General features: G+C 72.6%; 108 protein-coding genes, 6 pseudogenes and 1 riboswitch (2 of these 115 running past the window's edge). Of the genes and pseudogenes, 50 read left to right on the top strand and 64 right to left on the bottom strand.

Annotation, left to right across the window (positions count from 1 at the left end; all coding sequences use genetic code 11):
- The 10 genes from FIV43_RS17050 to FIV43_RS17010 all read right to left on the bottom strand — a co-directional run.
- Positions 1-5268, bottom strand: partial view of a DUF5979 domain-containing protein gene (locus tag FIV43_RS17050; protein WP_141015093.1) — the 5' portion only. It extends 3207 nt beyond the left edge of the window; 5268 of the gene's 8475 nt are visible here — the first part of the coding sequence; the start codon lies at positions 5266-5268; the stop codon falls past the left edge of the window.
- 127 nt (positions 5269-5395) lie between these two features.
- The gene (locus tag FIV43_RS17045) at positions 5396-6580 is read right to left on the bottom strand and encodes an acyl-CoA dehydrogenase family protein (protein WP_141015092.1); all 1185 of its coding nucleotides are present in this window, start codon (positions 6578-6580) and stop codon (positions 5396-5398) included.
- Positions 6577-8577 carry an acetyl/propionyl/methylcrotonyl-CoA carboxylase subunit alpha gene (locus tag FIV43_RS17040; protein ID WP_141015091.1) on the bottom strand — a complete coding sequence of 667 codons (2001 nt, stop codon included), beginning with the start codon at positions 8575-8577 and terminating at the stop codon, positions 6577-6579. Before FIV43_RS17040 ends, FIV43_RS17045 begins: the two co-directional genes overlap by 4 nt.
- A 9-nt stretch (positions 8578-8586) precedes the next feature.
- Positions 8587-10134, bottom strand: a complete 1548-nt coding sequence (locus FIV43_RS17035) for an acyl-CoA carboxylase subunit beta (RefSeq protein WP_141016027.1) — start codon at positions 10132-10134, stop codon at positions 8587-8589.
- A 59-nt stretch (positions 10135-10193) separates the two neighbouring features.
- Positions 10194-10679, bottom strand: a complete 486-nt coding sequence (locus tag FIV43_RS17030) for an SRPBCC family protein (RefSeq protein ID WP_141015090.1) — start codon at positions 10677-10679, stop codon at positions 10194-10196.
- 31 nt (positions 10680-10710) lie between these two features.
- Positions 10711-11868, bottom strand: a complete 1158-nt coding sequence (locus FIV43_RS17025) for an acyl-CoA dehydrogenase family protein (protein ID WP_141015089.1) — start codon at positions 11866-11868, stop codon at positions 10711-10713.
- A gap of 124 nt (positions 11869-11992) precedes the next feature.
- The gene (locus tag FIV43_RS22725; RefSeq protein ID WP_231123475.1) at positions 11993-12622 is read right to left on the bottom strand and encodes an AtuA-related protein; all 630 of its coding nucleotides are present in this window, start codon (positions 12620-12622) and stop codon (positions 11993-11995) included.
- Complete coding sequence (locus tag FIV43_RS17020; protein ID WP_231123474.1) at positions 12556-13731, bottom strand: acyclic terpene utilization AtuA family protein; 1176 nt, start codon at positions 13729-13731, stop codon at positions 12556-12558. Before FIV43_RS17020 ends, FIV43_RS22725 begins: the two co-directional genes overlap by 67 nt.
- A complete protein-coding gene (locus FIV43_RS17015) occupies positions 13728-14537 on the bottom strand; it encodes a TIGR03084 family metal-binding protein (RefSeq protein WP_141015088.1) in 810 nt (269 codons plus the stop codon). The genes FIV43_RS17020 and FIV43_RS17015 overlap by 4 nt, the downstream gene beginning before the upstream one ends.
- Complete coding sequence (locus FIV43_RS17010) at positions 14534-15214, bottom strand: TetR/AcrR family transcriptional regulator (RefSeq protein ID WP_141015087.1); 681 nt, start codon at positions 15212-15214, stop codon at positions 14534-14536. Before FIV43_RS17010 ends, FIV43_RS17015 begins: the two co-directional genes overlap by 4 nt.
- Positions 15215-15545: 331 nt before the next feature.
- On the opposite strand from FIV43_RS17010, the gene FIV43_RS17005 reads away from it, so the two are divergent.
- Positions 15546-16820 carry an HNH endonuclease signature motif containing protein gene (locus FIV43_RS17005; RefSeq protein ID WP_141015086.1) on the top strand — a complete coding sequence of 425 codons (1275 nt, stop codon included), beginning with the start codon at positions 15546-15548 and terminating at the stop codon, positions 16818-16820.
- Here FIV43_RS17005 and FIV43_RS17000 read toward each other — a convergent pair.
- The 3 genes from FIV43_RS17000 to FIV43_RS16990 form a co-directional block, all read right to left on the bottom strand.
- Positions 16766-17803 carry an NAD-dependent epimerase/dehydratase family protein gene (locus tag FIV43_RS17000; RefSeq protein WP_231123473.1) on the bottom strand — a complete coding sequence of 346 codons (1038 nt, stop codon included), beginning with the start codon at positions 17801-17803 and terminating at the stop codon, positions 16766-16768. The genes FIV43_RS17005 and FIV43_RS17000 overlap by 55 nt on opposite strands.
- 75 nt (positions 17804-17878) lie before the next feature.
- Entirely contained in the window at positions 17879-18748 is an 870-nt protein-coding gene (locus FIV43_RS16995) for a hypothetical protein (protein ID WP_141015085.1), read from the bottom strand.
- The gene (locus tag FIV43_RS16990; protein ID WP_231123472.1) at positions 18745-19290 is read right to left on the bottom strand and encodes a SigE family RNA polymerase sigma factor; all 546 of its coding nucleotides are present in this window, start codon (positions 19288-19290) and stop codon (positions 18745-18747) included. Before FIV43_RS16990 ends, FIV43_RS16995 begins: the two co-directional genes overlap by 4 nt.
- Before the next feature lie 190 nt (positions 19291-19480).
- Here FIV43_RS16990 and FIV43_RS16985 point away from each other — a divergent pair, with 190 nt between their 5' ends.
- The gene (locus tag FIV43_RS16985) at positions 19481-20278 is read left to right on the top strand and encodes a GH25 family lysozyme (RefSeq protein WP_181407557.1); all 798 of its coding nucleotides are present in this window, start codon (positions 19481-19483) and stop codon (positions 20276-20278) included.
- A 46-nt stretch (positions 20279-20324) separates the two neighbouring features.
- Here FIV43_RS16985 and FIV43_RS16980 read toward each other — a convergent pair whose 3' ends face one another.
- The 3 genes from FIV43_RS16980 to FIV43_RS16970 all read right to left on the bottom strand — a co-directional run bounded on the left by FIV43_RS16980 (position 20325) and on the right by FIV43_RS16970 (position 21808).
- Positions 20325-20537 carry a hypothetical protein gene (locus tag FIV43_RS16980; RefSeq protein WP_141015083.1) on the bottom strand — a complete coding sequence of 71 codons (213 nt, stop codon included), beginning with the start codon at positions 20535-20537 and terminating at the stop codon, positions 20325-20327.
- Positions 20538-20603: 66 nt separating this feature from the next.
- Entirely contained in the window at positions 20604-21236 is a 633-nt protein-coding gene (locus FIV43_RS16975; protein ID WP_141015082.1) for a hypothetical protein, read from the bottom strand.
- Entirely contained in the window at positions 21233-21808 is a 576-nt protein-coding gene (locus FIV43_RS16970; protein WP_141015081.1) for a TetR/AcrR family transcriptional regulator, read from the bottom strand. Before FIV43_RS16970 ends, FIV43_RS16975 begins: the two co-directional genes overlap by 4 nt.
- 120 nt (positions 21809-21928) lie before the next feature.
- Between FIV43_RS16970 and FIV43_RS21175 the strand changes: the two genes are divergently transcribed.
- Positions 21929-22111, top strand: coding sequence for a hypothetical protein (locus FIV43_RS21175; protein WP_181407556.1), 183 nt, complete (start codon positions 21929-21931; stop codon positions 22109-22111).
- A gap of 59 nt (positions 22112-22170) precedes the next feature.
- Positions 22171-22653 carry an acyl-CoA thioesterase gene (locus FIV43_RS21170; RefSeq protein ID WP_181407555.1) on the top strand — a complete coding sequence of 161 codons (483 nt, stop codon included), beginning with the start codon at positions 22171-22173 and terminating at the stop codon, positions 22651-22653.
- A gap of 66 nt (positions 22654-22719) precedes the next feature.
- Here the strand turns inward: FIV43_RS21170 and FIV43_RS16960 are convergent, their stop codons facing one another.
- Complete coding sequence (locus FIV43_RS16960) at positions 22720-23298, bottom strand: TMEM165/GDT1 family protein (RefSeq protein WP_141015079.1); 579 nt, start codon at positions 23296-23298, stop codon at positions 22720-22722.
- A 381-nt stretch (positions 23299-23679) separates the two neighbouring features.
- Here FIV43_RS16960 and FIV43_RS16955 point away from each other — a divergent pair, with 381 nt between their 5' ends.
- From FIV43_RS16955 to FIV43_RS16920, 8 genes are all read left to right on the top strand, one after another.
- On the top strand, positions 23680-24669 hold the full coding sequence (locus FIV43_RS16955; protein WP_141015078.1) for an AurF N-oxygenase family protein: 990 nt from the start codon (positions 23680-23682) through the stop codon (positions 24667-24669).
- A 25-nt stretch (positions 24670-24694) separates the two neighbouring features.
- Positions 24695-26416: an FAD-dependent oxidoreductase gene (locus tag FIV43_RS16950; RefSeq protein ID WP_141015077.1), complete on the top strand. Its 1722-nt coding sequence runs from the start codon at positions 24695-24697 to the stop codon at positions 26414-26416.
- On the top strand, positions 26413-27123 hold the full coding sequence (locus tag FIV43_RS16945) for a TetR/AcrR family transcriptional regulator (RefSeq protein WP_141015076.1): 711 nt from the start codon (positions 26413-26415) through the stop codon (positions 27121-27123). The genes FIV43_RS16950 and FIV43_RS16945 overlap by 4 nt, the downstream gene beginning before the upstream one ends.
- A 184-nt stretch (positions 27124-27307) precedes the next feature.
- A complete protein-coding gene (locus FIV43_RS16940; RefSeq protein ID WP_141015075.1) occupies positions 27308-27940 on the top strand; it encodes a DUF4956 domain-containing protein in 633 nt (210 codons plus the stop codon).
- Positions 27937-28830, top strand: a complete 894-nt coding sequence (locus FIV43_RS16935) for a polyphosphate polymerase domain-containing protein (protein WP_196780867.1) — start codon at positions 27937-27939, stop codon at positions 28828-28830. The genes FIV43_RS16940 and FIV43_RS16935 overlap by 4 nt, the downstream gene beginning before the upstream one ends.
- A 93-nt stretch (positions 28831-28923) precedes the next feature.
- Positions 28924-30015, top strand: a complete 1092-nt coding sequence (locus tag FIV43_RS16930) for a TIGR03857 family LLM class F420-dependent oxidoreductase (RefSeq protein ID WP_141015074.1) — start codon at positions 28924-28926, stop codon at positions 30013-30015.
- The gene (locus FIV43_RS16925; RefSeq protein WP_141015073.1) at positions 30012-31079 is read left to right on the top strand and encodes a phosphotransferase family protein; all 1068 of its coding nucleotides are present in this window, start codon (positions 30012-30014) and stop codon (positions 31077-31079) included. The genes FIV43_RS16930 and FIV43_RS16925 overlap by 4 nt, the downstream gene beginning before the upstream one ends.
- A gap of 10 nt (positions 31080-31089) precedes the next feature.
- The gene (locus tag FIV43_RS16920; protein WP_141015072.1) at positions 31090-31605 is read left to right on the top strand and encodes a DUF1707 domain-containing protein; all 516 of its coding nucleotides are present in this window, start codon (positions 31090-31092) and stop codon (positions 31603-31605) included.
- A gap of 46 nt (positions 31606-31651) precedes the next feature.
- Here FIV43_RS16920 and FIV43_RS16915 read toward each other — a convergent pair whose 3' ends face one another.
- Positions 31652-32341, bottom strand: a complete 690-nt coding sequence (locus FIV43_RS16915) for a GTP pyrophosphokinase (RefSeq protein WP_141015071.1) — start codon at positions 32339-32341, stop codon at positions 31652-31654.
- 235 nt (positions 32342-32576) lie between these two features.
- On the opposite strand from FIV43_RS16915, the gene FIV43_RS16910 reads away from it, so the two are divergent.
- Positions 32577-33728, top strand: a complete 1152-nt coding sequence (locus tag FIV43_RS16910) for an alanine racemase (protein WP_196780866.1) — start codon at positions 32577-32579, stop codon at positions 33726-33728.
- 13 nt (positions 33729-33741) lie between these two features.
- Here FIV43_RS16910 and FIV43_RS16905 read toward each other — a convergent pair whose 3' ends face one another.
- A complete protein-coding gene (locus FIV43_RS16905) occupies positions 33742-34998 on the bottom strand; it encodes a S1C family serine protease (RefSeq protein WP_141015069.1) in 1257 nt (418 codons plus the stop codon).
- A 113-nt stretch (positions 34999-35111) separates the two neighbouring features.
- Here FIV43_RS16905 and FIV43_RS16900 point away from each other — a divergent pair, with 113 nt between their 5' ends.
- Positions 35112-35663 carry an LOG family protein gene (locus FIV43_RS16900; RefSeq protein WP_141015068.1) on the top strand — a complete coding sequence of 184 codons (552 nt, stop codon included), beginning with the start codon at positions 35112-35114 and terminating at the stop codon, positions 35661-35663.
- Between the two features lie 66 nt (positions 35664-35729).
- Positions 35730-36383 carry a leucine efflux protein LeuE gene (gene leuE / locus FIV43_RS16895; RefSeq protein ID WP_141015067.1) on the top strand — a complete coding sequence of 218 codons (654 nt, stop codon included), beginning with the start codon at positions 35730-35732 and terminating at the stop codon, positions 36381-36383.
- Here the strand turns inward: leuE and FIV43_RS16890 are convergent.
- Positions 36358-36831, bottom strand: coding sequence for a VanZ family protein (locus tag FIV43_RS16890; protein WP_181407554.1), 474 nt, complete (start codon positions 36829-36831; stop codon positions 36358-36360). The two genes, leuE and FIV43_RS16890, sit on opposite strands and share 26 nt — an antisense overlap.
- A 39-nt stretch (positions 36832-36870) precedes the next feature.
- A complete protein-coding gene (gene ppc, locus FIV43_RS16885; protein WP_141015065.1) occupies positions 36871-39705 on the bottom strand; it encodes a phosphoenolpyruvate carboxylase in 2835 nt (944 codons plus the stop codon).
- Positions 39706-39965: 260 nt separating this feature from the next.
- Here ppc and FIV43_RS16880 point away from each other — a divergent pair, with 260 nt between their 5' ends.
- From FIV43_RS16880 to FIV43_RS16865, 5 genes and pseudogenes are all read left to right on the top strand, one after another.
- Entirely contained in the window at positions 39966-40241 is a 276-nt protein-coding gene (locus FIV43_RS16880) for a fibronectin type III domain-containing protein (protein WP_141015064.1), read from the top strand.
- Positions 40196-40300, top strand: a pseudogene (locus tag FIV43_RS23935) (hypothetical protein); the annotation flags it as partial. The gene FIV43_RS16880 and the pseudogene FIV43_RS23935, both read left to right, overlap by 46 nt.
- A 138-nt stretch (positions 40301-40438) precedes the next feature.
- On the top strand, positions 40439-41269 hold the full coding sequence (locus FIV43_RS16875; protein WP_181407553.1) for a metallophosphoesterase family protein: 831 nt from the start codon (positions 40439-40441) through the stop codon (positions 41267-41269).
- Between the two features lie 101 nt (positions 41270-41370).
- Entirely contained in the window at positions 41371-42333 is a 963-nt protein-coding gene (locus FIV43_RS16870) for an alpha/beta hydrolase (RefSeq protein ID WP_141015062.1), read from the top strand.
- A 37-nt stretch (positions 42334-42370) separates the two neighbouring features.
- The gene (locus tag FIV43_RS16865) at positions 42371-42865 is read left to right on the top strand and encodes a GNAT family N-acetyltransferase (RefSeq protein ID WP_141015061.1); all 495 of its coding nucleotides are present in this window, start codon (positions 42371-42373) and stop codon (positions 42863-42865) included.
- Between the two features lie 29 nt (positions 42866-42894).
- Here FIV43_RS16865 and FIV43_RS16860 read toward each other — a convergent pair whose 3' ends face one another.
- Both FIV43_RS16860 and FIV43_RS16855 read right to left on the bottom strand, forming a co-directional pair.
- The gene (locus FIV43_RS16860; protein ID WP_141015060.1) at positions 42895-44457 is read right to left on the bottom strand and encodes an alanine/glycine:cation symporter family protein; all 1563 of its coding nucleotides are present in this window, start codon (positions 44455-44457) and stop codon (positions 42895-42897) included.
- 96 nt (positions 44458-44553) lie between these two features.
- The gene (locus FIV43_RS16855) at positions 44554-46092 is read right to left on the bottom strand and encodes a flavin-containing monooxygenase (protein ID WP_331251031.1); all 1539 of its coding nucleotides are present in this window, start codon (positions 46090-46092) and stop codon (positions 44554-44556) included.
- Between the two features lie 144 nt (positions 46093-46236).
- Here FIV43_RS16855 and FIV43_RS16850 point away from each other — a divergent pair, with 144 nt between their 5' ends.
- The 3 genes from FIV43_RS16850 (at position 46237) to FIV43_RS16840 (ending at position 49194) form a co-directional block, all read left to right on the top strand.
- Positions 46237-47463, top strand: a complete 1227-nt coding sequence (locus tag FIV43_RS16850; RefSeq protein ID WP_141015058.1) for a PucR family transcriptional regulator — start codon at positions 46237-46239, stop codon at positions 47461-47463.
- 82 nt (positions 47464-47545) lie between these two features.
- Positions 47546-48523 carry a zinc-binding dehydrogenase gene (locus FIV43_RS16845; protein ID WP_141015057.1) on the top strand — a complete coding sequence of 326 codons (978 nt, stop codon included), beginning with the start codon at positions 47546-47548 and terminating at the stop codon, positions 48521-48523.
- Entirely contained in the window at positions 48520-49194 is a 675-nt protein-coding gene (locus FIV43_RS16840; protein WP_141015056.1) for a hypothetical protein, read from the top strand. The genes FIV43_RS16845 and FIV43_RS16840 overlap by 4 nt, the downstream gene beginning before the upstream one ends.
- A 67-nt stretch (positions 49195-49261) precedes the next feature.
- Here the strand turns inward: FIV43_RS16840 and FIV43_RS21160 are convergent, their stop codons facing one another.
- Complete coding sequence (locus tag FIV43_RS21160; protein WP_181407552.1) at positions 49262-49432, bottom strand: hypothetical protein; 171 nt, start codon at positions 49430-49432, stop codon at positions 49262-49264.
- A gap of 47 nt (positions 49433-49479) precedes the next feature.
- On the bottom strand, positions 49480-49905 hold the full coding sequence (locus FIV43_RS16835) for a TetR/AcrR family transcriptional regulator (RefSeq protein WP_181407551.1): 426 nt from the start codon (positions 49903-49905) through the stop codon (positions 49480-49482).
- An 81-nt stretch (positions 49906-49986) separates the two neighbouring features.
- On the opposite strand from FIV43_RS16835, the gene FIV43_RS16830 reads away from it, so the two are divergent.
- A complete protein-coding gene (locus FIV43_RS16830) occupies positions 49987-51315 on the top strand; it encodes an alkyl sulfatase dimerization domain-containing protein (RefSeq protein WP_141015054.1) in 1329 nt (442 codons plus the stop codon).
- Here the strand turns inward: FIV43_RS16830 and FIV43_RS16825 are convergent, their stop codons facing one another.
- Complete coding sequence (locus tag FIV43_RS16825) at positions 51316-52728, bottom strand: M64 family metallopeptidase (RefSeq protein ID WP_141015053.1); 1413 nt, start codon at positions 52726-52728, stop codon at positions 51316-51318. It abuts the gene before it with no gap.
- Positions 52729-53071: 343 nt separating this feature from the next.
- On the opposite strand from FIV43_RS16825, the gene FIV43_RS16820 reads away from it, so the two are divergent.
- Positions 53072-54346, top strand: coding sequence for a lysozyme family protein (locus FIV43_RS16820; protein ID WP_141015052.1), 1275 nt, complete (start codon positions 53072-53074; stop codon positions 54344-54346).
- A 48-nt stretch (positions 54347-54394) separates the two neighbouring features.
- On the opposite strand, the gene FIV43_RS16815 is transcribed toward FIV43_RS16820, so the two are convergent.
- The 4 genes from FIV43_RS16815 to FIV43_RS16800 all read right to left on the bottom strand — a co-directional run bounded on the left by FIV43_RS16815 (position 54395) and on the right by FIV43_RS16800 (position 58448).
- Complete coding sequence (locus tag FIV43_RS16815) at positions 54395-55207, bottom strand: NAD-dependent epimerase/dehydratase family protein (protein ID WP_141015051.1); 813 nt, start codon at positions 55205-55207, stop codon at positions 54395-54397.
- A gap of 147 nt (positions 55208-55354) precedes the next feature.
- On the bottom strand, positions 55355-56320 hold the full coding sequence (locus FIV43_RS16810; RefSeq protein WP_196780865.1) for a bile acid:sodium symporter family protein: 966 nt from the start codon (positions 56318-56320) through the stop codon (positions 55355-55357).
- Positions 56317-57642: a flavin-containing monooxygenase gene (locus FIV43_RS16805; RefSeq protein ID WP_141015050.1), complete on the bottom strand. Its 1326-nt coding sequence runs from the start codon at positions 57640-57642 to the stop codon at positions 56317-56319. Before FIV43_RS16805 ends, FIV43_RS16810 begins: the two co-directional genes overlap by 4 nt.
- A complete protein-coding gene (locus FIV43_RS16800; protein WP_181407550.1) occupies positions 57642-58448 on the bottom strand; it encodes an SDR family NAD(P)-dependent oxidoreductase in 807 nt (268 codons plus the stop codon). The genes FIV43_RS16805 and FIV43_RS16800 overlap by 1 nt, the downstream gene beginning before the upstream one ends.
- A gap of 136 nt (positions 58449-58584) precedes the next feature.
- Between FIV43_RS16800 and FIV43_RS16795 the strand changes: the two genes are divergently transcribed.
- Entirely contained in the window at positions 58585-59718 is a 1134-nt protein-coding gene (locus FIV43_RS16795; RefSeq protein WP_141015048.1) for an SGNH/GDSL hydrolase family protein, read from the top strand.
- A gap of 67 nt (positions 59719-59785) precedes the next feature.
- Here FIV43_RS16795 and FIV43_RS16790 read toward each other — a convergent pair whose 3' ends face one another.
- From FIV43_RS16790 to FIV43_RS16780, 4 genes and pseudogenes are all read right to left on the bottom strand, one after another.
- On the bottom strand, positions 59786-61444 hold the full coding sequence (locus FIV43_RS16790) for a thiamine pyrophosphate-dependent enzyme (RefSeq protein WP_196780864.1): 1659 nt from the start codon (positions 61442-61444) through the stop codon (positions 59786-59788).
- A 124-nt stretch (positions 61445-61568) separates the two neighbouring features.
- Positions 61569-62473 (bottom strand): annotated as a pseudogene (locus FIV43_RS16785) (glutamate synthase-related protein).
- Entirely contained in the window at positions 62404-63174 is a 771-nt protein-coding gene (locus tag FIV43_RS23295) for a glutamate synthase-related protein (protein ID WP_269204032.1), read from the bottom strand. Before FIV43_RS23295 ends, FIV43_RS16785 begins: the two are co-directional and overlap by 70 nt.
- Positions 63175-63184: 10 nt before the next feature.
- Entirely contained in the window at positions 63185-63886 is a 702-nt protein-coding gene (locus FIV43_RS16780; RefSeq protein WP_141015047.1) for a winged helix-turn-helix transcriptional regulator, read from the bottom strand.
- Between the two features lie 178 nt (positions 63887-64064).
- On the opposite strand from FIV43_RS16780, the gene FIV43_RS16775 reads away from it, so the two are divergent.
- Entirely contained in the window at positions 64065-64877 is an 813-nt protein-coding gene (locus tag FIV43_RS16775) for a class I SAM-dependent methyltransferase (RefSeq protein WP_141015046.1), read from the top strand.
- Between the two features lie 35 nt (positions 64878-64912).
- Here FIV43_RS16775 and FIV43_RS16770 read toward each other — a convergent pair whose 3' ends face one another.
- From FIV43_RS16770 to FIV43_RS16760, 4 genes and pseudogenes are all read right to left on the bottom strand, one after another.
- On the bottom strand, positions 64913-65710 hold the full coding sequence (locus tag FIV43_RS16770; RefSeq protein ID WP_181407549.1) for a helix-hairpin-helix domain-containing protein: 798 nt from the start codon (positions 65708-65710) through the stop codon (positions 64913-64915).
- A 43-nt stretch (positions 65711-65753) separates the two neighbouring features.
- Positions 65754-66095, bottom strand: coding sequence for a VOC family protein (locus tag FIV43_RS23930; RefSeq protein WP_407938909.1), 342 nt, complete (start codon positions 66093-66095; stop codon positions 65754-65756).
- A pseudogene (locus FIV43_RS23580) lies at positions 66062-66133 on the bottom strand (hypothetical protein); the annotation flags it as partial. The pseudogene FIV43_RS23580 and the gene FIV43_RS23930, both read right to left, overlap by 34 nt.
- 41 nt (positions 66134-66174) lie before the next feature.
- Positions 66175-66411 (bottom strand): DUF1059 domain-containing protein, encoded by a 237-nt coding sequence (locus FIV43_RS16760; protein WP_141015045.1) that lies wholly within the window; start codon positions 66409-66411, stop codon positions 66175-66177.
- Between the two features lie 112 nt (positions 66412-66523).
- Between FIV43_RS16760 and FIV43_RS16755 the strand changes: the two genes are divergently transcribed.
- Positions 66524-67393 (top strand): sigma-70 family RNA polymerase sigma factor, encoded by an 870-nt coding sequence (locus FIV43_RS16755; RefSeq protein WP_141015044.1) that lies wholly within the window; start codon positions 66524-66526, stop codon positions 67391-67393.
- Between the two features lie 52 nt (positions 67394-67445).
- On the opposite strand, the gene FIV43_RS21155 is transcribed toward FIV43_RS16755, so the two are convergent.
- Complete coding sequence (locus FIV43_RS21155) at positions 67446-67592, bottom strand: hypothetical protein (protein ID WP_181407548.1); 147 nt, start codon at positions 67590-67592, stop codon at positions 67446-67448.
- A gap of 186 nt (positions 67593-67778) precedes the next feature.
- Here FIV43_RS21155 and FIV43_RS16750 point away from each other — a divergent pair, with 186 nt between their 5' ends.
- The 3 genes from FIV43_RS16750 (at position 67779) to FIV43_RS21685 (ending at position 69565) form a co-directional block, all read left to right on the top strand.
- Entirely contained in the window at positions 67779-68729 is a 951-nt protein-coding gene (locus FIV43_RS16750; RefSeq protein ID WP_181407547.1) for a LysR family transcriptional regulator, read from the top strand.
- 108 nt (positions 68730-68837) lie between these two features.
- Positions 68838-69320 carry a sulfite exporter TauE/SafE family protein gene (locus FIV43_RS16745; protein ID WP_196780862.1) on the top strand — a complete coding sequence of 161 codons (483 nt, stop codon included), beginning with the start codon at positions 68838-68840 and terminating at the stop codon, positions 69318-69320.
- On the top strand, positions 69317-69565 hold the full coding sequence (locus FIV43_RS21685) for a hypothetical protein (RefSeq protein WP_196780861.1): 249 nt from the start codon (positions 69317-69319) through the stop codon (positions 69563-69565). The genes FIV43_RS16745 and FIV43_RS21685 overlap by 4 nt, the downstream gene beginning before the upstream one ends.
- An 83-nt stretch (positions 69566-69648) precedes the next feature.
- Here the strand turns inward: FIV43_RS21685 and FIV43_RS22715 are convergent.
- From FIV43_RS22715 to FIV43_RS16730, 3 genes and pseudogenes are all read right to left on the bottom strand, one after another.
- Positions 69649-70634, bottom strand: a pseudogene (locus tag FIV43_RS22715) (ArsA family ATPase).
- Positions 70625-70888, bottom strand: a complete 264-nt coding sequence (locus tag FIV43_RS16735) for a cory-CC-star protein (protein WP_196780858.1) — start codon at positions 70886-70888, stop codon at positions 70625-70627. The pseudogene FIV43_RS22715 and the gene FIV43_RS16735 overlap by 10 nt, the downstream one beginning before the upstream one ends.
- Positions 70885-72600, bottom strand: coding sequence for a carbon starvation CstA family protein (locus FIV43_RS16730; RefSeq protein WP_141015042.1), 1716 nt, complete (start codon positions 72598-72600; stop codon positions 70885-70887). Before FIV43_RS16730 ends, FIV43_RS16735 begins: the two co-directional genes overlap by 4 nt.
- A gap of 289 nt (positions 72601-72889) precedes the next feature.
- Between FIV43_RS16730 and FIV43_RS16725 the strand changes: the two genes are divergently transcribed.
- Together FIV43_RS16725 and FIV43_RS16720 are read left to right on the top strand one after the other, a co-directional pair.
- On the top strand, positions 72890-73483 hold the full coding sequence (locus FIV43_RS16725; protein WP_141015041.1) for a SigE family RNA polymerase sigma factor: 594 nt from the start codon (positions 72890-72892) through the stop codon (positions 73481-73483).
- On the top strand, positions 73480-74754 hold the full coding sequence (locus tag FIV43_RS16720) for a hypothetical protein (protein WP_141015040.1): 1275 nt from the start codon (positions 73480-73482) through the stop codon (positions 74752-74754). Before FIV43_RS16725 ends, FIV43_RS16720 begins: the two co-directional genes overlap by 4 nt.
- 7 nt (positions 74755-74761) lie before the next feature.
- Here FIV43_RS16720 and FIV43_RS16715 read toward each other — a convergent pair whose 3' ends face one another.
- The 3 genes from FIV43_RS16715 to FIV43_RS16705 form a co-directional block, all read right to left on the bottom strand.
- The gene (locus FIV43_RS16715) at positions 74762-75520 is read right to left on the bottom strand and encodes an ABC transporter ATP-binding protein (protein ID WP_141015039.1); all 759 of its coding nucleotides are present in this window, start codon (positions 75518-75520) and stop codon (positions 74762-74764) included.
- A complete protein-coding gene (locus FIV43_RS16710; protein WP_231123470.1) occupies positions 75517-76512 on the bottom strand; it encodes a FecCD family ABC transporter permease in 996 nt (331 codons plus the stop codon). Before FIV43_RS16710 ends, FIV43_RS16715 begins: the two co-directional genes overlap by 4 nt.
- 131 nt (positions 76513-76643) lie before the next feature.
- Positions 76644-77498 carry an ABC transporter substrate-binding protein gene (locus FIV43_RS16705; protein ID WP_231123469.1) on the bottom strand — a complete coding sequence of 285 codons (855 nt, stop codon included), beginning with the start codon at positions 77496-77498 and terminating at the stop codon, positions 76644-76646.
- A gap of 208 nt (positions 77499-77706) precedes the next feature.
- Positions 77707-77889, bottom strand: a riboswitch (cobalamin riboswitch).
- Positions 77890-78160: 271 nt separating this feature from the next.
- Between FIV43_RS16705 and FIV43_RS16700 the strand changes: the two genes are divergently transcribed.
- Genes FIV43_RS16700 through FIV43_RS16690 form a run of 3 tightly spaced genes read left to right on the top strand, consistent with a single transcriptional unit; the run spans position 78161 to position 81372 of the window.
- On the top strand, positions 78161-79549 hold the full coding sequence (locus tag FIV43_RS16700) for a flavin monoamine oxidase family protein (protein ID WP_141015037.1): 1389 nt from the start codon (positions 78161-78163) through the stop codon (positions 79547-79549).
- Positions 79550-79552: 3 nt separating this feature from the next.
- A complete protein-coding gene (locus FIV43_RS16695; protein WP_141015036.1) occupies positions 79553-80752 on the top strand; it encodes a GAF domain-containing protein in 1200 nt (399 codons plus the stop codon).
- A gap of 14 nt (positions 80753-80766) precedes the next feature.
- Positions 80767-81372: a PucR family transcriptional regulator gene (locus FIV43_RS16690; RefSeq protein WP_141015035.1), complete on the top strand. Its 606-nt coding sequence runs from the start codon at positions 80767-80769 to the stop codon at positions 81370-81372.
- Positions 81373-81407: 35 nt separating this feature from the next.
- Here the strand turns inward: FIV43_RS16690 and FIV43_RS23290 are convergent, their stop codons facing one another.
- Genes FIV43_RS23290 through FIV43_RS16680 form a run of 3 tightly spaced genes read right to left on the bottom strand, consistent with a single transcriptional unit; the run spans position 81408 to position 83553 of the window.
- The gene (locus FIV43_RS23290; RefSeq protein ID WP_269204031.1) at positions 81408-81782 is read right to left on the bottom strand and encodes an MFS transporter; all 375 of its coding nucleotides are present in this window, start codon (positions 81780-81782) and stop codon (positions 81408-81410) included.
- The gene (locus FIV43_RS16685; protein WP_269204030.1) at positions 81689-82777 is read right to left on the bottom strand and encodes an MFS transporter; all 1089 of its coding nucleotides are present in this window, start codon (positions 82775-82777) and stop codon (positions 81689-81691) included. Before FIV43_RS16685 ends, FIV43_RS23290 begins: the two co-directional genes overlap by 94 nt.
- A 17-nt stretch (positions 82778-82794) precedes the next feature.
- Complete coding sequence (locus tag FIV43_RS16680) at positions 82795-83553, bottom strand: 3-hydroxybutyrate dehydrogenase (RefSeq protein ID WP_141015034.1); 759 nt, start codon at positions 83551-83553, stop codon at positions 82795-82797.
- Between the two features lie 368 nt (positions 83554-83921).
- Between FIV43_RS16680 and FIV43_RS16675 the strand changes: the two genes are divergently transcribed.
- Together FIV43_RS16675 and FIV43_RS16670 are read left to right on the top strand one after the other, a co-directional pair.
- Positions 83922-85226: an aspartate aminotransferase family protein gene (locus tag FIV43_RS16675; protein ID WP_141015033.1), complete on the top strand. Its 1305-nt coding sequence runs from the start codon at positions 83922-83924 to the stop codon at positions 85224-85226.
- Between the two features lie 561 nt (positions 85227-85787).
- A complete protein-coding gene (locus FIV43_RS16670) occupies positions 85788-86864 on the top strand; it encodes an HNH endonuclease signature motif containing protein (RefSeq protein WP_141015032.1) in 1077 nt (358 codons plus the stop codon).
- 11 nt (positions 86865-86875) lie between these two features.
- Here FIV43_RS16670 and FIV43_RS16665 read toward each other — a convergent pair whose 3' ends face one another.
- Both FIV43_RS16665 and FIV43_RS16660 read right to left on the bottom strand, forming a co-directional pair.
- Positions 86876-87763 (bottom strand): bile acid:sodium symporter family protein, encoded by an 888-nt coding sequence (locus tag FIV43_RS16665; RefSeq protein WP_141015031.1) that lies wholly within the window; start codon positions 87761-87763, stop codon positions 86876-86878.
- 129 nt (positions 87764-87892) lie between these two features.
- Complete coding sequence (locus FIV43_RS16660) at positions 87893-89134, bottom strand: cation:proton antiporter (protein WP_231123468.1); 1242 nt, start codon at positions 89132-89134, stop codon at positions 87893-87895.
- Between the two features lie 131 nt (positions 89135-89265).
- Between FIV43_RS16660 and FIV43_RS16655 the strand changes: the two genes are divergently transcribed.
- Positions 89266-89610: a UBP-type zinc finger domain-containing protein gene (locus FIV43_RS16655; RefSeq protein WP_141015030.1), complete on the top strand. Its 345-nt coding sequence runs from the start codon at positions 89266-89268 to the stop codon at positions 89608-89610.
- A gap of 31 nt (positions 89611-89641) precedes the next feature.
- On the opposite strand, the gene FIV43_RS16650 is transcribed toward FIV43_RS16655, so the two are convergent.
- Positions 89642-91333: an NAD(P)/FAD-dependent oxidoreductase gene (locus FIV43_RS16650; RefSeq protein ID WP_141015029.1), complete on the bottom strand. Its 1692-nt coding sequence runs from the start codon at positions 91331-91333 to the stop codon at positions 89642-89644.
- A 124-nt stretch (positions 91334-91457) separates the two neighbouring features.
- Here FIV43_RS16650 and FIV43_RS16645 point away from each other — a divergent pair, with 124 nt between their 5' ends.
- Positions 91458-91994 carry a TOPRIM nucleotidyl transferase/hydrolase domain-containing protein gene (locus tag FIV43_RS16645; RefSeq protein WP_141015028.1) on the top strand — a complete coding sequence of 179 codons (537 nt, stop codon included), beginning with the start codon at positions 91458-91460 and terminating at the stop codon, positions 91992-91994.
- Here FIV43_RS16645 and FIV43_RS16640 read toward each other — a convergent pair.
- A complete protein-coding gene (locus tag FIV43_RS16640; protein WP_141015027.1) occupies positions 91962-92609 on the bottom strand; it encodes a TetR/AcrR family transcriptional regulator in 648 nt (215 codons plus the stop codon). The two genes, FIV43_RS16645 and FIV43_RS16640, sit on opposite strands and share 33 nt — an antisense overlap.
- Positions 92610-92685: 76 nt before the next feature.
- Here FIV43_RS16640 and FIV43_RS16635 point away from each other — a divergent pair, with 76 nt between their 5' ends.
- Positions 92686-93402 carry a GAP family protein gene (locus FIV43_RS16635; protein ID WP_141015026.1) on the top strand — a complete coding sequence of 239 codons (717 nt, stop codon included), beginning with the start codon at positions 92686-92688 and terminating at the stop codon, positions 93400-93402.
- Between the two features lie 13 nt (positions 93403-93415).
- On the opposite strand, the gene FIV43_RS16630 is transcribed toward FIV43_RS16635, so the two are convergent.
- Positions 93416-94030 carry a DedA family protein gene (locus tag FIV43_RS16630; RefSeq protein ID WP_141015025.1) on the bottom strand — a complete coding sequence of 205 codons (615 nt, stop codon included), beginning with the start codon at positions 94028-94030 and terminating at the stop codon, positions 93416-93418.
- Positions 94023-94663 (bottom strand): annotated as a pseudogene (locus tag FIV43_RS23575) (phosphatase PAP2 family protein). Before FIV43_RS23575 ends, FIV43_RS16630 begins: the two are co-directional and overlap by 8 nt.
- A gap of 282 nt (positions 94664-94945) precedes the next feature.
- Here FIV43_RS23575 and FIV43_RS16615 point away from each other — a divergent pair.
- Positions 94946-95575, top strand: a complete 630-nt coding sequence (locus FIV43_RS16615; RefSeq protein WP_141015022.1) for a TetR/AcrR family transcriptional regulator — start codon at positions 94946-94948, stop codon at positions 95573-95575.
- On the opposite strand, the gene FIV43_RS16610 is transcribed toward FIV43_RS16615, so the two are convergent.
- From FIV43_RS16610 to FIV43_RS16590, 5 genes are read right to left on the bottom strand one after another with little or no spacing between them, the layout of a single operon-like run.
- The gene (locus tag FIV43_RS16610) at positions 95572-96591 is read right to left on the bottom strand and encodes a cyclase family protein (RefSeq protein ID WP_141015021.1); all 1020 of its coding nucleotides are present in this window, start codon (positions 96589-96591) and stop codon (positions 95572-95574) included. The genes FIV43_RS16615 and FIV43_RS16610 overlap by 4 nt on opposite strands.
- Before the next feature lie 5 nt (positions 96592-96596).
- Positions 96597-97784, bottom strand: a complete 1188-nt coding sequence (locus FIV43_RS16605; RefSeq protein WP_141015020.1) for an alpha/beta hydrolase family protein — start codon at positions 97782-97784, stop codon at positions 96597-96599.
- A 23-nt stretch (positions 97785-97807) separates the two neighbouring features.
- Positions 97808-98785 carry a fumarylacetoacetate hydrolase family protein gene (locus tag FIV43_RS16600; protein ID WP_141015019.1) on the bottom strand — a complete coding sequence of 326 codons (978 nt, stop codon included), beginning with the start codon at positions 98783-98785 and terminating at the stop codon, positions 97808-97810.
- A complete protein-coding gene (locus FIV43_RS16595; protein ID WP_141015018.1) occupies positions 98785-99777 on the bottom strand; it encodes a VOC family protein in 993 nt (330 codons plus the stop codon). Before FIV43_RS16595 ends, FIV43_RS16600 begins: the two co-directional genes overlap by 1 nt.
- 29 nt (positions 99778-99806) lie before the next feature.
- Positions 99807-100937, bottom strand: a complete 1131-nt coding sequence (locus FIV43_RS16590; protein ID WP_141015017.1) for an FAD-dependent monooxygenase — start codon at positions 100935-100937, stop codon at positions 99807-99809.
- Positions 100938-101080: 143 nt separating this feature from the next.
- Here FIV43_RS16590 and FIV43_RS21670 point away from each other — a divergent pair, with 143 nt between their 5' ends.
- From FIV43_RS21670 to FIV43_RS16580, 3 genes are all read left to right on the top strand, one after another.
- Positions 101081-101389 carry a LysR family transcriptional regulator gene (locus tag FIV43_RS21670; RefSeq protein WP_196780856.1) on the top strand — a complete coding sequence of 103 codons (309 nt, stop codon included), beginning with the start codon at positions 101081-101083 and terminating at the stop codon, positions 101387-101389.
- A 208-nt stretch (positions 101390-101597) separates the two neighbouring features.
- Positions 101598-101996: a LysR substrate-binding domain-containing protein gene (locus FIV43_RS21665; RefSeq protein ID WP_196780855.1), complete on the top strand. Its 399-nt coding sequence runs from the start codon at positions 101598-101600 to the stop codon at positions 101994-101996.
- Between the two features lie 121 nt (positions 101997-102117).
- Entirely contained in the window at positions 102118-103359 is a 1242-nt protein-coding gene (locus FIV43_RS16580) for an MFS transporter (protein ID WP_141015016.1), read from the top strand.
- On the opposite strand, the gene FIV43_RS16575 is transcribed toward FIV43_RS16580, so the two are convergent.
- The gene (locus FIV43_RS16575; RefSeq protein WP_196780854.1) at positions 103349-103564 is read right to left on the bottom strand and encodes an amphi-Trp domain-containing protein; all 216 of its coding nucleotides are present in this window, start codon (positions 103562-103564) and stop codon (positions 103349-103351) included. The genes FIV43_RS16580 and FIV43_RS16575 overlap by 11 nt on opposite strands.
- A 95-nt stretch (positions 103565-103659) precedes the next feature.
- On the opposite strand from FIV43_RS16575, the gene FIV43_RS16570 reads away from it, so the two are divergent.
- From FIV43_RS16570 to FIV43_RS16550, 5 genes and pseudogenes are all read left to right on the top strand, one after another.
- Positions 103660-104178, top strand: coding sequence for a DinB family protein (locus tag FIV43_RS16570; protein ID WP_141015015.1), 519 nt, complete (start codon positions 103660-103662; stop codon positions 104176-104178).
- Between the two features lie 136 nt (positions 104179-104314).
- Positions 104315-104622: pseudogene (locus FIV43_RS23275) on the top strand (metal-sensitive transcriptional regulator).
- Positions 104623-104666: 44 nt separating this feature from the next.
- Entirely contained in the window at positions 104667-104873 is a 207-nt protein-coding gene (locus FIV43_RS16560; protein WP_141015014.1) for a heavy-metal-associated domain-containing protein, read from the top strand.
- A gap of 10 nt (positions 104874-104883) precedes the next feature.
- Positions 104884-105873: a hypothetical protein gene (locus FIV43_RS16555; RefSeq protein WP_141015013.1), complete on the top strand. Its 990-nt coding sequence runs from the start codon at positions 104884-104886 to the stop codon at positions 105871-105873.
- Between the two features lie 15 nt (positions 105874-105888).
- Complete coding sequence (locus tag FIV43_RS16550; protein WP_141015012.1) at positions 105889-108216, top strand: heavy metal translocating P-type ATPase; 2328 nt, start codon at positions 105889-105891, stop codon at positions 108214-108216.
- Positions 108217-108300: 84 nt separating this feature from the next.
- Here FIV43_RS16550 and FIV43_RS16545 read toward each other — a convergent pair whose 3' ends face one another.
- The 4 genes from FIV43_RS16545 to FIV43_RS16535 all read right to left on the bottom strand — a co-directional run.
- A complete protein-coding gene (locus tag FIV43_RS16545; protein WP_141015011.1) occupies positions 108301-110010 on the bottom strand; it encodes an AMP-binding protein in 1710 nt (569 codons plus the stop codon).
- Positions 110011-110138: 128 nt separating this feature from the next.
- Positions 110139-110987: a PrsW family intramembrane metalloprotease gene (locus FIV43_RS16540; protein ID WP_231123467.1), complete on the bottom strand. Its 849-nt coding sequence runs from the start codon at positions 110985-110987 to the stop codon at positions 110139-110141.
- Complete coding sequence (locus FIV43_RS22705) at positions 110960-111349, bottom strand: hypothetical protein (RefSeq protein WP_231123466.1); 390 nt, start codon at positions 111347-111349, stop codon at positions 110960-110962. Before FIV43_RS22705 ends, FIV43_RS16540 begins: the two co-directional genes overlap by 28 nt.
- A protein-coding gene (locus tag FIV43_RS16535; RefSeq protein WP_141015009.1) for a hypothetical protein crosses the window boundary here: on the bottom strand, positions 111249-111651 show its 3' portion. 329 nt of this gene lie beyond the right edge of the window; only the last 403 of its 732 coding nucleotides appear in the window; its start codon lies beyond the right edge, outside the window; the stop codon is at positions 111249-111251. The genes FIV43_RS22705 and FIV43_RS16535 overlap by 101 nt, the downstream gene beginning before the upstream one ends.

Here is a 111651-nt window from a genome sequence, read left to right as displayed (position 1 = left end):
GACGGTGTTCCAGGCGACCGGGTAGTCGGTCAGGGCCCGCGACTCCGGCGTGGTGCGGGTCTGGGCCTGCAGCGTGACCGAGTCACCCGGCTGGAAGAGGGAACCGTCGGGGTAGGCGAGCACCGTCTTCAGGCTGTGCACCTGGCTCGGGTCCACGCTGTCGTCGTACGGCAGCCAGGAGCCGTCGGGGCACGGGGTGCCGAGCGGGTCGAGGTCGTCGGTGCACGGGGTGTAGGAGGTCGAGTAGAACGCCGTCAGCTCGACGTCGGGGTTGGCCGGCACCTGCTCGAGCCCACCCGCGAAGGTCGGGGTCCACTCCGAGTCCCTCGGCAGGTTCACGATCACCCCGGTGTCTCCGACGTGCGGGAGCACGTCGATCGAGACCAGCTCGTCGACCGGAAGCGTGCCCACGTTGGTGATCGTGTAGCGCCAGGTCTCGGTGTCGCCGGGATAGGTGACCGGCACGCACGGCGCTCGGTAGAAGCCGTCGGCGTCGGCCGCGGTGTCGCAGAAGTCGGCGGGGAGGTCGGCCCCGTCGGGGATCACGTCCTCGTCGAGGTAGATCTCCGGGATGCCCGGCTCGTTGACCGGCACATCGGCCTTCACCTTCTTCACCGTGCGCAGCGCGGCGACCTCGACCGGGGAGACCACGGTGTCGTCGGAGCACTCGCCGGTCACCTCGTCGTAGGTCGGCGTGCAGGCATCCGGGTCGACCGGCTCGTCGGCGATCACGGCGCCCTCGTTGGTGACGTCGTCCTCCGGCGTGAGGCCGGGCCGCAGCATCAGCTCGATGGTGATCGTGTAGGTCTGTCCGGGTTGCAGGACGGAGCCATCGGGCATCGCGAAGGTGATCGTGTCACCGTCCTCGGTGATGGTGATCTGGTCCTCGTCGGTCGGCAACGAGTCCGCCGGGGGCGGGTCGTCGACGGGGTCGAGCTCGAAGCTGTACGGCGACGTGCCGGGCGTGGCGTCCGGGTCGAAGACCAGCAGGTTGCCGTCGGCATCGGACTCGATCACGTCGGTGAAGACCGGGTTGGTCAACGGCGCATCGCCGGTGTTGGTGTAGCTGATCGTGAACGGGATGACCGTGCCGGGCTCGACCTCGCCCTCCGGCTGCTTCTCCACGTCGACCCCGACCTCGAGGTGCGCGTGGGTGTAGGGCGCGTCGGCGCTGTCGGCGGCGTCGAGTCGCGTGTCCGGCCCGACGAGGACCGACACTCCCTCGACGTCGACGGTGTCGTTGAAGACACCAGCGGCCGTCTCACCGGGGGCGGCGGTCTGGTCCGAACGGGTGGTCGGCACCGGCCCTCCGGTGCGCAGGTCCTCACGACGCTCGACCTGGAAGGGCACCTCGATCTCCGGGTTGGAGGGGTTCTGCCATCCGACCTCGTTGTTGGCCATGAAGTTGAACTCGAGGCCGTGGATGTCCCCGGCCGGCGCGCTGTCGATGAAGTCGCGCGCCTGGTCGATGGTGAGGTCGACACCCGGCTCGAAGGGCGGGCCGCCGCCGGGCACCTCCTGGCAGGTCCAGTCACCGCCGACGCTGTCAGCCGTGACGTTGCCGGCGGTGAAGTCGCCACCGGTGAGGTAGCAGGCCTGGACGAACTGGACCGGCTGCGGCAGCTCCCAGGACGGATCCATCTGGACGAAGTCCATCGCGTTCCAGAAGGTCGCGTCGTCGTCGGTGATGGTGTCGAGGTAGGGACGGGCGGAGCCGGAGTTCTGCGCCGAGAGGGTCACCGTCACCGGGGAGTAGTCGCCCTCGAACTGCTGGGCGGGGGAGATCGTCTTCCCGGCGTCGATGCCGAAGGTCGGCGCGACCAGGTTGATGGTGGCCGGGTCCTCGGCACACGCGTACCGGTCGTCCTCACCGGGCGGGCAGTCGGCGATCGCGTCGACGTCGGCGACGATCCCCTGCGCGACGTTCGCGATCGGGGCGTCGTCGGTGGTGATCGGGTCGCCGCCGGTGCGCGTCTCGGGACGCAGACGCATGTCCAGGGCGAGCACGCCGGAGGCCGCACTGGCGATCCGGCCGTCGAAGAGGACCTGCACGCCCGTGACGCACGCCAGGTCGGCCGGGGCGAGCGCCAGGGCCTCCGCACGGGTGTAGCTGGTCGTGGTGCCACCGCAGGTCAGCTGGACCGTCGTCGTCTCCGTGCCGTTCGGCACGTTGATCGCAGCGATCCGGACCAGGGTGAAGTACTCGAACGGATCCTGCACCGTCGTCGAGCCGGGCGCGGGATCGGTGATCTGCATCTGATCCACCATCGCCGGGGTGGTGTTGGTGGTGGTGATCCTGATCCGGCTGGCCGGGTACTGGGCGGCAGGGGTCCCGTCCGAAGGGATCGCCAGCGGGCCACCCAGCCAGTCCTTGGCGGTCGTCATCGTGATCGGGACGTCGAGGATCACGACGTCGTCGGAGGCGTTGTCGGAGACCGGGTCACCGTCGGCCGGGTATCCGGTGGCGTTCGCGGTGTTGCGGACGATGCCGGTCTGCGGGTCCAGGTTGTAGGTGTCCTCCCCCAGCGCCGGGGAGCCATCGGAGCGCTTGGTGTCGCGGACCTGCCAGACCAGGGTGAGCTCGCGGTCGTTGCCGATCGAGCGGGCCACGCCGGAGCCGACCGGCGGAGCGTCGAGGTCACCCGCGGTCCGGTCGCCACGCGTCGGGCTCTCGGCGAAGATCAGCCTCACCGAGAGGGTCGACTCCTGCTCCGCCGCGGTCAGGTCCATCCCGGGGAAGGTGCCGTCGCAGGCCGCGGGGCACGGGTCGTTGGTGGCGTCGACCCAGTCGCTGCCGTCCCAGAGCTGGACGGCGGTCACCTGGTCGTAGGTGATGTACGGGTCCATCGCCGGCGTGATCGCGTCGACCCGGGTCAGGTTGAACGCGTCGTACATGGTGTCGGCGGTCTCGGCGTCGGTCGACGGCGGGTTGTTGACGTCGGTGATCTCGACGGTCTCGAAGCCGGAGTAGCCGCCGGTCGACCAGAAGAGCGTGGAGGGGATGGTGTCGCCGGAGCGGCTGTTGACCGCCTTGTCGCCGCCCGAGCTGGAGGTGCCGAACTCCTTGTCGAGCAGGTCGCCGACACCCTCGCCGTCGAGCGGGAAGATCTCGATGTCGGGGCAGTCCTCGAGGGGCATCGCGCTGAGGAAGTCCGGCACACCGGGGGTGGGGCTGCCGGCCTCGGACTGCGCGCAGTCGGTGAGCTGGGTGTTCGGCTCGTCCGGGTCGGTGTTGTAGGCCGGGCTCTCGTAGCGACCGTCGTCGGCCGGGCGCAAGGACGCGGTGAAGTTGGGGGCGAGGTCGGTGCCGGGCTGGAAGCCGCCGTCGTCACCGGTGTAGTCGTAGACGAACCGGACGCCTCCGGCGACGTCGGAGATGTCGTCGGGGACGTCGTAGTTGTACGACGCGTCCGGGCCGGGCACCGGTCCGACGAGGGTCTCCCACTCGCCGGTCTCGGTGTTGTAGTACTCGACGGTCAGCTCGGCGTCGGCCGGGATCGGGGTCTGCGTGATCGCGTCGAGGTCGAAGGCGTTCCACCACTCGTCGCCCTCGACCGGGTCGAGCGGGTCCTGGATGACGATCTGGTCGGCGTTGCCGGTCGAGCCGTCCGGGTTCTCCGGCGGGTTGGGACGCTCGGTGGTGCCGCCCTCCATCGTGACCGTGACGATCTCGCCCGGGTTCGCGATGATCTGGGACGGCCGGATCTGCTTGTCGATGTAGGGGTCGATGACCTCGTCGTAGATGTAGAGGTCGTCGTCGGCGACGGCGTCGCCGGTGGCACTGTCGTTCTCGCCCTCGACCGCGACCTCGTTGTTGACGGTGGTCGGCAGGCCCGGCGCGTCCGCGTCGGTCTGCACGTCGAACGGGATCGAGGTCTCGGCGCCCGGAACGATCGCGTCCTCGCCCTCGAACACGACCGAGAACGACGTGACGGACTCGTTGCCGCCGCTCGGCGGACCGGGCGTCGTGTTGTTGTCGAACGGCACCTGCTCGCCGGAGGGCTGGTAGACGACGTAGGCGGAGGTCGCGTTGGCCGGGTAGGTCACGTCGCCGGTGAACCCGGCGAAGGTGTAGTCGTCGGGGAAGGAACCGCTCGACGGCTCGGTGATGGTCATCGAGTCGATGGCGAACGGCGAGGCGTTGCTGCCGCCGATGGTCACCGTCGTCGAGTCGCCCGCGACGACCAGGTCCGGGTCGAAGCTCTTCGACGCGGTGACGTCGATGGTGTTGGCCTGCACGGTGAAGTCGTCGGACGTGGTGGCGGTGGCGTCCTCGCCGTCCAGGGTGACCTCGGACTCGATCTCGTTGGTGATCGTGGTGGTCTCCGGCAGGGCCGCGGCCGCGGCGGTCGTCTCCAGGTCGAGGTCGACCGAGCCGGTCTCACCCGGCGGGATCGCACCGGTGAAGGTGACGCGGGTGCCGAGCACCTCGGTGCCCGCCGGTGGGGTGTAGTCGGCGGGGACCGTGGTCCAGCCGCCGGGTGCGATGTAGACCTCGTAGGTGGTGCCCGTCGCGCCGGCCGGCGGGGTGACGGTGCCGAAGCCGGTGAAGCCGAGATAGGTGAACGGGTTCGGGGTGGCCGTGGGGTCGGTCGGGTCCTGGATGACCAGGGTGTCGACCGTCGCATTGGAGTCGTTGGTGCCGCCGAGCGCGGCGGTGACCGGCGTCCCGGCCGCGGCCAGCGCGTTGTCCGGGGTGAACACCTTGGTGGCGCTGGTGTCCAGGTCGAGCGGGACGGTGATCGTCACGTCGGCGGAGTCGGTGACGTCCACGGCGTTGGTCGCCTCGGCCGTGGCCTCGTTGGTGACGGTGACGCCGTTGAAGTCGTAGGAGACGTCTTCGGGCACGGTGACCGTGATCACCACCTGGGAGGTGGTGTTGTCGAGCATGCCGGAGGCACCGGCGCCGAGGTTCTCGGTCCAGTCCACCCGCACGTTCTGGCCGTCGATCACCGGGTCCGCGGAGTCGTTCGGCCCGGACGGGACCACGCTGTCGACGACGAAGGGCTCGGGGATGACATCGGTGGTGATCGCGCCGCGACAGCCGACATCACTGATCGCGGAGCAGCCGACCTGGATGGTGTAGGAGATCGAGTCGCCCGGCCCGACCTCGGTCGAGGAGACGGACTTGGTGATGTCGAGGACGGAGCTGACGTCGCCGGGATCGGGGTCCGGGAGCACCGGTGCCGCGGCCGCGGGCACGGCGAGGCCGAGCCCCAGCACCCCGACCAGGAGCATCAACATGATCTTGTGGAACGGAAAACGCACCCCGACTACCCTTCTACGGCCCACCCGCGGACCCCGCAAAGTTAGCCCAAATCGGGCTCGCACGTCAGTCCGTCCAGCCCGGCACGGCGCGTCGACATCGCTGCACGGTCGGCGATCCGGCCGGGAGTCAGTAGCTCTTCGGCAACCCCAGCGAGTGCATCGCGACGAAGTTCAGGATCATCTCCCGGCTCACCGGGGCGATCCGGCCGAGACGGGCCGCGACCAGCATGTTGCCCAACCCGTACTCCTGGGTGAGGCCGTTGCCGCCGTGGGTGTGCACCGCCACGTCGGTGGCGTTGCAGGCGACCTCGCCGCCGGCGTACTTCGCCATGTTGGCGTACTCCCCGGCGGCCATGTCGTCGCCGGCGTCGTACAGCGCCGCGGCCTTCTGCCACAGCAGACGGGCCTGCTCGAGCTCGATCTTGACCTTCGCCAGCGGGTGGGCGATGCCCTGGTGCGCGCCGATCGGCTGGTCCTTCCAGACCGAGCGCTGGCCCGCGTAGGCCACCGCCTTGTCCAGCGCGTAGCGGGCCATCCCGCAGGAGAACGCGCCGCCCATGATCCGCTCCGGGTTGAGGCCGGCGAAGAGCTGCCACAGGCCGGCGTCGGGGTTGTCGGCGCCGCCCACCAGCGCCTCGTCGGGGAGCCGTACGTCGTCGAAGAAGAGGGTGAACTGCTTCTCCGGGGCCTGCCACGACATCGGGATCACCTGGCGGGTGAAGCCGTCGGCGTCGGTGGGCATCACGAACAGGGCCGGCTTGAGCTTGCCGGTCCGCTCGTCCGCGGTGCGCGCCACGACCAGCACCGACTGGGCCTCGTCGACGCCCGAGATGAAGGTCTTCTGGCCCTTGAGCACCCAGCCGTCGCCGTCCCGGGTGGCAGTGGTGGTGATCTGGTGCGAGTTGGACCCGGCGTCGGCCTCGGTGATGCCGAACGCCATCAGGTGGGTGCCGTCGGCGATCCCGGGCAGCCACCGCCTCCGCTGCTCGTCGGTGCCGCAACGGGCGATGATCGAGCCGCAGATCGCCGGCGAGACCACCATCATCAGCAGCGGGGCCCCCGCCGCCGCGCACTCCTCGAGCACGGCAGCCAGGTCGGCCATGCCGCCGCCGCCCCCGCCGTACTCCTCGGCGATGTTCACGCCGAGGAAGCCGTGGCGGCCCATCTCGAGCCACATGTCGGTCATCTTGGCGCCCTCGCGGGCCTGCTTCTCGACGTACTCCCGGCCGTACTTCGCGGCCAGCCGGGCGACCGCCTCGCGGAGCGCGGCCCGCTCCTCGGGCTCGCTGAAGGCGGTGACGGTCTCGCTCATGCTTCTTCTCCTTCGGAGTCTGAGGACTGGTCGGCGGGGTCGGCCTCGACCACCACGAGCACGGTGCCCGCCTCGACCTGCTGGCCCACCGTGACCGGCAGTTCGGCGACGGTCCCGGCGTAGGGCGCGGTGATGGTGTGCTGCATCTTCATCGCCTCCATCACCAGCACCGGCTGCCCCTCGGCTACCTCTTCGCCCACGGTGGCGTGCACCGAGATCACGCTGCCCGGCATCGGCGCCAGCAGCGAGCCCGCCGCGACCTGGTCGGAGGGGTCGACGAAGCGCGGTACGACGCGCAGCGTGGCGCCGCCGCGAGCACCGTCGACCAGCACCGCCTCCGCGGTCGCGGCTCCCGCCACGACCCGCGTGGCATAGCGCCGGGTGACGCCGTCGACGTCGAGGACCACCTCGGTCGGCGAGGCCGCGACGACGCGGACGTCGTCGCGCTCGGCGGGGCGGTAGCGGTCGCGGTCGCCGTACCAGGAGACGCCGATCTGCACGCCGCCCTGCTCGAACCGGGTGACCTGCGGTGCCGCGACCACGTTGCGGAAGCCGGCCGGGATCCGGGACTGCACCGTCGCCCCGCGGCGGCGGTGCTCGGCCAGCGCCAGCGCACCGGCCAGCGGGACCAGGTCGTCGCCGGACGCGGCGTCCAGGGTCTCGGGGTGGTCGGCGTAGAACGAGGTGGCCACTCCGGTCGCGTCCAGGAACGCCGGGTGGCGCAGCGAGGCGACGAGCTGGTCGCGGTTGGTGACCGGCCCGTGGATCCGGGCGGTCTCCAGGGTGCGGGCCAGGGCCCGGGCGGCGCCCACCCGGGTCGGCGCCCAGGCGATCACCTTGGCCAGCATCGCGTCGTAGTGGGTGCCGACCTCGTCGCCGGTCTCGAAGCCGGTGTCGAGGCGGATGCCGTAGCCGTCCAGCGCGAACGCGTCGTCGTGCTCCAGGGCCAGCTCCAGCAGGCGACCGGTCTGCGGTGCGTAGTCGGCGGCCGGGTCCTCGGCGTAGAGCCGCACCTCGATGGCGTGCCCCTGCGGCGGGCCCGGGTGCAGCGCGTCGAGCCGGGCGGTCCCCTCCGCCACGGCGATCTGCAGCTCCACCAGGTCGACGCCGTACACCTGCTCGGTGACCGGGTGCTCGACCTGGAGCCGGGTGTTCATCTCCAGGAAGTAGAACCGCTCGGTCCGCGCGTCGTAGAGGAACTCCACCGTGCCGGCGCCGCGGTAGTCGATCGCGGCGGCCGCGGCCCGTGCGGCCTCGTGCAGGGCGGAGGCGACCTCCTCGGTGAGGCCGGGAGCCGGGGCCTCCTCGACCACCTTCTGGTGGCGGCGCTGCAGCGAGCAGTCCCGCTCACCGAGGACGGCGACGCCGCCGGCACCGTCGCCGACGACCTGGACCTCGACGTGCCGCCCGCGCTCGACGTACGGCTCGACGAAGACGGTGCCGTCGCCGAAGGCGCTCGCCGCCTCGGCCGACGCCTTCTCCACCTCACCGGGCAGGTCGGCCAGCGAGCGCACGATCCGCATGCCGCGTCCGCCGCCGCCGGCGCTGGCCTTGACCAGCAGCGGCAGGTCGTCGTCGGTGGCGGTGTCGGCGGTGAGGTTGCCGAGCACCGGGACGCCGGCGGACTCCATCAGCTTCTTGGACTCGATCTTCGAGCCCATCCGCTCGATGGACGCCGGCTCCGGACCGATCCAGACCAGTCCGGCGTCGGCGACCTGCCGGGCGAACCCGGCGTTCTCGGACAGGAAGCCGTAGCCGGGGTGGATCGCGTCGGCGCCGGCCCGCAGCGCGGCCTCGATCACCAGGTCGCCCCGCAGGTAGGTCTCCGCCGGACTGTTCCCGGGGAGTCGTACGGCGGCGTCCGCCTCGGCCACGAACGGCAGCCCGGCGTCGGCGTCGGAGTGCACCGCCACGCATCCGATGCCGAGGCGACGGCAGGTGCGGAAGACGCGGCGGGCGATCTCGCCGCGGTTGGCGACGAGGACTTTGCTGATCATCGCTGGCTCCTAGAGGCGGAAGACGCCGAAGTTCATGGCGCCCTCGGTCGGCTGGGTGTCGATCGCGGAGAGGCAGATGCCGAGCACCGTCCGGGTGTCCCGGGGGTCGATCACGCCGTCGTCGTAGACCATCCCGGAGAGGACGTACGGCAGTGACTGCTCCTCGATCATCTGCTCGACCATCTCCTTGGTCGGGGCGAAGGCGGCGGCGTCGAACGGCTGTCCCTTCGACTCCGCGGACTGGCGGGCGACGATCTCCAGCACCCCGGCCAGCTGGGCCGGCCCCATCACCGAGGACTTCGCGCTGGGCCAGGTGAAGAGGAACCGCGGGTCGTAGGCACGGCCGTTCATGCCGTAGTTGCCGGCGCCGTAGGAGGCCCCCATGATCACCGTCAGGTGCGGCACCGTCGAGTTGGACACCGCGTTGATCATCATCGCGCCGTGCTTGATGATCCCGCCCTGCTCGTACTCCTTGCCGACCATGTAACCGGTGGTGTTGTGCAGGAACAGCAGCGGGGTGTCCTTCTGGTTGGCCAGCTGGATGAACTGCGCCGCCTTCTGCGCCTCCTGGCTCATCAGCACCCCGCGCGCGTTGGCCAGGATGCCGATCGGACGACCGTGCAGCCGGGCCCAGCCGACGCAGAGGGCACTGCCGTAGAGCGGCTTGAACTCGTCGAACGGGACCTCGTTGCCCGGCCCGGAGCCGTCGACGATGCGGAGGATCGCCTCCCGCGGGTCGAACGGCTCCTTGAGGTCGGTCGGGATCAGGTCGAGCAGGTCCTCGGGGTCCAGGTCGGGCTCGGCGTACCCGGTGGGCTCGGGGACGGCCTTGCGCCAGTTCAGCCGGGCGACGGTACGGCGGGCCAGCCGGAGCGCGTCGTGCTCGTCGACGGCGAGGAAGTCGGCCGAGCCGGAGACGCGGGCGTGCATCTCGGCGCCGCCGAGGCTCTCGTCGTCGGTCTCCTCACCGGTGGCCATCTTCACCAGCGGCGGGCCGGCCAGGAAGACCTTGGCCTGCTCGGCGACCATGATCACGTAGTCGCTCATGCCGGGCACGTAGGCGCCGCCGGCGGTGCAGTTGCCGAAGACCACCGAGACGGTCGGCTGCTTGCGGGCGCTGGCCCGGGTGAGGTCGCGGAAGCCGCGGCCGCCGGGGATGAAGATCTCCTTCTGGGTGGGCAGGTCCGCGCCGCCGGACTCGGTGAGGTTGATCGTCACCAGGCCGTTCTTCTCCGCGATCTCCGCGGCCCGGAACGACTTCTTCACCGACCACGGGTTGAGCGCTCCGCCCTTCACCGTCGGGTCGTTGGCCACGATCATGCACTCCACGCCCTCGACCACGCCGATCCCGGTGACCAGGCTCGCGCCGACGGCGAAGTCGCTGCCCCAGCCGGCCAGCGGCATCAGCTCCAGGAACGCCGAGCCCTCGTCGACCAGCAGGTCGATCCGCTCCCGTGCGGTGAGCTTGCCGCGCTCGGTGTGCCGGGCGATGTACTTGCCGCCGGCCCGGACGGCCTTGTCCTGCTCGGCCCGCAGGTCCTCGATCTTGGCGAGCATCGCCGAGCGCCGGGTCTCCTCGGGGGCCGGCTGCTCGGTCTCGGTCGTCTCGGTCGTGCTCACCGGGTCCCCTCCTCGGCCTCGACGACGGCCTTCATCCGGTCCAGGGTGGTGCGCATGCCGCGCTCGTTGGTGCGAGCGCGCAGCGGGCCGAGGAGCGTCCAGTAGAGGCGGATGTACCAGACCGGGCTGAGCTTGAAGTACTCCGTGACCCGGGAGCCGCCGTCGGCCTCCTCGATCCGGTAGCCCCAGGTGTTGATCGGGTTCGCGTCGTTGCCGACGGAGAACTCGAACTCCCGCTCCGGCACCGCGCGGGTGACCGTGCACGGCGTCCAGTAGACGGGGCCGACGCCGTTGCGCTTCACGTGCCCCTTGAACCGTGCGCCAGGCTCCGGACCGGTCGATCCGTGGGTCCAGCGGGCCTCGAAGGTCTCCGGGGAGAACTCCCCGATCCGGGTCACGTCGCTGACCAGGTCCCACACCTGCGCCGGTGTGGCGCGCATCTGCACGCTGACCTCGCCGGTCAGTGGCTTGAGCAGTGCCATCCGTTCCTCCCTCGATCTCGGTTCCGGGGTCTCACGCGTAGCCGAGCAGGCGGGCCGCGAGGTCGGTGAGCACCTCGGTGGCGCCACCCCCGATCGGCAGCAGCCGGGCGTCGCGGTAGTGCCGCTCCACCTCGGTGCCGCGCAGGTAGCCGGCGCCGCCGAAGAGCTGCACCGCCTCGTTGCTGACGTCGACGGCGGTGTCGACGGCGGTCTGCTTGGCCAGGCAGGCCTCGGCGATCACGGTCTCGCCGGCGACGTGGCGCGCGGCGACGTCGAGCGTGTACATCCGGGCCAGCTCGACCTGCCGGTGCATCTCGACCAGCTTGGCCCGGACCACCTGGTTCTTGTTCAGCGGCTTGCCGAAGGTCTCCCGCTCGCGGGCGTAGCCGGCGGCGAGCTCCAGGCAGCGCAGCGCGTGCCCGTAGCCCATCAGCGCGAGGAAGATCCGCTCCACCACGAACTGCTCGGCGATGTAGTAGAAGCCCTGGTCCGCGGCGCCGACCAGGTTCTCGATCGGCACCCGCACGTCGTCGTACGCGAGCTCGGCGGTGTCGGAGCAGTGCCAGCCCATCTTGGGCAGGGCGCGGGAGACCGAGAAGCCGGGCGTGCCCTTCTCCACCACGATCAGCGAGATGCCGGCGTGGCCCTCCTCACCGGTGCGGCAGGCGGTGACCACGTAGTCGCCGCGCACCGCGGAGGTGATGAACGTCTTCGCGCCGTTGATCACCCAGTGGTCGCCGTCGCGCACCGCCCGGGTGGTGATCCCGGCGACGTCGGAGCCGCCGCCGGGCTCGGTGATGCCGAGGCTGCCGATCAGGTCGCCGGCCAGGGTCGGCCGCACGAACCGGTCGATCAGGTACGGCGACCCGTGCGCGACCATGTGCGGCACCGCGATGCCGTGGGTGTAGAGCGAGGCCATCAGCCCGCCCGAGGCCCCGGCCGCCATGAGTCCCTCCTGCAGAGCGCAGGCGTCGAGCAGGTCGCCCCCGTCCCCGCCGACCTCCTCGGGGTAGCCGGCGCTGAGCATCCCCGCCTTCGCGGCGGCCGCGGTGAGGCTGCGGGGCAGCTCACCCGCCTCTTCCCACTCGGCGAGCCCGGGGATGATCTCCCGCTCGGCGAACGCGGTGGCGGCGGCCTTGAGGGCCCGGCGGTCCTCGTTCCAGACCCGGTCCCAGCTCGACGTCGTCATCGTGCGTCCCTCCGGTGGTCGCCGTGGTCGGCGCGCCCCATTCCGATTGGTCGTGATTTCGGCGAATTCCCAGCCATTTCGAATGGGGCTCGGTCCGGTGCGCCGGCCCCGCGGGAGGAGCGACTCACACCAGGTCCTCCTGGATGTGCACCGACCGGCTCCGCACCCACTCGCCGAGTCCCTTCGCCTGCGGGTCGAAGCGGGTGGAGGCGGCCACGCCGTCGCCGAGCAGCCCGTGGATCACCACGTTGACCGCGCCCAGGTTGGGCAACAGGTAGACGTCGATGTCGAGGTCGGCCGCCTCGGGCACGAGCTCGCGCACCTTGCGTCGGCTGAGCAGCTTGGCCAGCCAGGTCACCCGCGCCTCGTACTTCTCCGGGGCGTCGCTGTCCCGGGCCACCCACAGGCCGATGTTGGCGTCGCCACCCTTGTCCCCGGAGCGGGCGTGCACGAAGGTGCCGAGCGGCATCCGGCGGGTGATCGTGTCCGCCGGGGCCGGGTACGGCGAAGGCCGCCGCCCGAGGTCCGGGTCGAGCTCGTCGGGGTCGACGTCCTCCACGTAGGTCCCCGGGTCCGGCACGGTCTCCCGCCGCCCGTCGTCGTGCACCACGGTGTGGGTGACCCGGTCGCGGTCGACGTACTCGGGTCGGTAGACGCCGTAGGGGGAGGGCTTGCCGGGAGGCGAGGTCATCGTGAAGCCGGGGTAGGAGGCCAGCGCCAGCTCGACCAGCGGACCGGTGAACGCCTTGCCCACCGGATCCGCCTCGGGTCCTTGACCGTGCACCGGAGCAGCACCGAGGCGCCCTCCTCGGTCTCGGCGTCCAGGCCGTGCGGGCCGGCCAGGCTCCAGGAGACCTCGGCGGCCCGCAGGTGCGGCTCGAGCTGGCCGCGCACCCAGTCCGCCTTGGCCTCGATGTCCAGCCCGGTGAGCACGAACTCGCACGCGTTGCGGAACCCGCCCAGGGTGTTCACCGCGACCTTCAGCCGACGCGGCGGCGGCGCGCCGGTGACGCCGGCGATCTCGATCCGGTCCCGGCTGATCTCGCGCAGCCGGATCGAGTCCAGGCGGGTGGTGACGTCCGGGTTGAGGTAGCGCGTGGACTGGATCTCGTAGAGCAGCTGGGCGGTGACGGTGTCGAGGGTGACCGCGCCGCCGGTCTCCGCGTGCTTGGTGATGATGCTGGAACCGTCGGCGTTGATCTCGGCGATCGGGAAGCCGAGCGGTCGGCCCATCGGCCGGCCGTCACGGAAGAGCCGGCGGAACCCGGAGAAGTTGCCGCCGGTGGCCTGGGTGCCGCACTCGATGACGTGGCCGGCGACCACCGCACCGGCGAGCTGGTCGTGGTCGGCGGGCGTCCACCCGTGGTGGGCGATCGCCGGTCCGACCACCACCGAGGCGTCGGTGACCCGGCCGGTGACCACCACGTCGGCGCCGCCCGCGAGCGCGGCGGCGATGCCGAACCCGCCGAGGTAGGCGTTCGCGGTGAGGGCGTCGTCGTAGAGGCCGCTGCCGCGCAGGTCGTCGCCCTCGACGTGGGCGACCGCGACGTCGAGACCCAGCCCGGAGGCGAGCTCGCGGACCTTCGCGGCCATCCCTGCCGGGTTCAGCCCGCCGGCGTTGGTGACGATCCGGACGCCCCGCTCCACCGCGGTGCCCAGGCTCTCCTCCAGCTGGCGCAGGAAGGTGCGCGCGTAGCCCAGCTCAGGATCGCGCATCGTGTCCTTGCCCAGGATCAGCATGGTCAGCTCGGCGAGGTAGTCCCCGGTGATCACGTCGAGCTCGCCGCCGTCCAGCTGCTCGCGGAGCGCGGAGAGCCGGTCGCCGTAGAACCCGGAGCAGTTGCCGATCCGGACCGCGCTCATGACGAGGCCCCCGTCGCCTCGCGACCGCCGCCGGCAGGCCCGGCGAACGCCTGCGCGATCCGCAGCCACTGCTCGGCGTCCTCCCCGACCGCGACCAGCGCGGTGTCGTCACGGTGCACCCGTTGGGTGACCAGTGAGCAGAAGTCGTACGCCGACCCGCTCACCCGCTGCGCCGCGTCGTCCGGTCCCCAGGCCCACACCTCGCCCGACGGCGCGACGAGCTCGATCCGGAACGCCTCGGCGGGCGGGGTGAGCCCGTGGTTGCCGAAGGCGAAGTCCCGGGTGCGCACGCCGATGTGGGCGACGTGCCGGATCCGGTCGGTGGGCTCGACGGTGAGGCCGAGGGCGGCGTCGACGTCAAGGGCATGCGCCCAGGTCTCCATGAACCGCGCGGTGGCCATCGAGGTGGGCGACATCGGTGGTCCGAACCAGGGCATCCGCTGCCCCTCCGGCACGGCACGCAGCGCGTCGGCCAGTGCGCCGCGCGCGATGTCCCACCGGACCAGGAGATCGGCCGGCGCCAGCTCGGCGACCTCGAGCGCGCAGGCGTCGACATAGCCCGTGGGATCCTCGATCGCGGCGAGGACGACCCGGTCCCAGGCCTCCTTCCCGTCGGGGGTGTGCGCGCCGGCGGCGAGGACGGCGACCTCGTCGGTCCAGGCGAGATGGGCGATCTGGGTGGCGATCGTCCAGCCTGCGGCCGGAGTGTCGGTGGACCAGGTCGCGGCGTCGCGCTCGGCGACGACGGCGCGCAGCCGGTCGCCCTCGGCGGTGAGATCGGCGAGCACGCCTTCGAGGACGCTCATCGGGACTCCTTGGAGGTGCGGGGGCGGGTCGGTGCTGGTGCTGGTGCTGGTGCTGGTGAGAGTGACGGTGCGGGGGCTGGGAGCAGCGCCGCGTCCAGGGTGTCGCCCCACTGGGCGAGGATCCGGCGACGGCGGCGGGTGTCGTCGCCCAGCGTGTTGGCCAGGCCGAGTCCGCGGACCAGGTCGAGGGTGGCCTGGACCAGCTCGCGGGCGCCCGGGCGCGACTCGTCGACCCCGAGCAGCTCCACGGTGAGCCGGTGCGTCTCCCGGCCGACGCGCTGCTCCAGCGGGGCGACCGCCTCGAGCAGCGCGGGGTCGGTGCGGGCCGCCACCCACAGCTCGAGGGCGGCGGTGAAGACCGGGGAGGCGAAGTGGTCGCCGAGCATCTCCAGCACGGCGACCGTGCGGTGCTCGCCGGCCGGCAGTTCGGCGGCGGCGCGCTCGAGGTCGCTGCCACGGATCTCGGTGAGGTGCTCGACCGCCGCCACGACCAGGGCGTTCTTGGTCGGGAAGTGGTGCAGCTGGGCGCCGCGGCTGACCCCTGCCCGCTCGGACACCAGGGTGGTGCTGGTGCCGCTGAAGCCCTTCTCGACGAGCAGCTCCACGGTGGCCTCGAGCAGCCGCTCCCGCATCGCCCGGGAACGCTCCCCTTGGGGGACACGGGTGCTGACGGCCATGGCGTCATGGTGGCCCTCCATAAACAAACAGTCAAGCCTGTCTGTAAATCTCAGGGCGCAGGCGAGGGTACGGCGTGGCGGGCGAGGCGCGCACCCCTGCGCACCGCCTCGCGAGCCTCACGAGCCACCACAAGTCACGGCCCGGCCCAGTCTCGATTCACAGCCTGACCTGCACGAACAGTGTCTCCACAGGAGTGCGCGGGGCCGCACAAGGGCCTAGAACATACGTTCGAACAGCGATAGAATCGGGGTACCGCGCGGCCACTCGGAGGCCGTGCGAAACCACCTCTCGGAACCACCTCTCGGAACCACCTCTCGGAAGGTTCTCCCGATGTCGCTGACCGGCACCCGCACCCCGCTGGGCGAGGCAGTCGCGGCGTGCCGAGACGCGCTGGGTGAGGTCGCGGAGCGTCAGCCCGGGTTCCTCGCGATGCCCGAACGGGAAGAACTGTTGAGGGGGTTGGTGGCGCTCGAGGCGCAGGTCGTCGAGCTGCGGATGCGGGTCCTGGTCGCGTCGGCTGATGTCGCCTCGACCCATGGGGCGCGGGATGTCGCGGGCTGGGTGGCGTTGCGGACCGGCGCCGATCCCGGCCGGTTGCGGTCGGAGTCGAAGGTCGCCACCTCGATCGACCGGTCTTGGCCGCGGGTGGGGGCAGCGATGGCCCGCGGTGCGCTGTCGTTGGAGCAGGCCCGGGTGATCACCACCGGCCTGGACGCCCTGCCGGCCCGGATCGACGCGGACGCGCGGCGGCGGGCCGAGACCGATCTGGTGGCGTACGGCACCGGCGACAGGCCCGGGATGCCCGAGGGTGGGTTCGGTCCGAAAGAGCTACGCCGCCTCGCGGACCGGATCCTCGACGTGGTCGCTCCCGAGATCGCCGAGGAGGAAGACGCCAAACGCCTCGCCGCATTGGAGGCCGCGGCCACTGCGAAGACCAGCCTGCGGATCCGGTCGCTGGGGGACGGGCTGACCCGGATCACCGCCCTCGTGGCCGACCCGGTCGCTGGCCGGTTGGCGACCTACTTGGATGCGTTCACCTCACCGCGCCACCAAGACCCTGGGTCGGAGCGTCTGCCGCAGCACCACGCCCGCGGCCTCGCGTTCGGGACACTCCTGGAGCACCTCGACCCGACCCAGTTGCCCGACCACGGTGGGGACGCGACCAGCGTGGTCGTCACCATCGACCACACCCAGCTCACCCGCGACCTCGGCACGGCCGGGCTGCTCGACCCCAGCCACGACACCGACGGGGAGCAGCGGATCAGCGCCGCCCATGCCCGACGGCTGGCCTGCACCGCCAAGATCCTTCCCGCCGTCCTCGGCGGCAAGTCCGAGATCCTCGACCTCGGCAGATCCCGCCGGCTGTTCACCACAGCCCAACGCACCGCACTACGACTCCGGGACAAGACCTGCCGCGCCGAAGGCTGCACCATCCCCGCACGGTGGTGCGAAGCCCATCATCTCAACCCCTGGTCGAAAGGCGGCCGCACCGACCTCGCCGACGGCCTACTCCTCTGCTCCTTCCACCACCACCGCGAACACGACCCCACCTACACCACCACCCGACTCCCCAACGGCGACCGCAGATACCACCGACGGAGATAGGCGGCCTCACCCACCGGACGCGGCCCACGCCTCCAGCAGTTCTCGCTCGCGTCCCCGATCGATCCCGGTGACCACGGCGTCCGGATCACGGCGCAGCCAGGCCGCGGTGTCGACGAAGGTGTCGGCGAGCGGGCGCAGCCGCAGGCCGGCGGCCAGTGCCGGGCCGGGTCGCGGTCGCGCATCCCGTCGTACTGGGGCCGGGGCAGCCAGAGCGGGATCGAGCCGGCTCCGGACCACGGCATCACCCCGGCGTCCTCCAGGAACGCTTGGTCGACCCAGACGAACCGGGCCGACGGCGCCCCGGCCGCGAGCAGGTCGGCCATCGCGACCCGCTCGCCGACTGCGTCGAACACGCCCTCGTGGCGCTCCTCGGCGAGCCGCACGATCCAGGCCGCGAGGTCGCGGACGTCGATCACCTGCATCCCGTCGCCGGGGGCGCCGGGGGCCAGCACCTCCCCGGAGCCGACGTCGTCCAGTCGCTGCGCCCAGTAGGAGAAGCGGCCGCTCGGGTCGCCGGGGCCGACGATGAGCCCGGGTCGGACCACCGCGCTGGAGGCCGCACCGGCACGGACCAGCTCCTCGCAGGCGACCTTCATCGGTCCGTAGGCCTCAGGCTCCACGGTCAGGTCCACGTCCGCACCGTTCGGCTCCCGCAGCACCCCGACGCCGGGTCCGCCCGGCGAGGTGTCGTCGGCGTAGACGTTGATCGTCGAGACGAAGACGTAGTGGGCCGCGGGAGCCAGCCCGACCGCATGACGGACGTGACCGGGGAGGCGCGCGACGTCGACCACGGCGTCGTACGGGATCTCCTGGAGGACGTCCGGCGGCGGCGCGGAGCGATCCCACCGGACGAACCGCGCCCCGTCCGGCACGGACCCGGTCCTGCCGCGGTTCGCACAGGTGACCCGATGGCCCCGCGCCAGCGCCGCCAGCGCGACCTCGCGGGAGAGGAACACCGAACCGCCGAGCACCAGGATCTCCATGCCCCCACCCCAGCCGGTCGGGCAGCGACCGGCAAGGGTGATCGGCTCAGGGCAGCGACAGCGCCTCTTGCCACCTCAGGGCTGGTACGACGTCCACGCGTCGTCCTCGACCAGGGTCCGCAGCTGTTTCACCTGCAGCGGCGGCTGGGCGCCCGAGGGCGTCGAGGTGCGGCCCCACTTCTCGTCGGTGCTGTTGGTGACCGCGCCGTAGAGCAGCCCGCCGTCGGGGCCGAGCAGCGTCACCTCGTGGATCGTGATGTCGCCGGGGGTCGCCGTCGACAGCCGCCCGAAACGCCCCCCGTCCTCGTCGCGGAGAACCTCGCAGGCGTCGTAGGCCGTCAGGTTGCCCGGGCACGTTGTCCGCCACCGGTAGGTGGGCTCCCCGCCGGCGTCGGGGCCGGCACTCGCCGTCTCCGGCGGGTAGAGGAGCACCTCGAACGCCCCCGGCCCGGACCGGCCGTCCAGCACGGCGCGCACGAAGCCGGCGCCGTCGACCGGTCCCCCGTCCACGCCCTCCATCTCGGTGTCGGCGCTGCGCACCGCCACGCCGGCGGGCAGCAGGTCCTCGAGCACGGCGAGCAGGTCCGTGGACGGCGCGTCCCACCACCCCGGCGGGGGCGTGTAGGTGTCACCTTCGGTGTCGTCGCTCGGCCCCGCCGGACTCGGCGTCTGGGACGCGGCGGACGGGGAGGGCGTGCCGGGCGCCGGGTCGCTGGCCACCGCGGAGTCGACGTCACCGCCCCCGCCCGCCGCCAGCGGTACGACGAGGGCGGCCCCCACTGCCAGCGTGGCCACGCCGCCGCCGACCGTCAGCGCGCGGCGGCGGCGCCGGGCGACCCGACCGCGGCTGATCACGCCGCGCGGCAGGTCGACGGGAGCCTCCAGGTCGCCGATGGCGTGATCGATCAGGTCGCGCAGGTCGGCGCCGTCGGGGTCGGTGCTCATGAGGGACTTCCGTTCGGGATCGTGGTCGACTCGGCCAGCAGGCTGCGAAGGGTGCGCAACGCCCGCAGGCTCCGGTTCTTCACCGCCGCCTGCGAGAGGTGCAGGTCGGCGGCGGTCTGGGCGACGCTGCGGTCCTCCCAGAAGCGCAGTACGACGACCGCCCGGTCCAGCGGCGCCAGCCGGGCCAGTGCGGTCATCAGTGCCACGCGCTCGGTCGGGTCGCCACCAACGGGCGGGCGGGTCTGCTCGGGCACCTCGGCGATCGGCAGCTCCTTGCTGCTGCGTCGGCGCCGGTCGGAGAGGAAGGTCTTGATCAGCACGCCGTTGACGTAGGCCAGGGGGTCATGAGCGCGTCGGACCCGTCGCCAGGCGACGTAGGACTTCACCAGCGCCGTCTGCACCAGGTCCTCCGCGGCGTGCGGGCACGCGGTGAGCAGGTAGGCGGTCCGGTAGAGCTGGCGCGAGCAGCCCGCCATGAACTCGGCGAACTCCGCGTCGGAGCCCGCGCCGAGGGCGGGCTCGTCCCGTTCCTTGGATCGCACCGCTGTCCTCTCGTCGTGCCGTCGAGAGTAGAGACGCGCCGGGGGCGTCCGGAGGTCTCAACCGATCTCGTCGAGGCGGGGTCGTCGGTGACCGGGCTCGCCGCGTCGGTGGTCGGTGACGGAGCGCGGTCTCGTCCCGGCCCGGATGATCCACGCCCGACGTGGATACCCGGCTCAGTACGGTGGCCAGGTGTCTCGCCCGCGCCTCCGACCCGCCGCCCGGACCGTCGCCGTGGCGGTCGCGCTCGGCGCGGTGTTGCTCGCGGCCGGGTCGCTGACCGGCTGCACCGCGGAGGACGCCGGGTCCACCCCGGCGCGGACCTCCACTCCGTCACCGACCAGCACGCCGTCCCCGACCGACGCCCCGACCACCGCACCCACCACCCGGGCGCCGCGCCACCGGCCGCCCTGGCGCGGCATCGACGCCTCGCACCACCAGGGCCAGATCGACTGGACCGCGGTCGCGGGCGCCCGGCTCCGGTTCGCCTACCTGAAGGCGAGCGAGGGCAGCACCTTCACCGACCCCGAGTTCGCCGCCAACCGCGCCGCGGCGAGCGCGGCCGGCCTCCGCGTCGGCGGCTACCACTACTTCTCCCTCTGTACGCCGGGCGCCGCCCAGGCCGCCCATTTCCTCGCGGTGCTCGCGGATGCTCCCTCGCGACCGCAGCCCCTGCCCCCGGCCATCGACCTGGAGTTGGCGGGCAGCTGCGCGGCACCGCCGGCGGCGGATGCCCTGCTGGGGGAGGTGCGCGCGTTCCTGCGGGCCGTGCAGCGGGGCACCGGCCAGGAGCCCGTCGTCTACCTCTATCCCGATTTCGAGGATGCCTACGGCTTCGCCGACGACCTGGCCGACCACCGCCAGTGGGTGCGCAGCCTGGACGGACCGCCGAGCCGGGAATGGTGGATGTGGCAGCGGTCGGCCACCGCCACGGTCCCGGGGATCGACGGCCCTGCGGATCTCAACGTGATGAGGCGGCCGGCCCGCTGACCGGCCGCCCCGCCGGGTCAGCCGGATCGCGGCCTCGACGGCAGGCTCAGATGTCGATGTCGTCCGGCGGGTCGGCGAAGGCGGTCGCGGCCGTGGTCGCGTCGCCGTCCTGCGCAGGGTCCTGATCGGCGGCGGCCAGCCCACCGGCCGTGGTCATCGCCGCCACGACGGCCGCCGACGCGGCCCACCGCGAGGTGACCAGGGCCGTACGCCGGCGCCGGACGGGCCCTGGGTTGTCGCTCCTCGTGTTCTCGCTCATCATCCCCACGGTGCCCGCCCCGGCTGAAGCGGCGCTGAGGATGAGCCATGAACCGGGCGTGCGGCGTCAGCCCGTCGCCGTACGGTCCTCGGGGCCTGCCGGGAGGAACTGTGCGGCGATGTGGCTCCAGGAGTCGCCGACCAGACGGTCCAGGTCCAGGTGCGTGGCCCGCTGGACGTACGGCTTGTCCAGCTCGGTGCGCAGCGCCCTGACCAGGAACCGGCGCAGCTCGGCCTCCATCCCGGTGATCCTGCCGAGCACGCCGCCGCGCCGGGTCGCGGAGGCGAGGTCGAGCCGGATCTCGTCCTCGTCCGGCACCAGGATCTCGATCCGCAGCCGGGCGGGCGCCTCGGCGTGCACGACGAGGGTGAGCGGCACCACGAGGTCCGCGTTGAACCGCATCCGATCCATCCGCAGGTCGAGGTCGAAGGTGACGTCGATCGGCAGGTCCACGTGGTAGGTCAGGAGCCGACCGGGGACCTCGTGCCCGGTGGTCGGTCGGAAGAGCCCGACCACGCTGACCGTCGCGAACGCCCGTCCGGGACCGGCACCGATCGGCCCGATCTCGATGCGCTCACCGAGCAGCGCGTCGATGGTGGCCAGCAGCCGGTCGGCGGGGAGCAGGAGCCGGACGAAGGCGCGACCGAGCTCCTCATAGCTGATCGTCTCCCGCGAGGGATGCCGCGCCGGCTCCGTCACCCCTCCGCCCCGCACGTCGGTTCAGCGGTCAGGGCCGGCAGCAGGATGCTCACGCACTGCTCGACGAAGGCACGGCGGCGCCGCTTCGGCTGCTGCAGACCACTGGTGACGATCCCGTCGAGGGCGGCGATCAGGGTGACCGCGCGCGGCCGATCGTGGAGCTCGCCGGCGGACTCCAGCGCGGCGACCACGAAGTCGGTCAGCTGGTCGCGCGACGCAGCGAGCCGGGCGCCGACCGCGGGGTCGCGCAGGCCCTCCATGGTCAGCTCCTGCTTGGCGATCCACAGGCGCGGCTCGTTCAGCCAGCGCAGGAAGAGCTGGGTGGTCTCGGTGACCGCCAGCGCCTGGTCGTGGGGGTGACCCTCGAGCCGCTTGGACAGCTCGGTCGCGTCCTGGGCCAGCCGGTCGGCCACGTGGCCGGCGAGCGCGATCTGCAGTGCGCTCCGGGTGCGCAGGTACGCCGAGCAGCTGCCCTCGGGCAGCTCGGCCTCACGGTCGACCGCACGGTGGGTGAGTCCTCGGATCCCGGAGTCCGCCACGACGGTGAGTGCGGCGTCGAGCAGCCGATCCATCCGGGGGAGATCTTCTGATCCGGCATGTGACGCATCTTTCCATCGCGTGCCTTGATCCCGCATCTCTACGGTTGTAGATTTCTACGAACGTAGATTCTACCGATGTAGAAGGAGGCCGCCGTGAGCTTCGAACTGCTCCCCCAGATGACCTACTGGTTCATCGGATTCGTCGTCGTCACCGCCGCCGCACTCGCGGTCGGGCTGACCGCACTGGTCCGCACCCTCGCCGACTACCGCGAGGACCGTCTCGCCCGCAACGAGTCGATCCCGACGTACTACCGCCGCCTCTCCTTCGGCCTCTGACCCATCCCGCCGCCGGGACGCACGGCCCACGCCGCCGCCCGGACTGCGAGGATGCCCGCGTGAGCACGGTTTTCGACTGCCAGATCCAGGCGCGGGTACGCGACGTCAATGCCGGCGGCCACGTCGACAGCGTCGAGGCGATCCGAGTCCTGGACGAGGCACGGATCGCCTTCCTGCACCATGCGCACCTGGACGGAGAGGTCGACGGCGGCGGACTGCTGAAGGACGTGCCGAGCCGGGTCTCGGCACTGGTGGCCTCGCAGCGCCTCGAGTACCGCGCCGAGATGCGGTTCGTGCCGTTCCAGCCGTTCCGGGTCCGGATCTGGCTCACCCACATCGGCCGCAGCTCGCTGACCCTCGACGGCGAGTTGCGGGTCACCGCCGGCGGTCCACCCGCCGTGGTCGCGGAGACGACCGTCGTCCTCTTCGACACCTCCGCCGAACGGACCTGGCCGATCACCGACCAGGCCCGCACGGTCTTCGAGAGCTACCTCGGCGACCCGATCGCCCTGCGGGAACGTCCCACCGCCGACGCCCGCTGACCCCGGCCGGGCCGACCTGTGGCAGCGGCCGACCAGGGACCCGGGCCGAGCAGAGACGCCGGCCGATCAGAAGACGCCGGCCCCACCCAGGATGAGGAGCACGCCGAAGAGCGCGAAGAGCGCGGCGGCGCCGTACTTGATGATCTTCTCGGGGAGCTTGCGGCCGAGCATCGCGCCGACCGCGATCGCCAGGGCGTCGGCAGCGACCATGCCGACGGTGGAGCCGATCCAGGTGCCGAACCAGCCCTCCTGGGTGGCCAGGGTGATGGTGGCGAGCATCGTCTTGTCGCCGAGCTCGGCCAGGAAGAAGGCGATGCCGACCGCGAGGATCGCCATGCCGGTGCTGTTGCGGGCCTTGGCCGCCTCGTCCTCGGTCAGCTCGTCTCCCCGCAGCGTCCAGGCGGCGAAACCGAGGAAGGCGACGCCCGCCACGATCTCGATGACGTGCTGGGAGTCGGCGAAGGCATCGCCGATGGCATAGCCGATGCCGACCGAGGCGAGGTGCACGATCGCGGTGGCGGCGGTGATGCCGATCAGCACGTCGCGGGCGCGGTAGCGGGCGGCGAAGGTCATCGCCATCAGCTGGCTCTTGTCCCCGAGCTCGGCCACGAAGATGACCGCGGTGCTCAGCAGGAACGCGTACATGGTTCTCCTCTCGGCGCCGGGCCGGAGGAACCTGGGGACGTCCCTTCGACCAGGCACGTCCTCATCAGGACGGGGGCACCTGCGTGCACCCGTGGTGTCTGGTCGAAAGTCTCGTCCGCCATCCCGAACCGCGAATGGCCTGCCGCGCCGGACCCTCCCGCGCTCGCACGGGCCGGTCAGTATGTCGACGCGACTGTTGGGGACTACTCCCTCTCGCTGCCCCCACCCTAGAGCACCGCCTCCGATGCTCCCGATTCCGGCACCACCCAGCGAAACTTGCTGCGACTCGCCGTTGCGCCAACCCCTCACATGCGACATGCTGTGACAGACAACTTCGGACGACCGGACGCCGCAGTTCGCCGACGAGAGGTGGCCCCCACCATGACCGCACTCACCGAACCGACCCAGGTCCAGCGCGAGAGCCAGAGCTACGACGACACGCTCCGCACGCTCTCCGAGGCGTCGGTGCACCAGCACTTCGACGCGTTCTTGGACATCGACTGGGACAACCCCGACTACGCGATCGTCCCGCACGACCCGCGCTGGGTGCTGCCGAAGGCCGACGTGCTCGGCCGCACCGCCTGGTACCAGTCACTCCCCCAGGACGAGCAGATCAGGATCGGCCTCTACCGCCAGGCGAACGTCACCAAGGTCGGGCTGCAGTTCGAGCAGATCCTCATCGCCGGGCTGATGAACTACGCCTTCAGCCTGCCCAACGGCAACCCCGAGTTCCGCTACTCCACGCACGAGGCGACCGAGGAGTGCCACCACACCCAGATGTTCCAGGAGTTCGTGAACCGCTCCGGCCAGAACGTCAAGGGCGGCAGTGTGCTCTTCCGGCTGCTCGCGCCGATCCTGCCGATCGCGGCGAAGTTCATCCCGTTCGGCTTCTTCTACGGAGTGCTGGCCGGCGAGGAGCCGATCGACCACGTGCAGAAGTCGATCCTGCGGGCCGGCGACGACATGCACCCGCTGCTGCAGCGGATCATGCAGATCCACGTCGCCGAGGAGGCCCGGCACATCGGCTTCGCCCACCAGTTCCTCGAGCACAACGCCAGCCGGCTCGGCCGGGTCGAGCGGTTCGTGCTCTCCCTGCTGGTGCCGGTGATCATGAAGTGGCTCTGCAACGAGATCCTGGTCCCCTCGACGAGGGCCCGGCGCGACATGGGCATCCCGGACGAGGTGATGAAGCAGGTCTACTGGGACTCTCCGGAGTCGCAGAAGTTCCTCCGCGACCTCTTCGGCGACGTGCGGATGCTGGCCGAGTCCACCGGCCTGATGAACCCCGCCTCGCGACGGGTGTGGCGGGCCATGCGGATCGACGGGCGGCCCTCCCGCTTCCGCAGCGAGCCCAGCTCCGCCGCCGCCTGAGCCGCGCCGCCTCCCGAGGATCCCCATGCCGTACGTCGTCACCCAGTCCTGCTGCGCCGACGCCTCGTGCGTCGTCGCGTGCCCGGTCAACTGCATCCACCCCGCGCCCGGGGAGCCGGGATTCGCCGAGGCCGAGATGGTCTACGTCGACGCCGCCGCCTGCGTCGGCTGCGGCGCCTGCGCCACGGCCTGCCCGGTGGGGGCGATCAAGCCGGACACCGCGCTGCGCCCGGGCGAGGAGGCGTTCGTCGGCCTGAACGCGGAGTACTACCAGGTCTTCCCGCACGCCGACCGGCACCCGGTCGCGGTGGTGCCGCCGCAGCGACGTACCCGGGCAGCGGGGCCGTACCGGGTCGCGGTGGTCGGGGCGGGGCCGGCCGGGCTCTACACCGCGGACGAGCTGCTCAAGCACCCCGAGGTCGAGGGCGTGGACGTCTACGACCGGCTGCGGACGCCGTACGGCCTGGTGCGTCACGGCGTGGCCCCGGACCACACCGCGACCAAGCAGGTGGCCTGGCTCTTCGCCGCGATCGAGGCGCAGCCGCGGTTCCGCTACTTCCTCGGCGTCGACGTCGGCACCGACATCTCCCTGGACGAGCTGCGCGCGCGCTACCACGCGGTGGTGTACGCCGTCGGCGCCTCCGCCGACCGCAGGCTGGACATCCCCGGGGAGGACCTGCCCGGCTCGCTCGCCGCGACCGACGTGGTCGGCTGGTACAACGGCCACCCGGACAAGGTCGGCCTGGACGTGCGGCTCGGTGGCCCGCGGGTGGTCGTGGTCGGCAACGGCAACGTCGCGCTCGACGTCGCTCGGGTGCTCACCGCCGACCCGGACCGGCTCGCCGCCACCGACCTCGCGCCGGGCGCCCTCGAGGCGCTGCGGGCCGGCTCCGTGCGGGAGGTCGTCGTCCTCGGCCGCCGCGGACCCGCCCAGGCCGCGTTCACGGTGCCCGAGCTGATCGGGCTCACCGGGCTGGCGGAGTCGGGCGAGGTCGACGTGGTGGTGGAGGCCGAGCCGAGCGACCTGACCGGCCCCGACACCCGCAGCCGGCTGCTCGCCGCACTCGCCGCTCGGCCGGCCGCCGACGCCGGTGCCGACCGCCGCAGGATCGTGCTGCGGTTCGGGCTCTCCCCCGTCGAGGTGCTCGGGGCGGACCGGGTGGAGGGGGTCCGCGTGGTCCGCAACCGCCTCGAGGAGGTGGGCGGGGGTAACGTTGCCGCCGTGGCGACCGGGGAGTCCGAGGAGATCGAGGCGGGCATGGTGATCCGCTCCATCGGTCACCGCGGCCTGCCCGTGGCCGGCCTCCCCTTCGACGAGACGTCCGGCACCGTCCCGCACCGGGCCGGCCGGGTCGAGCCCGGGGTCTACGTGACCGGGTGGATCAAGCGGGGCCCGACCGGGTTCATCGGCACCAACAAGTCCTGCGCCGCCGAGACGGTGGCGAGCCTGCTCGACGACCTCGACCGCGCCGACGGCTCCACCGCAGCGTCCGGCCCCCAGGGGGACCTGGCCTCGATCGCCTCCTTCGTCCGTGACCGGTGCCCCGACGTGACGGGGCTCGCCGAGTGGCAGCGTCTCGACGCCGCCGAACGCGAGCGCGGCGCCGCGGAGGGCCGGCCGCGCCACAAGATCACCGACCCGCACGAGCAGCGGACGACCTCCGCCCCCTCGCCGGGTCCCCGACCGCGCCGGGTCGTCGACGTCGTACGACGCCGCCGGGCGCTGGAGAACAGCGGAGCACGATGAGCGAACCCCGCCCCGACGGCCGACGCCTGCGCTGGGAGCAGCACAAGCGCGAGCGGCGTCTGCACATCATCGACGCGGCGATCGCGGTGCTCGAGCAGCACCCGCCCGGTGAGGCGGTGCACGTCCAGGAGATCGCCGACCGCGCGGGCATCCACCGCACGGTGCTCTACCGGCACTTCGAGGACCGCACCGATCTCGACGTCGCGGTGCAGCGGGAGATCTGCCGCCGCGCCGGGGGCGACCTGTTCGCGGTGATGCGCCTGGAGGGCACGCCGAGCGAGGTCACCCACCGGATCGTGGACACCTACGTCCGCTGGACGGTCGCCCACCCGTCCCTGATCCGGTTCATCGAGCGCGACTTCGGCGTCGGCCCCACCACGCCGATGGAGGAGGCGATCCAGGAGATCGCCGAGCGGATCGAGATGCTGATCAACTCGTTCGTCGCGGTCCTGGGCATCGAGCTGCCCGAGGCCGACCGCGACGTCTTGGACCCGTTCGTCTTCGGGCTGGTCGGCGGCGGGTTCCAGTCCGCCAAGCGGTGGGCCGCCCGCGGCGGCGAGCGTCCCGCGCTCGAGGACTTCATCGACCTGCTGTCGCGCAACATCTGGCGCCAGATCGTCGGCATCGCCGCCGATCGGGGCATCGACCTGCCGGACGTCCCGGTGGACCAGCTGATGGAGATGCTGACCCCCTCCGACAAGACCTGAGGCGCCGCCCCCGGCGCGCCCCATTCCGATCGGCTCGGAATTCGGCGAAATCACAGCCAATCCGCATGGGGCTCGCCACACCCCACCGCCCACCTCACAGCAACCGCACAGCCTGACCCGAGGTCACGCCGAGCCGCGCAGGGCTCACTGGTGGAAGTCACCTTCCGTCCACCAGGAGTCCACCATGCTGACCTCGCCCCTCGTCCTCGCCGACGTGGTCGCCATCGCCCTTCTCGTCTTCGGCCTGTTCTGGCGCCGGGACGGCCGTCGCGAGCTCGTCGTCGCCTTCCTCACCGTCAACGTCGGGGTCCTGGCGGTCACCGCCGCCCTCTCCGACGGGACCGTCGGGGCGGGCCTCGGGCTCGGCCTGTTCGGCATCCTCTCCATCATCCGGCTGCGGTCGGAGGAGCTGACCCAGCGGGAGGTGGCCTACTACTTCGCCGCCCTGGCGCTCGGCCTGCTCGGCGGACTCACGATCACGAGCACGCTGCTCGGCATCGCCTTGATGACGGCGATCCTGGCGGCGGTGGCGATCGGCGACCACCCGCGGATCGCCGGACGCACGGTGAGTCAGGAGATGGTGCTGGACCAGGCCTGGACCGACCCGGCCGAGGCCACCGCGCGGGTCCGCACGCTGACCGGCATCCCGACCGCCACCGCCACCGTGGTCCGGGTCGACCTGGTCAACGACACCACCCTGGTGGTGGCCCGCTACCGGCCCGAGGACCGGCCGGCCGTCCGGGACGCCCCGGCGGAGGACACCGCACCGGCCCTGGCCGACACCTCCAGCCTCTACCTGGAGCGCAGCGCCCGATGAGCAGCCGCGCCACGGCACTCGCCCCGAGCATGGCCGACCTGACCGCCGGCCTGGTCCGGATCGACCTCGACCTGCTCGTGGACCGGGCCGCGCTGCTCACCCGCGTCGACCGCAAGTACGTCGTCCCGACCGCGTTGCTGGCGCACCTGGTGGCCGGCCTGCCCGAGGATGCCTGCGTGCTGGAGGTGGCGGGGCGTCGTACCTCCGCCTACCACTCGCTCTACCTGGACACCCCGGAACGGGACAGCTATCTGCTCGCTGGGCGGAAGCGGCGGGGCCGCTGGAAGATCCGCACCCGCAGCTATCTGGACACCGGGGCGAGCTTCCTGGAGCTGAAGACCTCCGGGCCACGCGGCAGCACCGTCAAGGAACGGATCGAGCTCCCCGGCCATCGTGCCGGCGACGACGTGGGGCCGCTCGGCCGGACCTGGGTCGCCGGACGCCTGGGCGCACCGGTCGCCGGCCGGCTCGCGCCGGCGCTCGCGACGCGCTACCGCCGCAGCACCCTCTTCCTGCCCGGCTCCGGCGCCCGGGCGACCGTGGACGAGGACCTGCGCTTCGAGGGCGCCACCGGGCCCCGGGCCCCGGGCGGCTCGCTCGGCATGCCCGGTCGGGTGATCGTCGAGACGAAGTCCGGCGCCCGCCCCTCCGAGGTCGACCGGCTGCTGTGGCGCAGCGGCCTGCGCCCGGTCGCGATCAGCAAGTACGGCGTCGGGCTGGCCGCCCTCGACCCCTCCCTGCCGCGGCTGAAGTGGCACCGCACCCTCGCCCGGCACCTCGATCGGGTGCCCGACCGGGTCACCCTCGACCCGGTGCCCGACCGGGTCACCCTCGACCCGGCCAACGGCCCCGTCCTGCCCGGTGGTCGCACCCGCTCCGGACCCGACTGAGCACTTCTCTGGACAGATGTCCAGGAATCCTCCTAGCCTTCCACCCGTGACCGGCGGCCAGACCCGCGACCACGTCGGCACGGGAGGAAGCGCATGCCGGAGGCACCCGAGTTCCCCGAGCTGGCCTGCTACGGGCTGGCCGGGCACAGCTCCCAGCCCGCCGACCTGATCGACGAGGTCCGGCTGGCCGAGCGGCTGGGCCTCGGCTCGGTGTTCCTCTCCGAGAGGTTCAACGTCAAGGACGCCGCGGTGATGGCCGGGCTGGCCGTGGGGGTGAGCGAGCGGATCGGGGTCGCCACCGCCGCCACCAACCCGCACACCCGGCACCCGCTGGTCACCGCCACGATGGTGACCACGCTGCACCGCGCCTCCGGTGGTCGCTACGCCCTCGGCCTGGGCCGCGGTTTCGACCTCCTCTTCGACCTGATGGGCGTCGAGCGGGTCACCGGCGCCCGGCTGCGCGACACCGTCGAGATCCTGCGCACCCTCTGGTCCGGCGGCAGCGTGGTCGGCCACGACGGACCTGCCGGCAGGTTCGACTACCTCAGTCAGGACAGCAGCTTCGACGAGCACATCCCGGTGCTGATGATGGCGATCGGCGGCAGGACGCTCGAGCTCGCCGGCCAGGTCGCCGACGGCGTGGTGCTGCACACGTTCTTTACCGACGACACCCTGCGCCGGGCCGTCGAGGTGATTCGCAACGCCGCCGCGGACGCCGGCCGTGACCCCGCCTCGGTCCGGATCTGGTCGGTTCTCGCCACCGTCACCGACCAGGTCCCCGTCGAACTGCGGCTGCGCAAGCTGGTCGGCCGGCTCGCGACGTACCTGCAGGGGTATGGCCAGGTCCTGGTGCGGGCCAACGGCTGGGACCCGGCCGACCTGGAGCGGTTCCGCAACGACCACCTGGTGCAGGGCTATCCCGGCGCGTTCGACGCGGTCGGCACCGTCGAGGAGCTCACCCACCTGCGCGACGAGGTGCTGCCGGCCGCGTGGCTGTCCGCGTCCGCCACCGGCTCACCGGCCGACTGCGCCGCCCGGATCAGCGACCAGCTCGAGGCCGGCGCCGACAGCGTGGTGCTGCACGGCGCCACCCCCGCTGAGCTGGCCCCGGTGCTGGACGCCTGGCGGGTGGTCCGCCCCGACGGCCTGGACGCGCTCCCGGCCAACCCCGGGTGGATGCGGTGAGCGGGGAGCCGGTCGCCACGACCGGGCTGATCTCGACCGCGGCGGAGATCACCGTGGACTGGGCACGGGCGGTCCTCGGACCGGCGATCGCCGGGGTCGAGGTGGAGCGGGTGGGCACCGGACAGATCGGCACCTGCTACCGGGTCCGCCTGGACGCCGCTCCCGGTGCGGAGCTGCCCGCCAGCGTGCTGGTCAAGCTGCCCGCCGAGGACCCGGCCACCCGCCCGCTGCTCGCTGGCGTCTATCGCAGCGAGGTCCGGTTCTACGCCGAGATCGCGCCGACCGTCGCGGTCCGCGTCCCCGCCACCCACCTGGCGACCTTCGCCGATGACGGCGCCGAGTTCACCCTGGTGATGGGCGACGCGGCACCCGCTGAGCAGGGCGACCAACTGGCCGGCTGCACGCCCGCCCAGGCGCGTGACGCCGTGGTCAACCTGGCGGGCCTGCACGGTCCGCGGTGGTGCGACCCGACCCTGCTGGCGATCGACGGACTGAGCATCAACGGCCCCGATGACGCGGCGCTGATGGCCGAGCTCTTCGGGCCCGCCACCGACATCTTCGTCGACGGGCTGGGCGACCTGCTCGGCGCCGACACCGTCGCCACCCTGCGCGACGTCGCCGCGGTGATCGGGCCGTGGGCGCTGGGCCGTGCCGAGCGGTTCGGCCTGGTCCACGGCGACTACCGGCTCGACAACCTCCTCTTCCCGCCCGGCGGCGCCCCCGGCGTGGTCGCCGTCGACTGGCAGACGCTCTCCCTGGCCCTGCCGGCCCGGGACCTGGCGTTCTTCACCGGCACCGGCCTGGAGTCCGGGCAGCGGCGCGCCGAGGAGCGCGACCTGGTCGCCGCGTACCACGCTGCCCTCACCGGCCACGGAGTCGCCGACTACGACCTGGACCTGTGCTGGGAGGACTACCGGTTCGCGATGCTGCAGGGGCCCCTCGTCGCCGTGTTCGGGTGCGCCTACGGCACCCGCACCGATCGGGGCGACCGGATGTTCGCGGCGATGGTGGAGCGGGCCTGCAGCGCGATCAGGGAGCTGGGGAGCCTGGACCTGGTGATGTGAAGATGGACGGATGAGATCGACGCGTCCGGCGACCGACGCGGACCGTCTCGCCGTGGTCTCGGCGCTGTCGAGGGCCCGGCGCAACGAGGAGCTGCCCGCACCCGAGCAGCTCGAGCGCACCGAGCGCGCGCTGGAGGCCGACCGGCTCGAGACGCTGGAGTACCTCGTCGCCGATCTCTCGGACCGCCCGCGGCTGCCGGCTCCCGGCCTCGGCGCCACGCAGGTCACCACCACCGGGACGCGCCGCGGCTTCCTGATCGGCCTCGGCTGCCTGCTCGTCGGGACGGCGACCGGCGCCACCCTCGCCTCGGTCGACCCGGGCGGTGCGGGCGAGGGTCCCCCGCCCTCGCCTCCCACCGAGGAGCGGACCGACCCCACGCGGCTCCCGGACTGGTCCGACACGGAGATGGACCTCGACTTCGGGAGCCTGAACCCGGAGCAGTGGTTCGAGCCCAGCCCCGATGGCCGCACGCAGGCTCCTCGGCGATCCCCGAGCGGCAGACCGAGCGGCCGATCCAGCGACTGAACGAGCGATCGATCGATCGAGCGACCGATGGACGTGGACCGCGAACTCAGTCGACCGGGCGCACCTCGCTGCGCAGCTCCCCCATCATCGCGTCCAACGACGCCGCGGTGAGGGCGGCCGTGCGCAGCTCGTCGAGCAGGCCGGACGGCACGGTGCCGTCGTACTTGTAGTAGATGGTGTGCTCGACGCTGGCCCAGAAGTCCATCGCGATGGTGCGGATCTGCAGCTCGACCGGGACGTGCTCGGTGCGGTCGGAGAGGTAGACCGGGATCTCGATGATCAGGTGCAGGCTGCGGTAGCCGTTGGGCTTGGGTGTGGCGATGTAGTCCTCGACCTCGAGGACGGTGACGTCCGGCTGGCTGGTCAGCATGTCGCTGATCCAGTAGACGTCGCTCTCGAACGGGCACACCACCCGCACCCCGGCGATGTCGCGGATGTTGGCGGTGATCCCCTCCACGGTCGGCTCGCAACCGACCCGGGCCACCTTCGCCACCACGCTCTCCGGCGACTTCAGCCGGGTGCGCACGTGCTCGATCGGGCTGTGGTCGTGGGTCTCCTCGAACTCCTCGCGGAGGATCGCGATCTTGGTGGTGACCTCGTCGAGCGCGAACTTGTAGCGGAGCCGGAACCGCATCAGGCGGCGCCGTACGTCGCGATCGATCCCGTCGTGCACCACGCTCAACGCCCAGTGTGCGTCGAGGTCCTCGACGGGTTGATCGCTCTCGATGCTGGTCATCAGTCCTCCGGTGGTGGGCCACCTTCAGGATGCCGGATCGGACAAGCTCCCGGGGCCCGAGGGCGGTGGTCGAGGGCCCTCCCCCCACGCCCCCGACCACCGTCGGCTCGGAGTCCGGCCTCCCCCGCAGCGGGCCGGCTCCTCGACGGTAGCGAGGCGATCGGGTTCGCGTGGCCGAATGCGCAGGATCGGGACCAAGGTCCCGGACGGTCCGCCTCCGGATAGCGTGACGAGGGTGTATGAGGACCTGCCCACCCCGCTGCCCGTCGTCGACGCCGACCGCCTGCGGCGCAACGTCGCCGCGATGGCCGACCGGGCGGCGCGGGCCGGGGTCGCGCTGCGACCGCACGTGAAGACGCACAAGATCCCCGAGATCGCCCGGATGCAGGTCGAGGCGGGCGCCTCCGGCCTCACCGTGGCCACGCTCGGCGAGGCCCTCGCCTTCGCCGGGGCCGGCTTCGACGACCTCTTCGTCGCCTACCCGGTCTGGCTCGACGAGGGTCGTACGGCGCTGCTGCGGCGGCTCCTCGACCGCGACGTCTCGCTGATCGTGGGGTGCGACGGCGAGGAGGCCGCGGCCCGGCTCGCGGCGGTGACCCGCGCCGTGCCGGTGATGATCGAGGTGGACAGCGGCCACCACCGCACCGGCGTCGCCCCGGACGCGGCGGGCGACCTGGCGCGGACGGCGACCGCTCACGGGCTCGAGGTGCGCGGCGCGTTCACCTTCCCCGGGCACTCCTACCACCCCGACCAGCGGGCGGCAGCCGCCGCGGCCGAGGCCGCGGCGCTGCGCACCGCGGGCCGCGGGCTGCGGGCCGCCGGGATCGCGGACCCGGTGCTCAGCGGCGGTTCCTCGCCGAGCGTGGCGCACCTCGACGCGGACACGCTCGACGAGATCCGGCCCGGGGTCTACGTGTTCGGCGACGCCCAGCAGTGGGAGCTGGGCGCCTGCGCGGCCGACGAGATCGCCTTCACCGTGCACGCGACGGTGATCAGCCGCCGGCCGGGCACGGTGGTGCTCGACGTGGGCAGCAAGGTGCTGGGGGCCGACCGGGCCGCCTGGGCGACCGGGTTCGGCCGCCTGCTCGACCACCCCGGCGCCCGGGTGGTGCAGCTCTCCGAGCACCATGCAGTCGTCGAGTGGGCCGGCGCCGAGTCGGCCGGCGCGGAGTCGGCCGGCGCGGAGTCGGCCGGCGCCGAGCCGGCCGGCGCGGGGAGCGCCGCGGCGCGCACCGACCCGGAGCGGGGTGTGCCGCCGTTGGGCGCCCGGGTGCGCGTCGTACCGAACCATGTCTGCAACGCGGTCAACCTGGTCGACCGGGTGCAGGTGGCCGGACCGGGCGACGACCGCGTTCTCGGGGGTGGGCGGTCGCCGCCCGGGGTCTGAACTCCTGATCCGGTCAGGCGATCGGGGACTCGCCGAGCGCGACGGTGGCGGTCTGCTCCGCCCCGGAGGTGTCCACCCAGGTGACGGTGGCGCTCTCTCCGGGCTCGTGGTCCGCGACGGCGCCGGACAGCTCGCCGGGCTCGCTCACCGCGACACCGTCGAAGGCGGTGATGGTGTCCCCGGCGGTGATCCCGGCGGCGGCGGCCGGACCGCCCTCGGTCGCCTCGGCGACGCTGACGCCGCCGTTCTCGGCGCCGGTGATCGAGACGCCCAGGTAGGCGTTCGGGCCGATCCGGGTGCTCGAGGTCTCCACGCCCGACTCGATCGTCTCCACCACGGCGAGTGCGTCGTCGATCGGGACCGCATAGCTGCGGGTCTGCCCGCCGGTGGTGGTGGCGGTGGTGACCCCGACGACCTCGCCGTCGGCGTCGACGAGCGGGCCGCCGGAGTCACCGGAGACCGCGTAGACGTCGTTGACGATCAGGCCGGAGAGGTCGTTGGTGCCGGAGGTGAGCTGGTCGGAGGTGGTGATGTCCTCGTCGAGCCCGACCACCGATCCGCTGGCCGCGGAGAGGTAGCCCTGGCCCTCGGAGTTGCCGATCGTGGTGACCGCCTCCCCGACCTGGACCCCGTCGTCGTCCAGCACGACCTCGTCGAGGCCCTGGGCACCGGTCAGCTGCAGCAGCGCGATGTCGGCGGTCTCGTTGCTGCCCAGCACCTCGGCGTCGTAGACGGCGCCGGTGCTGGCGATGGTGACCCGGAGCGCGGTGCTGCCCTCGACCACGTGGTAGTTGGTGACCACGGTCCCGTCCTCGTCGATCACGAAGCCGGTGCCCGCGCCGCTGCCGTTGGTCAGCGTGCTCTCCACCAGCACCACCCCGGTCTCCTGCTCGTCGGTCGCGTCGGTCTGGCCGGCCGAGGCGTCGCCGGCCATCGGCTGCTGGCCGGACCAGTCGTCGGGCAGCTCGGGGACCGAGCCGCCGTCCGACTGACCGCCGGTGCCGCCCCACGGCGCGCCGGGCACGGTGCCCCGGCCGTCGGCGGCGGGCGCGGAGGCCGCGCCGGTGTCGCTCGGCGTCGCGCTGTTCCGGCCCACCATCCAGCCCGCGGCGCCACCGACCCCCAGGGCGACCACGGCACCCAGGGCACCGGCCGCGGCCACCGCACCCCACCGGGTGCTGCGACGGTGCGGCTGCGCGCCGATCTGCGACTCGGGGACCGGAGCGGCGTAGGGGCTGAACGGAGGCGGCGGCGGCGGCTGGTCGGGCATGGAAACAGTTCAACCGACCACGCTGGGGGGATCCCCGGAGATCGCTGTGAAACGGCTGTGAACACCCTCCGAGACGGCCCCGGGCTCGTCCCTGGATGTCCTAGGCTCCCGCCATGCTCGAGCGTCTTGCTGTCTTTCTCGGGTCCAGCAACGACGTCGACACCCGTTACAAGGACGACGCCTATCAGGCCGGACGACTGCTCGCCTCGCGCGGCATCGAACTGGTCTACGGCGGTGGGAGCACCGGCCTGATGGGCTTCCTGTCCCAAGGGGTGCTCGACGGCGGGGGCCGGGTCTACGGAGTGATCCCGCGGTTCATGGTGGAGCGCGAGTGGGCCCGGATGCACGGTCCCCGGATCGAGATGCACGTCGTCGCCAGCATGCACGAGCGCAAGGCCCGGATGGCCGAGCGGGCGCAGGCCTTCCTGACCCTGCCCGGCGGCCTCGGCACCCTCGAGGAGCTCTTCGAGGTCTGGACCTGGCGCACCCTGGGTCTGCACAACAAGCCCCTCGGCGTGCTCGACACCGACGGCTTCTGGGACCCGCTGATCCAGACCCTGGACCGGATCACCGACGCCGGCTTCATGGGGGCCGGGACGCTGGCGGACCTTGTCGTCGAGCGCGACCTGGGCACGATGCTGGATCGGCTCGACGAGCGTCTGTGACCCGCCGGCGGCGGCGCCGTCGGAAAGGATGCGGGGAAAGCGCTCCTCACCTGCCACAATCCTGCGGTGCTGGGTGTCATCGATCTGCCGACGTACCTCGTCGGGCTGGTGCTGATCATCCTGTTGCCGGGGCCCAACTCGCTCTACGTGCTGAGCGTCGCGGCCCGGCGCGGGATCCGGAGCGGGTACGCCGCCGCCGCCGGCGTGTGGACCGGCGACACCGTGCTCATGGTGCTCTCCGCGGCCGGCGTCGCCTCGGTGCTGCAGGCCAACGACCTGCTCTTCGGGATCGTGAAGTGGGTCGGCGCCTGCTACCTGGCCTGGCTGGCCTTCGGGCTGATCCGCGGGGCCTGGGCGATGTGGCGCACCCGCCGCGAGGAGGCGCTGCTCGCGGCCGGCGTCCCGGTGCCCGAACGGCAGGAGCGTCCCTACCGGCGGGCGCTCGTGGTGAGCCTGCTCAACCCGAAGGCGATCCTCTTCTTCGTCGCCTTCTTCGTGCAGTTCGTCGACCCCGCCTACGGCAACCCGGTGGTGCCGTTCCTGGTGCTCGGCGTGCTCGCCCAGGTCGCCAGCGCGATCTACCTCAGCGCCCTGATCGTCGGCGGCACCCGGCTCTCCGCGGCCTTCCGCAAGCGGCGCGGGGTCGCCGCCGGCGCCACCTCGGCGGTCGGCGCGGTGTTCCTGGCGTTCGCGGTCAAGCTGTCGATGTCGGGCGCCTGACCTTCGGTCCGGCAGCCCGCCTGGCCCGGCGCCGGCGCAGCTCCGAGGGCAGCGTGAGCAGGGCGGCGAGGGCGACGCCGATCAGCCCACCCACAGAGTTGGCGAACAGGTCCCGCTCGTCCGGGTAGCGGCCCGGGATCCGCGTCTGGACGGCCTCGATGAACGAGGTCAGGCCCAGGCAGCCGAGCACCACGACCCACCACCAGCGCAGCCCGAGGAGCAGCAGCACGAACGCCCCGATCGGGACGAAGAGCGCGATGTTGGCGAGGAACTCGAGCCGGTCGTAGTCGAGCGACTCGGCGTAGCCGCGGCGGTGCAACGCGTCCAGCGCCCGCTCGATCAGCGCGACGTCCTCGGCGTCGATCGGCTGCGGGGTCAGCGTCAGCCAGCCCACGAACACCAGGTAGCACCCGGTGATCAGGCCGAGGAACGGATGACGGTGCAGCACGCCGCCGAGTCTGCCCGACACCTGGGCAGGAGCCCCGGATCAGCCGGTGTTGCGCAGCCCGGCCGCGATCCCGTTGATGGTCAGCAGCATCGCCCGCTGCACGTCGGGGTCCCCCTCACTGCCCTCGGCGGCCGCCCGGGTGCGGGCGAGCAGGGCGACCTGCAGGGCGTGCAGCGGCGCCAGGTAGTGGTCCCGCAGTTCCAAGGTACGACGCAGCAGCGGCGCGCTCTCCAGCAGCGAGCCCTGCTCGGTGACCGCCAGCACCTCGCGCACGGTGCGGTCGTGCTCGGCGCGGATCACCTCGAAGACGCCCCGGTGCTCGGTGGGCACCAGGTCGGCGACGTACTGAGCCGCGATGTCGAGGTCGGTCTTGGTGAGCGTCATCTGCACGTTGGAGAGGAACGTGCGGAAGAACGGCCAGGAGCCGTACATCTCGCGCAGGGTCCCCTCCGCGCCCGCCTCGCGGGCGGCGGCCAGCCCCGAGCCCACCCCGAACCAGCCGGGCAGGATGATCCGGGTCTGCGTCCAGCCGAAGACCCACGGGATCGCCCGCAGGTCCTCGATGCCGCCGTCCCCGCCGGGCCGCTTGGCCGGCCGGGAGCCGATGTTGAGGTTGCCGAGCTCGTCGACGGGGGTGGCGTGCAGGAAGAACGGCACCAGGGACGGCGAGCCGATCAGCTCCTCGTAGGCGCGCTGACCGGCACCGGCGACGGTGTCCATCGTCGCGTTCCACTCCTGCAGCACCTCGGGCGGCAGCAGCGAGGTGCGGTGCAGCGCGGTGCCCTCGATCACCGCGGCCAGCGCCGCCTCCAGGTTGGTGCGGGCCAGGCCGGGCAGCGCGTACTTGTCGGAGATCACCTCGCCCTGCTCGGTGATCTTGATCGGGCCGTCCAGGCTGCCGTTGGGCTGGGACATGATCGCCTCGGCGGTGGGACCGCCACCGCGGCCGACGGAGCCGCCGCGGCCGTGGAAGAGGCGCAGCCGGACCCCGTGCCGGGCGGCGATGTCGCGCAGGCCCCGCTGGGCGCGGTGGATCTGCCACTGCGAGGCGGCGATGCCGGCGCCCTTGGAGGAGTCGGAGTAGCCGAGCATGATCTCCTGCACGTCGCCGCGCGCGGCCACGATCCGTCGATAGCTCGGCTCGCTGAGCAGGGCGTCGAGCAGCGGCCCGGCGGCCTCCAGCTCGGCGACGGTCTCGAAGAGCGGGGCGAACCCGATCCGGGCGGTCGCGGCGCCGTCGGCACCGAGCTCGATCAGCCCGGCCTCGCGGGCCAGCACCACCACGGCGTAGAGGTCGTCCACGTCGTGGGTCATCGAGACGATGTAGGTCTCCACCGTCTCCGGGCCGTAGGTGTCCAGCGCCCGGCGCAGCGTGTCCATCAGTGCCAGCGACGCGGTGGCCGCCTCGCCGAGCTGGTCGCGGACGGCGCCGACCAGCGGACGGGGGCTGGCCATCTCCCGCTGCAGGGTGGCGATCCGCTCGGGGCGGTCGAGCTCGCCGTAGCGCAGGTCGCCGAGGCGCGCGTAGAGCTCGGCGAGCGCAGCGTGGTGCTTGCCGGAGTGCTCCCGCACGTCCATCGTCGCCAGGCCGGCGCCGAAGGCGGCGGCGGTGCGCAGGGCACGCAGGATCGCCCCGTTGCCGGTGAGCTCGTCGCCGGCGGCCAGCATCGCCTCGCGGACCAGGGCGAGGTCGGCGATCAGCTCGCCGAAGTCCGCGTAGTCGCGCAGCGGCTCGTGCGCGGTGCCCTGCCGCAGCCGCTCGGCGGTCCGCTGCAGGCGGACCTTCACGAAGGTCAGCTTGCACCGGTAGGGCTCCTCGGCGTTGAGCCGGCGGATCGTCTCCCAGGTGATCGGCAGCGCTGCGGCATCACGCTCGACGCTGGCGCGCAGCTCCTCGGTCACCTCCACGATCCGGGTGGAGGCGGTCATCTCGACCAGCAGGTCGTCCACCATCCGGCCCAGCTCGGCGATCCCGGAGGCGAACTGCAGGCCGAGGATCTCCTCGGTGACCGCCGGGGTCACGTTGGGGTTGCCGTCCCGGTCGCCGCCGGCCCAGGTGCCGAACCGCAGCGGGCGCGCGGTCACCGGCAGCCGCAGGTCGAGCCGGGCCAGCTCGGTGTCCAGCTCGGCGAGCAGGTCGGGGACGACCTCACTGGCCAGCGACCGCAGGAAGTAGATCGCGGTGCGCGCCTCGTCCGCGGGCTCGGGCCGTACGACGCGCAGCTCGTCGGTCTGCCAGAGCAGGTCGACCAGCTCGGTCAGCCGGCGCTCCTGCCGTGCCGCGTCGGCCGCGCTCGCGCGCGGGTCCTCGGCGGCGTCGGCGGCCTCGACCAGGCGGCGCAGCAGGCGCAGCACGCTGCGCCGGCTGGCCTCGGTCGGGTGCGCGGTGAAGACCGGCCGGTATTCGATCCGGCCCAGGATCTCCTCGAGCTCGCCGCGGTCCAGGCTGCCGTCCTCGAGTGCGGCGCCGAGCCGGGCGACGGTGGCCGCGATCGGCGGCGTGTCCGCGTCGGTCAGCTCGCGCCAGCGGTGCAACTGCTCGGTCGCGTTCACCAGCTCGAAGTAGGCGGTGAACGCGCGCGCCAGGACGACGGCGGTCGGCTCGTCGATCTCGGCGAGCAGCGCCCGCAGCTCGGCGCTGTCGGGGCGGCGGGCCAGGTGCCGGACCCGCTCCACGGTCGCCAGCAGCTCGGGGCTCTCGTGGCGGGCCAGCGCCTCGCCGAGCAGGGTGGTCAGCTGACGCACCGACGAGCGCAGCGCGGTGTGGCGCTCGTCGGACCCGACGGCCCCCGCGAACGCGGCGGCGTCCGGCTCCCGGTGATCGGCCTGCAGGATCTCCTCGACGCTCGGCCGATGCGTTCGCGATGCGCTCATGGCGCCAGTCTTTCAAGACCCGGCCGGCTACCGGGCGGTCAGGGTTGGATCGTTCACAGCGTGGACGATCCGGCTCCCCCGACCGCCGAGGACGGTGCGCGTGCCCGGCCGGCTCCGCCGACCCCGGGCGCGCCGGCCGCCCGGAGGTCGTGGCGAGGCGGTCGGAGTTCGCCCTCCGGACGTCGGGTGGTCACCGCGGGTTGTCTCCACCACGATGCACTGAGACGAATGCTGCTCCCCTCTCTACGAAGGACTTTCTCGTGGTGTCCGACCGTCGTACCCGACCGCTCGCCCTCGCCGCCGCCGGCGGCCTCGGGCTCTCCCTGCTGCTCACCGCCCCCACGTCGACGGCCGTCGACGAGGGCGCGATCCCGGACCGGATCGTGCTCAACCCGACCCCGACCCCGGCCACCTCCCAGGAGGTCACCTGGCGCACCGACTCCGCGGTGACCGAGGGCGTCGTCGAGTACGGACCGGCCGAGGCGGGGCGCTGGCCACCGTCGAGGCCGGCCGCCCCCAGAAGGCGTCGCTGCTGATCGACACCGACGCCCACCACCACTCCGCGCTGCTGGACGACCTCACCCCCGACACCGAGTACCGCTACCGGGTCGGCACCGACGCGGGCTGGAGTCCGTGGCACACCTTCACCAGCGCCGACGACGATCCCGACGAGCCGTGGACCTTCCTCTACTTCGGCGACGCGCAGCGTGGTCTGGACGACGAGTGGCCGCCGGTGGTCGACCGGGCCTTCGCCGCCTACCCGGACGCCGAGCTCACCGTGCACGCCGGGGACCAGATCAACGATGCCGGCGAGGACGCTCAGTGGGGCCAGTGGTTCGCCGGGATGGGTGAGCACCTGGCGCAGACCCAGACGGTGACCACGCTGGGCAACCACGAGCTGACCATCGACCCGACCGCCAGCCAGTACCGCGCGCACTACGAGTACCCGAGGAACGGACCGATCACCCAGCGCGAGCTGGTCTGGTACACCGACTACCAGGACGTCCGGTTCATCTCGCTCAACGGCAACGCGCCGCTCGGCGGACCGGACCAGGCGATCTGGCTGAAGCGGCTGCTCGCCGACAACCCGAACACGTGGACGGTGGTCACCTTCCACCAGCCGATGTTCTCCAACACCGACGGCCGCGACAACATCGCCACCCGCACCCTGTGGCTGCCGATCTTCGAGAAGTACGGCGTCGACCTCGTGCTGCAGGGGCACGACCACACCTACGCCCGGGGCCACCTCGCCGACAACGAGCGGCCCGACGGATCGGTCGTCGGGCCGGTCTACACGGTCGCGGTGAGCGGCTCGAAGTACTACGAGCCCTCGGACGGCACGAACAACTGGACCGCCAACGACGCCACCCGGGTGGTCTCGCACGGGGACACCTCGACCTTCCAGGCGATCACGGTCAGCGACGACACGCTGACCTACCGCGCGGTCGTCGGGGCGGTGGGCGAGAACAGCACCGCGCCCGGTGGGGTCGGCAGCACCCTGGACGCCTTCACCATCCGCCGGAAGGCCGACGGGACGAAGCGGGTGGTGCCGCCGCGAGGGTGACGACCCGGCCGCGCCGCCAGTGGGCGCCTGCCCAGCCACACTGATCAGGAGTGGGCGCTCGCCCCTGCTCCGGTCGGCGCGCACCACGGATCATGGTCCGCATGGACGCCCCCCGCTTCTACCGCGACCAGCAGGCCTGGCAGGACCTCCAGCAGTTCCTGCCCGAACGGCTCCGCCTCACCGACGCCGCGCGACTCCCCACCGAGGAGCACTGGGAGTGGGAGGGACACCGGGTCCACCTCGACCGCTACCGCAACCCGGCGGCGAAGGCACGGGTGGTGCTGCACCACGGCGTCGGCACCAACGGCCGCCAGATGTCGCTGATCCTGGGCGCGCCGCTGGCCGACGCCGGCTACGACGTGGTCGCCCTGGACAACCTCGGCTACGGCCTCACCGACGTCGCCGACGGGGCGCGCTTCGGCTACTCCGACTGGGTGCGCCTGGTGCTGGCCTTCCTCGCCGCCGAGGACGACGGCCGACCGGTGGTGCTCTACGGGCTGAGCGCCGGCGGCATGCTGGCCTACCACGTGGCCGCCGCCGCACCCCGGGGCTCGGTCGCCGGGATCGTCGGGATGACGTTCCTGGACCAGCGGGTGCAGCACGTCTTCGACGCCACCGCCCACGACATCGTCACCTCCCGCGTCGGCGGACCGCTGATGAAGCTGGTCGGCGACACCCCGCTGGGCGCCGTGAAGTATCCGATGTCGCTGGCTGGCAAGATGCACACCCTGGTCAACGACCGCGCCGCGATGAAAGTGCTGCGCAAGGACCGGACCTCCGCCGCCAACTGGGTCAGCATCCGGTTCCTGGCCGACTACATCACCTACGTGCCGGCCGTCGAGCCGGCCGACTTCGCCGCGTGTCCGGTGCTGCTCACCCAGCCCGCCGAGGACCGGTGGACGCCGTACGAGGTGAGCCGTCCGGTGCTCGACCCGATCTCCGCGGTGCCGGTCGAGGTGGTCACCCTCGACGGCGCCGGGCACTACCCGCTCGAGGAGCCCGGACTGACCCAGCTGTTCGAGGCGGTCACCGGGTTCGTCGAGAAGGTCACCGCCACCGCGTGACCCCCCGTCCCCTGCCGGTCCGGGCTACCGTCGGGGCATGCACCCGGACCGGCAGGTACGACGCGCCGAGGCGAGCGCCCCGGCCGACGCCGCCACCCTCGGACGTCTGCTGTACGACTTCAACACCGAGTTCGACTCCGAGACCGACCCCGCCGACGTCCTGGCCGAGCGGTTCGCCCGGCTCCTCGGGCTCGACGCCGTCCTGGCGCTGCTGGCCGAGGGCCCGGACGGCGCCGAGGGCTTCGCGTTCCTGACCCTGCGCCCGGCCGTCTGGTTCGACGGACCGGTCGCGCAGCTCGAGGAGCTGTACGTCGTACCGGCGCTGCGGGACGCGGGCATCGGCACCGCCCTCCTCGACCTGGCCCGGTCGCTGGTCCGCGAGCGCGGCGCACCCGAGATGCACATCAACGTCGACGCGATCGACACCGACACCCGCCGGTTCTACGAGCGTCACGGGTTCGTCAACATCGAGCCGGGCACCGACTACCGGATGCTCTGCTACATCGGCCCGACGGACCGCACCCCTCGCTGACCGGGGCGCGGCCCGCCGCTGCTGGGACCTCAGCTGGTCGCGCGCTCCTCCTTGGGCACTTCCTTGATCTCACCGGTACGACGCCCCTCGCGGAACTTGCGCAGCTCCTCGCGGACCTTCGGCAGCAGGATGTAGCAGGCCAGCAGGTTGACGATCGCGCAGACGAAGAGCATCGAGTCGGCGAAGGTGATCACCGAGGTGAAGGTGATCACGCTGCCGACCACGGTGAAGCAGCAGAAGACGATCTTGAAGACGCCCTCGCTGGTCCGGGACCGGCCGAACAGCTCGGTCCACGCCTTCATCGTGTAGTAGGACCAGGTGATCAGCGTGGAGAAGGCGAAGAGCGCCACCGCGATCGCGAGGATCACCGGGAACTGCGGCAGGAAGGTCTCGAACGCCCGGGAGGTGACCACCACGCCGTCGGGGGTCGGCCCGCCGTCGGCGACCACCTGGCGCTGCTCCTCGTAGTAGGCGGAGTCGGCGATGATGATGGTCAGCGCCGTCATCGTGCAGATGATCACGGTGTCGATCAGCGGCTCGAGCAGCGCCACGAAGCCCTCGCTGACCGGGTGCTTGGTCTTCACCGCGGAGTGCGCGATCGGCGCGGAGCCGACGCCCGCCTCGTTGGAGAACGCGGCGCGCTGGAAGCCGATGATCAGCACGCCGACCACACCGCCGGCCACGCCCTCGGGGTTGAAGGCGCCGGAGATGATCTCCCCGATCGCCTCGGGGATGTGCACCGCGTTGCCCAGGATCACCAGCAGGCAGGTGCCCAGGTAGATGAAGGCCATCATCGGCACCAGGCGCGAGGTGACCAGCGCGATCGAGGTGATCCCGCCGACGATCACCGCGCCGACCAGCAGCGCGAGCACGATGCCGAAGATCAACGCGGAGCCCGACGAGCCGAGGAAGCCGTCCTCGCCGCCGGTGACCTCCTGGGCCTGGGCGAAGGTCTGGTTCGCCTGGAACATGTTGCCGCCGATGGCGCCGAACAGGAAGAGCGCGATCGCGAAGATGATGGTGAGGGTCCGCGAGATCACGGACCCGAACCGCTCGAACGCGACCGGGAGGTAGCGGAACGGGCCTCCGGTGACCGACCCGTCCTCGTGGATCTGGCGATACTTCACTCCGAGCGTGCACTCGACGAACTTGGTGCACATGCCGAGCAGACCGGCCAGGATCATCCAGAAGGTCGCGCCCGGGCCACCGAGGGTGACGGCGGCGCCGACGCCGGCGATGTTGCCGAGGCCGACGGTGCCCGACACGGCCGAGCTCAGCGCCTGGAAGTGGGTCACCTCGCCCGGGTCGCTGGCCCGGGAGTACTTGCCGCGGACCAGGTCCGTCGAGATCTTCCAGGAGGTGAACTGGATGCCCTTGAAGTAGACGGTGAAGACCGCGGCCGCCACCACCAGCCAGAGCACGATGAGCGGGAACTCCACGCCGGCGATGCTCGGCGCGTAGAAGATGACCGAGCTGACCGCGTCCGCGATCGGTTCGAAGGTGCTGTTGATCGCGTCCTCGATCGAGGACAGCCAACTCCATTCTCCGTCGGCGGCCAGGGGCGTGAGGAGTACATGACCTGGGTCACTCATCCACCGACCCCACTAGAAAAACCGCGACGGCGCAAGCCCCCCGCCGGTGCGGACGGCGTCGACGCGAGCCGGGAGGGACGCGTCGACGCCGGTCGGTCAGGCCGAGACCCGCTCCCGATCGACGGCCCGGGAGAACTGCAGCGCGTCGTCCACCACGGGGCCGCCGCGGACCAGCCGCACGTCGTCGAGGTAGCTCATCGACATCGCCCACGGCGCCCCCTCACCCTGGCGCGGCAGGTCGTCCAGCGCGCGCTGCACGTAGCCCGCCGCGAAGTCCAGCAGCGGGCGGGTCTCCATCGCGGGCGCGACCGGCACGCAGGCGTCGTACCCGTGGGTCTCCATGTAGGCCAGCAGCCGGGTGAAGTGCTCGCAGAGCAGACCGACCTTGAGCGTCCACGACGAGTTCGTGTAGCCGACCGCGAAGGCGAAGTTCGGCACTCCCGAGAGCATCATCCCCTTGTAGGCGACGTGGTCCGGGGCGTGCATGGTCTCGCCGTCGACCCGGACCTCGATCCCGCCGAACAACTTGAGGTTCAGCCCGGTGGCGGTGACGATGATGTCCGCCTCCAGCACCTGGCCGTCCTCGAGCTCGACGCCGGCCTCGGTGAAGGTGCGGATCCGTGCGGTGGCGACGTCGGCCCGTCCGTTGCGGATGGCCCGGAAGAGGTCCCCGTCGGGCACCGCGCAGAGCCGCTGGTCCCACGGCCCGTACGGCGGGTTGAAGTGGGTGTCGACGTCGAAGCCCTCGGGCAGCGCCCGCTCGTTGACCCGGCGGATGATCCCGCGCGCGGCCTTCGGGAAGCGCTGCGCGAACTGGTAGACGAGGCGCTGCTGCCAGATGTACTTGGTCCGGGCGGCGGCGAAACCGCGCTCCTCGCCGAGGACCCGGACCAATGTCTTGACCAGCTTGTCCTCACCCGGCACCGGCATCACGTACGTCGGCGTGCGCTGCAGCATGGTGACCAGCTCGGCCCCGGCGTCGGCGAGCGCGGGCACCAGCGTCACGGCGGTCGCGCCGGAGCCGATCACCACGACCCGCTTGCCGGTCACGTCGAGGTCCTCGGGCCAGTGCTGCGGGTGGATGATCTGCCCGCCGAAGCGGTCCCGGCCCTCGAAGTGCGGGGTGTAGCCCTCGTCGTAGTCGTAGTAGCCGGTGGCGCCGAAGATCCACCCGGCGGTGACCGCGAAGCGCTCGCCGGTGTCCGCGCGCTGGACCTGCACCGTCCAGCACGCCTGCTCGCTGGACCACGCGGCGCTGAGCACCCGGTGGGAGTAGCGGATGTGCTCCTCGACCCCGCACTCGGCGGCGGTCTCGCGCAGGTAGTCGAGGATCTTGTCGGCGCTGGCGATGGCCTGGGAGTCGCGCCAGGGGCGGAACTCGTAGCCGAAGGTGTAGAGGTCGGAGTCCGACCGGATGCCGGGGTAGCGGAACAGGTCCCAGGTGCCGCCGGAGACCTCGCGTCCCTCGAAGATCGCGAAGCTGGTGCCGGGGCGATCCGCGACCAGGTGACGCCCGGCGCCGATGCCGGAGATGCCGGCGCCGACGATGAGCACGTCGAGGTGCTCGACGGGCTCGGTCGGCTCGGCCGGGTCGGCCGACCGGGGCGTCTGTGCGGTGGCGGGGGCGTCGGTCACGGATTCCTCCTGGTGCTCGCCTCGCCGCGACGGCGAGGACCTGTCCATGGTGCCCCTCGGGCGGGCATCGGGGAAAGGTCGACTCTGCAGCGATCTGCACCACACGGCGGTGCACAATCGACCACCTGAACCTAAGGTGGGCGCATGTCCTGGCCGCCACCCTCGCCGCAGGTCCGCCGGCTGATCCGGGCCGCCGCCGAGCTCTCCCTGCGCTCGGCCGAGGAGTGGGTCACCGAGGTCGACGCGGCCACCCTGGCCAACCCGATCACGGCGCTGATCGCCGCCGACCCCAGCCTCAACGAGGCGGTCCGGCGCGGCAACTACGACAACATGGTCGCCTGGGCCAGCGGCAACCTGCGCGCACCCGGGGAGCCCGTCGCGGCCAACACCAGCGAGGTCCAGCTCGACATCGCCCGCGACATGGTGCGCCGTGGCGTCTTCGAGCTCGCCCTGGACACCTACCGGACCGGGCAGAACGCCGCCTGGCAGCGGTGGATGACGGTCTGCTTCTCGCTCACCGACGACGCCGCCGAGCTCGAGGAGCTGCTCGCGGTCACCGCCGCCTCGATCAGCACGTTCATCGACGGCACCATCGAGGCCGTCGCCCGCCGGATGTCCGCCGAGCGCGGGCAGCTCACCCGCGGCACCGAGGCGGAGCGCCGTGACCTGGTCACCCTGGTGCTGCAGGGCTCGCCGGTCGCCCCCGAGCGCGCCGAACGGGTCCTCGGGTACGGCGTGGACGGCCCGCACCTCGCCGCCGTGCTGTGGACCGACGCCGGCGCCGGCGACCTCGCCGAGCTGGAGGGTGTGGCCGGCAGCCTGATGCGGACGCTCGGCGCCCGGTCCCGGCTCACCGTGGTCGCGGCCGCCTCCACGCTGTGGCTCTGGCTACCGGTCTCCGCCCGGACGCCGGCCGACCTCGCGTCGCTGGAGCCCACCGCGTCGGTGCGGATCGCGCTGGGCACGGCCGGGGACGGCGTCGACGGCTTCCGCCGCAGCCACCGCGAGGCGCTGGAGGCGCGGCGCTTCGCGACCTCGGTCGGCGCCGCCGACGCCCTGGTCACCTTCGACGACATCCGGCTGGCCGCGCTGGTCGGCGCCGACCAGCGCCGGTCCGCCGACTTCGTCCGCGAGGTGCTGGGCGCGCTGGCCGACGCGCCCGCCGAGCTCCACGAGACCGTCCGGGTCTACCTGGCCAACCTCGGCAACGCCGCGGCCACCGCGCACCAGCTCTACGCCCACCGCAACACCGTGGTCCGCCGACTGGCCCGCGCCGACGCCCTGCTCCCGCGGACGGTGGCCGCCGACCCGGTGCGGATCGGGGTCGCGCTGGAGGTGCTGCGCTGGCAGGGTCGCGTCCCCACCGGCTGAGGTGCGAGATTCGTCTCGGAAGATCGGAGCACCACCACGCGTTGGGCCGGGTGTTCCCCATCGTCGAGGAGAAGGGTCAGTGATGCGCGCAGTCGTGCACCAGGAGTTCGGAGAGCCCAGCAAGGTGCTGGCGGTCGAGGAGGTCGCCGTACCGGAGCCGGGGCGAGGTGAGGTCCGGCTGAAGGTGCTGCTGAGCCCGATCCACAACCACGACCTGTGGACGATCCGCGGCAGCTACGGGTTCAAGCCCGACCTGCCCGCGCGCGCCGGCACCGAGGTGGTCGGCATCGTCGACGCGCTCGGCGAGGGCGTCGAGGGCCTCGAGGTCGGGCAGCGGGTGGCCACCGGCGGCGCCTTCGGCGCCTGGGCCGAGTACGTGCTGACCAAGGCCGGCGGCCTGATCCCCGTCCCGGACACGCTGAGCGACGAGATCGCCGCCCAGCTGGTGGCGATGCCGTTCAGCGCGATCAGCCTGCTCGCCTCGCTCGACCTGGAGGAGGGCGACTGGCTGGTCCAGAACGCCGCCAACGGAGCGGTCGGCCGGATGGTCGCCCAGCTCGCCGCCGCCCGCGGGATCAACGTCGTCGGACTGGTACGACGCGCCGCCGGTGTCGACGAGCTCGCCGAGCTCGGGATCGGCAACGTCGTCGCCACCGACACCGACGACTGGACCGACCGGGTGGCCGAGGTGACCGGCGGTGCCCCGATCAAGGCCGGGGTCGACTCGGTGGGTGGACGGCCCGCGGGCGACGTGCTCGGGCTGCTCGCCGAGGGCGGCACCCTGGTCATCTTCGGCGCGATGGACTCCCCGCGGCTGGACCTCTCCTCCGGCGACGTGATCTTCAAGGAGGCCGTGGTGCGCGGCTTCTGGGCGAGCAAGGTGATCGGCTCGATGCCGGCCCAGCAGCGCCGCGCGCTCTTCGGCGAGCTGCTGCAGCGCGCCGGCGACGGCTCCCTCGACCTCTCCATCGAGCGGACCTACACCCTGGAGGAGGTCCGCGAGGCCGCCGACGCGAACTTCCGTCCCGGCCGGCGCGGCAAGCTGCTGCTCCGCCCGTGAGCGTGACCGGCGACCCCGGCGACTCCGGCGGCGACCTCGGGGTCGGCGAGCGGCTGGCGACCTGGCTCGAGGGCCTGGGGCTGGCCGACGTGCTCGCCGACGCCGGGCTGCCGACGTACCAGCGGGACCTGGGCGGCGTGGTCCGCTGGACCGACACCGCGACCGGGAAGCCGCTGACCGGCGACCAGCTGCGCCAGCTGGACCGGGTGCTGCACCAGGAGGGCGACGACCCCGACCACGCGGTGCCGGTCGCGCTGGTGCAGCTGCGCCGGCTGGTCCGCGTGCGCGCCGGGCTGCTGGCCAGCCCGGTCCTGGGCTACGCCGGCCTCGCCGAGCTGCGCGGCGTCAGCGAGAACGCGGCCCGGTTCGCGGCGCACAAGGAGTCCGACCGGCACCGGCTGCTGCTGGTGCCGCACGAGGGCGAGGTGCTGGTGCCCGGCTTCCAGCTCACCGCGGAGGGCGAGCTGCGCGAGGAGCTCGCCCCGGTGCTCGCGCCGCTGCTGGCCGGCGGGCTGGACCCGTGGCAGGTGTGGGCGTGGTTGACGCAGCCGGCGGGCCTGCTCGGCGGGATGGTCCCGGAGCGGGCCGCCACGGACCCGGAGGAGGCTGCGATCGTGCAGCACGCCGCGGTCCGGCTGGCCGAGCGCGCCATCGCCTCCGCGAACGAGTGACCCCGGCCGCCGCGGTCCCCTGTGACACGCGCCGGGCCCGTCTGATGCTGTCCCGGTGGCGCCGCCCTCAGCCGGGCCGCTGCTCGGAGGTGCGACTCGGGGCCCCCAGCAGTGCGACGAGCGACTCGACCAGCTCCGCCACCGTCTCGTCGGCATCGGGGACCAGGTCACCGTACTGGTCGCAACGTCCCTCGAGGTCGGCCATCACCGACATCACCACGAGTGGCAGCTGTCGCATCCGTTCCCGCTCGGTGGCCGTGGGAAGGCCTCCGAGGCACCGCCGGATCAGCGCATCCAGGCGTTCGAGTGCACCGGCGTACGCCGGCACCGATCCCCCGGCCACGACCTGCGGTCGAGGACGATGCGGTTGATGTAGCGGGCGTACCAGGTCCGGCCGGCTCCCTCGCACACCACCTCGGCGAGCGGCGCCACGTAGGCCCGCACCAGCGGGCGGAGCCGATCGAGCTCGCCGGCCGCCTCGACCTGCGCGATCAACTGCTCCCGCCGGGCGTTCAACGGCGGCATCCGCAGCTCGATGAGCGCTTCGAGCACCTGGTCCTTGCTTCCGATGTGGTACTGCACCGCCGAGTTGTTGCGGTGTCCTGCCGCCTGACCGATCTCGCGCAACGACACCGCATCGATCCCGCGCTGGGCGAAGAGCCGCTCGGCTGCGTAGAGGATCCTCCGCCCGGCCTCGCTCTTGACGCTCACGTGGAGATCGTAGGAGACTCCCCGGACCAGGGTTTAAGACAGTTTGTCTTAACACGGGATCCGCCACAGGAAGGACTCAGCGTGAGCAGCACCGGGACCATCGAAGACGTCAGCGGAGCTTGGATCGGAGGTGAGGACCACACCGAGCGGTCCCGTCAGACCTTCGGTGACGTCACGCCGGAGCAGAGCCTCCGGTTGGCGGCCCGCGAGGTCTCCTCCGGCCATCCGGCCAGGATCGAGCAACTGGCCGACCGCACCTGGATGATCCAGCCGGGGATCGCGAACGTCGCCCTCTTCGAGACCGACGAAGGCCTCCTGCTCGTCGACGCCGGCTGCGCAGGCGACGGTGCCGTACTCCGCGACGCGGTGCGCGCGTGCAGTTCGCTGCCCCTGCACACGGTCGTGTTCACCCACGGGCACATCGACCACGCATTCGGGCTCTGGGGACTCCTCGAGGACGGCGAACGCCCGCGGGTGGTGGCGCACGAGAATCTGCCCGAACACTTCGGCCGCTACCAGAAGACCGCAGGGTTGAACGCCCGGATCAACTTCCAGATCGCCGGCGAGAGCGGAAAGGCCTGGCCAGCCGAACCCGCGGACTTCCCGACCGTGGACACGACCTACCGGGACACCCTCGAGCTGCTGATCGGTGGCGAGCGTTTCGTGGTCCGCCACGCCAAGGGCGAGACCGACGACGCCTCCTGGGTCTGGGCGCCCGAGCGACGGGTCCTCGCGGTCGGCGACCTCGTCGTCGGCTATCTTCCGAACGCCGGGAACCCCCGCAAGGTGCAGCGCTACGCCGAGGAGTGGGCCGACGCCACCGAGGAGATGGCCGCGCTCGGAGCCGAGGTGGTGATCACCGGGCACGGCGACTGCGTCACCGGCGCCGACTCGGTCCGCGCGGAGCTGTTGAGCATCACCGCCTATCTGCGTCACATCGTGCGGCACACGCTGGACGGGCTGAACGCGCATCGGATGCCCGACGAGATCGTCGCGTCGCTGGAGATCCCCGAGCACCTCGCCGAGCACCCCCGGCTTCAGCCGAACTACGACCGTCCGGAGTTCATCTGCCGCAACGTGATCCGCCGCTACGGAGGATGGTGGGACCGCTATCCGGCCAACCTGCTGCCAGCGCCGATGCCGGACCGGGCCCGCGAGATCGCCAGGCTGGCCGGCGGCGTGGAACACCTCGTGGAGCGCGCACGCGAGCTCTCCGACACCGATCTGCCGCTGGCGCTCCACCTCGCTGAATGGGCGTTCCTGGCCGACCCCGACCACCCGGACGCACAGGAGTGCTACGTGGAGATCGCCGCCGCTCGCCGCGAGGCCGAGGCCTCGATCATGGTCAAGATCGCCTACACCGAGCCTGCCCAGTGGGTCGCCGCGGTCCGCACCGGGGACGGGTCGTGATCAGCGCACCGTCCAGCTGATCGTCCGCGCGGCGTTCGCCCGGATCCGCGGCGAACGGACGGCGCCGGTCCGGTCGGCCACCCGCACCTTCACCGTGTGGCGGCCGCGGGCGGGCACCCCGAGGGCGGACGGTCGCAGGGTCGTCCTGCCCCGGGCGGCGACGACCTCCTTGCCGTTGCGGTACCACCGCACCTGGAGGGCGGCCAGGTCGCCGAGCGAGGCGAGACGCAGCTTGATCAGCCGGGTGCGGGAGATCCGGGTGCCGCCCCGGACGTTGCTGCTGACCGGCTGCGCGTAGCGGTAGAAGCCGTTGATCATCGACTCCTGGCCGGGCAGGTTGAAGCCCAGGCCGAGGCTGCGCATGATCGAGTTCTCGGTGGGGCGCCAGATGCCGCGAGCGACGTACTTGCCGCCCTGGTGCACCCCGACGGTGCCGCCGGTCGGGTCGGTCTCCCCGAGCCAGCGGTACCACTTGCGCGAGTTGTCGCGCAGGTAGGCGACGCTGCCGTGCACGGTGACGTTCGGCTCGGCGGCCTCACGGGTGGAGCCGTAGCCGCAGCTCCCGCACGACCAGTACTCGTCGGCGAGCTTGCCGAGCGCGTGACCGACCTCGTGGGACCCGATCTCCGAGGAGTAGGGGTTGTCGGAGGAGAGCGTGGCGATGCCGGTGAGTCCGCGCAGACCGTCGAAGTAGCCGGCGCCGCCGTAGCGGCTGGAGTTGGCGACCACCACCGCCAGCTCGGCCTGCGGCGCCTTCGCCGCGTAGCGCCCCACCGCCCGGACGTTCACGCAGATCAGCCGCTCCAGCCCGTTGCACCAGAAGTAGGCGCCGAGCGCGGTCCGCTTGTCGTTGACGTTGCCCGGGTCGGTGTTGCGGTCCCGGTCGATCCCGGAGTCGCGGGAGACCGCCTGCACCATCCAGACGTTCATCAGGCCGCGATAGCTCTTGTAGGGCTCGATCGAGGTCAGCTGCTGCCACCGGGCGCGGGCGTCGGCCCGGAAGTCGTCCTGCTGGGCGGCGGTGTAGCCGTCCCCGGTGATCACCACGTCGAGCCGGTCCCGCGAGGGCCCGGTCTTCGACAGCGCCCGCACCTTGCCGTCGACCCGCCCGGCCCGCGCATCGCCGCGCAACGCCTCGGCGCCCTGGGTGGGCGGCGCCACCGGGACGTCCCGGTAGCCACCGGGCGCGCCCTCCTCCGGCGGCACCTCCACCGAGATCGTCTCCGCCGACGCCGGTACGACGGCAGCCGCACGCTCGTCCTCGGCCGCGACCGGCGCGGGGGCCAGCAGCGCGGCTCCCAGCAGTCCGACGAGCACGGTCGCGAGAAGCGCGGCGGGCCCGACGCGGCCCGTCGGGCGCAGCCTGGACGGGCGCTGGTGGCGGGACGGGCGCAGGCGGCGGGACGGGCGCATCGGGGGACCTCCGGAAGTGTGCGCCGGGGGCCAGGATCGGCCGCGGCGGATCAGCAGTCTGCCTCACTCGAGCCCGGTCGGCGGACCGGCCGATCACCGGTGGACGTCGGGACCGGTCATCGCCAACTGAAGGGAACTTCCCGAATCCCTGGACCGGGGGGCCGGACCCCGTGCAGACTGGGCGGTCCGGAGCGAACTGACCATGACGACGCACAAGGGCCCGCACGGCCACTCAACCAGTCATCGACCCGCGACCACGGGTCGGGGACGTCGGTTCCAGTTCCCTGGGCGGGACACGATCTTCCGCCCGTTCGCGGTCACCTCGGTCAGTGCCCTGCTCGCGATGGGGGCTGTGTCCAGCGGTGTCGCCCTGCAGATGTCCGCCCAGGACGCCTCCGCCCCGTCCCCCGCGCTCCCGCCCGGCCCCGTGATCATCGGCAGCGCCGACGTCGAGCCGGACACCGCGGTGCCCGCCGGGCTGCGCCGCTCGCGGCTGCCGCACGAGGTCGCCGCCAACGCCGAACGCCCCTACCCGCGGGACCTGCGGGTGGCCGCGCAGGACGTGCGCGACCTGCCCCCGGCCGCGATGGCCGCCTACCAGCGCGCCGACCTGGTGCTGCAGGACGCGGCGCCCGGCTGCGGGATGTCGTGGACCCTGCTGGCCGCGGTCGGCCACGTGGAGTCCGACCACGGACGTGCCGACGGCGGCAAGGTCGGGGCCCGCGGCGTCGTACGTCCCGACGTGATCGGGGCGGCGCTCAACGGCAAGCGCGGCACCGAGCGGCAGTCCGACACCGACAACGGGCGGTTGGACGGCGACCGTCGCTGGGACCGGGCCGTCGGCCCCCTCGGTCTCACCCCCACGCTGTGGGCGGTGGTCGGCGTCGACGGCGACGCGGACGGCACCCGCAACCCGCAGGACCTCGACGACGCGGCGCTGGCCGTCGGCGTGACGCTGTGCAGCCAGGAGGGTGACCTGACCCGCGCCCGGCCGCTGGCCGCGGCGCTCGAGCAGTACAACCCGGCGGCCGGCTACGCCGACCTGGTGGCCCGACTTGCGCACCACTTCGAGACGGACGCTCGCCGGCTCGACCTGCCGGCCCCGGACACCGTCCCGATCAGCCTGCCGCTGGACCTCGGCGCCCCGTTGGGCTCGTCGACGCCGACCTCGAGGCCGACGGCCGACACCGACGGCCCGCTCGACTCCCTCGACACCGACCCCGACGGCTCCCTCGACGCGAAGCCCGGCACCCGGCCCTCCGGACGGCCGAGCCTCTCCGCCGAGCCGACAGCGGGACCGACGACCAAGCCGACCACGAAGCCGACCACCAAGCCGACCACCAAGCCCACCACCAAGCCCACCACCAAGCCCACGACCAAGCCGACCACCGAGCCGACCGACGAGCCCACCGCCTGCCCGACGCCCACGGAGACCGCGACGGTCACCGCCGAGCCGGTCGAGCAGCCCACCGGGACCGCCACCGAGCAGCCCACCGAGCTGCCCACCGAGGACGACCCGGTCGAGGACTGCTCGCCGACCCCCCGGGCCACCGCGACCGTCACCGTGACGGTGACTCCGCTGGCCGGCCCGACCGGCAAGCCCCTCGCGACGCCCTGAGCCCGGCCCGCTGAGCACGATCGGCCGGGCCCGACCGGCCCGACCGATTCAGAGCCCGCGCGCCGCGCGCCAGGCGTCGAAGGCCTGCGCACTGGTCTTCGACGGCGTGTAGCCGAAGACCTCCTTGAGCCGGGTGTTGTCGAGCACCGGGCGATACTGCAGGAAGCGCGTCTGCTCCGGCCCGTACGGCGACAGGCCGAGCCGGTGCGCCACCGCCAGCGCGCCCCGGAGCACCGGCTCGGGCACCACCAGCATCGGCCGGCCCAGCCGGCGCGCGATCTCGCCGATGCTCAGCGCGCCGTCACCGGCCACGTTGAAGACACCCGTCTGCTCGGCGTCGACCGCCCGCTGGATCACGCCGGCCACGTCGGTGTCCCAGATGAAGACGAACGGCGAGTCGGCGCCGCGGATCTTGAGCAGCCGACGGCGCTGGAAGAGCGCGGTGATCTGGTTGTCCACGCGCTCACCGAGGATGGTGCCGATCCGGAGCACCACCTGCTCGAGCTCGGGGTGGTCGCGTCGCAGGTCCGCGAGCTGCTCCTCGACCAGCCGCTTGTGGTGGCTGTAGGCGAACTCGACGTTGCCGCGCACCGGGTCCTCCTCGGTGAGCCAGCCCTGGTGCGCCGCCCCGTTGTCGGGGTGATAGCCGTAGGCCGCGCCCGAGGAGGAGACCACCACCCGCCGCACGCCGTGGTCCAGGCACGCGCGCAGCACGTGCCGGGCGCCGTTGACGTCGACGTCGTACTCGAGGTCCCGGGTCGACCCCTTGCCGGGGGTGACGATCGAGGCCAGGTGCACCACCACCGCGGGACGGTGCGCGCCGATCACGGCATCGACCTGCGCGGCGTCGGTGACGTCCATGACGTCGTGCTCGACCCCCGCCCCGGGGGCTCCGGGAGCCGCAGGTCGGTGCTGACCACCCGGTGGCCCGCCGCGGCGAGGCCGCGCACCACCGAGGTGCCGAGGAATCCGCTGCCCCGGTGACCAGGACCGACCGGGGCGAGGTGCTCATGCCGCGCTCCCTTCGACGGCCGTGCCCTCCGGCGTGGTCCGGCGCGAGCGCCACACCTGCGCGACGGCGAGGCCGGCGATGATGTCCCAGATGCCCCACCACGCGGCCACCAGCGCCATCCCGCCGAGGCCGTCGAAGTAGGTGAAGACCAGCAGCAGTCCGAGGCCGGCGTTGCGGATGCCGACCTCGAAGGTCATCGCCCGCACGCTGGCCGCCGGCAGCCGGGTGAGCCGGGCGATCGAGTAGCCCAGTCCCAGGGCGAGCGCGTCGTGCAGGAAGACCGCCACCAGCACGATCCCGATGTAGGTGACGAAGATCGACCAGTTGTTGGTGACGCCGATGACGATCACCGCGCCGAGCGCCAGGAAGGCCAGCGGACTCACCACCCGGCTGGCCCGGGCCGCGAACGCCGGCCAGAAGCGGGCGATGGCGATCCCGGCGACGAACGGGAGCCCGATCACGAAGGCGATCTCGGAGAACATGTCCACCGCGGAGAGCTCGATGTCCTCCAGCATCGCGCTACCGGTGGGGTGCAGCGAGCCCCACAGCGCCATGTTGAGCGGCATCACGAAGATCGCCAGCACGTTGCCCACCGCGGTCATCGACACCGACAGCGCCACGTCGCCCCGCGCCCGGTGGGTGAGGATGTTGGAGACGTTGCCGGGCGGGCAGCAGGCGACCAGGATCATCCCGAGCGCGACCGACCCGCGGATGTCCAGGGCGAGGGTGAGCAGGAAGGTGATCGCCGGGAGCAGCAGGAACTGGGCGAGCACGCCGATCCCGATCACGCCGGGTCGTCGCGCCGCGGCCGCGAAGTCGTCCAGCTTGGTGTCCAGCGCGATCCCGAACAGGATCGCGCCGATCACGATCTTCAGCGTGGTCAGCGACCCCTCGTCGAAGTCGATGTTGATCGTGTCGACGTCGGCGGCGAGCACCGCCACCTGGGGCAGCAGGCCGCTCACCGGGAGCCCTCCGGACCGAGCTCGGCGACGGCGGCCCGCACCTCGCCGCGGTAGGCGTCCTTGTTGACGTAGTAGCTCATCCGCTCCAGCCCGAGGTAGTGGTAGCCGCCGGTCAGGTCCGGCCGCGGTCCCCGCACCCGCTCGTCGAAGGCGTCGGCGGCCGCCGGGTCGTCTCGGCGCGCCCGCAGGTACGCCGCCACCAGCTCGGCCTGTTCGTAGCGACCCTGCCACCCGATGCCGGAGGCCTCGATCATCCCGAGCACGAAGAGGTTGGCCGCCTTCTGAGGGAAGATGTTGAGGTAGAGGTCCGGCGCGGTCCCGCTGCCGGGTCCGGCCCAGGAGAGCAGCGCCGGGTCGAGGAACGGGTAGTGCAGGTGGTAGCCGGTGGCCAGCACCACCACGTCGTACGCCCGGCGGGTGCCGTCGGCGAAGACCACGTCCTCGCCGTCGAAGCGCCGGATGTCCGGGCGGACCCCGATGTCGCCGTGCCCGACGTGGTGCAGGACCAGCGAGTTCACCACCGGGTGCGACTCGTAGATCCGGTAGTCGGGCTTGGGGAAGCCGAACCGGACCGGGTCGCCGGTGAAGAGCTTGAGCACCCGGCTGTCGACCGCCTGCTTGATCCGGGCGGGCAGCGGGCGCCCCTGGTTGAGGGTGTCGGCGGGCTTGCCGAGGATGTACTTCGGCACGAAGTAGTAGCCGCGGCGCACGCTGATGTCGACGCTGGCCGCGTGGTGCACCGCGTCGACGGCGATGTCGCAGCCGGAGTTGCCGGCACCGATGACCAGCACCCGCTTGCCGGCGAAGACGGTCGCCGACTTGTAGCGGCTGGTGTGGAAGATCTCGCCGCTGAACTCGCCCTCGAACCGCGGCACCGCCGGCTCGCTGAGCGTCCCGTTGGCCACCACCACTCCGCGGTGCAGCTCGGTGTGCGTGCCGTCGGGGCCGGTGCTGGTCACCTGCCAACCGCCCCGGCCGCCGTCGACCGGCTCGAGGGCGTTCACCTCGGTGCCGAAGCGGTAGCCCGAGCGCAGGTCGAAGGTGTCGGCGAACTCCTGGAAGTACCGCAACAGCTCGCGGTGGCTCGGGTAGTCCGCGACGTCGGTCGACATCGGGAACTCGGTGAACTCGGTCGTCGTACGCGACGAGATCAGGTGGGCGGAGTCGTAGACGGTGCTGCGCGGGCCGTCGATGTTCCAGAGGCCCCCGACGCCGTCGGCGAGCTCGTAGCCGGTCCAGGGCAGTCCCACCCGCTGCAGGTTGCGAGCGCCGGCGAGGCCGGAGGGTCCGGCGCCGATGACGGCGTAGCCGGGTTCGTTCATCAGGGTGCTCCTCGCAGGTCGCCGTGCACGGCGGTGCGTGCCAGGCGGCGTTTCATCAATCGGGTGTAGAGGGCCGGCGCGTGCCGGTAGAGGTGCCAGGAGAGCCACGCGGTCCGGCCGACCAGCACCCGGTCGCGGCCGCTGCGGACCGCCTCGACTACCGCGCGCGCCACGTCGTCGGCGGTCACCTCGGCCCCGGTGGTCGCCCGCACCCGGCCCGAGGCCCGCGGACCGGCCTCGCCCATGCCGCCGGTCACGAAGGTGGGGTGGACCAGGGTGACCCCGACCCCGTCGGGGGCGAGCTCGATGCGCAGCGCCTCGAAGAGTCCGGTCACCGCGTGCTTCGCGCCGACGTAGGCCGGCCGTCCCAGGACCGGGGCGAAGCCGGTGACCGAGCCGATCACCACCACCCGCCCGCCGGAGCGGCGCAGCGCCGGCAGCGCCGCCTGGGTGCAGGCGATGGCGCCGAGGTGGTTCACCTCGACCACCCGTCGGTGCACGGCGACGTCGTGGTCCTCGAAGCGCCCGATCGCTGAGATCCCCGCGTTGTTCACCAGTACGTCGATCCGCCCCAGGTCGGCCACCACCGCGGCGAGGACGGTCCGGACCTCGGCGTCGTCGGTGATGTCGCAGCCGCGGAACCGGGCGTCGCCGGCGGGCAGCGCACCGGGCAGGTCGAGGCCGACCACGCGGTAGCCGGCGGTGGCCAAGCGGTCGAGCAGGCGCCGGCCGATGTTGCCGGCCGCTCCGGTGACCACCGCGACGGGAGCGGCCTGCGGTGGGGTGGCGGCGGACTGGTCGTTCACGGCCGCAGCCTCGCACACCGTCCGCCGCGCGGTGACACCGGTCACACCGTTCTGCATCCACACTGCAGAACGTGCACCCACCGAACTCATCCGTGACCTAATGTCGCAGCAACCGTTGGGTTCTCGGGAGGGAAACATGATCCGACACACATCTGCACACACGTCCACCACCACGACCGGCCGGCGACGCCGCACGGCCACCGTGATCGCGGCCGCCGCGGCCACGGCCCTGCTCGCTCCGCTGGCACTCGCGCCGCCGAGCGCCGGGGCGGCTCCCGTCGAACGTTCCGGGACGGACCGGACCGGCGCGGAGCGGCCGCGGGCATCGGCCGTGGTCAACGGCGACGACCCGATCGACTACGTCGCCCTCGGCGACTCCTACAGCGCCGGCCCCCTGGTGCCGGCGCTGCAGCTGGGCGACCTGGGCTGCATCCGGTCGACCAACAACTATCCGGCGTTCCTGGCCGACTACTTCGACGTCGCCAGCTTCACCGACGTCACCTGCTCCGGCGCCGAGACCGACGACCTGGACCGGCAGCGCCAGTCGACCATCATCCCCGGGCCCGCGCCGGCCCGGCAGGTCGGCGCGCTGTCCCGGGCCACCGACCTGGTCACCGTCGGCATCGGCGGCAACGACTACAGCCTCTTCGGGTCGATGATCGACGTCTGCGGCGAGGTCGCGAAGGCACGGCCGAACGGCGCCCCCTGCAAGGCCCACTTCACCAACCGCAAGGGGGTGGACACCAAGCTGCGTGACGCCAAGCGGATCCAGCGCGACGTCGCCCGCTCGCTCCGGGCGGTGCGTCGCAACGCCCCCAACGCCGAGGTCTACGTCGTCGGCTACCCGCGGCTGCTCCCCGAGCGGGGCTCCTGCGACGCGGTCGGCTTCGCGAAGGGCGACTACGCCTGGGGGAACCGGGTCGAACGACGCCTCAACCTCTCGCTGCGCAACGCGGCGAAGGCCACCGGCGCCCGGTACGTCGACCTCTACCCCGCCTCGCGCGGCCACGACGCCTGCGCGAAGCAGGAGGCCTGGATCAACGGCAAGACCCTGAACCCGCTGCGCGCCGCCAACTTCCACCCCTACCTGCGCGGGATGCGCGGGGCGGCGCAGGCGATCTACCACCAGCTCACCGGCGGACGCACCGCCCCCGCCGGCGTCTTCGCCTGGCCGCCGATCGGCGGGCAGCCGACGGTCCGGATGACGCCGGACCGCGCCCGGACGATCACCGACGCGTGGGCGCGGTGGGAGGAGTCGCAGGGCTCCTGAGCCAGCCGGCCGTCAGGGCCGGGTCGGACCACGAGGTCCGGCCCGGCCCTTCGCCGTCCGGCACCGGCTACTCCGGGCTGACCAGGAACTCCTTCGCCTTGGCGATCGCGAAGCCCCACCCCTGCCCCAGGGTCGGGCGGGAGGGGATGGAGACCTCGTCCGGGTTGGTGACCACGTCGAGCAGCACCGGTCCCGGGTGGGCCAGCGCGCCGGCGACCGCGTCGTCGACGTCGGCGGGGTCGGTGACCCGCACCCCGTGCAGGCCGAGCGAGCGGGCTACGGCGGCCAGGTCGGGGTTGTGCAGCACGGTGCCGAACTCGGGCATGCCGACCTGCTCCATCTCCAGCTTCACCATGCCGAGCCGGCCGTTGTCGAAGACCACGATCTTCACCGGCAGTTCGTAGGTGACCGCGGTGATCAGGTCGCCGAGCAGCATGGTCAACCCACCGTCACCGGAGAGCGAGACCACCTGCCGCTCCCGGTCCAGCGCCTGCACCCCCAGCGCCTGCGGCATCGCGTTGGCCATGGAGCCGAGGTTGTAGGAGCCCAGCAGCCGACGACCACCGGTCATCCGGATGAACCGGGAGAGCCAGACCGTCGACATCCCGGTGTCGGTGGTGAAGACCGCGTCCGGCGCCGCATGCCGCTCGAGCGCCGCGGCGACCACCTCGGGGCGGATCCGCGCGTCGGGGTTGTCCAGCTTGCCCCGCAGCCGCCCGATGCCGTGACGGTCGTGGCCGGGGTCGGCCAGCCGCGCCTGCGCCTCGCCCCACTCGGTGTAGATGCGGCGGGCGGCGTCCAGGTGGGCGCTGCTCTCCCGGGCGTCGACCAGCCCGAGGAGCTCGGTCAGGGTCGCACCGGCATCGCCGACCAGCGAGTGCGCGACGGCGGTACGACGTCCCACGTGCGCCACCCGGCTGTCCAGCTGGATCACCGTGGTGTCCTTCGGCAGGAACTCCCGGTAGGGGAAGTCGGTGCCGATCATGAAGAGCACGTCGCAGGCCGAGAACGCCTCCGCGGTGGCCGGGTTGCCGATCAGCCCGGACTGGCCGATCTCGTAGGGGTTGTCGTCGTCGAAGCCGTCCTTCGCCTTCAGCGACAGCACCATCGGCGCCTTCAACCGCTCGGCCAGGTCGAGCACCTGCCGCCGGGCGCCGCGGGCGCCCTGACCGACGAGCAGGGTCACCCGACTGGCGCCGCCCAGCAGCTCCGCGGCCCGTCGTACGTCCTGGTGGTCGGCGGCCGCGGGCTGCGGCGGGTGGGCGAAGCGGGGCGGCTCGGTGCCGCGCGGGAGGTCGAGACCGCCGACGTCGCCGGGCACCGAGAGCACCGCGACGCCGGGACGGCTGTAGGCGGCGTTGACCGCCTCCTCGAGCAGGTGCGGCATCTGGTCCACCTCGGTCACCGTCCGGGTCCACACCGCGACATCGGCGAAGAGGGCGTCGTTGTCGACCTCCTGGAAGAACTCGGAGCCGATCTCCTCCCGCGGCACCTGCCCCACGATGGCCAGCACCGGGGCGTGCGACTTCTTGGCGTCGTAGAGGCCGTTGAGCAGGTGGATCGCGCCCGGCCCCACGGTGCCCATGCAGACCCCGACCCGCTGGGTCAGCTGGGCCTGGGCGCCGGCGGCGAAGGCGGCGGCCTCCTCGTGGCGCACCCCGACCCAGTCCAGTCCGTCCTGACGGCGGATCGCGTCGGTGAAGGGGTTGAGTGCGTCGCCGACCACCCCCACACGGTGCGGACACCGTGCTCGGCCAGCGCTTCGACGACGGTCTCGGCCACGGTGGTCATGCGGATCTCCTCGCGTCGGGGATGGGGTCGATCAGGTGCGTCCGGTCAGATGCGTCCGGTCAGATGCGTCCGGTCAGTGGGGTCGGGTCGGGGGTGAACGCCTCGGCGCTCGCCATCTCCCAGTCGTCCTGCCAGGACGACGGCGGGCCGCTGATCAGCTGGCCGGTCCCGAGACCGTCGAAGAGCTGCGCATAGCTGGCCACCCGGCCCTCGTCGATGCGGCGGCGCAGCATGCTCGGGTCCAGCTGGTCGAAGGAGTCCAGCCCCATCGAGGCGATCACCTGCACCGCCTGCTCGACCACGGCCGCCTGGTAGTTGCGGACCCGGTCGGCCTTGGTCGGCACGTGCAGCGCGCGGGTCCGCTTGGGGTCCTGGGTGGCGACGCCGACCGGGCAGGTGTTGGTGTGGCAGGTCTGCGCCTGGATGCAGCCGACCGCCATCATCATCGCCCGCGCGGAGAGGGTGAAGTCGGCCCCCTGGATCATCCGCTTGACGATGTCGATGCCGCTGGTCACCTTGCCGGCGGCACCGACCCGGACCCGGTGCCGCATGCCGACGCCGATCAGCGCGTTGTGCACGGTCATCAGTCCTTCCGTGAGCGGCATCCCGACGTGGTCCTCGTACTCCAGCGGTGCTGCCCCCGTACCCCTTCCGCGCCGTCCACCACGATGAAGTCCGGCGTGATCCCCTCGACCACCATCGCCTTGCAGATCGCCAGTACGTCGACCCGCGATCCGACGCAGAGCTTGAACCCGACCGGGCGGCCGTCGGCCAGCTCGCGCAGCCGGGCGACGAAGCGGAGCAGCTCGCGCGGGGTGTCGAAGGCGGTGTGGAACGCGGGCGACACGCAGGTCTCGCCCGCGGGCACGCCCCGGGCCTCGGCGATCTCCGCGGTCACCTTGGGTCCGGGCAGCACGCCCCCGATCCCGGGCTTGGCACCCTGGCTGAGCTTGATGCTGACCATCTTGACCCGGTCGTCGGCGACGGTGGCGGCGAAGCGCTCGGCGTCGAAGTGGCCCTCGGGGTGCGGCAGCCGAAGTAGCCGGACCCGATCTCCCAGACCAGGTCTCCCCCGCTGCGGTGGTAGCGGCTGATCCCGCCCTCGCCGGTCTCGTGGGCGAACCCGCCCATCGCGGCCCCGCGGTTCATCGCCTCGACCGCGTTGCCGCTGAGCGCGCCGAAGCTCATCGAGGAGATGTTCATCAGCGCGACGTCGTACGGGCGGGTGCAGTCCGGGCCGCCCACCCGCACCATCGGGGTCTGCTCCATGGTCGGCCGCGGACGGGCGGAGTGCACCAGGTACTCGTAGCCGTTGCGGTAGACGTCCCGCTCGGTGCCGAAGGGCTGCTCCCCCTTGATCCCCTTGGCCCGCTCGTAGATCGAGGAGCGGGTGTCCCGGTCGAACGGCCGACCGTCGTAGTTGCGCTCGATGAAGTACTGCTGCAGCTCCGGACGGATCTCCTCCATCAGGTAGCGGATGTGCCCGAGCACGGGGTAGTTGCGCAGGATCGAGTGGCGCCGCTGGAGCACGTCGTGGATCCCGACGCCGAGCAGCCCGACCAGCACGGCGAGCAGCACCCACCAGGCGGGACCGCCGAGGGCGGCGGCCAACGTGGTCACGACCGCCAGGAAGGCGAGGACTCCGAGGATGTAGAAGCGCAGCACTCCGGGCAGTCTACGAAGCAGGCCCGACGAGTCCAGCCTGCTGCGGGCGCGGGACCGCGGCCGCCGACGACTGGCCGATCCACTCCGGCAGCCGGCGGGCCAGCTCCGGCGGGCCGTCCACGCTGAACAGACCGTCCCGCGCGGCCGTGGACCAGGAGCGATCGCCGCGCCAGATCTCCGAGAGGGTGCGCAGGGAGACGTGGAGCCACCCGAGCACCTCGAAGCCGGGATCGACGTCGCACACGTCCGGGGTCCGGTCGCTGACGCACATCCACCAGGAGGAGACCCGGGGCTCGACGTCGGGGAACCGCACCGCGACCACCGTCCGGCCCGAGGGCCACCGCTCCATCGGCATCGTCCGCTGGATGTCCCAGAGCAGCAGGTGCGGGTCCAGGTCCTCGACACCGAGGCTGCCGACCCAGCGCGCACCCCAGACCTGGAGGGCCTCGATCACCGGGCGCAGCTCCTCGCCGGCCGGGGTGAGCGTGTAGCGGGTCCGTCCCTCCACCAGCTCCCGCCGTACGACGCCGGCGCGCTCGAGGGTGCGCAGCCGCTTGGACAGCAGGGCCGGCGACATCCGCGGGTTGCCGCGGCGCAGCTCGTTGAAGTGGGTGCTGCCCAGCAGCAGCTCGCGCACGACGAGCAGCGTCCAGCGCTCGTCGAGCACCTCCATCGCCTTCGCCATCGGGCAGAACTGGCCGTAACCCGCCATCGGGGCCTCCTCGGGGCCGTCCACCAGTACACACCCACGGATCGGCGCACCACCAGTACAGAACGTGAACCGGCGGTTCAGATCCAGCACTGGTGGCCCGGCGGCGCACCGGCGGACGCTGGCAGCCGGCCGGCCGCGACCGCGGCGGGCCGAGGGGACGACCTGAGAGGGGACGGCGATGACCGTCATGAACCAACCGGCGCTGAAGACCCGGCACCGGGCGATGTGGGCGTCGGGCGACTACCCGGCGGTGGCCCGGACGCTGATCCCGCAGCTGGGCGAGCGGGTGGTGGACGCCGCCGACGTCGGGGCCGGGGACCGCGTCCTGGACGTGGCCGCCGGGGCCGGCAACGCGGCGCTGGCCGCCGCGGCGCGCGGAGCGGAGGTGACCGCCTCCGACCTGACCCCGGAGCTCTTCGACGTCGGCCGCGCCGACGCCGCCGCCCGCGGACTGACCCTGCGGTGGGAGGAGGGCGACGCGGAGGCGCTGCCCTACGACGACGCCGCGTTCGATGCGGTGGTCTCCTGCGTCGGCGTGATGTTCGCGCCGTTCCACCAGCGGGCCGCCGACGAGCTGGTCCGGGTGACCCGGCCCGGTGGACGGATCGCCACCCTGAGCTGGACCCCCGGCGGGTTCATCGGAGCGATGCTGCGCACGATGTCGCCGTACGCACCGACGCCGCCGCCGGGCGCGCAGCCCCCACCGCTGTGGGGCAGCGAGGAGCACGTGGCCGCGCTGCTCGGCGACCGGGTCGAGGCGCTCGACTGCCGTCGCGAGGAGGTGGCGATCGACGCGTTCGCGGGCGGCGCGCAGTTCCGCGACTTCTTCAAGGCCAACTACGGACCGACGATCGCGGTCTACCGCAACCTGGCCGAGCGTCCGGACGACGCCGCCGCGCTCGACGATGCGCTGGCCGCGTTGGGCGAGGAGCACCTCACCGACGGCGTGATGCGGTGGGAGTACCTGCTCGCGAACGCTCGGCGGCGCTGACCGCGGGCACGGGGTGAGTCGGCGGAGGTTCCGGCTCACCCGGGCTCGGCGAACGTGAGGCCGGCCTCGGCCATCGCGGTCTCGAGCCGGCCCAGGGCGAACGGGCCGACCCCGTGCAGTGCGGCGAGGTCGGCCCGACGCCAGGTGCCGACCGCCTCCAGCGTGTGCAGGTCGGCGGCGCGCAGTGCGCGGGTGGCCGGCGCGCCGATGGTCCGCGGGAGCGCGGTGCCGTCCCGGCGCGGGGCCCGCTGGCGTGGGCCGTTGACGTGGTCCAGGACCGCCTCGCCACGCGGCGAGAGCCGGTAGCCGATCGCCAGCGACTCGGTCAGCCCGCGCTCCTTCAGCTTGCGCACGTCGCGCTTGAACTCCGGGGTCGGGCGGCCGAGGCCGGCGGCCAGCTCGGGCGCCCGCACCTCCGGCTGCCGGTCGATCACCCGCAGCGTCTGCCTGGTCCACGGCCCGACCGGCGAGGCGGCGTCGAGACGGTCCAGCCCGGCCAGCACCTCGGCGATGCCGTCGGCGTCGGGCACCGACTCCCGGAGCTGCTCACGCGGGTCGGCGCCGGCGTGCCGCAACCCGACCCGGAACACCGGGCGGTCGGCGCGCCCGGCGAGCGCCTCCTTGAGCGCAGCGACCGAGGCGGCGCCGGCGCGGCGCGCGTCGTCGGCGCGGAGGGCGGAGAGCGCCACCTTGTCGACCGAGGTCACCTCGACCAGCCCGACCGCCGTACGCAGCCGGGTGCCGACCCGGACGCGTGGCCGGTCCCAGCGCCGGAACGCGAGGTCGATCCCGCCGTCGCGGATCGCCTCGAGCTCGGCGGGGCGGATCATCACCTCCGCAGGATAGGCCGGTTCGCGGCGCGCGGGGAGGCGCTCACTACTGCGGCGGGCAGAGGCAGAACGGGTGGCCGTCGGGGTCGAGCATCACCCGCCAGGTGGCGTCCTCGGGCTGCTCGGCGGCGACCGTCGCGCCGAGCCCCTCGGCACGGGCGACGGCGGACTCCAGGTCGGGCACCCGGAAGTCGAGGTGGAACTGCTGGGGTGCTCCTGGCCGGGCCACTGCGGACGCGCGTAGCCGGCGACGGTCTGGAAGTTCAGCGTGACGCCCGGCGCCTCCGCCTGGGCGTAGCCGTACTCCGGGTACTCCCCGGTCACGGCGCCGCCGGTCAGGTCGGCGTAGAAGCGTGCCGCCCGGCCGGCGTCGGGGGTGTCGATGCAGAGGGCGTGGAACGTGACGGGCGCGGACGTGGAGGTCATGCGGTGCACTCTGCACCCGCCCGCCGACACCACCCGGGGTGTCAGCCCTCCGGGAGCGCGGCGAACCGCTTCTTCACGTCGTTGTACCAACCCAGCGACTTCTTCGGGTGCCGCCAGCGGCCCTTCATGTCGTTGCGGGCGGGCACGTGGTCGGTGTCGCCGGCCTTGACGACCTCCTTGAGGTGTTGGTCCTGCGCGTTGATCACGTCGTCGGCGGTCTCGCCGGAGTGCGCCAGCTCGCAGGGGCCGCCGAGGTCCTTGCAGGTCATCGTCTTCATGGGTTCCATCCTCTCGATCGGTCTCATCGTCGCTGCTCGGGTGCCGGTGTCACACATCCCGGTCCGGAGCCGTCACACCATTGACGATCCCCGAGATGGAAGTGTGACCACCATGGCCGACGAGCCCACCCAGGCACTCGAGATCACCGAGGCGTTCGAGCACGAGCGCCCGCGGCTGCTGCGCATCGCCACCCAGGTGCTCGGCGACCGCGCCGAGGCCGAGGACGTGGTCCAGCAGGCCTGGCTCCGGCTGCACGGCACCGACGCCGACATCGAGAACCTGCCCGCCTGGCTCACCACCGTGACCACCCGGCTGTGCCTGGACCGGCTGCGGGCCCGTACCCCCGACCTCGAGCCCGAGATCGACGCGTACGTCGAGGCGGGCGGGTCCGCGCCCGACCCGGCCGACGACGTCGCGCTCGCCGACACGGTCGGGATCGCCCTGCAGGTGGTGCTGGACCGGCTCAGTCCCAAGGAGCGGGTCGCCTTCGTGCTGCACGACACCTTCGGCTTCGAGTTCCCGACGATCGCGGCGGTCCTGGACACCACCCCCGTCGCGGCCCGCAAGCTGGCCTCCCGGGCCCGCGCCAAAGTGGCCCAGCCGGTGAGCGAGGACCAGCTCGCCGACTGGGAGGTGGTGGACGCCTTCATGGCGGCCGCGCGCGGCGGGGACCTGGACCGGCTGCTGCAGCTGCTGGCACCGGACGCGGTGGTGGTCGGGGATGCGGTGGCGGTCGCGACCGGCACGCCGGAGCGGATGGAGGGCCGCGACGCGATCGCCTCGTTCTTCAACGGCGCCGCGCACTCCGCCCTGCCCGTCTACATCGGCGACCGGCCCGGCTCCGCGTGGTTCGACAAGGGGGTGGCGCGGGTCGCCTTCGACTTCACCGTCGTCGACGGGCGGGTGGCGCGGATCGACTTCCGGGCCACGGCCCGGACGCTGGAGCAGGTACGGCGGCGCAAGGACGACGTAGCTCGCTGACGGCCGTGCGCGGCGGCGCGCGGTCGTGCGCGGTCGTGCGCGGTCGTGCGCGTCAGCAGGGCCCGGGTGCGTGGTCGCGCCGGGTGGTCGGGTCGGTCGGTCCACCCGCCGCCTCGTCCTCGGCATGCCAGTGCTCGCCGAGGGACATCACCACGAAGACGACGAAGAGCATCACGGTCGCAGAGATCAGGAAAGCCATGGCAGTAATCCTGCGCCGGGTCAGATGCTGCCACCAGTGGCAGCGATGCCGACGTTCGTCGTTTTCCAGCCATCTGGGCTGTGTGGTTCGACCAGCACGAACACCGGGTTAGGTTGTGGCGAGGGACCGAACAGTGGGGTGTCGCGCAGCGGGTCACCGGCACGCCGGATGAAAGAGGACCGCACGATGGAGACCGGCACCCAGAGCAGCACGGGGAGCAGCACCGGGAGCAGCAGGGAGAGCAGGCTCCAGGTGCGCGACCTCCGGGCGATCGTCGCGGTCGCCGAGCACGCCAGCTTCGCCCGGGCGGCCGATGCCCTGTGGATCTCCCGAGCCAGCATGAGCGAGCAGGTGAAGCGCGTCGAGCAGGTGCTCGGCGTACGGCTCTTCGAGCGGACCACCCGGTCGGTGCGACCGACGCCCGCCGGGCGGATCTTCGTCGACCACGCCGTCCGCGTGCTGGCCGAGCTGGACGGCCTCACCGACGCGGTCCGTGCGGCGGGCGAGCTCACCAGGGGGAGGATCCGGCTCGGACTGCCTGCCGGGGTGGTCAACCAACGGTTCTGGCACGCCCTCTCCTCCTTCCACCGCGACCACCCCGCCGTGGAGCTGGTCTTCACCGAGACCTCCGTCGACGACCTGGTCCGCGCGGTCGCGGCCCGCGAGCTGGACCTCTCCGTGACCGCCTGGCCGGCCGGCGCGCCGCCGACCCAGGTGAGCGTCGCCGAGCTGGAGACCGAGCCGACCTGCATCGCGGTCGCCGGCGACCACCCGTGGGCCACCGGCGCGACGTTGCCGTCCGCCGACCTCGCCACCGAGCCGCTGGTCGCCTTCAGTCCGGGCTTCGTGCTGCGCACCATCGCCGAGGACCTGTGCCGGCGAGCCGGGGGCGAGCCGACCGTCGCCCTCCAGACCTCGACCGACGAGACCGTGGCCGGTCTGGTCAGGGCCCAGGTCGGCTACGCCGTCACCACCCACGCCCACGCCCGCGACGCCGGACTCACGGCCGTCGCCTGCGAGGTGGAGCCGCTGGACCGGGTGAACGGGCTGGCGTGGGCCCGCCACCGCGCGCTGGACCCGGTCACCACGCGCCTGCGGGACCGGCTGCTCGCCGGCTTCGGGCACGACCATCCCTGACCCTGGGTCGCGCCGAGTGGCCGCGCGCATGATTGCTCCGCTCGAGCGAACAGAGAGTTCGATCATTCGGCGTTGATGGATCAGTCGGGCTCGCCCTACCGTTCCGGCGTGACTGTGCTGACCGCCGCCGTGCTGTGTGTCGGGTTCGCGGCGCTGATCGGCGGCGCCACCGGGTTCGGCTCCTCGCTGATCGCCGCTCCGCTGATGCTGCTCGCCGGCGTCGGGGTGACCGAGACCGTGGTGATCAACCTGGTGGTCGCCCTCGCCACCCGCCTGGCCGCCGCCTACCAGCTGCGCGCCGAGATGGACCGGCGACGCGTCCTCCGACTCGGCGGTGCGGCGATCCCGGGCGCCTGGGTCGGGGCGGTCACGATCGTGCTGATCCCCGAGGGCGTGCTCAAGCCCGCGGTCGGCGTACTGACGATCCTGTGCGGCGTCGTGATGGCGCTGCCCGCTCGCCGCGCACCGACCCCGCCGACTGCGCGCGCCACCCTGGCGGTCGGGGCGATCGGGGGATACCTCTCCACCACCACCTCGCTCAACGGACCGCCTCCGGTGCTGCTGCTCAGCCGGGCCCAGGTCCCCCGATGACCTTCATCGCCGACCTCGCCGGCTACTTCGTGATCGCCAACGTCGCCTCGCTGGCGCTGCTGTGGGGCTACGCCGACCTCGACCTCGGCGCCGCCGGACCGGTGCTCGCCGCCTGCGTCGCCGTCGCACTCGTCGGCAACCAGGCCGGCATCGCGATCGCCCGACGCCTCCCGATCTCGGTCTTCCGGCACGCGGTGACCGCGATGGTCGTGGCGGCCGGGGCGATCACCATCGCCACCGTGTGAGGCGGGGTCCGCCGCGCCCCATTCGAACTGGCTCCGAAATCGCCGAATTCCCGACCAATCCGAATGGGGCGCGCCGAGAGACCTCAGCCCAGCAGGTCGGCGAGCGTCCCGAGACCGGCCTCGCCCACCAGCTCACCGGGCAGCAGCGGCACCTCGACGATCGGCTCCCCCACCGCCTCCCGTACGACGCCCAGCTGGCGCTCCTCCGACTCCCGGCGTGCCGCGAGCAGGGCGCCGGCATCGGCCGGTGAGCGTCGGTTGACGACCAGGGCGTCGACCCCGATCCCCAGCTCGAGCAGCCGGGCGCGCAGGTCGAGGGTCTCGGCGACCGGCAGCCGCTCGGCGGCCAGGACCAGCACGAAGGAGGTCGTGGCAGGGTCGGTGACGGCATCGCGGAGGGCGGCGAACCGTGCCTGACGACGCACCAGCAGCCGGCGCAGCTCGGCGTCCCGGTCGACGGTGTCGGCGCCGCCGCCCAACCCGCGCAGCGCGGCGCCGAAGCGCTCGGAGCGGTCCCGGTTCGCCAGCAGGCCCTCGGTCCACGCGGTGAGCTGCTCGGGCAGCGCCATCAGCCGCAGGGTGTGGCCGCTGGGGCGGTGTCGAAGACCACCAGGTCATAGTCGGCCAGGCCGGTCTCCACGGCCTCCGCGACCCGCTCCAGGATCGCCGACTCGTGGGTGCCGGGCGCCTCCCGCGCGGCGGCGAGGTGCCGGTCGGCGGCGGGGCGCAGGCGTTCGGGGAGCAGCCGGTGCATCGAGGCGCGGACACCGGCCAGGTGCCGCTCGACGGTCGCCTCGGGATCGATCTCGATGCCGTCCACGTGGCCGGCGCCGGTCGAGGCCAGGCGGACCGGCCGGTCCCCCACCACGTCCCCCACCACGCGGTCCCAGACGTGGCCCAGGTTGTGGGCGGGGTCGGTGGAGACCACCAGCACCCGCGCTCCGGCGCGGGCCCGGGCCAGGGCGAGCGCGGAGGCGATCGAGGTCTTCCCCACCCCGCCCTTGCCGCTGACGAAGAGCACCCGCCGGGCCTGGACCAGACCCAGCAGGCTCGGCCCTCCTAGCAGCATCCGACGTGCTCGAGCGGCGAGCGGTCCAGCCCGATCCGCCGGTGCCAGGCGTGGAACTCCTCGTAGACCGCCGGCAGCAGCTCGACGCTCTGGTAGGCAGCCGGGTCCGGGACGCCGAGCGCCTCGGCCAGCACCACGGTGAGGAAGAGGTCGTCCTCCTCCCGCTGGGCGCGGCGCAGCGTCCGCCGGTAGGGGCCGGCGTAGAACTCCTCCAGCCCCCTGGCGAACGCGCGCCAGCGCTCGCGCAGGGTCACGACGTCCCGCTGGCCTCGTACTCGCCGCGCGCGGCGACCTCGTCGGCGTCCTCGGGCTCGGCCGGCTCCGAGGCGGCCCGGCGCATCGCCATCACCGCCTCCACCGCGACCCAGATCGCGGCCACGATGATGACACCGTCGATCGCCACCAACAGCCAGTCCTTGTCGTCGGCGAGGGTGCCGAACTGGTCGATCGCGGCCCACAACGCCATCACGAAGACGAAGACCAGCGGGATCAGCGCGGCCACCGGGTTGCGGCGCTTGCGGATCAGCATCACCGCGACGATGGAGAGGGTGAGCGCGGCGAGCAGCTGGTTCGTCGTACCGAACAGCGGCCAGATCCGCATCCCGCCCGAGCCGTCGGCGCCGGCGGAGAAGGTCAGGCCCAGGCCGATCACCAGGACGACCGCGGTGCCGATCCACTTGCCGACCTTGACCCCGACGACCTCGCCGGCCTCCTGGACCACGAAGCGCATCAGCCGCACACCGGTGTCCATCGTGGTCGCGGCGAAGAGGACCGCCATGGTGGCCAGGATCGTCGCCGAGAGCGAGACCGGGATGCCCAGGCCCTCGTTGACGATCGCGCCGCCACCGGTGACGAAGGCGCCGACGCCGCCGTTGCCGAACGCGGAGTAGACGGCCTCCCAGTCGGCCAGGGTCTTGAAGCCGGCGGTCGCGGCGATGATCGCGCCGAGCGCCAGCAGGCCCTCACCGACCGCGCCGAAGTAGCCGACGAACCGGGCGTCGCCCTCCTTGTCCAGCTGCTTGGAGCTGGTGCCCGAGGAGACCGTGCCGTGGAAGCCGGAGATGGCGCCGCAGGCGATGGTCACGAAGAGCAGCGGCAGGATGCCCGGGGTGCCCTCGGGGACGGCGTCGTTCCACGCCGGGGCGACCAGGTCGGGGGCGCTGATCAGGGTGGCGCCGTAGAGGATGCCGAGCCCGATGAAGAGCTGGACGCCGTTGATGTAGTCGCGCGGCTGCAGCAGCACCCACACCGGGAGCAGCGAGGCGATGCCGGCGTAGACGAAGAGCGCCACGATCCAGAAGGTGCCCGGGGACATGCCCAGGATCGGGTCGGGGAGCTCGACCGGGTAGTTGTCACCGACGATGATCAGCGCGTAGAGCGCGGTCACCCCGATCACGGTGGTGAGCAGCAGGTTGATCCGGTAGCGGTAGATCATCTGGCCGACGATCACGGCGACCACGATCGCGCCCCAGGCCGGGATCACCGAGGAGGGGGTGGAGATGAAGAGGCCCTGGATGACCACGCCGAACGCGGCGACGACCATCAGCAGCAGCAGGAAGATGACCACCAGGAACAGGTTGCGTCCGCGGGCGCCGATGTAGCGTCCGGACAGCATCCCGATCGACTGGCCGCGGTTGCGCGAGGACGCCCACAGGGCTCCCATGTCGTGCATGCCCGCGAAGAAGACGGTGCCGAGGGTGACCCAGAGGAAGGCCGGCAGCCAGCCCCAGATCACCGCGATCGCCGGGCCCACGATCGGGGCAGCGCCGGCCACCGAGGTGAAGTGGTGGCCCCACAGCACGTACTTGTTGGTGGGCACGTAGTCCACACCGTCGCTCAGCTGGTGCGCCGGCGTCGGGTAGGCGTCGTCCAGCTTGTAGATCTTGGTGGCCAAGAACTTCGAGTACAGCGCGTAGCCGGCCGCCAGCATGGCGAGACCGATCAGCAGCAGCCACAGTGATGTCACGTCGTCTCCTCCGAGAGAGTCAGCGCCTGCACCCAGACCACGGCAGGCAACTGACCGAGCATAGGAGTCTGTGGCTGGGGTCACTCGCACCGGGGAAGGCCCCCGTGGACGAGCGGTGCACCTGGTACGACGAACGGTCGGCCGGACCGGACGAGCGGTCCGGTTGGGGCGACTGGGGCGTGCCGTCACCGTCGCTGCCACGGCACCCGGATCCCGGCGGCGGACCCGGCGTGGAGAAAATCGTCGTACCCGTGCAACGGTTCGACCCGACCGGCCGGTCGAAGAGGACATGAGCACCGGACAGGCCGTGGCGCCGAGCCAGGAGCGAGGGGGAGCCGTGGACCGCGGGAGACCCGACTTCGACGACTTCGTCGCCGCTCGCTCCTCGGCTCTGCGCCGCACGGCGTACCTGCTGACCGGCGACCACGCCCTGGCCGAGGACCTGGTGCAGACCGCCCTGGCGAAGGCGTGGTTCTCCTGGGAGCGGATCACGGACTCCCCCGAGGGCTACGTGCGCAAGATCCTGGTGAACACCTACGCGTCCTGGTGGCGGCGCAAGTGGAACGGGGAGCAGCCGACCGAGGAACTGCCCGAGACCGTCGCCACCGACCCGTCGGCCGCGAGCGACAGCGGTCTGGACCTGCTCGCCGCGATGGCCCGGCTGCCGAAGCGGCAGCGGGCCGTCGTGGTGCTGCGCTACTTCGAGGACCTCACCGAGACCCAGGCCGCCGAGGTGCTCGGCTGCTCGGTCGGCACGGTGAAGTCCCAGCTCAGCCGGGCGATCGCCAAGCTGCGCCTCGACCCGGCGCTCACTCCGTCCGACACGCCCAGCGGGACCACCCCCGACACCAGCACCGCCGACACCAGCGAGGAGCGGTCATGAACAGCATCGACGACCTCCGGCGGACCGTCGCCGACCTGCCCGACCCCGATCTCGCCGCGCGCCCCTCGGCCGTGCGCGACCGGGTGCGCCGGATCCAGCGGCGGCGCAGGGCTGCCGGTGCGGCCGGCCTGGCCGCAACGGTCGCCGTGGTCGGCGGGATCGCCTTCGCGGTGGGCGCCATCGACGACCCGCCGCAGCCGGCGAACCAGACCGTGGTCGGGGTCGACGTCCCGCAGACCCTGAGCTCGCTGGGCTACACCTATCGCGTGGTCGACACGGTCGCCGGGGAGGACGGACGGGTCCGCGTCGACCTGACCGCCGACGACGGCCCCCGGTTGGTCGCCTGGGCGACCTCGGGCGAGGACGACTCCGTGCGCGTCTCTGGCGACACGGTCACCGACGCCTACCGCACGGCCGCCGCGGACTTCACCGACTGGACCGTGGTGCCCGCCGGCGAGCCGGCCCGGATCGCGGTCGCCGCCGAGGACGGGACGCCGGGTCTCGCCGTCTACGAGCTGACCGACGCCCGCCCCGAGGGGGAGACCGTCGGCGGAGTGACCTTCCGCGACGAGGTCGCCGGGGCCCGGTTGCTCGGGGCCGTCGCCGGCGAGCCCGGCGAGACCAGCATCGAGCTGCCCGCCCGGACCGCGAGCGGCGACGCCGGCATCGAGTTGTACGCCGCCTGCGTCGGCACCTCGAGCGGCGGCCGGCTGGCCGTGGACGTCGCCGACACCGAGGGCGCCTCCGTCCGGATGGGCGATGGCGTGTGCGGGGAGACCGTGCCGGTCGACGGCACCACCGACATCGCCCCCGTCGGCAGGGCGGCGAAGCCCGACACCGACGTGACCACCACGGTGACCCTGCGACCGGTGGGAGACGGGGACCTGCCCGCGGACGCACGGCTGGTGGTCGGCGTCTACGCGACGCCGGTCTCCCCCACCGACAACCGCACCGACCCCACGGTGATCGAGGACAGCGGCCACCTGTGGGAGAAGGTCGCCGTGCACGAGGCCCGCCAGCAACGGTCGCTGAACGCGAACGCACCTGCCGGCGACCAGGAGTCGGTGGTCCTGCTCAGCTGGCGCACCCCCGGCACCGGGCCGAGCACCCTGCACACCTGGTACGACGGACACCGTGGCGCGAGCTACGCGAACGCCGGGACCAGCGGCTTCTCCTCCACCCGACAGGTGGTGTCGCCGGGCGCGCCGGTGCGAGCCCGGGTGAACGTCGCCTCGGACCTGCGGATGGCGTTCTACCAGCGCGTCGACTGATGAGGCGTCAACCGGCGAGGTAGCGCACGAACAGACCCGCCTCGTCCTCGACGACCCGCGCGCGGACGCCGTACACCTCCGCGACGAGCTCCGCGGTCAGCACCTCACGGGGTGGTCCGTCGGCGACGACCCGGCCACCGGCCAGCACCAGCAGCCGGTCGCAGAAGGTCGCCGCCAGGTTCAGGTCGTGCAGGGCGGCGACCACGGTGACGGGGGTGCGCCGGACCAGGGCGAGCAGCTCCAGCTGGTGCCGTACGTCGAGGTGGTTGGTGGGCTCGTCGAGCAGCAGCACGCTCGGCTCCTGGGCCAGGGCCCGGGCGATCTGCACCCGCTGCCGCTCCCCACCGGACAGTGTCGAGTAGCGCCGGTCCAGCCGGTCGGCGACGTCGGTGGTCGCCGCCGCCGCGGCGACCGCAGCCCGGTCCACGGCCCGGTCCCCGCTCCACGCCGGCCGGTGCGGGATCCGGCCGAGGTCGATCACCTCCCGCACGGTGGGGTCCTGGTCGGTGCTGACGTCCTGCTCCACCAGCGCCACCCGGCGAGCAAGGTCCCGGCGGGGCAGCCCGGCCAGGTCGGCGCCGTCGAGGACGATGCGTCCGCTGGTGGGTCGCCGCAGGCCGGCGAGCATCCGCAGCAGCGAGGTCTTGCCGGAGCCGTTGGGCCCGAGCAGGCCGACCACGCTGCCGTCCCCGGGGCGCAACGAGACCCGGTCGACGATCGCCGTCGACCCGACCCGCCACCCGGCGTCGCGGGCCTCGAGCGTCATCGGGCCCTCCCCCTCCGGGCCAGCAGCACCACGAACGCCGGCACTCCGATCAGGGCGGTCGCCACCCCCACCGGCAGCTCCTGCGGGTCCAGCACGGTCCGGGCGGCGGTGTCGACCCAGAGCAGGAAGACCGCCCCCATCAGTGCGGCGGTGGGCAGCAGCACCCGGTGCCGGGAGCCGACCAGGGCTCGCGCCGCGTGCGGCAGCACCAGGCCGACGAAGCCGATCGCGCCGGAGGTGCTCACCACCACGGCGGTCATCAGCGCGGTGACCACCAGGAGCAGGAGCCGGGTCCGCGCCACGTCGACCCCGAGCGAGGCCGCCGCGTCCTGGCCGAAGGTGAACGCGTCGAGCGCCGAGGCGCGGACCAGGCAGACCCCGAGGCAGCCGAGGAGCACCAGCCCGACCACCGTCACGTCGGCCCAGGTGGCCGAGGCCAGCGAGCCCAGCAGCCAGAAGAGGACGCTGCGGGTCTGCTCGGCGTCGGCGGCGAGGTAGACGATGAACGAGGTCAGTGCCGAGAAGAGCTGGGTGGCCGCGACCCCGGCGAGCACCACCCGGTCGGTGGTGCCGCCGGCGACGAAGGCGAGCAGCAGCACCAGACCGAAGGCCGCCAGCGACCCGAGGAACGCCCCGCCGGTGAGACCGATCGATCCCGCGCCGAGCCCGAGCACCACGATCGAGACGGCGCCGGTCGACGCGCCCGAGGAGATGCCGAGCACGAACGGGTCGGCCAGCGGGTTGCGCAGCAGGGACTGCAGGATCACTCCGCACACCGCCAGCCCGGCGCCGCAGATCGCCGCCAGCAGGGTGCGGGGCAGGCGCAGGTTCCACACGATGCCGTCCTGGATCCGGGTGAGTCCCGACTCCGCTCCGGTCAGCTTGGACCAGACGACCGCGGCCACGTCCCCGGGTCCCAGGTCGGAGGGACCGATGGTGATCGCCACCGCGATCGAGCAGAGCAGCAAGGCACCGGCGCCGACCCAGAGCACGCCGATCCCGCGCGCGCCGGGCGCGCCGGCACCGGGCCGCCTCCCGGGCCGCCTCCCGGGCCGCCTCCTGGACGACCCCGCGCGCGTTTCGCGGACCACACGGCTGGTCATGGACACCGCCGGCCCCGGGCTCAGCCGGCCAGGCCGAGCTCGCGCAGCTGCGCCGCGACGTTCTCGACGCCGTACACGGTGCGCAGCGACGGGTTCATCTCGGCGCCGGTGACCGTGACGTAGCGGCCGTGGCGGACCGCGTCCATCTCCCGGGTGACCGGGTTGGACTCGAGGAACTCGATCTTGGCGGCCGCGGTCTCGGCGGTCTGGCTCCGGCGGGTGAGGTCGCCGATGACCAGCACGTCGGGGTTGCGCTCCGCGACCGTCTCCCAGTTGACCTGCGGCCACTCGTCGGTCTCGTCGTCGAAGACGTTCTCCAGCCCCAGCTCGTCGGCGATCAGGCCCGGCGCGCCGCAGCACCCGGCCAGGTACGGCGACTCGGCGTTGGCGAACCAGAAGAGCGCGGTGGTGCCGCCGGCATCGGTCTCGCCGGCGGTCGCCAGGCGGTCCGCGAGGTCGGCGACCAGTTCCTCCCCGGCCTCCTCGACGCCGAAGATCTCGGCCAGGTCGGTGATCTCGGCGTAGACCTGCTCGATCTCGAAGGGCTCGTCGCGGGCGCCGTCGGAGGAGACCACCGACTTGCCGACGCAGGCGCTGGGCGCCACGTAGGTGCCGACCCCGAGCTCCTCGAACTGCTCCCGGGTGGCCACCCCACCCTCGGCGAGGGTGCTGGTGAAGGAGGCGGTGACGAGGTCCGGCTCGGCATCCAGGACCGCCTCGAACGAGGGGGCGTTGTCGGCCAGCCGCGGCACGTCCGCGTTCGCCTCCTCCAGCGAGGACAGCACCGGGTCGGTCCAGGTGGCGGTGCCGACCATCCGGTCGGCGAGGCCGAGGGAGAGCAGCACCTCGGTGGAGCCCTGGTTGAGCGAGACCACCCGCTCGGGGCCTGTGCGACGCTCACGGCGTGGTCGCAGTTGTCCAGCTCGACGGTGGAGCCGGCGGCGCTCGACTGCTCGGAGTCGAGTCCGCATCCGGCGGTGATCAGCGCCAGGCAGGTGAGCGGGGTGAGCACGACGGCGATACGACGCATGTCGGTCCTTCGAGGTCGGAGCCCGTTGCGCGAGAGCCCTGGTGACCTCACGGCGGTCGCCGGGAGGGCCAGCAGGTCTTCGGACTCGGGCTCAGCCGCCGCGGAGCGTCTTCCCAGGCCCTCGGGCCCAGTGACATCGTGCTCCGTGCGTCACCCATACCGCTGCGCGTCAGTCCCGGACTCTCACCGGGTTCCCTCTCTCCTGGTGGGGAGAAACTGGCACTCGCACCGTACAGGGCCCGCCCCAGCACGGGCCGGCCGGAGCCAGGGAGGAGCGCCGGGGGCACGGCCGTGCAGAACGGCATGGAGAACGGCGTGGAGAACGGCGTGGAGAACGGCCGGCGACCAGAGGCCGGAGAAATAGCGAGAACCCGAGGCGTCTCGGGTCACCTCGGGTTCTCGGGAAGAATCATGGCACGCCGGGCCAAGCTCTGTCCCGGGAATCGTGGAGATCGGCGGAAAGAATTTCCGGCGCCGCCCGACACCGGTCGACACTAGGCTCCCTCCATGCCGAACCCAGGTCCGTCCCCGGTGGTCCTCGAGAGCGATGTCGTCGTGGTCGGAGCCGGCCTGTCCGGGCTCACCGCCGCCCGTGAGGTGCGCCGCGCCGGGCGGGAGGTGGTCGTCCTGGAGGCGGACGACCGGGTGGGTGGCCGGATCCTCACCGAGGAGTGGGCGCCCGGCGTCCACCTGGAGCTCGGCGCGCAGTGGATCGGGGACACCCACCACCGGATGAGCGCGCTCGCCGCGGAGCTGGGCATCGTGGTGCACGACCAGTTCGAGGAGGGCGACACCAGCTATGAGCTCGGCGGCCGGGTGCTGCGCGGCGACGCCTTCCACCGGGCGCACGGCGAGGACGTCGCCGCGGTCGAGCGGGTGCTCCGCGAGCTCGACGCGATGGCCGCCACCGTGGACGCCGCCGCGCCGTGGGCAGCGCCGCAGGCCGACATCTGGGACCGGATCACCGTCGGCCAGTGGTACGACGCCCAGGGCCTCTCCCCGCTCGCCCGCGAGCTGCTCGAGATCTGCACCGTCGGCATCCTCGCGGTGCCGACCGTCGAGGTCTCCCTGCTCGGCCTGCTGTTCAACGTGGTGACCTGCGGGGTCACCGCCGACCTGCTCAGCGAGTCCGAGGGCGGGGCGCAGACGAAGCGGTTCGTCGGCGGCACCGCCCAGATCCCGCAGCGCCTCGCCGCCGAGCTCGGCCACCGGGTGGTGCTGGACTCGCCGGTGCAGGAGATCACCGTGGCCGGCGAGGCGGTGACCGTGCGGTGCCGCGGCGGCCTGATCGCCCGCGGACGGCAGGTCATCGTGGCTCTCGCGCCCACCCTGGCCGGGCGGATCCTCTACGACCCGCCGCTGCCGGCCGTCCGGGACCAGCTGACCCAGCGGATGCCGCAGGCCTCGGCGCACAAGTCGTTCCTGGTCTACGACGAGCCGTTCTGGCGCGACCAGGGCCTCAACGGCCAGCTCATCTCCGAGGCCGGACCCGCGCGGATGACCAACGACTCGTGCATGGCCGACGGCGGCCCCGGCATCATCCTGGCGTTCCTCGAGGGTGAGAGCGCGCGGGTCGAGGGCCGCTGGCCGGCCGAGCGACGGCACGACGCCCTGCGGGCCGAGATGGCCCGCCACTTCGGCCCGCGCGCCGGCCGCCCAGAGGCGATCGTCGAGGGCTCCTGGGCCGACAAGCCCTGGATCCGCGGCTGCTACAACGCCAACCCGGGGCCGTGCGGCTGGCTGCACTTCGGCTCCGCCCTGGCCACCCCGGTCGGGCCGATCAAGTGGGCCGGCACCGAGACCGCCGTGGCCTGGAGCGGCTACATGGAGGGGGCGATCGACGCCGGCGTGCGGGCCGCCGGCGAGGCCCTCGAGTCGCTGGACGGGCTCGGCTGAGCGGTGTCCGCCGACTTCCTCCGGCTGCTCGCCGACGGCGCCGACCGGGCCGCGCTGGACGCCGCGCTCGGTGACGCCCCGGACCCAGAGGCCCGGGAGCAGCACCAGCTGGCGCTGCGCGTGCACGAGGAGCTGAGCCGCCAGCGCAGCCGGGAGGCGGAGCTGTCGGCGCTCAACCAGACCGCCAGCGACCTGATCGTGATCCGCGACCTGGACACGATCCTCGCCGCCATCGTGCGGCGCGCCCGCCAGCTGTTGCGGGCGGACATGACCTACCTGTCCCTCAACGACGACGAGGCGTCGTACATGAAGGTGACGGACGGGGCGCTGACCCGCGAGTTCGGGGAGCTGCGGTTGCCGCTGGGCACCGGGCTGCTGGGGCTGGTCGCCCAGATCGGTGCGCCGTACTTCACCGCGGACTATCAGGCCGACGCCCGCTTCCTGCACCGCGGCTACATCGACGACGCGGTGGCGGCCGAGCAGATCCGGGCGATCCTCGGCGTGCCGCTGGTGGTGGACGGCCAGGTGATCGGGGCGCTGCTCGCGGTGCACCGCACGGTCCGCCAGTTCCCCGCCTCCGAGGTCGCGCTGCTCACCGCGTTCGCCGCGCACGCAGCGGTGGCGCTGGAGAACGCCCGGCTCTTCGACCGCGTGCGCAGCGCGGTCGCGGCCGCCGACGAGGCCAACGAGCAGCTGCGCCGGCGCTCCGAGGCCACCGAGCAGTCCGGGCAGACCCACGACCAGATGACCGACGCGCTGCTCAACGGCGGCGGCGTCGAGGAGGTGGCGGCCGTCGTGGCGGCGTCGCTCGGCGGGCCGCTCGCCGTCTACGACGAGGACGGGCGCCGCCTGGTCGGCGGCCCCGACGCCCCCGACCCGGACCTGCTCACCGACGACGTGGCGACGGCCCGCGCCTCGGGGCACGCGGTGCGTCGCGCCGACGGCACCTGGTTGGCGGTCGCCGCCGCCGGCGAGCAGCACCTCGGCACGCTGGTGGCCCGGCCGACCACCGAGCTCGACGAGGTACGCCGACGCACCCTGGAGCGCGCCGCGCTGGTGATCGCCCTCGTGCTGCTCTTCCGCCGCACCGAGGCGGAGGCCGACGAGCGGGTGCGCGGGGAGCTGCTCGGCGACCTGCTCGAGGCGCCCCCGAGGACCTGGGGCGGATCACCGAGCGGCTGCGGCTGCACCGGGCCGACCTGAGTGGTCCGGTCGAGGTGGCGGCTGCCTCGACCGACGGGCTGGAGCGCCACCGCGCCGCCCGGATCGCCGGTGCCCTCGCCGCCGAGCACCACGGACTCGGCGGGGTGCACGGCGGGCGGGCGGTGGTGGTGGTGCCGTCCGGGGCCGGGGCCGCACACCAGCTGCGGGACCGGCTGGCTGCGGCGGGCGCCGAGGTGACCGTCGGCTGGACCGGCGCCGACACCGCAGCCGAGGGCTGGGCGGAGGCGTGCCGCTGCGTGGACGCCCTGGTGGCCCTCGGCCGGTCCGGCGAGGTGAGCGACCCGGCAGGCCTGGGGCTGGCGAGGTTGCTGCTCGGCACCAGTGGCCCCGAGGAGCTGGACGACTTCGTCGCGGCCACGATCGGGCCGGTGGTCGACTACGACGCGCGCCGCGGCACCGAGCTGGTCGCGACGATGGAGGCCTGGTTCGGCAACGCCGGTGCGCTGCGGGCGACCGCGGAGGCGCTGCACGTGCACCCCAACACGGTGACCCAGCGCCTGGACCGGATCGGGCGGCTGCTCGACGGGGAGCAGTGGCGCTCGCCGGACCGGGCGCTGGACTTCCAGCTGGCGCTGCGGTTGCGCCGGCTGACGCGTTGAGCCCGCCCGGTGCGGCGGCCCGACGCGCCACCGGATCAGTCGTGCGCGCCGCGCACCACCCGGTCGTGCCGCAACGAGCTGGCCCGGGTCTCCTGGGCGACCAGCACCGAGATGATCGTGATCACCGCCGCGATCGCGACGTAGATCCCGACCGCGGTGGTGTCGGCCTCACTGGTCGAGCCGAGCAGCTTGACCGCGATGATCGGCGCCAGGCCGCCGGCGAAGATCGACGCCAGCTGATAGCCGACCGAGGCGCCGGTGTAGCGCACCGACGTGCCGAACAGCTCGGAGAAGAACGCGGCCTGCGGGGCATACATCAGGGTGTGGAAGAAGAGTCCACCGAGCACGGCGACGAGCAGTGCCGTGGAGCTGCCGTTGTCCAGCAGCGCGAAGAAGACGAACGTCCACACCCCGACGCCGATCGCGCCGACCAGGTAGAGCGGGCGGCGGCCGATCCGGTCGGAGAGGGCCCCACCGTCGGCACCAGGAAGAACTGCACCGCGGCGCCGATCAGCAGCGGCTTGAGGATCTCGCTCTTGTCCTCGTCGAGGTAGGTGGTGATGTAGGTGATCGAGATGACGGTGAAGATGTAGTAGCTGATGTTCTCGGCCATCCGCATGCCCATCGCGACCGCGACCTCCTTGGGGTAGGTGCGGATCACCTCGACCAGCGGCATGTGCGAGGCCTCGGACTTCTGCTCGGCGATCTCGGCCTTCGCCTCCTGGTAGACCGGCGACTCCTCGAGCTGGAGACGGACCCAGAGACCGATCAGCACCAGCACGGCCGACAGCAGGAACGGGATCCGCCAGCCCCACGCCTCGAACGCCTCGTCGCTCTGCACCGCGGCCAGGATCCACAGCACGCCGGTGGCGAGCAGGTTGCCGAGCGGGACGCCGGCCTGCGGCCAGGAGGCCCAGAAGCCGCGCCGGTCCTCGCCCCCGTGCTCGGCGGCCATCAGCACCGCGCCGCCCCACTCGCCGCCCACGGCGAAGCCCTGGAGCAGACGGCACACGAGCAGCAGCACGGGCGCGGCGACGCCGATCGCGGCGTACGTCGGCAGCAGGCCGATCGCGAACGTGGAGGCACCCATCATCAGCAGGGAGACCACCAGCATCTGCTTGCGGCCGACCCGGTCGCCGAAGTGCCCGAAGACGATGCCACCGAGCGGTCGGGCGGCGAACCCGACCGCGTAGGTGCCGAACGCCAGCAGGGTGGCGTTGACCGGGTTGGACTCCGGGAAGAAGAGGGTGCCGAACACCAGTGCGGCGGCCGAGCCGTAGAGGAAGAAGTCGTACCACTCCACGGCGGTGCCGATCAGGCTGGCGAAGACGACCTTGACGATGTTGGTGCGCTCTGCGGCCGGCGCGTCCGCGCTGGTCCCGGCACCCGAGGTCGAGCTGGTCATTGCGTGCTTCCTTCTCTCTAAGCGGCGCTCCAGGCGCCATCCATCAGGTAGGAGCTTCCGGAGATCGAGTCGGTGCCAGGCCCGCACAGCATCCCCACCAGGCCGGCCACCTCCTCCGGTTCGACGAGGCGCTTGACCGCCGTGCGGGCGAGCAGCACCTCCTGCAGGACCCGTTCCTCGGTGATCCCGTGGGTCCGGGCCTGGTCGCTGAGCTGTCCCTCCACCAGCGGCGTGCGCACGTAGCCGGGACAGACGGTGTTGCTGGTGACGCCGTGCTCGGCGCCCTCCAGCGCCAGCACCTTCGATAGGCCCTCGAGCCCGTGCTTGGCGCTGACGTAGGCGGACTTGTACGGCGACGCGCGGTGCCCGTGCGCCGAGGAGACGTGCACCAGCCGCCCCCAACCGTTGGCGTACATGGTGGGGAGGACCGCGCGGGCCAGCAGGAACGGTGCGATCAGCATCAGCCGGTGGATCCGCTCGAAGGCGTCCGGGTCGAACTCCTCGACCGGCGCCACGTGCTGGATGCCGGCGTTGTTGACCAGGATGTCGATGCCGCGCCGGTCGAGCCCGGCACCCCGGATCGCCTCCCGGTCGGTCAGGTCGACGACCATCGGATCGCCCCCGACCTCCTCCGCGGCGGCCCTCACCCCGGCCCGGTCGTGGTCGAGCAGCAGCACCCGGGCACCGTCGGCGGCGAGGCGCTGCGCGACGGCGCGACCGATGCCACTCGCGGCGCCGGTGACCAGGGCGGTGCGCCCGGACAGGTGGGTGGACATGACGTCGAACGTAGGGTGACCGCCGTCACCTGCACTATGTTCCACGCGCACATATTCGAGCTGCATCTATGTGACGTGGGGTCGTGGTTGGTGGCGGGCGCGGCGTGATCGTGCCGGCGTCGGCGGCGGCGCGGACGGGCCGGATGACCTAGGGTGTGTCTCCCGAGTCGGCGCCGTAGCGAGCGGTGTTTCCGGCCGATCTGGCAAGGCGGGGACCGCGACGGCATGCCGGATCGCACGTCGAGCGGCCCCGACACAGCCAGATCGAGTCGGAAGCGCCGCGCAGCAGGCGGGGACTTGGGAGACACGCCCTAGCCTCGCGGCACGCGCGCGGCACACCGTCGCGGCCCGGTCGAGGGGAGCATCCGATGGGTCGGTCCACGTTCTGGCAGCAGGCCGAGCAGCACCTGGTGCGGTACGGCGGCGCCTTCACGCCGCGGGTGATCGACCGGGCCGAGGGCTGCCGCGTCTGGGACGAGGAGGGTCGGGCGATCCTCGACTTCACCTCGGGGCAGATGAGCGCCGTACTGGGCCACGCCCATCCCGACGTGGTGGCGACCGTCTCCGCCTCGGTGGCCCGACTCGACCACCTGTTCTCCGGGATGCTGAGCCGCCCGGTGGTGGACCTGGCGACCCGGCTCGCCGGACTGCTCCCCGCGCCGCTGGAGCGGACCCTGCTGCTCACCACCGGCGCGGAGTCGAACGAGGCCGCGATCAAGATGGCCAAGCTGTTCACCGGACGGTTCGAGGTGGTCTCCTTCGACCAGTCCTGGCACGGGATGACCTCCGGCGCCGCGTCCGCCACCTTCTCGGCAGGCCGGCGGGGCTACGGACCAGCGGTGCCGGGCAACCTGACGCTGCCCACGCCCAACGCCTACCGCTCGCCGTTCCGGCACCCCGACGGGTCCTACGACTGGGAGGCCGAGCTGGACTACGGCTTCCGGATGATCGACCAGCAGTCGGTGGGCAGCCTCGCCGCCTGCCTGGTCGAGCCGATCCTCTCCTCCGGCGGCATCATCGAGCTGCCCGAGGGCTACCTGGCGCGGCTGCGCGAGCACTGCGACCGGCGCGGGATGCTGCTGGTGCTCGACGAGGCGCAGACCGGTGTCGGCCGCACCGGCACGCTGTTCGCCTTCGAGCGGGACGGCGTCGTGCCCGACGTCCTGACTCTCTCCAAGACCCTCGGCGCCGGCCTCCCGGTGGCGGCCGTGGTCACCACCGCGGCCATCGAGGAGACCTGCCACGAGCGCGGCTTCCTCTTCTTCACCACCCACGTCTCCGACCCGCTGGCCGCCTCGGTCGCGCTCACGGTGCTGGACGTCGTCGAGCGCGAGGGCTTGGTCGAACGCGCGGCGAGGCTCGGGGTCGAGCTGACCGCGCGGCTGGACGGGCTGCGCGACCGCTTCGAGGAGGTGGGCGACGTGCGCGGCCGCGGCCTGCTGCAGGGCATCGAGCTGGTCCGCGACAAGGCGACCAAGGCGCCGGCCGACGAGCTGGGACGCGCGGTCACCACTGCCTGCCTGGAGCGCGGCCTCCACCTCAACATCGTGCAGCTGCCCGGCATGGGCGGGATCTTCCGGATCGCCCCACCCCTCACCATCGAGGACGACGACCTGCATCGCGGGATCGACATCCTGGGCGAGGCGATCGAGGCCTGCGTCGCCGCTGGGTGAGTACGGCGACTGCTCGGCGCGTGGGTCGGCGCGGGCCGCTCGGCTGGGTGGGTCGGCCTGGGTGGGTCGGCCTGGGTGGGTCGGCCTGGGTGGGTCGGCCTGGGTGGGTCGGCCTGGGTGGGTCGGCCTGGGTGGGTCGGCGCGTGCTGTTGGTCCGGTCAGTGCCCACGCGGCACGCGAGTCCCAGAGTGGGCCAGGAGCTGCGGACGATCTGTGGAAAACAGGCTCTGAGCTGCAAGAACAGTTCCACAAACCTCTCCGTAGGGCTCGAACTGGTGTTCGAGATCACGTAGAATCGGGGCATCTGCTGCACCTGTCTCGGAAGGTTCTCCCGATGTCGCTGACCGGCACCCGCACCCCGCTGGGCGAGGCGGTCGCGGTGTGCCGAGACGCGTTGGGTGAGGTCGCGGAGCGTCAGCCCGGGTTCCTCACCATGCCCGAACGCGAGGCGCTGTTGACCGGGTTGGTGGCGCTCGAGGCGCAGGTGGTGGAGCTGCGGATGCGGGTCCTGGTCGCGTCGGCCGACATCGCGGACACGCACGGGGCGCGGGATGTCGCCGGGTGGGTGGCGTTGCGGACCGGCACCGACCCCGGCCGGTTGCGTGCGGAGTCGAAGGTCGCCACCTCGATCGACGAGTCCTGGCCGCGGGTGGGGCGGCGATGGCCCGCGGTGCACTGTCCCTGGAGCAGGCGCGGGTGATCACCACCGGCCTGGACGCCCTGCCGGCCCGGATCGACACCAAGGCGCGGCGGCGGGCCGAGGCCGACCTCGTCGCTCTCGGCACCGGCGACCGGCCCGGGATACCCGAGGGTGGGTTCGGTCCGAAAGAGCTACGTCGCCTCGCGGACCGGATCCTCGACGTCGTCGCCCCCGAGATCGCCGAAGAGGAAGACGCCAAACGCCTCGCCGCATTGGAAGCCGCCGCGCACGCCAAGACCAGCCTGCGGATCCGGTCCCTGGGCGACGGGCTGACCCGGATCACCGCCCTGGTCCCCGACCCCATCGCTGGCCGGTTGGCGACCTACCTCGACGCCTACACCTCACCCCGCCACCACGCCTCCGACCAGGACGCAAGAACGGGCGCCAACCCAGACGCCGAACGACTGCCACAGCACCACGCCCGCGGCCTCGCGTTCGGAGCACTCCTGGAGCACCTCGACCCCGCGAACCTGCCCGACCACGGTGGCGACACCACCACCGTGATCGTCACCATCGACCACACCCAGCTCACCCGCGACCTCGCCACGGCCGGACTCCTCGACCCCAGCCACGACACCAACGGCGAGCAGCGGATCAGCGCCGCCCACGCCCGCCGGCTGGCCTGCACCGCCAAGATCCTCCCCGCCGTCCTCGGCGGCAAGTCCGAAGTCCTCGACCTCGGACGCGCCCGCCGGCTGTTCACCACAGCCCAACGCACCGCACTACGACTCCGGGACAAGACCTGCCGCGCCGAAGGCTGCACCATCCCAGCCCGCTGGTGCGAAGCCCACCACCTGGACCCCTGGTCGAAAGGCGGCCGCACCGACCTCACCGACGGCCTACTCCTCTGCTCCTTCCACCACCACCGCGAACACGACCCCACCTACGCCACCACCCGACTGGCCAACGGCGACCGCAGATACCACCGACGGAGATAGGACCGGTCGGGTCACGCCCGGTGCGACGGGACGGCCTCCTCCGCACCCGTCCGACCCCGACTGATCGCGAAGCCGAAGGCGGTCGCCAGGACGTACATCAAGATCGAGTAGACCGCGCTCGGGATGGCGACCTCGGTGCTGTCGAGCACGCTCAGCGCGATGGTGAGCGCGATGGTCGTGTTGTGGATGCCGATCTCCATCGAGCTCGCGACGGCCTGCGCCTGGCTGAGCCGGAGCAGCCGCGCCACGCCGTACCCGAGGGAGAGGCTGATCAGGCAGAAGAGGCCGGTGACGAGGCCGACCTGCTCCAGGTACTCCCCGATGTTGTCGCGCTCGCCGAGCAGAGCACCGATCGCGACGGCGGCGAGGACGATGATCGAGAAGATCCGGACCGGCTTGTCCGCGCGGTGGGCGAACTCGGCCGAGCGGCTGCGCACCACCATGCCGATCGCGACCGGCACCAGCACGATCGCCACGACCTGGATCACCTTGGTGAACTGCAGGCCGAGCTCCCCGTCGGCGTCGAAGTGGCTGATCGCGAAGTTGGTGATCAGCGGGATGCTGACCGCTGCGAGCACCGAGTTGATCGCGGTGAGGGTGACGTTGAGGGCGACGTCCCCGCGGAAGAGGTGGCTGAACAGGTTCGCGGTGGTCCCGCCGGGCGAGGCGGCGAGCAGCATCACGCCGACCGCGAGCAGCGGGTCCAGGTCGAAGGCGGTCACCAGGCCGAACGCGATCACCGGCAGCACCAGGATCTGCAGCACCAGTGCGATCGCGACCGCCTTCGGGCTGCGGGCGACCCGGGCGAAGTCCGACGGCGTCAGCGAGAGGCCGAGGCCGAACATGATGATGGCCAGGGCGATCGGCAGGCCGACGGTGATCAAGGCGGAGTCGTTCATCGCGGCTCTCCTCGGGACTGGTTGTGAGGGTGGTCACAGTAGTCAGTCCGGTGCCGACTCCGGGCGACAACCCGCTACTCGGCGGCCCCGCGGCGATCCGCGATCACCGGGCTGGACCACCCACCCGGCTCAGCTCCGCGTCGCGAGTCGCTCCCGGCGACGCCCGCCGAACCGGGCCAGCAGCGGGAAGAGGAGCAACGTCACCGCACCGGCGGCGACCAGGGTGGCAGCCACGTCCTCGGGCATCAGGTCCCGCTCCCGCGCGAGCTCGGTCACCGCGACGATGATGGGCAGACCGGCCGCCGAGTAGAGCGCCAGCTGGTAGCGCTCGGCCCGGGTGGTCAGGCCGGACCCGGTCACGCCGAACCGTTCACGCAGCCACACCACGCCGCCGCGCACCAGGATGATCATCGCCACGAAGGTGACCACCAACCCGGGCCGCTCCATCACCGCGTCGATGTCGATGCTCATCCCGGAGGTGACGAAGAAGACCGGCACCGGCAGGCTCCAGGCCACGATCTGGACGCGCTCCTCGAGGAAGTGTGCGTCGGCCGGCTGCAGTTCGCGCAGGATGAACCCGGCCGCGAACGCCCCGAGCACCACGTCGAGCTCGAAGACCGCGGCGGCCGCCATCAGCGTGAGCAGCAGCAGGAAGATCACCCGCATCCCGGTCTGGCCGGTGCCGTGCATGCCGTCCATCAGGGCCACGCGAAGACCCGGGACCCGCAGCACCAGCGCACGCGGTACGACGGTGACCGCGATCGCGATGATCACGAACAGGATCAGCAGCGCGAGGGTGCTCAGTGTGCTGCGCGACCCGAGCAGCACCGCCATCACCAGGATCGGGCCGAGCTCGCCCATCGCGCCGTGGGTGAGCACGGCGCGACCGAGCGCGGTGCCGCCCAGCCCCCGGTCCTGCAGGATCGGCAGGATCGCGCCGAGCGCGGTCGACGTGATCGCGATCGCCAGCACCAGCGCCACCTGGAAGTCGGCGTCGGGGATGAACGCCCACGCCAACGCGAAGCCCAGCACCAGGCAGAGCAGCCAGGTCACCGCGGCGTGCCGCCCCTGCTGCGAGCGCAGCGTGGCCGGGTCGATCTCGGAGCCCGCCATCAGGAAGAGCAGGCCGAGCCCGAGCTCCCGGATCAGCTCCACCCCGTCGCCGGTGGACGCCAGGTCCAGGCCGCTGGCGCCGATCGCACAGCCGAGCACCAGCAGCACCACCACGTCGGGCACCAGCCCCCGCGCCAGCCTCACCACCAGGGGCGACACGGCCACCACGCACGCGATCCAGAACAGGGAGACGATCGCCGTGGTGAGCTCGTCGGCCGACGACGAGGAGGAGGCCGCAGTCGCGACGTGCGTGATCACCCGCGGATTCTCCCACTGCGGGCGCACGTCCGGTGCCGATCGTCACCGCTGCTGGCGCACGTCCTCTCCCGAGCGCGATCCGATCATCGCCGTCCCTTGCCAACCACGGCGGACCGGAGTGGAGTGGGTGCATGACCGAAGGCATCGACCCGTCCGCCGCTCCTTCCGGCGCCGGCTGCGTGGAGTGCGAGGAGTCCGCGGGCTGGTGGGTGCACCTGCGCCGCTGCGCCCAGTGCGGCCACGTCGGCTGCTGCGACTCCAGCCCGTCCCAGCACGCGACCGCCCACTTCCGCACCAGCGGCCACCCGGTGGTGCAGAGCTTCGAGCCGGGCGAGGACTGGTTCTGGGACTACCGGAAGGAGTCGGGCGTGCGGGGCCCGACGCTCGCCGACCCGCAGGCCCACCCCGCGGAGCAGAGCGCGCCGGGGCCGGCGGATCGGCTCCCGGCCGACTGGCGCGACCACCTCCACCCCTGACCCGGTCGCCGGCGCCGGGCTCCGCCTGGATTCAGCCGTCCAGTCCGGACAGGTACGCGTGCACCAGCGGCACGACCGCGGCACCCTCGCCCGCGGCGGAGGCGACCCGTTTCATCGACCCCGCGCGGATGTCGCCGACCGCGAAGATGCCGGGGACGTTGGTGGCGAGTGACTCCGGCGGAATGCCACCGGACCACTTGTACTGCGGCAGGTCCCGCCCGGTCACCACGAAGCCGTCGTCGGCCAGGCACAGGCTGCCGGTCAGCCAGCCGGTGCACGGGTCGGCGCCGAGCAGCAGCATCAGGGCGCCGCAGTCGACCTGCTCGTGCTCGCCGGTGTCGCAGTGGCGCAGAGTGACCTCCTCCAACCGACCCTCGCCCCGACCGTCGACCACCTCCGTCCGGGCGCGCACCGAGATCCGCTTGGTGCCGTGCACCTCGCGGACCAGGTAGTCCGACATCGTGGCGGTGAGGTCCTCGCGACGGATCACGATGGTGACGTGGTCGGCGTACCGGGCCAGGTGCAGGGCGGCCTGACCGGCGGAGTTGCCGCCTCCGACCACGTAGACCGGCCGGCCCCGGGTCTCGTGGGCGACGCTGGTCGCGGCGCCGTAGTGGACTCCCTGCCCGACCCGCTCCTCGATCGCCTCGACCGCGAGCCGGCGATACTGCGCGCCGGTGGCCACCACCACGGACCGTGCGCTCAGCCGGGTGCCGTCGGTCAGCTCGACGACGTGCGGCGCACCGCTCTCGGCGGGCGCCAGGTGGGCCGCGGGCGTCCCGACGAAGAAGCGCGCGCCGAAGCGGGTCGCCTGGCTGCGCGCGCGTTGGGCGAGCCGCATCCCGGAGATGCCGCGCGGGAACCCCAGATAGTTGCGGATCATCGAGCTGGTGCCGGCCTGCCCGCCGACCGCCTCGGACTCCAGCACCACCGTGGACAGGCCCTCCGAGGCGCCGTAGACCGCGGCCGCCAGCCCGGCCGGACCGGCGCCGACCACGAGCAGGTCGGCCACGTGGTCGGTGCCGAGGTCGCTGACCCGGCCGAACATCAGCGCCCCGAGGTCGGCCAGCGTCGGCGCCTGCAGCAGGTCGCCGGTGAACGCCTTCACCAACGGGTACGTCGGCTCCGGCCCGGCCATCTCGTGCAGGTGCTCGCTGACCTCGGACTCCAGCGGGTAGCGGCGATACGGCATCCCCATCCGCTGCAGGAAGTCGGTGAGCCGCAGCAGGTCCGGGGTGTCGGCGTTGCTGACGATCTGGACGCCGTCGACGGTGACCGCCTGGGCGCTCCAGAGCCAGTCGCTGAGCACCTCGCTCATCGCCGCGTGGAACTCCTCGTCGCGGATCCCGAGCGGGACCGACAGCATCGCGTCGATCCGGCCCTCGGCCAGCGCGGCGCGGACCCGGTCCACCTGCTCGCCGCGCCACAGGCCGGTGATCATCGCGACCCGCCGCGCCGTCGGCACCAGCCGGTGCACCTTGGCCAGGAAGTCGAGGGCGTCGTCGTCGGCCAGGTCGGGGTCGACGCCGATCACCGCGACGTCACCGCCGTACTCGACGATGTCGGCCATCCCGGTCATCGCGCTCGCCGCCGTGCCGAAGGAACGGACCGCGTACTCGGCGGCGTAGCGCCTGCCGACCGCTTCCACGAGGGGGCCGATCCGGTCCGGCCCGGCGACCAGGATGATCGCGGTCTCCTGCCGGGAGAGCTCGTTGGGCCTCATGCCGACCTCCTGCCGACGCGCGGAGGGCGGGCGCGCTCCACGCGTCGGAGCCTACGGCGCGCACGCAACGGCCGGCGCCCGAATCCGCTTGACGGCGACCGCCGCACGGCGACCCAATGGAGGCGTGCCGCCCCGGACCGTCGTGCTCGTGGAGGGGCGCAGCGACCGGACGGCGCTGCACGCCCTCGCCACCCGCCTCGGCCGCGACCTGCGCGCCGAGGGCGTCGAGGTGCTGCCGATGGGCGGGGTGACCAACACCCGCACCTTCGCCACCCACTACGGCCCGCCGGGGTTGGGTCTGCGCCTCGCCGGGCTCTACGACGAACCCGACCAGGAGCACGTACGACGCGGGCTCGCCGCCGCCGGGCTGAGCCTGGAGTCGGTCGACTTCTTCGCCTGCCACGTCGACCTGGAGGACGAGCTGGTCCGCGCGGTCGGAGTGGCAGGCACGCACGCGGTGATCGCCGACCAGGGCGAGACCCGTTCCTACCAGCGCCTGGCCCGGATGCCGGCCCAGCGGGACTGGCCCGAGGACGCCGTGCTGCGCCGGTTCTTCACCTCCCAGAGCGGCCGGAAGGAGCGGTACGCCGCGGCGATGGTCGATGCCCTCGACCTCGACCGGGCGCCCTCACCCCTGCGTCGGCTGCTCGCCGCGGTGTGAGGGGGCGAGCGCGGCGCCGAGGCGACGCACGTGGGTCCGCACTTGGCGTCGTACCTCGTCGGCCGGGAGCGCGTCGGGCATGGTGGCGGACTGCAGGGTGAGCCCGTCGACCCAGGTGTGCAGGTCGCTCGCCTGCGCCTCGAGCCGGGCGCCGAGCGGCGTGGACGGCGCCGCGCCCTCCCGGCCGGCCAGCTCCAGGACGACGCCACGACAGATGCGTCGGGTCCCGTCCCACCCGGCGCGGCGCACCTCGTCGAAGGCGGGGTCGACGTGCGACCGGATCAGCGCGGCGAGCCAGACCCGCACCTCGCCGGTGCGTCGCTCGTCGAGCGGCAGCAGCTGCTCCAGCACCCGACGGCAGCGCGCCGGTCCGGGCCGGTGCGCCGCCCGGATCGCCTGGAGCCGCCCCACCACCCCGTCGATCATCTCGGTGACGGCGAAGAGCATCAGCTCGTCCTGGCTGGAGAAGTAGTGCCGGACCGCACCGAGCGACCACCCGCCCTCGGCGGCGACGGTGCGGGCGCTGGCGGCGGCCATCCCGTCCCGGGCGATCACCCGCCACACCGCCTCGGCGATCTCGCGTCGGCGCTCGTCGTGGTCCACCACCTTCGGCACCGGATCATTTTCACACACTCGTGCTATAAACGGTGGCACACCGCGTTTTCACACAGTCGTACTACCAAAGAGGACCATGACGATCGCCGCACTGCTCGGGCTCATCGGCCTGGCGCTCGTCGACAGCACCAGCGTCGGCACCCTGGTGCTGCCGCTGCTGATGCTCACCCATCCGCGGATGCGGGCATCGAGGGTGGTCGTCTACCTGGCGACGATCAGCGCGTTCTACCTGGCGCTCGGGCTCGCGCTGCTCGCCGGCGCCGACCTGCTCGGCGAGCTCGGCGAGCAGGTCGAGGAGAGTCGCACCGTCGACGTCGTCCAGCTGGTGGTCGGCGTCGGCCTGCTGGTCGGCAGCTTCTGGCCGGACACGCCGTGGGCCAAGCGGGCGGCCGAGCGCCGCGCCGCGGACGCCACCCCCGGACGCGCCCGACGCTGGGTCGACACCGTGGCGGCAGCGGACTCCCGCTGGTCGACGGTGGTCGGCGTCGCGCTCGCCGCCGGGCTGATCGAGGCCGCGAGCATGCTCCCCTACCTGGGGGCCGTCGCCCTGATCAGCACGAGCGGCCTCCCGCCCGCGGGCCAGGTCGCAACGCTGGCCGGCTACGTGGCGGTGATGTCGCTGCCCGCCCTGATCCTGCTCGTGGCCCGGATGGCGCTGCACCGGCAGGTGTCGCCGACGCTCGAACGGCTCTCCGACTGGCTCGCACGGCGCACCACCGGCGCGATCTGGTGGGCCATCGGCATCATCGGGTTCCTGGTCGCCACCGACGCGGCGAGGCGGCTGTTCGGCTGACCCCCGCGTCCGGTCAGCCGCAGGGGGCGGGAGCGGGGGCGACGTCCGGCACGCGGTCCTGGACGAGCGCGTGACGCCGCTCGCGCCGGCGACGCACCCGACGACCCACCCAGAGCCCCACCCCGGCCAGCGCCAGCACGCCGAGCACCGGCAGCGACCACCGCGCGACCAGGGCGAGCGCGCCGCCGGCGCCCACCCAGACCGCCGCCCACGCGGCGCACCCGACGAACGACGCCGGGGCGAACCTGCGCCACGGCATCCGACCCGTGCCGGCGACCGCGGGGACCAGGGTCCGCACCACCGGCAGCACCCGGCTCAGCACGATCGCCAGCGCGCCGTACCGGGCGATCAGGGCGACGCCGCGCTGCCAGTGCCCACGGCCGAGCCGCTCCACCAGCCGGCTCCCCTCCAGCCTCCCGCCGAGGCTGCGGCCGAGCCAGTAGTTGACCTGGTCCCCGGCCAGCGCGCCGAGCAGCACCAGCAGCCACATCCACGGCAGCTGACCGGAGCCGGCGGCCGCGGCCAGGGCGGCCACGGTGACCTCGCCGGGAAGCACGAAGCCGACCCCGAGCATCGCCTCGGCGAAGGAGGCGAGTCCGGCCAGCAGCGCCCCAGGCAGGTCAGGCACGTGCCGCGTCCGCCCGCGGCGCCTCGGTCCGCAGCGGGACGACCCGCCGGGCCACCAGCCACACCCCGAGCACGATGGCGTCGCCGACCAGGATGTCGAGGATCCAGTGGTTCCCCGTGCCCACCACCACCAGGGCGGTCAGCGCCGCGTGCGTCCAGCCCAGGACCCGGACAACGGTGCCGGCGGCGCAGGCGCCGAGCACCAGGGCGCACCACAGGGCCCACCCGGCGTGCATCGACGGCATCGCCGCGAGCTCGTTGGTCAGGTGCGCCAGTCCTGCGGGGCGGAGGCGTGGTCGGACCACCAGCCGACGTCGGCGGTCTGTGCGAGCAGGTCCTGGTAGCCGCCGAAGAGCCGCGGGGGCGCGGTGGGCAGCAGCAGGAAGCCGGCGAGCGCCACCAGGCTCGCGACGGCCAGCGCCGTGCGCGCCACCGGGTAGAAGGAGTGCCGGCGGAACCACAACCACCCCAGCACCACCGCGGTCACCAGGTAGTGGGCCACCGCGTAGTAGAAGCTGGCGGCGACCTCCAGCCACCGGTGCGCGTGGAAGTAGTCGTTGACCAGGTGCTCCCGGGCGATGCCGAGCGGACGCTCCAGGTCGAGCAGGAACTCCGCGTGCAGCACCGCGCGCATGAAGTCGTCCGAGGCCACCATCCGGACCGCGGAGTAGCCGAGGTAGAGGGCGAGCAGCAGTCCCAGCTCGCGGAGCCCCACCCGCAGACGGCGCCGCGGCGAGCGGGACGGCGTGGTGGCCACGACCGGGCGGTCGGGGGTGCCAGCGTCGCCATCGAGCCCCCTCCCCGACACGTAAACGCATGTTGACTTCGCAAGGCTAGCCACGCGTCCGGGCAGAAGCAAACGCACGTTTACTTCGGTAGGGTCCACTCCGGCAGCGAATCGCGGAGAGGAGTCGGGATGGCAGGCGAGGCGAGGGGCGCGGGTCGGCGCCGCGACGCGCAGGCGACCCGCGCCGCCCTGCTCGAGGCGGCGCGGCGCCGCTTCGTCGTCCTCGGGTACGACGGCACCACCACCCGGGCCGTGGCGGCGGACGCGGGCGTCAACGTCTCGCTGATCAAGCGCTACTTCGGCTCGAAGGAGGAGCTCTTCACGGAGGTGATGGCGCAGGCCGCCCGGGCGTTCGAACCCGATCAGGACCCCGCCGACGCCGCCCCCACCGCCGAGCAGAACCTGGACGACCTGATCTGCGCGCTGCGGCCCGACTCCTGGCCGGAGTTCGACAACGTCCACCCGTTCCTGCTGTTGATGCGCCACATCGGGGACGACCCGAAGATCGACGAGCTCCGCGACCAGCACTTCCGGCACGCGCTCTCCCGGATCGAGCGCCTGCTGGTCTCGATGGGCGACCGGTCCCCCGCCGACCGTCGGCTTCGGGCCGAGATGGTGCTGGGGACCTTCACCGGGTTGGTGCTGATGCGCGCGGCCCACCCCGACCTCGACTGCGGCGACGACGAGCGGCTGCGCACCGCCCTCACCGAGCTGGTCCGGGGTCAGGTCCGTGACCGGCCCGCAGCGCAGTCGGGCTAGCGCAGGGCGATCGGGTTGAGCGGTGCGCCGACGGCGCCGGTGACCCGCAGCGGTCCGGCCACCAGCAGGCACTCCCACCGGCCGTCCCCCACGCACGCGGCGCTCAACGCATCCAGGTCCCACATCTCACCGATGGTCAGGCCCATGTTGGGGATGCAGACCTGGTGCAGCGGCTGGAACGCCTCGTCGAACTCGTTCGGTCGAACCTCGAAGCCCCAGGTGTCCGTGGCCACCGCGGCGACCTCGCGCGCGTGCAGCCAGCCCGCGGTGGTGAACGAGAGCCCGGGGGCCGGGCCGCCGGCGTACCCGCCCCAGCCCTTGCCCTCGGCGACGCCGCGCCGGGCCCGGGTCAGGTGACCGGTCCGGACCAGGAGCAGGTCCCCGGTGCCGACCTCCGCGGTCAGACCCTGGGCCTCGATCGTCGCCTCCAGGTGGTCCGGCGTGATCGCGAAGCCGTCGGGCAGCTCGTCGGTGCCGGTCAGCTCGGGTCCCAGCGCACGGCCCACGTCGAGCAGCACGCCGCGCCCGCTCACCACGTCGGCGGCGTGCTCGATCCCGGTGACCCCGTCGCCGAGCGCGGTGACGACCTCCTCCGCCGGACGGCCGTTCCACGCCTTGCCGCGGTCGAAGATGTGGCCCAGCCCGTCCCACTGGGTCGAGCACTGCAGGGGCATCGCGATCACGTCGTCGGCGCCCCCGATCCCGTGCGGGAAGCCCTGCACCCCGGTCACCGCGTCGGTGCCGGTGTCCAGCATCGTGTGCACCGGGTTGGTACGACGCCGCCAGCCGTTCTGCGGGCCGTCCATGTCGAACGGCAGGGAGAGCGAGAGCGACTCCCCGGTCCGCACCAGCGCCGCGGCGGCCGCACGCCGCTCCGCGGTGAGGAGGTTCAGCGTCCCGAGCCGGTCGTCGTCTCCCCAGCGGCCCCAGTTGCGCACCTGCTCGGCGACCTCGGCGATCGCGGCGGCCGGGTCGGTGCGGTCGTAGGGGAAGTCTCGCGCAGACTGCTCGGTCACGGCGCTCACTCCAGCCCTGCGAACGTGTCGGAGACCCAGTCGGCGATGTAAGTGACCACGTGCGGGAAGTGGTCCAGCCCGATGTGCTCGGTGGCACCCTCGTCGGGGGTGAAGACCCGCAGCTCGCGCTTCGGGCTGTTCACCGCCTGGTCGTACTGGCGGTGGGCCAGCTCGAGCGGGATCTGGCGGTCCTTCTCGCCGTGCGCGATCAGGATCGGACAGGTGACCTTGTCCATCACGCCCTCGAGGCTGACCGCCTCGGACTTCGCGATGAAGGTGTCCAGGTCGGTCTCCCCCCAGACCCACATCACGTGGTCCCAGTAGTGCGGGACCGGGTTCTCGCCCTCGCGGTTGAGCCGGCGCTTCTGCACCGCACCCCAGTTCTGGTTGGCACCCCAGGCCACGCACAGGGCGAGCCGCTTCTCGAAGGCGGCGGCCCGCGGGGCGTAGTAGCCGCCGAGCGACCAGCCGACGATGCCGATCCGGTCGTTGCGGACGTCGTCGCGCTGCTCGAGCCAGTCGACGCACGCCGCGGCCCACGCCTCGGTGTCCACCCGCGCGGTCAGCCCGCGCAGCCGCAGCGCCTCGCCGGCGCCGGGGCAGTCCACCATCAGGCTGGAGATGCCACGGGCGGCGAGCTCGGTGTGGATGCCGGAGCCGACCATCATCTCCTTGGTGGAGTCCAGGCCGTTCCACACGATCATCACCGGGGTCGGCGAGCCGTCGGTCGAGGCGTCGCAGAAGTACGCCGGCAGGCTGGTCTCGGTGCCTTCCGGCTGACCGTCGGCGGGACCGGACAGGTAGGGGATCTCGACCTTGGTGGTGCGCGGGTCGATCAGGTCGAAGGAGCGGACCAGCAGGTCGACGCTGCGCTGGTACTCGGCGTTGCGGCTCTCGTCGCGCGCGGACTGCATCCGCTCGGCCTGGGAGACGTAGACGCTCGCCCGGAAGTACTTCTGGCCGGCGGTGCGCAGGTGGCCGGCCTTCTCCGCCGCGGTCGCCTGATCCTCGAGCTGGTCGGCGACGGCGCGCCAGGCCGCCATGAACTCGCGCGTGCCCACGTCGGAGCCCTGCGCCGCCAGCTCCTTGAGCGGACGGCAGGCGCGGTCCACCTCGTCGATGGTGCCGCCGGAGTTGAGGGTCGCGACGACCCCGAGGTTCCACACGTAGTTGCCGGGGAAGTACTCGAACATCTGTGATCTACCTTCTGTGCTGGTCAGGGCCGCTTGCGGGTGGGGCGGCGGAACGGGGGGAGTGCAGGGGCCGGTGGGCCGCTGACGATGCGGTTGCTGATCGAGCCGATGCCCTCGACGTGCAGCGTGACGACGTCGCCGTCGACCAGCGGGGGCGGCTCCTGGGTGCCGCGCAGGCCCCACAGCTCGGCGAGGCAGCCACCGTTGCCGGTGGTGCCGGAGCCGAGCACGTCGCCGGGGACGACCCGGCTGTCGCGGGAGGCGTAGGCGACCATCGCGGGGAACGTCCAGCCCATGTTGGAGAGCAGGTCGCGCCCGATCTCGACGCCGTTGACCTCGACGGTGCAGCCGAGGGCGAGGAAACCGTCCTCATCGGCATAGGGCCCCAGCTCGTCGGCGGTGACGATCCAGGGCCCCAGCGTGGTCGCGAAGTCCTTGCCCTTGGCCGGCCCCAGGCCGACCTGCATCTCGCGGCCCTGGAGGTCGCGGGCCGACCAGTCGTTCATGATCGTGTAGCCGAAGATCGCCTCGCCCGCCTCCTCGACGCCGAGCGAGGAGCCCTCGCGACCCACGACCGCCGCGACCTCGAGCTCGAAGTCACGCGCGACCGACCGGGCCGGGAACGGGGCCTCCTCGCCGTCGGCGATCAGGGCGTGCGGGTTGGTGAAGTAGAACGTCGGCGCGTCGTACCAGGCGTCGGGGACGCCCGACGTGCCGTCGACGCTGCGGCGGACGCCCTCGACGTGCTCCTCGAAGGCGACGAAGTCGCGGACGCCGGCTGGCCGCAGCGGCAGCCGGAGCGTCACCTCGGCGAGCGGCACCGGCGCTCCCGCGTCGGCGGCGAGGCGTCGTACCTCCTCGAGGCCGGCGGCGACCAGGTCACGCATCGTGGCCCCGGTGGGCAGCGCCCGGACCACGGTCGCGGCACCCTCCCCCTCGACCAGTCCGACCCGCTCGGTGAGCGTCGCGTCGCCGGCGGCGACGTAGGTGGCGAGCCGCATCAGACCGGAGGTGCGACGAAGACGCCGCGGTCGGGGTCGTTGAACGACTCCTTGGCCACGAGCTCGTTCATCGGGTTCGCGGTGCCCCACTGGTCGGTGACCTCGGGGTCGGAGAAGTCGTAGATGTGCGGGTGCCAGCTGTCCTCGTCGAGGTTCTCCAGCTCGGTGGTGTACTCGACGGTGTTGCCGTGCGGGTCGAAGAAGTAGCTGAAGGTGTTGTTGCCGGCCATGTGGCGACCGGGTCCCCAGATCTTGCGTGCGCCGGCGCGCATCAACCGCCCGGTGCCGCGCATGTACTCGTCGATGCCGCGCATCTCGAACGAGGCGTGGTGCAGCGAGACGTGCGGGCCGCGGGCGATGGCCAGGCTGTGGTGGGCGGGGTTGGTCCGCATGAACCACATGACCTCACCCATGTGCGGGGAGGCGAGCGTGTCGGAGAGCGCGAACTTCATGTACTTCTCGTAGAAGGCCACGGTCCTCTCCGGCTCGGGACCGTTGATCACCACGTGGGAGAGCTTGACCGGGATCGACTCACCCTCCTCGATCTTGCGGTGCTGACGGACCGCGACGTCGGAGGAGATCTCCACGGTGCGGCCGTCGATGTCGAAGAAGCGGAAGCCGTAGCCGCCACCGGGGGTCTGCAGCTTGTCCGGCTCGCTGACCAGGCTCACCCCGCCCGAGGCGAGTCGCTGCGCCATCCGGTCCACGTCCTCGGCGGTGGCCGCGCCGAAGGAGATCAGGTCCAGGCGCTTCTCGTCGGCCCGGCGCAGCCGGACCGAGTAGTTCTCCGGGGAGCCCTCGGCCGCCAGGAACGAGATCCCCTCGTCGGTGGTCTCGGCCTTCAGGCCCCAGGTCTCGGTGTAGAACTGCAGCTGCTTGTCGTAGTCCGGCACCGCCAGGTCGACGTGGCGCAGGTGGGTGATCAGCCGCTCGCCGTTGTCGTCCAGCGGGGCGTTGACGGCGGCGGCCGTCGTGGGGTCGGTCTCGGTCATCGAGGTCTCCTTGGTGAGTTCGGGAGGGGTCAGGCGGGGTCGCGGAGCATCGAGGAGATCCCGGCGAGAAGACCGGGTACGTCGCCCTGCTCGCCGTCCAGCAGCCACTGGCCGACCTGCACCGAGGCCGCGACGACCTCGCGTGCGCGGGGAAGGCGCCGGTCGGTGAACGCGGTCCAGAGGTCCTGGTCGAGTCGGTCGGCGGCGAGCAGCAGCTCGGAGAGCACCGCGGCGTCCTCGAGCGCCTGGGCCGCTCCCTGGGCGATGGTGGGCGGACACACGTGCACCGCGTCGCCGATCAGCACCACGCGGCCGCGGTTCCAGGGAGCGTCGAGGACGTGCGTCTCGAACCAGGTGTAGTGGATCCGCTCCGGGTCGGTGAGCGACTCCCGGATCTCGTCCCACGGGCCGTGGTAGCCCTCGGCGAGCCCGCGCATCACCTGCAGCGACTCCTCGGGAGAGAGGGTGCTGCGGTCCTGGGCAGCCTCGACCAGGTAGGCGTAGAGGGTGTCCTCGCCGGTCGGGCAGTAGCCGGCGATGAACGCCGGACCGCCGTAGACGAGGTCGGTGCGGGTCACCGCCGCGGGGCGGGGTGCGAAGACCCGCCAGATGCCCATGCCGGTGGACCGCGTCTCCAGGTCGATGCCGAGCTGGCGCCGGGTCCAGGACCGCACTCCGTCGGCTCCGACGACGAGGTCGTAGCGGCCCGAGGAGCCGTCGGCGAAGGTGACGTCGACTCCGTCGGCGTCCTGGGCCAGCTCGGTGTAGGTGGTGCCGAACCGCACCTTGGCCCCGGCCTCGACCGCCCGGTCGACCAGGATCCGGGCGAGGTCGGGCCGGTACATCCCCATCGTCGCCGGCAGGTCGTCGCCGCCGGTGCGGATCTCGGAGATCTCGGCGACCACGGTCGCGTTCGGGTCGGGGAGCCGGATGCCGAGCTGGTTGAACTCGTAGCCGAGCGCGGAGACCCGGTCCCAGACGCCCAGCGCCCGCAGCTCGCGCAGTGCGTTGCCCTGCAGGGTGATCCCGGAGCCCAACGCGCTGACGTCCGGCTTGATGTCGATCAGCTCGACCGAGACACCCTGCTCGGCGAGCAGGATAGCGGTGGCGGCGCCGGCGGCACCGGCACCGACGACGAGCACGTTGCGGACAGCGGGCACGGCACATCTCCATGGTTCGAGGGGAAGGAACGCGGACCGGGTGTGACCCAGGTCTGTGACTGCGACCACTGTGCGTGCCGGTCACCCCATCAGGGAACCGCTAGCTGCTGATCATCTCCATCCACCGGATTTATACTGCTCCCATGCCCGGATCGCTGCGGAACCTCGATCTCAACCTGCTGCCCACGCTCGACACGCTGCTGCGGGAGCGCAACGTGACCCGGACCGCGGAGAGCCTGGGGCTGAGCCAACCCGCCGTCTCCGCCGCGCTCGGTCGGCTGCGTCGCCACTTCGGCGACGAGCTGCTGCACCGCACCGGCAACCGCTACGAGCTGACCCCCCTCGCGCAACAGCTCCGCACCCGGACCGAGCCCGCGCTGCAGGGCGTGCACCGGGTCTTCGACGCCTCCCCGAGTTCGATCCGTCGACGTCCGAGCGCCAGTTCACGTTGATGATCTCCGACTACGCGATGACCGTCTTCGGGGAGCACCTGGTCCGGCGACTCACCACCGAGGCCCCCGGCGTGCGGCTGCGCATGGTGCAGACCCTGCCCACCGTGGTCGACCACCCGATGGAGAACCTGCGCGCCATCGACGGGCTGCTGCTCCCCACGGCTTCCTCAACGACGTCCCCGCCACCGACCTGTACGACGACACCTGGGTGTGCATCGTCAGCGAGGACAACGAGCTGGTCGGCGACGAGCTCACCATGGAGACCGTGGCCGCCCTGCCGTGGGTGGTGATGTGGGACCTGCCGACGGCGTTCGCCCCCGCGGCGCGCCAGTTGAACATGCTCGGCGTCGAGCCCCGGATCGAGCTGACCGTGGACAGCTTCCTCGCCGTCCCGTTCCTGGTCGGCAGCACCCAGCGGGTCGCCGTACTGCAGCGACGCCTGGCCGACCGGCTCGCCCCCAGCACCCGGGTCCGCGCCCTGCCCTGCCCGTGGGACGCAGTGCCCCTCAAGGAGGCGATGTGGTGGCACCCGTCGCTGCGCGCCGATCCGGGACACCGCTGGCTCCGCACCGTGATGAGGGAGGTCGGTGCCGACCTGGGGACATAAGCCAGACGAATACCACCTGCCAACATCATCGACTTCCGTGACGGCAGTCACGCAGGTCAGGCTCCGCGGTGACACCCGTCACAAGCCGTCTCGGGCCCACCTGATCCCACCGGAGTCACAGATGTCGGACCACCTCCTCACCCCCGCCGCGTCGAGCGACGCGGCGCCCCGGACCGCCGGGCGCCCGCAGGGCCTGCTGCTGATGTTCATGAGCTGCCTGCCGATCCTCGGGGCCGTGCTGCTCGCACCGGTGCTGCCCGCCATGCAGGACCACTTCGGTGAGGAGGGGGCCGCGAAGGCGTTGGTGCCCCTGACCCTGACCGTGCCGGCGCTGATGATCGCCCTGCTCGCTCCCTTCGCCGGCAGCATCGTCGACCGCTTCGGTCGCAAGCGCCTGCTGATCGTGGGGCTGGTGGTCTACGCCGGCTTCGGCACCGCGCCGATCTGGGTGGACGGCCTGCCCGCCATCGTGCTCACCCGCGCCGGGGTGGGTGTCGCCGAGGCCGCGATCATGACCTGCTGCACCACGCTGGTCGCCGACTACTTCTCCGGCAGCGAGCGGGACCGTTGGCTCGGGCTGCAGACCGTCTTCGCCTCGCTGTCCGCGACCCTCTTCTTCGCGCTCGGCGGCGCGCTCGGTGCGCAGAGCTGGCGCGCCCCGTTCTGGCTGTACGCCTCCAGCCTCGTCTTCGCCGTCCTCGCCGCCACCCTGCTGTGGCAGCCGCGCAACCCCGCCGACACACAGACGGCGAGCGGCACGACGACGGCCGAGTCGCTGCCCCCGCTGCCGATCCGGTCGCTGCTCGCGCCGTGCCTGGTCACCCTGTTCGGCGGCGTGGTCTTCTACACCCCGATCGTGCAGCTGCCCTACGTGCTCGACGAGGCCGGCATCACGGCCGTGCCGGCGATCGGCGGGGTCACCGCGCTGGCCTCCGCGGCGACCGCGGCCGGCGCCTTCACCTTCGGCCGGATCTCCGGGCGCGGCACCGCCACACTGCTGCCGGTCGCGTTCGGTCTGGCCGGGGTCGGCCTGCTCGTCGTCGCGGCGGCACCGGCGGTGCCGGTCATCGTGATCGGTGCCGTGATCGCCTCGGCCGGCACCGGTCTGCTGCTGCCCACCCTGCTGGTCTGGGCTCTCTCCGGCCTCGGCTACGAGCAGCGCGGCCGCGGCACCGGTCTCTGGACGGCGGCGCTCTTCTTCGGGGAGTTCCTCTGCCCGCTGCTGATCCTGGCCCTCACCGCAGCACTCGGCGGCCTCGACGCCGCTCTCGCGGCGGTCGCCGTCGCCTCCGCCGCCCTCGCCGTCGGCAGTCGGGTCGCCCTGCGCCGGGTCGCGGACCAGCCGCGACGACTCACCAGGTGAGCTCGATCTCGAGCTCGTTCTCCTCCCCGATCTCCACCTCGACCTTGAGCTCGACCTCGTCGGGCACGTCGACGGTGATCCGGTGGCCGTTGCGCTCGAACTGCACGGAGTTGTGCCGGGCGAGCGCGTCGGCGAGCGCATGGAGCCGGGCCGCGGCGTCCTCGCGGCGCAGGCGCTGGGTCTGGTCGATCTCGAAGAGGTCCACGGGTTGCTCCTTGGTCGGGGGCGGTCCACGACCGACGCTACCCATCACGCCCCAGCAGGTTCCGCCTGTCGGCGCGGAGACCTACGTTGGTCGCCATGAGCGATGACGCACTCCTCCAGACCGCGCTGCAGCAGATCGAGACCCTGATCCGCGACGCCGAGCGTCAGCCCGACGCAGCCACCCCGTGCAGCGACTGGTCCGCCGCCCAGCTCAGCGAGCACGTCGTCGCCACCACCCAGCGGTTCGCCGACGGCGCCCGCGGCGAGGAGGTCGACTGGTCGACGCCGCCCCCCGCCGTCGAGGGCGACCTCGCCGAGGCGCTCGCCGCCGCCGGGGCCGACCTGCTCGACGCGCGCGTCGAGGCCGGCGAGGAGGCCGGCCCGCCCGACTGGATGCTCGGGGAGTACGCCGTGCACAGCTGGGACCTGGCGATGGCGCTCGGCCGCGGCACCGAGGAGCTCGACCCTCAGGTCGCGGAGCAGGGTCGCGCGTTCATGGCCGCGAACCTCACCCCGGACAAGCGCGGCGCCGCGTTCGCCCCGGAGCAGCCGGCCCCGGACGGCGCCGACGCCTACACCCGGATCGCGGCCTTCGCCGGGCGGCGCACCGGCTGAGCCGGACGAGCAGCCGGGGCCGGACGAGCAGCCGGGGCCGGGCGGGGCGCTACGGCGGCGATCCACGCTGTTGTCTCGAATACGGTAGGGGGGTATGGTGTTCGGGAGACACCAGCCGCCGTACGAAGGACGCCCGATGGCCGACGAGACCACCCACCAGCACAGCTACATCGCCAACAACACCAAGGGCGACTACCTGAAGCGGCTGCGCCGGATCGAGGGCCAGGCCCGCGGGCTGCAGCGGATGGTCGAGGAGGAGAAGTACTGCATCGACATCCTCACCCAGGTCTCGGCGATGACGAAGGCCCTCGAGGCGGTCGCCCTCGGCCTGCTCGACGAGCACATCGCCCACTGCGTGGTGAATGCCGTCCACGAGGGGGCGACGAGGCGCAGATCAAGCTCAAGGAGGCCTCCGAGGCCATCGCCCGCCTGGTGCGCTCCTGAGCGCCGGCCCCGCACCCGACCCGTCCCGCGAGAGGAACATCGCCATGAGCCAGACCAGCACCTACACCGTCACCGGGATGACCTGCGGCCACTGCGTCGCCTCGGTCACCGAGGAGGTCCAGGAGATCGCCGGCGTGGAGAACGTCGAGGTCGACCTGGCCACCGGAGCCGTCACCGTCACCAGCGCCTCCCCCCTCGACGCCACCGCGGTCAAGGCCGCCGTCGAGGAGGCCGGCTACCAGCTCGCCTGAGCCGGCCGCGATGACCACCTCGCTGCGCCTGGCCGCGTTCGCCGCCGCGATCGCCGCCGTCTTCGGCGTCACCTTCCTGCTCGGCCGCGCGGTCGGTCCGGTCGAGGACGCGGTCGCCGTCGAGAGCCATGACGACGGCCACGCCGGCACGGCGGAGGACGGGCACGACGACCACGCCGGGGGCACGGTCCCCGCCGGTACGGCGTCGGCCGGGACGCCCGGCGGGCTGATGGTCTCCCAGGACGGCTACACGCTGGTGCTCGACCGCACCGAGGTCCGCGCCGGCCGGGCCCGACCGGTCACCTTCACGATCACCGGTCCCGACGGGGCGGCGCTCACCCGTTACGACGTCGCCCACGACCGCAGGCTGCACCTGATCGCCGTACGGCGCGACGCCACCGGGTTCCAGCACGTGCACCCCACCCTGGACCGGCGGACCGGCACCTGGTCCACCGCGCTGGACCTGACCTCCGGCAGCTGGCGGCTCTTCGCCGACTTCCGGGCCACCGGGGCCGACCCGCTCACCCTCGGCGCGGACCTGTCCGTCGACGGACCGTTCCGGGCGGGCGAGCAGCGCGCCACCTCCCGCACCACCACCGTCGACGGCTATCGGGTGACCCTCGCCGGCGACCTGGTGCCCGGCAGCGACGCCGAGCTGACGGTGCGGGTGACCGAGGACGGCGTACCGGTCACCGACCTGCAGCCCTACCTCGGCGCCTACGGCCACCTGGTGGCACTGCGCTCCGGCGACCTGGCCTACCTGCACGTCCATCCCGAAGGGGTCCCCGGCGACGGCATCACCGAGCCCGGGCCGGAGGTCACCTTCGTCGCCACCGTCCCCAGCCAGGGCACCTACCACCTGTTCCTCGACTTCCGCCACGACGGCGAGGTGCGCACCGCCGCCTTCACGCTGTCCACGGGTGGGACCGCAGCCGACGGGTCCGGCGCGAGCACCGCCCCACAGCGCGACGACCCGCACCGCCACACCGACGATCACTGACCCGGAGGAGACCGGATGACCACCCAGGCGGACGCACCCGCTCCCGCGGGCTCGGTCGAGCTCGCCATCACCGGGATGACCTGCGCCTCCTGCGCCAACCGCATCGAACGCAAGCTCAACAAGCTCGACGGCGTCAGCGCCACCGTGAACTACGCGACCGAGAAGGCGAAGGTCACCTTCACCGAGGCGGTCACGCCCGAGGACCTGGTCGCCACCGTCGAGCAGGCCGGGTACGGCGCCCGGCTGCCCCGCCCGCGGACCCCGGAGCGCGACGGCGAACCGTCCTCCACCGAGCCGGACACGCTCGGCGCGCTGCGCCAGCGGTTGCTGATCTCGGCGGTGCTCAGCGTGCCGGTGATCGCGCTGGCGATGGTGCCGGCGTGGCAGTTCGACTACTGGCAGTGGCTGTCGCTGACCCTGGCCGCCCCGGTGGTGGTGTGGGGTGCCTGGCCGTTCCACAAGGCCGCCTGGACCAACCTGCGGCACGGCACGTCGACGATGGACACCCTGATCTCGCTCGGCACCCTGGCCGCGCTGGGCTGGTCTGTCTACGCCCTGTTCTGGGGCACCGCGGGCGAGCCCGGGATGACCCACCCGTTCGAGCTGACGGTGGAACGGACCGACGGCAGCGGCAACATCTACCTGGAGGCCGCGGCCGGGGTGACCACCTTCATCCTGGCCGGCCGCTACTTCGAGCAGCGGTCCAAGCGGCGCGCCGGCGCCGCGCTGCGCGCGCTGCTCGAGCTCGGCGCCAAGGACGTCGCCGTGCTCGGCCCGGACGGGGTCACCGAGACCCGGGTGCCGGTCGACAGCCTCGCCGTCGGCGACCTCTTCGTGGTGCGACCCGGCGAGAAGATCGCCACCGACGGCACCGTCGAGCAGGGCACGTCCGCGGTCGACGCGTCGATGCTGACCGGGGAGTCGGTGCCGGTCGAGGTCGGACCCGGCGACGCCGTGGCCGGCGCGTGCGTCAACGCCGGCGGGCGGCTCGTGGTGCGGGCCACCCGGATCGGCGGCGACACCCAGCTGGCCCGGATGGCCCGGCTCGTCGAGGACGCGCAGAACGGCAAGGCCGAGGTGCAGCGCCTGGCCGACCGGGTCTCGGGGATCTTCGTGCCGATCGTGCTGCTGCTCTCCGCGGGCACCCTCGGCTTCTGGCTGGGCACCGGCAACGGGGCCGCCGTGGCGTTCACCGCCGCGGTCGCCGTCCTGATCATCGCCTGCCCCTGCGCCCTGGGCCTGGCCACACCGACAGCGCTGATGGTCGGCACCGGTCGGGGCGCACAGCTCGGCATCCTGATCAAGGGGCCCGAGGTGCTCGAGTCGACCCGCGCCGTGGACACCGTGGTGCTGGACAAGACCGGCACCGTGACCACCGGACAGATGACCCTGCGCGACGTGGTCGCCGCCGAGGGGGAGGACGCGGACGAGGTCCTGCGGTTCGCCGGCGCGCTGGAGGACGCCTCGGAGCACCCGATCGCCCGCGCCATCGCGGACGCCGCCCGGGAGCGGACCGGCGCCCTGCCGGGGGTCGAGGACTTCGCCAACGTCGAGGGCCTCGGCGTCCAGGGAGTCGTCGCCGACGCCGGCGATGGCGCGGCGAGCCACGCCGTACTGGTCGGCCGGCCGCGACTCCTCGCGGAGTGGTCCCAGCAGCTGGATCCCGCACTGCAGCGGGCGTTCGAGGGCGCCCAGGCCGCCGGTGGCACGGCGGTCGCGGTCGGCTGGGACGGACGCGCCCGGGGTGTGGTGGTGGTGGCCGACGCGGTGAAGCCGACCTCGGCCACCGCGATCACCGAGCTCCGCGAGCTCGGCCTGCGCCCGATCCTGCTCACCGGTGACAACGCCGCGGTGGCACGGACCGTCGCCGGGGAGGTCGGGATCGGGGAGGCCGACGTGATCGCCGACGTGCTGCCCGCCGACAAGGTCGACGTGGTGGCCCGCCTGCAGCGCGAGGGACGCGTGGTGGCGATGGTCGGCGACGGCGTCAACGACGCCCCCGCGCTCGCCCAGGCCGACCTCGGCCTGGCGATGGGCACCGGCACCGACGTGGCGATCGAGGCCGGCGACCTGACCCTGGTCCGCGGGGACCTGCGGGTCGCGGTCGACGCGATCCGGTTGTCCCGCCGCACCCTGTCCACGATCAAGGGCAACCTGTTCTGGGCGTTCGCCTACAACGTCGCCGCCCTGCCGCTGGCCGCCGCAGGCCTGCTGAACCCGATGCTGGCCGGTGCCGCGATGGCGTTCTCGTCGGTCTTCGTGGTCAGCAACAGCCTCCGGTTGCGGCGCTTCCGCCCCCTCACCGCCGAGGGGTCAGGCAAGGACCGCCGAGGGGTCAGGTAGGGACCGCCGAGAGGTCGGCCGGGTCCCGCCGAGAGGTCGGTCTTGTCCCGCCGAGAGGTCGGCCGCGACGCCCCGAGGGGTCGCTCAGCTCTCGTCGCCCACCCGGGCCAGGTATTCGTCGCGCGCCACGCGCCGCAGCACCTTGCCGATCATCGACCGCGGCAGCTCCTCGACCACGTCCAGCCGGCGCGGCACCGCATACCCGGGCAGCCGCTCGTGGGCGAAGGCCCGCAGCTCGGCCAGGGTCGGCGCCGACGCGCCCTCGGAGAGTACGACGACCGCCAGCACCTCCTCGTCCGACTCCTGCGCCCGGGGCACACCGACCACGGCCACGTCCTCGACCGCGTCCAGGGTGCGCAGATGGTCCTCGACCACGGACGGGAAGACCTTGAAGCCGCCGACCACGATCATCTCCTTGACCCGGTCGACCAGGGTGGCGAAACCGGCGGGGTCGACCTCGACGACGTCGCCGGTGCGCAGCCAGCCGTCCTCGAGCACGATGGCGGTCTCGTCGGGGCGCCCGACGTACCCGGCGAAGACCTGGGGGCCGCGGACCCACAGCTCGCCGCGGACCACCCCGTCCTCGCGCGGCGCCGCGTCGGTGCCGGTGGCGTCGTCGACGACGCGGATCTCGGTGTTGGGGAACGGGAGGCCGAGGGTCCCGGGGCGACGCAGCTCCGAGCACGGGTTGCCGAGCGCGATCGGGGACGCCTCGGTCATCCCGTAGCCCTCGATCAGCAGCCCGCCGGTGAGCCGCTCCCAGCGCTCGGCGACCTCGCGACCCAGCGGCATCGCGCCGCTGAAGGCGAGGGTGACGCTGCCGAAGTCGACCGGGCGCCGCTCCGCCTCGGCGCGGTCGAGGATCCGGCCGAACATCGGCGCCACGCCCGGCAGGAAGGTGGCGGGCCGGCGACGCTGGGCCGCGACCACGGCGGCCGGGTCGAAGTTCGGGAACGCGACCAGGGTCGCGCCGATCGTGGCCGGCAGGACCAGGCAGAAGATCATCCCGAAGGCGTGGAAGAACGGCAGCATCCCGAAGACGACCTCGTCGCCCTCCGCGAACCCCGCCCAGGCCCGGCCGTGCACCGCATTGGCGATCAGGTTGCGGTGGGTGATCGCGGCGGCCTTCGGCACGCCGGTGGTGCCGCCGGTGAAGAGGATCAGCGCGGTGTCGTCGGGGCCGCGGCCGTGCTCGAGCTGCTCGGGATGTACGTCGCGCAGCAACGCGCTCCACCGCGCCGTACCGCCCTCGTCCGCACCGGTCAGTGCGTCCCGCTTCTCCCGGGCGGCCGCGATCGGCAGTCGCAGCAGCAGCCGCGACTTGAGGGGCAGGTCCTCGGCGACGTCGACGGAGACCACGTGGCGCAGCACCCCCTCGCCGGCCGTCCGGACGTCGGTGACCCGGTTGCGCCACACCAGGGCCACGCTGCTGCCGGCCAGCTCGAACTGCTCGCGCAGCTCCTCGGTCGCGTACGTCGGGTTGTGCTCGACCACGATCGCGCCGACCGTGAGCACGGCGTGGAAGGCGACCACGTGGGAGGTGCAGTTCGGCATCACCAGCGAGACGGCATCGCCCTCGCGGACGCCGAGCTCGACCAGCGCGGCGGCGGCACGCTCCACGTCCGCGGCCAGGGCGGCATAGCTGGTGGTCTCGCCGAGGAAGTCGACCGCGGGGCGGGCGCCCCACCGGTCGGCGGCCCGCGGCAGCAGCTGGTCGAGGGTGGTGTCCGGGATCTCGATGTCCCCGGGGACGCGGTCGCTGTAGCTGTCCAGCCACGGCCGGTTGTCGAACAAGTCGGTGGTCCTCTCGGGGCTCGCTACCCACGCTCATCGTACGGCGAGGGCCCCGCTCGCCCGCAGGCCCACCTCCCGCTCAGGGGACCACCGACCGCCCACCGACCGCCGGATCAGGGGGCGACAGATCAGCGGGTCCGGAGCCGTTGGATCTCGGCTCGGGAGTGCGCCACCTCGGGTGTCTCGGCGCCGCGGCTCTCGGACAGGTCGTGTGCCAGGTCGAGGCTGGCGGTGAGGATGTGCTTCTCCCGCCGCCGGCTGACGCCGTCGGCCCGGCCCTTGATGGCGGCCCTGCGGTCCTTGCGGCGCCGCGACGGTGTGCCGGTGAGAGCAGTGAACTCGGACTCGGCGATGGTGCCGTTGGCGACCTCGGGGGCCAGCACGTCGTACAGCCAACCGCGCTCACGGTAGGCGCCCCAGCGCAGGGCTGCGAAGAGCACCACGAAGCTGACCACGGTGATGCCGACCATCAGCGTGGTGACGACGAAGCCGTTGTCGTTCGCGAGCGCGAGCATGGAGTCCCACAGGCCGTGGACGAGCATGGCCGAGACCATCAGCAGCAGACCGCGACCGACCCGCCGTGGCTGGGCCCGGGTGCCGACGAGGTAGATGATGCCGGCGGCGAAGATGGCGGTGTACATCGCGTGCGACGCGATGCCGGAGAGCGAGCGGATGACGAAGGTGTGCAGCACCGCACCGACCTGGTCGACCCCGAAGTTCGCGTAGGCGGCGTTCTGCCCGTAGAGCATGTCCTCCAGGACCTGGAACCCCAGTCCCACGTAGGCGCCGACGATGAGGCCGTCGTAGACGGTGCGGATCACGAGCGGAGCCAGGCCCAGCATCAGCAGGAACACCGCGCCCTTGGCGCTCTCCTCGACGAACGGGGCGGTCAGGCCGGCCTTCCAGTCGGTGGCCCAGACCTGCCCGAAGAGCTTGGCGTAGAGGTCCATCAGGGCGGCGTTGCCCGGCAGCGCCATCGCCCACGGCGCGCCCAGCCCGCCGCCGACGAACGCAGTCGCCGCCAGCAGGGCCGGGGTGCGCTCGTAGCGGTCGACGTGGTGCAGGAACAGCAGGAAGACCAGCAGGAAGGCCCCGACGACGCGACGGCGGCGAGGTCCGCGTCGGCGAACACCCCGGCCAACGGTGCGGCTATCCCGTAGAGCTGGCGGGCACCCAGGACCAGCAGCAGCAGGAGGACCCACAGGCACAGGTTGCGGGGCTGGAACAGGTGGAAGCGGCTACCCCAGCCGGACTCCTCGATGGCCGCCTCGCGGCGCGCGGCGAGCTCGGCCGGGTCGGGGCTGGTCGCGTCGTCGGTGGCGTCGGCCGTGGCGCTCATCAGGACTCGCCCCGTCCTGGGCGAGCGAGTCGATCATCGAGCGGACCTCCGACTCGAGGGCGGAGAGCTGCTCCTGCGGACCGGCGACCTGGATCTCGATGCCCTGGCCGTCGACCACGAACGCGGTCACGCTGCCCGCGCCGGTGGGCGAGGTGAAGTCCTGCGTCACGCCGCGCAGCCCGGCAGCGGTGGTGACGTTGTGGGTCTCTCCGGACACGTGGTAGCCGGAGTTCTGGGCGCCGGTGATCCGGTTGGCCTGGTCGAGCAGCCGCGTCGGACTCTCACCGAACGGGCCCTGCAGG

The sequence above is a fragment of the Nocardioides sambongensis genome, assembly GCF_006494815.1.
GTDB lineage: Bacteria > Actinomycetota > Actinomycetes > Propionibacteriales > Nocardioidaceae > Nocardioides > Nocardioides sambongensis.
The sequence above is the reverse complement of the archived record's forward strand: the minus strand, read 5'-3'. Positions and strand labels throughout refer to the sequence as shown.

What these genes read in the sequence shown, in the direction of transcription:
- FIV43_RS16815 (WP_141015051.1), bottom strand. Translation starts at nt 55,207, where the DNA reads ATGGACGTCACCGACGCCGCGCAGGTCGATGCCGTGATCGGCGCGCAC.
- FIV43_RS16600 (WP_141015019.1), bottom strand. Translation starts at nt 98,785, where the DNA reads ATGCGGCTCGCCACCTACGTCGCCGCCGGCGACGCGACGCTCACCGAG.
- FIV43_RS16685 (WP_269204030.1), bottom strand. Translation starts at nt 82,777, where the DNA reads ATGACCAGCTCGACCTCGGGTGCCGGGACCAGCGCGGACGCGCCGGCC.
- FIV43_RS16980 (WP_141015083.1), bottom strand. Translation starts at nt 20,537, where the DNA reads ATGAGCGAGAACACGAGGAGCGACAACCCAGGGCCCGTCCGGCGCCGG.
- FIV43_RS16915 (WP_141015071.1), bottom strand. Translation starts at nt 32,341, where the DNA reads ATGACCAGCATCGAGAGCGATCAACCCGTCGAGGACCTCGACGCACAC.
- FIV43_RS16570 (WP_141015015.1), top strand. Translation starts at nt 103,660, where the DNA reads ATGAGCGATGACGCACTCCTCCAGACCGCGCTGCAGCAGATCGAGACC.
- FIV43_RS16795 (WP_141015048.1), top strand. Translation starts at nt 58,585, where the DNA reads ATGATCCGACACACATCTGCACACACGTCCACCACCACGACCGGCCGG.
- FIV43_RS16550 (WP_141015012.1), top strand. Translation starts at nt 105,889, where the DNA reads ATGACCACCCAGGCGGACGCACCCGCTCCCGCGGGCTCGGTCGAGCTC.
- FIV43_RS21155 (WP_181407548.1), bottom strand. Translation starts at nt 67,592, where the DNA reads ATGGCTTTCCTGATCTCTGCGACCGTGATGCTCTTCGTCGTCTTCGTG.
- FIV43_RS16945 (WP_141015076.1), top strand. Translation starts at nt 26,413, where the DNA reads ATGAGCGAACCCCGCCCCGACGGCCGACGCCTGCGCTGGGAGCAGCAC.
- FIV43_RS16750 (WP_181407547.1), top strand. Translation starts at nt 67,779, where the DNA reads ATGGAGACCGGCACCCAGAGCAGCACGGGGAGCAGCACCGGGAGCAGC.
- FIV43_RS16805 (WP_141015050.1), bottom strand. Translation starts at nt 57,642, where the DNA reads ATGAACGAACCCGGCTACGCCGTCATCGGCGCCGGACCCTCCGGCCTC.
- FIV43_RS16960 (WP_141015079.1), bottom strand. Translation starts at nt 23,298, where the DNA reads ATGTACGCGTTCCTGCTGAGCACCGCGGTCATCTTCGTGGCCGAGCTC.
- FIV43_RS16615 (WP_141015022.1), top strand. Translation starts at nt 94,946, where the DNA reads ATGGCAGGCGAGGCGAGGGGCGCGGGTCGGCGCCGCGACGCGCAGGCG.
- FIV43_RS16850 (WP_141015058.1), top strand. Translation starts at nt 46,237, where the DNA reads ATGTCCTGGCCGCCACCCTCGCCGCAGGTCCGCCGGCTGATCCGGGCC.
- FIV43_RS16870 (WP_141015062.1), top strand. Translation starts at nt 41,371, where the DNA reads ATGGACGCCCCCCGCTTCTACCGCGACCAGCAGGCCTGGCAGGACCTC.
- FIV43_RS16860 (WP_141015060.1), bottom strand. Translation starts at nt 44,457, where the DNA reads ATGAGTGACCCAGGTCATGTACTCCTCACGCCCCTGGCCGCCGACGGA.
- FIV43_RS16720 (WP_141015040.1), top strand. Translation starts at nt 73,480, where the DNA reads ATGAACAGCATCGACGACCTCCGGCGGACCGTCGCCGACCTGCCCGAC.
- FIV43_RS16715 (WP_141015039.1), bottom strand. Translation starts at nt 75,520, where the DNA reads ATGACGCTCGAGGCCCGCGACGCCGGGTGGCGGGTCGGGTCGACGGCG.
- FIV43_RS16760 (WP_141015045.1), bottom strand. Translation starts at nt 66,411, where the DNA reads ATGAAGACGATGACCTGCAAGGACCTCGGCGGCCCCTGCGAGCTGGCG.
- FIV43_RS16755 (WP_141015044.1), top strand. Translation starts at nt 66,524, where the DNA reads ATGGCCGACGAGCCCACCCAGGCACTCGAGATCACCGAGGCGTTCGAG.
- FIV43_RS17005 (WP_141015086.1), top strand. Translation starts at nt 15,546, where the DNA reads ATGTCGCTGACCGGCACCCGCACCCCGCTGGGCGAGGCAGTCGCGGCG.
- FIV43_RS17010 (WP_141015087.1), bottom strand. Translation starts at nt 15,214, where the DNA reads ATGGCCGTCAGCACCCGTGTCCCCCAAGGGGAGCGTTCCCGGGCGATG.
- FIV43_RS16935 (WP_196780867.1), top strand. Translation starts at nt 27,937, where the DNA reads ATGAGCAGCCGCGCCACGGCACTCGCCCCGAGCATGGCCGACCTGACC.
- FIV43_RS16555 (WP_141015013.1), top strand. Translation starts at nt 104,884, where the DNA reads ATGACCACCTCGCTGCGCCTGGCCGCGTTCGCCGCCGCGATCGCCGCC.
- FIV43_RS16540 (WP_231123467.1), bottom strand. Translation starts at nt 110,987, where the DNA reads ATGGCGCTGCCGGGCAACGCCGCCCTGATGGACCTCTACGCCAAGCTC.
- FIV43_RS16665 (WP_141015031.1), bottom strand. Translation starts at nt 87,763, where the DNA reads ATGAACGACTCCGCCTTGATCACCGTCGGCCTGCCGATCGCCCTGGCC.
- FIV43_RS21670 (WP_196780856.1), top strand. Translation starts at nt 101,081, where the DNA reads ATGCCCGGATCGCTGCGGAACCTCGATCTCAACCTGCTGCCCACGCTC.
- FIV43_RS16595 (WP_141015018.1), bottom strand. Translation starts at nt 99,777, where the DNA reads ATGACCGAGACCGACCCCACGACGGCCGCCGCCGTCAACGCCCCGCTG.
- FIV43_RS17025 (WP_141015089.1), bottom strand. Translation starts at nt 11,868, where the DNA reads ATGACGACGTCGAGCTGGGACCGGGTCTGGAACGAGGACCGCCGGGCC.
- FIV43_RS16680 (WP_141015034.1), bottom strand. Translation starts at nt 83,553, where the DNA reads ATGTCCACCCACCTGTCCGGGCGCACCGCCCTGGTCACCGGCGCCGCG.
- FIV43_RS17020 (WP_231123474.1), bottom strand. Translation starts at nt 13,731, where the DNA reads ATGAGCGCGGTCCGGATCGGCAACTGCTCCGGGTTCTACGGCGACCGG.
- FIV43_RS16865 (WP_141015061.1), top strand. Translation starts at nt 42,371, where the DNA reads ATGCACCCGGACCGGCAGGTACGACGCGCCGAGGCGAGCGCCCCGGCC.
- FIV43_RS16775 (WP_141015046.1), top strand. Translation starts at nt 64,065, where the DNA reads ATGACCGTCATGAACCAACCGGCGCTGAAGACCCGGCACCGGGCGATG.
- FIV43_RS17040 (WP_141015091.1), bottom strand. Translation starts at nt 8,577, where the DNA reads ATGATCAGCAAAGTCCTCGTCGCCAACCGCGGCGAGATCGCCCGCCGC.
- FIV43_RS16675 (WP_141015033.1), top strand. Translation starts at nt 83,922, where the DNA reads ATGGGTCGGTCCACGTTCTGGCAGCAGGCCGAGCAGCACCTGGTGCGG.
- FIV43_RS16970 (WP_141015081.1), bottom strand. Translation starts at nt 21,808, where the DNA reads ATGGATCGGCTGCTCGACGCCGCACTCACCGTCGTGGCGGACTCCGGG.
- FIV43_RS16580 (WP_141015016.1), top strand. Translation starts at nt 102,118, where the DNA reads ATGTCGGACCACCTCCTCACCCCCGCCGCGTCGAGCGACGCGGCGCCC.
- FIV43_RS16845 (WP_141015057.1), top strand. Translation starts at nt 47,546, where the DNA reads ATGCGCGCAGTCGTGCACCAGGAGTTCGGAGAGCCCAGCAAGGTGCTG.
- FIV43_RS17015 (WP_141015088.1), bottom strand. Translation starts at nt 14,537, where the DNA reads ATGAGCGTCCTCGAAGGCGTGCTCGCCGATCTCACCGCCGAGGGCGAC.
- ppc (WP_141015065.1), bottom strand. Translation starts at nt 39,705, where the DNA reads ATGAGCGCATCGCGAACGCATCGGCCGAGCGTCGAGGAGATCCTGCAG.
- FIV43_RS16635 (WP_141015026.1), top strand. Translation starts at nt 92,686, where the DNA reads ATGACGATCGCCGCACTGCTCGGGCTCATCGGCCTGGCGCTCGTCGAC.
- FIV43_RS16930 (WP_141015074.1), top strand. Translation starts at nt 28,924, where the DNA reads ATGCCGGAGGCACCCGAGTTCCCCGAGCTGGCCTGCTACGGGCTGGCC.
- FIV43_RS21685 (WP_196780861.1), top strand. Translation starts at nt 69,317, where the DNA reads ATGACCTTCATCGCCGACCTCGCCGGCTACTTCGTGATCGCCAACGTC.
- FIV43_RS22705 (WP_231123466.1), bottom strand. Translation starts at nt 111,349, where the DNA reads ATGAGCGCCACGGCCGACGCCACCGACGACGCGACCAGCCCCGACCCG.
- FIV43_RS16825 (WP_141015053.1), bottom strand. Translation starts at nt 52,728, where the DNA reads ATGCGCCCGTCCCGCCGCCTGCGCCCGTCCCGCCACCAGCGCCCGTCC.
- FIV43_RS17035 (WP_141016027.1), bottom strand. Translation starts at nt 10,134, where the DNA reads ATGCTCGCCAAGATCGAGGACCTGCGGGCCGAGCAGGACAAGGCCGTC.
- FIV43_RS16700 (WP_141015037.1), top strand. Translation starts at nt 78,161, where the DNA reads ATGCCGAACCCAGGTCCGTCCCCGGTGGTCCTCGAGAGCGATGTCGTC.
- FIV43_RS17030 (WP_141015090.1), bottom strand. Translation starts at nt 10,679, where the DNA reads ATGGCACTGCTCAAGCCACTGACCGGCGAGGTCAGCGTGCAGATGCGC.
- FIV43_RS17000 (WP_231123473.1), bottom strand. Translation starts at nt 17,803, where the DNA reads ATGGAGATCCTGGTGCTCGGCGGTTCGGTGTTCCTCTCCCGCGAGGTC.
- FIV43_RS16920 (WP_141015072.1), top strand. Translation starts at nt 31,090, where the DNA reads ATGAGATCGACGCGTCCGGCGACCGACGCGGACCGTCTCGCCGTGGTC.
- FIV43_RS16650 (WP_141015029.1), bottom strand. Translation starts at nt 91,333, where the DNA reads ATGAGGCCCAACGAGCTCTCCCGGCAGGAGACCGCGATCATCCTGGTC.
- FIV43_RS16900 (WP_141015068.1), top strand. Translation starts at nt 35,112, where the DNA reads ATGCTCGAGCGTCTTGCTGTCTTTCTCGGGTCCAGCAACGACGTCGAC.
- FIV43_RS16950 (WP_141015077.1), top strand. Translation starts at nt 24,695, where the DNA reads ATGCCGTACGTCGTCACCCAGTCCTGCTGCGCCGACGCCTCGTGCGTC.
- FIV43_RS16940 (WP_141015075.1), top strand. Translation starts at nt 27,308, where the DNA reads ATGCTGACCTCGCCCCTCGTCCTCGCCGACGTGGTCGCCATCGCCCTT.
- FIV43_RS16560 (WP_141015014.1), top strand. Translation starts at nt 104,667, where the DNA reads ATGAGCCAGACCAGCACCTACACCGTCACCGGGATGACCTGCGGCCAC.
- FIV43_RS16995 (WP_141015085.1), bottom strand. Translation starts at nt 18,748, where the DNA reads ATGAGCACCGACCCCGACGGCGCCGACCTGCGCGACCTGATCGATCAC.
- FIV43_RS21160 (WP_181407552.1), bottom strand. Translation starts at nt 49,432, where the DNA reads ATGCGACAGCTGCCACTCGTGGTGATGTCGGTGATGGCCGACCTCGAG.
- FIV43_RS16955 (WP_141015078.1), top strand. Translation starts at nt 23,680, where the DNA reads ATGACCGCACTCACCGAACCGACCCAGGTCCAGCGCGAGAGCCAGAGC.
- FIV43_RS16655 (WP_141015030.1), top strand. Translation starts at nt 89,266, where the DNA reads ATGACCGAAGGCATCGACCCGTCCGCCGCTCCTTCCGGCGCCGGCTGC.
- FIV43_RS17045 (WP_141015092.1), bottom strand. Translation starts at nt 6,580, where the DNA reads ATGAGCGAGACCGTCACCGCCTTCAGCGAGCCCGAGGAGCGGGCCGCG.
- FIV43_RS16605 (WP_141015020.1), bottom strand. Translation starts at nt 97,784, where the DNA reads ATGTTCGAGTACTTCCCCGGCAACTACGTGTGGAACCTCGGGGTCGTC.
- FIV43_RS16780 (WP_141015047.1), bottom strand. Translation starts at nt 63,886, where the DNA reads ATGGCGGGTTACGGCCAGTTCTGCCCGATGGCGAAGGCGATGGAGGTG.
- FIV43_RS16905 (WP_141015069.1), bottom strand. Translation starts at nt 34,998, where the DNA reads ATGCCCGACCAGCCGCCGCCGCCGCCTCCGTTCAGCCCCTACGCCGCT.
- FIV43_RS16820 (WP_141015052.1), top strand. Translation starts at nt 53,072, where the DNA reads ATGGGGGCTGTGTCCAGCGGTGTCGCCCTGCAGATGTCCGCCCAGGAC.
- FIV43_RS16725 (WP_141015041.1), top strand. Translation starts at nt 72,890, where the DNA reads ATGAGCACCGGACAGGCCGTGGCGCCGAGCCAGGAGCGAGGGGGAGCC.